Raw genomic sequence first — 115,343 nt, forward strand, 5'->3', positions numbered from 1 at the left:
GATATCTGCTTTTTTCAATTCGAGCAGTATGTTTTCAAGAAATTTCAAAGGGATTTTTTTGTGTTCTGCAATTTCTGAAATAAGAATAGGCCCTTCATTTCTCTTTTCTACGAGATATGAAAGTGCCTTAAAAGCATATTGAGATTTTTTTGACAGCATTACAGCAAAAATAGGAAAAAAAATATTGAAGAGCCAAGGCAAAAGCTAAAAGTAAAAAGGGTGACTCCAAAAACTTTTTTTTCATTTGTTTCTTTCTACTTTTTACTTGGCTCTTTTCACTTTTTACCTAAATTTGTTTCATGTTCAGTAAAGAAGAAGCGCAGCAATTAAAAAAAGAGTTTTGGACGGCTTTCGGAAAATCGTTTCCGAGAAAATGGCTTTTGTATAATACCAAGATCAAGGATTTTTCATTTAAATTTTATGCCGACAAGAAAAAAGCAGAAGTTTCTTTGGATATCGAAATGAAAGATGAAGTTTTCAGAGATGCTTATTACAATAAAATATGGTCGCTTGAAGATATCCTAAAAGATTTTATTGGTGATTTTCATAAAGAAGAATTTTACACTTTAGAAAATGGAAAAGTCATCAGCAGAATCTGGGTTGAAAAAGAAGGGATTTCTGTGTTCAATAAAAATACATGGCGGGAAGCTTTCGAGTTTTTTGTCGAAAAAATGGATGGCTTTGAGAGGTTTTATTATGAATATGAGGATTTTATAAAAGATGTTTAAAATTTAAATCGATACGAATAATTTATATAAATTAAACAAAACACACTTATGAAAAAGTTTTTCCTGCTACTTATTCTATTAGCATTTACTTTCACTTCTGCACAAAATGTTTTTAAATCACAGAAACAAATTTATTTGGCAGAATATTATGCTCATCAGAAAGAAGATCAAAAAGCTTTAGATCATTATTTGGAAGCCATTAAGCTCAACCCAAAAAATCCAAATAGCGATGTCTATTTAGAAGCTGCAGCAATTGCTTTTAAACTTAAAAAAAGTAAAACCGCCAAGGAATTACTTATCCAAAGTATTACCAAACAATTAGCTCCATTAGATTTTTTAAGGAATTTTAAAAACCTTCAACCCTATAAAAAGTCTAAAGAAATGAAGGAAGTTTTAGCTCAATATGATGATTTGGAAAACCAGTATTATCGTGAACTTAAAAATCCTGCAGCATATATGAAAATTCAAAGCTTAATTGCCACAGATCAGCTTATAAGGAAAGAGGATAATGTTTTTGGTAAGTTAGCTACAAAAATAGATTCAACGAACATTACCAATCTCATCGAGCTTACTAAAAAATATGGCTGGGAATCTCGTGCATGGGTTTTATTGTGGCACCACCGAGGTTCTTATAAAGAGAATGATTTTGTATGGAACTTTTTCACACCCTATCTCCGGAAAGAAATTGAAAAAGATAATGTCAATAAAGATTTTTTTGTTGACTTTGATGAATATGAAAACTCTACAAAGAATCCTATTAACAAAACAAGTGAAGGATCTCTTTATACATTACAAACTTTAGGAAATCTCAACTTTAACAAAACAGCCTATTTTGATATAGAAAATCTTGATAAAAGAAGAAAATCCGTAGGCTTACCACCTTTATATTTTGAGCATTTTCTTTATGGAGCTGAACTTCCCGAAAAATACAACTATAATCCCGAAAATCTTCTCAACGATCTGGAAAATTTATAGTAATTAAGTTTTTATTAAAACATACCACAATTTAAACTTCCGTTTAAATATTTTCCGTATTTTAGTACTACCAAAAAAAGACAACATCTACTTGTTCATAAGGTTTTTCAGCCAAATACATTCTGATATTGACTTAAAGTAAATCACAAAATTCTTATAATACAATGGAAAACAACTCGTTTATTTTTACAGACGGAAAAGACCCAAAAATGATTGAAGCGTACAAGAAAGCGCAGGAAACTTTTAAATATTTCTGGAGAGAACTGTCTTGGGAATACCGAAGAATCGTCCCGGGACTAAACATTGCCTGTGTAAAAGCTTCTTTTTCAGAAATTGATTCCGATGGAGATAAAATCGTAGAACATATGTGGATGAATGACATCAGTTTTGATGGCGATACGGTGAGTGGCTATCTCATCAACGAACCCAATGATTTGACAACAATACAGCCCGGCGATTACTTTGAAATTCCTTTAAACGAAATCAGCGACTGGCTTTTTGCAATCACTCCGATGCAGAAAAAAGCAAAAGGTTTTTCAAAATTATTTTCTTCATCCGCAGAGCCTATTCCAAAAGCTTATGGTGGATTTACCATTCAAAAAATGCGCGCTGACATGTCGGAATCCGAAAGAAGAGATCATGATGAAGCATGGCAACTCGATTTTGGAGACTATAATGAGATTGAAGTGGTGAACGAACAAAGTGAAAAGCCTGAAAACCTCATCGAACATCCGATGAGCAGAAACATGAAAGAAGATTTTGTGAAATTTCTTGAGGAGTATCCTAACGAATTAACCAATATTGATGAAGAAGGATTTACACTTCTTCACCGTGAAACGATTGCAGGCAATCTAAGCTCGGTAGAAGTACTGCTTGAAGCCGGAGCTGATAAACATTTAAAGACAAACAAAGGAAAATCTGCTTTTGATTATGCTAAACAGCTTAATTGGGAACATTTAATTCCTGCATTTGAAAAGAACTAACTAGAAAAGCTACAAATGATACCCGAATTTCTTACTGAGTTTAAAACCAAACTTGAAAAATACAAACTTGAAACGATAAAAATTGTTGCCACTCCTCTTAAAAAAGAAGAATCTCTTGAGATTTTTGACAGCAAATTTTTAGGAACACCTTATTTACCAAAAGGTATGGAATATCCTAAAGACAAAGAAAATAAGCCGATGGTTCTCTGGGCACAAATCAATTTTGCTGATATTCCCGCTCTTGATGGTTATCCAAACCAAGGAATATTGCAGTTTTTTGTATCTTCAGAATGGTTTGATATGGATGATTATAAGGTTGTTTTTCATAGTGATATCACTGAAGAATTTCAAACTGATTTTTCTTTTTTAACTGAAGATCTTTATGAAGAATCTCCTATTTATTGTGAACACAAGCTTGATTTCAATAAAGAAATTGAATATGGAAGTTCTGAAGATCTTCGATTTAATATGAGGTTTAATGATAAAGATTACTGGGATTTTCAGGAAACTCTCACAAAAGATCAGACAGAAGAAATAAATAAAATTATTGATGGAACCGGTCACAAAATAGGAGGCTATGCCTATTTTACGCAAGCAGATGTCAGAGATTACAACAAAGATCTTAAGGAAGACTTGCTGTTATTACAGATTGATACCGATGAAGAAATTATGTTTGGAGATTCAGGGGTAGCCAATTTCTTTATTAATCCGGAAGATTTAAAAAACAGACGTTTTGAGAAAGCATGGTTTAATTGGGATTGTTGCTAATAAAATTTTTAAAAGAGGAACTTTAGAGTTTCTCTTTTTTTTGTTTTTTACCAAATGACAAATGCCGTGAAAATTTCTTTGCCTAAATTGCAAACATGAAAGAATTATTTGACTTTATCCTAAAATTTGGAAACCTTAATGAGCAGCAAGTCGATTTTATTTCTAATAAAGCCATTGAAATTCATCTTTCCAAGGAAGAATATTTTTCAGAAGCAGGAAAAATAGCTAAACAGGTTGGGTTTGTCGTTGATGGAATCCTTCGGGTTTGCTATTATAACAATAAAAGTGAAGAGATTACAAAATATTTCATAGAAGAAAACAATTTGGTTGTAGATCTTGAAAGTTTTGATAATCAAATCTGCTCAAGTTCGTATGTTCAGGCGGTTACAGACTGTAAAATGATTGTTTTTCAAAGAAAAGACTGGCTCGAACTTCTACAGACCATTGTTGGATTTGACGCTATTGTTCATAAAATTATTTCTAGAGCTTTGATACAGAAAGTTGAAAGGAGAAGCCCGCTTGTATCCGAAGATGCCACAACCCGTTATTTGAAATTTCTCGAAATTTACCCTACAGCCGTTAACAGAATTCCGCTTTCTTACATTGCTTCATATCTGGGAGTAACGCAATCTTCTCTAAGCAGAATCAGAAAAAACATTCGCTAAAAAGTGAATAGCTGGACACTGAAAGTTTTGTAGATATTCTAAACTTAAAAATTCGTTCTAAAAACCCGTCTCTTTTTGCCAAATGGCAAATGCTATCTTACTTAATTGACTGAATTTTGTATCATTAAAAATAAATAAATGCAAACAGTATTAATTACAGGAGCCAACAGAAGTATCGGACTGGAAACCGCAAAACAGCTTTCACAAAAAGGATTATTTGTCTATCTCGGAAGCCGGAGTCTTGCAAAAGGTGAAGAAGTGGTAGAAGAATTGGCTGAAAAAGGATTTCAAAACATCAAAGCCATCGAAATAGATGTTACCAATCCCGATTCTATTTCAAAAGCTAAAAATATCATTGAGAACGAACAGGGTAAATTGGATATTTTAATAAATAATGCCGGAATTTTAGGCGTTAATCCTCAGACTGCAGTCGAAACTTCTGTAAAAGATATCCAGGAGGTTTTTGACACCAATTTCTTTGGCGTAATCAGTGTGACACAAGCTTTTTTAGATTTACTTAAAAAATCAGACAGCCCAAGAATCAGCAATATCACTTCAGGATTAGGCTCGTTGACTTTACACAGCGATCCGAACTGGAAATATTATCACGTAAAAGCCGCTGCTTACGGACCATCAAAATCTGCTTTGAATGCCTACACAATTGTTTTAGCTTATGAGTTGAGAGAATTACCATTCAAAGTAAATGTGATTGATCCCGGTTATACGGCGACCGATTTTAATCATCACAGCGGGCCGGGTTCCGTAGAAAGTGCCGCATCTTTCATTATTAAACATACAGTGACTGATGAAAATGCGCCAACCGGACAATTTTACAGCAATGACATTGAAGATGAAACAGGAATTAGCCCCTGGTAACTTTTGTGGAATTCTAAAAACATTTAATAATAAGAGAGACTTCAAAGTTTCTCTTTTTTTGTTTAGGAAACTTAAATTTTCCTTATTAGGTGATATTTAAGCTTGATTTTTATATCTTTGAAAGCTTAGAAACCGGATGTAAATGGAATGAGCTTGGGAAACTAGCATAGAAATTTTATCTGGATTATGAGAATGAAGATTCCAGTGAAGTGAAATTAAAACTTGATTCCACAGTAGAAAATATTTTAATTCTAATAAGCTCAAAATAGAATAATCAACTTTACGGAATCCGTTGGTATGAAAAATATACTTTAGGAATATTATTCAGCTGAATACTTCTTCGCCTTATGCTAATGCAAGATTGAGATTGAGGAAACGGAAGAAAGAACAGAAATTTTAAACAATTCTCTCGCAGATTTTAAAGATATCTGTAAATTCAAAAATCAAATAAATTTCTAAAGCCTAAGTTAATTAAACGTCAGTTCGAGTGAGATTCTGAAAGAATTTTATATCGAGAACTTTTGAATTCTTAACTAAAATTCTCGATACATTTTTCCTTCTCTTCAATACGGAAAAACACTCGAATTGACGGCAGAATTTTATTAATCAAAACAAAAAGACATCTGCATTGCTACAGATGTCTTTATATTGATTGATGTTCTTACTTATTTTTGATCTGCTTTCACATCGATACCGATCTCGATATCTTTGCTGATCATCCATTCTGCAGGATCAGTTTCGTCAGTTCCGAATTTGATTCCCCAATCAGCACGGTTTACTGTAAACTGAGCTTTCAAAGTAGCAGATTTTTCTACGATATCTACTTTTGCAGGGAAAGTTACGTTCATTGTTTTTCCTAATAAAGTAAGGTTTCCGCTTACAGTTTTGTTTGCACCTTCCACAGCGTTTTGAGCACCTGCAGCAAGATCTTCAACTTTAGTGATTTTGAAATCAGCAGTTGGGAACTTTTCTACGTTAAAAAAGTCAGCACTTTTAAGGTGACCTTCAAGATCTGTATATTTTTTGTCTTTCTCCGTTACAGAAGCAGGATCTACTTTGATCGACTTCATATCGATTAAAAACTCACCAGATGTCAATTGGTTATCAGCAACAGATAATTCTCCTGTGCTTACAGAAAGAGTTCCCCAACGTGGTGCAAAACCTCCTTTATGGAAAGCTTTCCAATTTACTTTAGAAGCTACTGTATCAACAGTAAGAACTTCTCCTTTCTTTTCAGCTACTGATTGTTCCTGACCTGCAGTTGCAGCTTCTTTTTTATCGCCACATGATGCAAGAAGTAACCCTAAACTTGCCAAAGCGATTACGCCAATTTTCTTCATTTTTTTAATGTATTTAATATTAATATTGTTTGTTATCCTAATAACCTCAAAACTTTTATTTTGTTTTCACTCTGCAAACCTCCGAAAAATTGCAGGCTTAATGATTAACATAGGATAAGAAAAGACTAAAAGTATAAAAAACTTTTGAAAATCGGAGTTTAAAATGATTAATTAGCTGTAAATCGTTCAGAAAGTCTCGATTCGTTGATTTGTTTTATATTTGAAAAATTTCATTACCACAATTTATTTTTAAAATTTAAAATGTTCAAATATCTGTGGAAATAAAATATAACATCAAAATTTTTACGATTTTATCAAATGTATTATTCGTTTTTGTCTTCTTATTGCCTAAAATAGTTCCAGAATCTTATCGATATGGGGAATTAAATGAAATCTGGGCACTTTCAGTAATGATAGTCTTTGCTTTTCACGGAATTGCAGGCCTTTTAACTATTTTAAATATTGCCTTTATAATTCCAAAGATTAATGAGAATAGAAAGAAACATTACATTTTGATTCTTTGCAATACTCCAATTATTCTGTTCTGGATTTGTATTTCAATAATCATTGTATTTTTTGTTTAACTGTATTAAAACTAAATTTATGAATTGGGACCCGATAACATTTGAAGAATTATCTTTAGAAATTTCAAAAGGAGAAAAAGAAATGAGTCCGGAAAACTTTCAATTTTGGAATGAAATAAAATTTACTCCTACAAAATGGACTGAACATGAATTTGGAAATGAAGGCGAAGGTTTTTGGGCAGTCGCAAAATATAAAAATTTTGTACTCTATTACAACGATATCGAAGAAGGATTTAATATCTCTGAATTTGAAAAAGATGGCGAAATAAAAGAATACAGAGCTGAGCAGGATGAATTACAATATGCTTTAATTAAACTTAAAAATTTGGTTGAATATTATGAAATATAGAAATGCAGAAATTAATTTTATTATCTGAAAACTTTATCTTTAAACTCTATTAAAAACTAAAAAAAATATGAAAACACTTCTGTTATTAATTTTATTTCCTATCCTTAGTTTTTCCCAAAACAAAAACGAGGCTGAAATAAAGGTTAATGAAGGTATTTTACTTCATGACAAAGGTAAATACAATGATGCACTTGATAAATATGAAGAAGCCCTTAATCTTGATAAAAATAATTTGTTTGCAATTTCAGAAAAAGCAATGACACTTGAAGCTTTAAAAAAGTACGATGAAGCCATCGATATGTGTAAACTTGCAATTAATATTTATCCCAAAGAAGATATAAAAACGATTTATATTACTTATGGAAACACTCTTGATCATTCTAAAAGAACAAAGGAAGCATTAAAAATTTATGATGAGGGAATAAAAAAGTATCCGAATTACTATCAATTATATTTTAATAAAGCAATTACTTTAGTTAACGATAAGCAAATTGAAAAATCTTTAGAATTATTTCAAAAATCAGCTACGCTTAATCCAAATCATCCTGGATCTTTGAATGGCTTAGCCGCGTTAAATCGTGACAAGAGGATTATATCTATTTTAGCTTCATTAAGGTATCTTGCTGTTGATAATAAAACTTCCCGTGCAAAAGGACACTTAGACTCTGTAATAGATTTGATGCAACAGGGAGTTACTCAAACTGATGATAAAAATATCACATTGGCTATTGACCCTATGGCAATGGAAGATGTAGGCAAAAAAAAGAAAGGTATCAATAATTTCTCTACAGCGGATATGGTTTTGTCAATGACTGCAGCTTTAGATTTTGACGAAAAAAACAAAAATAAAACACAATGTGAGAAAGCTATCGATAAATTTGAAAGTATTTTTGCCGTTCTAAAAGAAGGACAAGAAGATAACAAAGGCTTTTATTGGGAATTTTTAGCTCCTTATTTTATTGAATTGAAAGAGAAAAATTTAGTTGAGCCTTTTGCTTACATTGCCTTTCTTCCTTCCCAGGCTGAAGATGTAAAAAAATATCATCAAGACAACGCTAATGAGATCCAACGTTTTTATGACTGGAGTAAAAACTACACTTGGAAATAATAGTTCAAACTAATTGTATTTTTAATAAAAACAAAAGAGAAACCTCACAGTTTCTCTTTTTATATTTTATTCAAATTTCTTTTTTCTTACCAGAAGAATATCCTCCTAAAAGTGCGATAATGGCTAATGGAAAAAATAATATTGTTTTTAAGATCGTATTAAATAATAAGTAATCATAAATCCATAACATATACGATATATTATACTAATCCCTTAATCATACAAGAATTTAGAAACAATCCTTGTTTTCCTTTTGAACAAATTATATATGAAAATCAGGTTATATTAACCTGATTTTCTGAATTAAAAATAATGTTAAAAATTATAGTTCATTCTGTACAACCAACCCTTGAGAAGCGTTGATTTCTGCTTGCGGAATAAGCCATGTCCATCTTTTATCTCCGGCCGGCACCATACTAAGATTATTCGTCACAGCAGAGACATGATTTGCACCGGTTCTATCCAATGGTAAATTTAATCTTTTCAGATCTAAGAATCTAAAACCTTCTCCCCAAAGTTCTAATCTTCTGCTCGTAAGAATCTCATCGATATACGCTGATCCTGATTTAGTAGTACCCACATATAATGGGTTACGATTTTTAGTAAATTCATTAAAAACTATTTTCGATTCTGGTTCTCTGGCATCTTTTGCTAAGGCTTCAGCTTCAATAAGATACATTTCTGCAGCTCTCATAAACGGAATATCTCCTAAACTCGTATTATTATCCACAGTCCCTGTTGCATTTACAGATAGAAACTTCTGAGACGTATAAGGATATTTACTATATGAGTTTGATAATGTTAGAGAGGTATGTACTCCAGTAGGAGCTATTACCTGCGTTCTCACATCAGTAGTCGGAAACTGAGAATAAAGTAGATTATTTACTACTTTTGGTGCTTGTCTTATCTGAGTTGAATTGTAATTTCTTGACATATATGCCATAAAATTCCCAAAGAAATCAGAAGTTGTTTCAATAGGCTTATACCCCCAAATCCATTCTGAATTAGAGTAATCATTAAAGCCAGATTTGTATTGCGTATTAGTCATTAACCCGAAACCTTGTCTAGCCTCTTTAGCATATGTTGCTGCATTCGCATACTTCCCTTGAACCAAGGCAACTCTAGCCATAAGCCCTTTTACAACTTCGGCATTAAAATGAGACTTATTCGATCGCGCTTTTCCTGACAGCAATGAAAAGGACTTTTGAAGATCTGAATTGACAGATGTATATACTTCTTCTATAGAAGATCTCGGAATCGGATTAAAAGAATCATCAAGCCTCAAAGGAACTCCAGGCTGTGAATTACTTGTGCCAGCAACGTATCTTTTAGCATAAATCTGAGTAAGCATAAAATAACAATATGCTCTAAAAGCATATGCCTCTCCCATCACTTTATCTTTTAAAACCTGATCACCTGTAACATTGGGAGTTGCCTTTAAAATAATGTTTGCAATTCTGATTTGTCCATAGTAGAAATCATAAGGATAAAAAAGGCCGCTAGAAGTGGCATTAGTATTATCTAGCCATCTCAAAGTAGACACAAACCAATTATTACCGGTGGAAGGAAAAACCAAATCTTCCCCCATTACGTCCATATAGATCATCACTCCCGTAGCACCATTTTGACCTTGACTGCTGTTTTGTCTGTAATACATATTTCGATGCATCCCATTAAGCGCAATATTTAAGTTATCTAAACTTGATGTAATCAAAAGCTCACTGGCAGATTCCGTAGGATCTTTCTCCAAATAATCACTCTCACAAGAAGAAAAAATGCTTAATAAAGAAAGCCCTGAAATTAAAAGTATTTTATTATTGATGATTTTCATTTTTATTATATTTAAAAAGTTGTACTTAAACCAAAAGTTATAATTCTAGAAGGAGAATATCTGTTGCTCACTGTACCGTTAAAAGTAGAATAAGGTTCCAGACCTTTTCTTTTGCTTGATAACCAAAGGTTCTCTCCGCTAACGAATAGTTTTAAGCTGCTCACTCCGACACTTTTCACAATATCAGGATTGAAATTATAACCTAAGGCCGCATTTCTTAGCATTACATAGCTTGCGTCAACCAACCATCTTGAAGAACCAGCATTAGAAGCAGCAGCTGTGGCCGAATTCAACGCTGGTACATCGGTAATCTGTCCGGGTGTTGTCCAGCGGTTTAAAATATCTGTATGTAAAGCTCCACCTTGTGGATGAGCATCCATTAAGCTTGCATAATTTGTATCATAGATTTTCCCACCGAACTGGTAGTTAAATGACGCTGAAAGCTCCCAGTTTTTATAGTTGAATGTAGTAGAAAAATTACCAAAGAAATCCGGTATTGCAGAACCGTGATAATCATATTTTGCTTTGTTCTGATTAGTTGTTACCAATACACCATTTACCGTTCTCACATCTGTTGCCGAAGTATCTGTGTATAAGCTCTGATCTAGAACAAACAAAGGCGAGCCATCTGCAGGATCTACTCCGTACCAAGTTCTAAGCCAAAACGCATAAAGATCTTTACCCTCCGAAACTTTTTTAGTACCAGTAATAAGTTCATTCTGAGAAAGACGGGTAATTTCGTTCTTATAAGAAGTTCCATAGGCGGTAAGTGTCCATTTTATATCTTTATTTTTTATGACATCCGCACTTAAAGTTAATTCATATCCCTTATTTATTAAATCTCCAACATTTCTGTCAATATTATTACCCGGAATACCCGCGTTTATAGGAGTCTGAAATGGAAAAAGTAAGGCGTCTGTTCTCGAATTATAATATTCTACAGTACCACGAATTCTTCTGTTAAACAATTCAAATTCAAGTGCTACATCAGACTGGACTTTAGTTTCCCAAGTAATTGCCGGATCCCCCACTTTTGTAAGCAATACTCCTGGTTCAGTACTATTATTATATCCTAAAGAAAAAAAGGTCTGGTAAGCATAATTAGTATCCAAATCATCATTACCTATTTCACCATAAGATCCTCTCAATTTTAAAAAATTTACAAATTTATTATCTTTTAAGAAATTTTCTTTTGATATTACCCACCCTGCACCTGCAGACCAAAAAGATTGCCATCTTACATCCGTAGCAAAACGTGAAGAAGCATCCCAACGTATTGATCCTTCTAAAAGATATTTTTCATCAAAATCATAGTTTAACCTTGAAAACCAGCTTTCTTTCGTCCTTTCTCTCAGATAAGAATTTATGGTAGTATTTTCTACAAAGTTTCCAAATTCATAAAAGTCGTTCAAAACTTGATCTCTTTTAGAACCATAAAGGTAATCCCTTTTATAATCAAAATTCTCGTGTCCTGCTAAAACTGTTATTCCGTGGTTGCCAAAATCTTTATTATATGTTAATAATTGATTCCAAGTAAAATCTCTTGTCAATAACATCGTTCTTGTTGCTGAGCCTCTCCCCAAGGCGTCCCCAATTAATTTGTTTCCGTAAGTTTTATTTAATGTTCCCCGAAAATTATAAGCGGCATTGGTTCTGAATCTTAATTCAGGCAACAGTTTGAATTCTGCATAAACATTAGACTGCATATTATATGCATTTGTTCTATTTTCGTTTAAGATAGTTTCCCAAACAACATTTCTTCCAACAGCCGCATCGGCTCCTCTCGAAGCACCATTATCATAAAGCACATTTCCATCTACATCATATAATCTTTCACCGGTAATTGGATCATGCTGATAGGGACTATAAATTGGTCCTATACCTCTGGTCCAAGCATACGGGTTTATATAAGATGAATTATTATCAGCACCATCTACCGCATTTCCAGAACTTGTGATACTACCATTCAGGCTGGTTCCTATTTTCAACCAATTTCTTACCTGTGAATCTGCATTAATTCTTAAATTAAGACGTTCAAAATCTGATTTTATAATATATCCATTTTCTTTAGTATAACCCAATGAGCTAAAGACTGTACTTTTATCATTACCCCCTGAAAAACTAATACTATGATCTTGTCTTAATCCCACATTAACGATAGCATCTGCCCAATCAAAATCATTATAAAGAAGTTGCGCACCAGGATTCAGTATACCGTCTACTACTAACTGATTGTTTGGAACATTATACACATTCGCTTTTAGATTCCCTGAAATCAGATTATTTGTAGCCCAAAGGTTGGAGGCTGCTAAAGTTTCACCCGAATTGGTAATCCGTCTTCCGTTACGCATTGCTTCCCAAGCAAGTACGTAATAATCTGCAGGCCCTACTCTCTCATATTCTTTTACAAATCTACTGACAATACCGGTACTTGAATTAAGAGTAAATCTTGAAGAATTTTTCTTTCCTCTTTTGGTGGTTACCATGATAACACCATTTGCCGCGCTCGATCCGTAGAGAGCAGTTGAGGCTGCATCTTTTAATACGTTCAGACTCTCAATATCATTTGGATTAAGAGAATTCAGCTCTCCGGGAAAAGGAACTCCGTCCACAATAATTAGAGGTTCGTTGGATACTAAATACGAACCCGTTCCTCTAATTCTGATTGATGCTCCATCTCCCGGTTGACCGGTACCCGCGGCAATTTGAATACCAGCACCAGCACCGTCTAAGGCCTGTAATACATTAGAAATCGGACGATTTTCAAGTTGCTTGGAATCTATTTGGACATTAGATCCTGTTAAGGTAGATTTTTTTTGTACTCCGTAGGCTACAATAACCACTTCATCAATATTACTTGTCTTAGTGGAATCTACTTGTGCCATGATGGCACCACCAGTAAAGAAAATTACCCCGGTGGATAATAATTTTAATTTCACATTCATGTTTTTAAAAATTTGTTATTACAAATATGTTAATTTATTTTAACAAAAAAAAGAAAAAGTTAATAAAATATTAAATTAGTTAATTTAACATAATTAACTAAAAATAAAAAGCTTATCAACAATAAGATTTAATAAGTTTAAAAATTAAATCCCTAAAAACATTTATATTGCAATATTCCTTCAGCAATAAAAATTGCTATATTAATAGAAAATGAGAAGCTTCACAGTTTTTTTTGTAATTCTTTCTGAACCTTTTTCCCAGCATGAGAATAAACATTTAAAGTCGTTTTTTTTAGGAATTTTGTAATAAAATTGTCTTTAAAGTTGTCTTTTAATTAAAACATAAAATGAAAAAATTAAATCTGCTTAAAACTCGACTAAAGTTTTTTATTACTTCCGCTATTTTTTTCTTTTCAATTCTAAAATTAGGTGCTCAAAATCTGACTGCGCAACAATTTGTTGAAGATTTAGAATTTCTAAAAAAAGAATTACCCAAAAGACATAAGAATCTGTTTGCAAAAATTTCTGAAGAAGAATTTAATCAAAAAATTGAACAAATAGCGCAGAAAAGCAAAACATTGAATAATGAAATTTTTGAAATTGAACTTTACAAATTAATCAAAGAAATTGATGATGAACACACAAGAATTGAGCCTATCTACAAAACAAAGTTCCCCATAAATTTTGATTTTTTTAAAGAAGGGATCTATGTAACAAAAACAGATTCCCTGCATTCTAATTTACTTTATACAAAACTTAACGGAGTAGAAAACAAAACGACCAATGACATAATCAAAGACTTTAGAAAAATCATAAAAAGTGATAATCAATCTTATTTTGAAATTTATTTTCAAAACTTTATCAATAATCCAAGAGTTTTAAAAGGTCTGAAAATTATAGAATCATTGACAAATGCAAATTTCATTTTGAATCAACAAAAATATTTAATTTCTTCGGTACAAAAACATAATTTCCACGAACCGTTTTCAAAACTTTTAAGATATAGAAACAACGATAAGTATTGGTATGAAATCATTGATGACGGAAACATAATATATTTTAATTATCAGGATTGCTCAGAACAAGATAATAAACCGTTTACTGTTTTCAACGATGAATTATTCAGGGATATTGACAAACATCAACCTGAAAAAATAATTCTTGATTTAAGAAATAACAGCGGTGGAAATTCGGCGATTTTAAAGCCATTTCTTGATAAATTAAGTGAAAATTACATGAATAAGAAAGGTTCTCTTTATGTTTTGATTGGAAAGAAAACTTTTTCCTCTGCGTTAATGAATGCGGTTGACCTAAAAAGAAATTTCAACTCGATTCTTGTAGGAGAACCAACGAGCGGAAATGTAAATCATTATGGGGAAACAAGGGGATTCCGTCTTCCAAATTCGAAAATTACAGTAGGATATTCAACTAAATATTGGGAAAATTGGAAAGGTTATTCGGGTCCTTTACTTCCGGATATTAAAATAAAGTATTCAATAAAAAATTTCAAAAAAAATATTGATGAAGCAATTGAATACATAAAAAATGCGAGATGATTTATTTATAAACAAAAAAAGAGAAACCTCACAGTTTCTCTTTTTCTATATTCTATCCAAATTTCTTTTTTCTTAACCAGAAGAATAATCCTCCTAAAAGTCCAATAATTGCTAATGGCAAAAATAAATTCAGGTATTGCCAATTTGTTCTTTCATCGGCGATTCTGTGACGATCGAGAAGACGTTCTTCAATGTTTCTGTTTCTGAGTTCCATCAGATTGCTGTCATCGAGAAGGTAATCTAAGGCATTTCTCAGGAACTGTTCGTTACCAAACTGTTCGTCAGTCAGCATATCAACTCCCAAAGGTAAAGCTTGACCTTTAATGATTTTATTTCTTCCTACATCACCGTCTGCAATCACGATCATTTTATTTTCCGGACTTGTTGCCTTAAAGCCTGGATAAGATTTTCTTTCGATTCTTGAAGCATATGCAGAATTAAATTTTCCTTCCAAAGCAACGGCAAAAATTTTCGGTGTGCTTGGCTTTTCCATCTGTCCGAGACTGTCTACGCTGGAAATTTCTTTTAATTCAACATAATTTGGAACCTGCTTCAATAAAGTTCTTTCACTCGATTCAAATAAAACATGAGTTTTAAATTTTCTTCCACCCAAAGTATCTATTGATGTAGGAAATTCTAGTTTTACAGGGTTAATATTCTTCGTAATCGGATGATCGTGTTCTGCAATTCCTAAAGGAAAATAAGGCCACGGAAGACTTGTATATTGTGCGTTTCCTCCTACTTCACCGGTAACGAGTTTTAAAAGTGCATATTTCTTCACATCTTTTACCAAAGCCGGATTGATTCTTAACCCATAATTAAAGAAAAAATCGGTCATATTAATATCAACAGGGAAAGGCATGACTTTTTTAGATCTCGTCAAAGTATCCATTTCAGCATTTACGGCATCAATCATCCAAAGTGTTTTTCCGCCATTCATGATGTACTGATCAAGAATTACTTTTTCACCGTCGGTGAAAGCTTTTCTAGGTTTTGCAATCACCAAAGCGCTCATTTGTTTTAGTAAAGGAACATCTGCCTGAGTGATTTCCACATTATTTTTAGGAACAATGGGTCCCGCATCATAACTTTCTAATGCAAGATTCATAAATCCTTCAAATTCACGAGGGTTTAATTCGTCCTGATTGACAAGAATTCCTACTTTTTTTCTTTTATCTGAAGCAACTGCTTTGATGTTTGAAACTAAATTGTACTCTAAATTTTCAATCGATTTTCTCAGCTGCTCTTCTGCATTGATGTTCGACTGCTGTACCACCAACGGAATAGAAACGCCTCTTTGGTTGTACTTTACAACAGCGTAAGGAAATAAAGTGATCTGCGAAACTTTTCCGTCTTTGATATCCGGAAGTATCGAAGGCTGCATTCCCATTGCCATCAAAGTATCTTGCGACATTTTTGTTTTTATGGGATCGATGAATTTAAAATCTATTTTTGGATTGATCTTTCTGAATTCTTCAAGCATAAACTTAGTTTCACTCTGCAGCTGTTTAAAGCTTGCCGGAAAATCTCCTTCAAGGTAAACATCTACCGTTAAAGGCTTTTTAACAGATTCTAAAACTTTAATTGTGCTATCTGAAAGAGTGTATCTTTTTTCTTTTGTTAAATCTAATCTGATGCCCGAAAATGCTAGAATTAATGCAACAGCAAAAGTTACAATCAATAAAATGGCAAACGGAGATTTTAGGTTGATCTTCTTCATGTTTTTACTTCTTTTTATTGATAAAATGATTAGACAAAGTTAAGGTAAGACCGATGATGAAAACAAAATAGGCAACATCTTTAAAATCGATAAGACCTCTTGTGAAACCTAAAAAATGTTGATAAAAACCTACATTCTGTAAAATAAAATCTGCTCCGCCTAACAATTTATAACTCGCCAACTGCTCGATTCCGAAATACATGATGAAACACATGAAAACTCCCAACAGGTAAGCCATGATCTGGTTTTGAGAAAGCGATGAAGCTAAAATTCCAACTCCTGAAAATGCAGCAATCAAAATAATTAAACCAAAATAGCTTCCGAAAGTCATTCCCATATCGATGTTTCCTTCAGGAACTCCCAAAACGTAAACCGTATAAAAATAAATTACCGAAGGAATCAGACATAAAATTCCGACAACCCAAACGGAAAGAAATTTCCCTGAAACCAAATCTGAAACTTTCAAAGGCTGAGAAAACAACCAGTTTAAAGTTCCCGTTTGCTGTTCTTCCGCAAAAGTTTTCATCGACAACGCCGGAATGATAAACATCAGTAACCAAGGTACCAAAACGAAATAGCTTTGTAAAGACGCCATTCCGATGTCGAAAATATTAGAATCATTTTCGAAGAAAAACAAAAACAAAGTTGTTATCAGACTGAATGCCGCAATGATGATCCACGCGCTCCAGTTGCCAAAATAACTCCAAAGTTCTTTTTTTAAAATTGCAAACATGTTTTATTTAGGTTTTAGGTTATAGGAATTAGGTTTTAGATAATTGGTGTTATATTAACTCACAATTGACCATTCACTATTAACGTTATTAATTTTTACTTGGCTCTTTTTACTTTTTACCTTTCCCTTTCTTATTCACGAGCTTCACCGTCATCATGATTAAAAATACCAGAACGAAAAATCCTACGATTAATTGCCACCAATATTCAATAACCTGATATTTTAAAATAACGGTAAACACGACCAAAAATAAAATAAATGTGGCAATTTCGTTAGCCTGTCTTAGTTTTAAATTGGCTGTTTTTAAAGTATTTCCGTTAAGCTCCACTAATTTTTTCACTTTTTTCCAGCACCAATAATGGTAAATTGCCAATCCGATCAGGAAAGTTAGTTTTAAATGAAACCACGGCATTTTCATTAAGCCCGGATTTAAAAAAATCATGACCAAACCACAAACTGCCATGATTACTCCGGCAGGAACGGTGATAATGTTCCATAATCTTCGAGCCATAAACGTGTATTGCTCTCGCAAAATCGTCTTTTTTTCGTCTGAAAAAGCATCGGTATCTTTATAGTACACAAAAATCCTTACGAGATAAAAAATTCCCGCAAAATAACTGACCATAAAAATAATGTGTAACGCCTTGATGATGGTATAAAGCATCGTAAAAATTTGAGTGCAAAGATAGTTTATTTCAGAAAAAAAGTGAATTTTATATGAGAAAATGATGATTAAAGAAGATTAATTGAATTATTTTAAAATTTAAAAATAAGTTTAATATCAATATTGAAATTAAAACGAACGGTAGAACCTTCTCTGTTTAGTAAAAACTGGAATGGCAATCCATCAGTCGGTTCATATCCTTCTTCTCGATTTATCATATTGTTGTAAGAAATATCAGTTTGCCTGATTCCGAAACCAATTTTAGGCATAAATCCGAACCAGGACGATTCTTTGTGAAGCATGATGCTGTAATTGATGTTTAATCCCGCTTTAGTTCGTTTGTAATCTGCAGAACTGAATGAGTAATAGCTGTCATTTTCATCATAATAATTTCCATTGACATTATCACCTTTATGATTCAGGTAAAAAACTTCTGCAGAAACGAGATGTTTCAATCTAGAATCGGGATTTAAACTGTAAAAAACTTCCGGCCGAATTTCAAACATATTAAATTTCCCTTTGAAATCATTATGGTTAAAAGGCGTAATTTCTTCAGAACCATATCCTACTTCTGCACCCAGCCACCATCTTTCAGACAATTTTTGCATGTAACCAATGTTATATCGCTGATCCCGAAATGGTGAAAACGTACTTACCGTAATAATCGATTTAAAATCTTCAGACTGCGCAGAAAGCTGACTTCCTAAAACACAAATAAAAAACAGGAATAAAGTTTTTTTCATCAAAAGATTTTCAAAAGATTAATCTGCTAAAAATAAAACAATTCTGTATTCGCCAGCAAAATAATTTATATTTCTGAAAATAATTATTTATTAAAAGAAACACTGTCTATTTTTTTTCCATCAGTGTATTTCTTAATATACTTCAGCTTTCCGTTTTTATCATAAAACTTCCAGTCTCCGAAATAATACCAATGGCGCTCGGTTTCAGAAATATCAAGTTTTGTTTGTCCTCGCTCCATAATATTTCCATTTCGATGATAAACGAACATTTTGGTTTTCTTTCTTCCAATTTTTTCTTTTTGATATAATTTATCCCCTACAAATGTTTTCCAGACTCCCACTTTTTCGCCCATCTTGTATCTTCCTGTAGTAACCAAAGTTCCTTCTTCGGTAGGATATTCTTCTTTCCACTTTCCGTGTCGTTTCTGAACTTTATCAGAGATTTTAATGTATTGATTGGTTTTGGTTTGGCAAGAAACGAAAACAAAAATTGACAGCAGTGTTAGTAAGATATTTTTAAGCATAAAAAAACAGAATTTCAGTAAATATAGAAATTCTGTTTTTATTCTACAATTGTAGAAGTGTTTATTTTTAAGAAATTACGCCTAATTCTTTTCCTACTTTTTCAAAAGCAGCAATTGCTTTATCTAAATGCTCTCTTGTATGTGCCGCAGAAAGCTGAACTCTGATTCTCGCTTTTTCTTTCGGAACTACCGGATAGAAGAAACCAATTACATAAATACCTTCATCCATCAGTTTTTCTGCCATTTTTTGAGCCAATTTTGCGTCGTATAACATTACAGGAACGATTGCAGCATCTCCATCAGGAATATCAAAACCTTTTGCTTTCATTTCCGTTCTGAAATATTCTGCATTTTCCATTACCGTATCACGAAGTGAAGTGTCGTCAGAAATCATTTCTAAAACTTTCAAAGCTGCACCAACAATTCCAGGAGCCAATGAGTTTGAGAACAAATAAGGTCTAGAACGCTGTCTCAGCATATCAATAATCTCTTTTTTACCAGACGTAAATCCGCCTAAAGCACCACCCAAAGCTTTTCCTAACGTAGAAGTGATAATATCTACTCTACCCATCACTTCGTTGGCTTCATGCGTTCCACGACCTGTTTTTCCAATGAAACCAGTAGCGTGAGAATCATCAACCATCACCAAAGCATCATATTTATCAGCTAAATCGCAAACTCCTTTTAGGTCTGCAACAATTCCGTCCATTGAAAAAACTCCGTCTGTAACGATGATTTTGAATCTGTGATTTTTTTCGGAAGCCGCAATCAACTGAGCTTCCAAATCTGCCATATTATTGTTTTTGTAACGGTATCTTGCAGCTTTACAAAGACGAACTCCGTCAATAATTGAAGCATGATTCAGTTCATCTGAAATAATCGCGTCTTCGTCTGTAAACAAAGGTTCGAAAACACCACCGTTTGCATCAAAACACGCTGCATAAAGAATCGTGTCTTCAAGACCCAAAAATTCAGCAATTTTTTCTTCCAACTGTTTGTGAATATCCTGAGTTCCACAGATAAAACGTACCGAAGACATTCCGTAACCGTGAGATTCTATCATATCCTGCGAAGCTTTCATTACTTCAGGATGATTTGATAATCCCAAATAATTATTGGCACAAAAGTTCAGAAGCTTTTTTCCATTTGCTTCTATTTCTGCACTTTGCTGAGAAGTGATGATTCTTTCTTTTTTAAAAAGACCGTCATTTTCGATATTTTTCAGCTCGTTCTTTAGATTTTCAAGATATTTTCCGGAGATCATTATAATTAAATTTAAGTTGCGCTAATTTAATAAAAAGGCATTAAACAAAATACGTTTCGGTACCATTATTGATTTTTTGGGTTATAAATTATTAAAAAATCCAAACCAAATAGTCTACTAATTTTGTAGAATAATTATTACATTTGACCTTTCTTAATTCTTTATAATGAAATTGACACCGATAAAAAGAGTACAGAATATCAGTTCAGATGAATTTATTACCAATCACATGAAAGTCTGTAAACCTGTTATTTTAAAAGATTTTATAGAACAAGACAGTCCGGCTTTCCAAAAATGGAATTATGAATATTTCAAAGAAATAGCAGGTGAAACCAAAGTAAATATTTACGGCAGCGAATTGGAATCTATTGACAGAGTTGCCAGTAAACCTGTGGCAGAAACCACTTTTTCAGAATATTTAGATTTAATCAGTACAAAAACTACAGAATACCGCCTGTTTTTATTTAATCTTTTGACCCTAAAACCAGAGCTTAAAGATGATCTTCATTACAATGATGTGACGAATGGCAGGGTTTTAAAATGGCTTCCATTTATGTTTTTTGGTGGAAAAGGTTCTATTACTAGAAACCATATTGACATTGATATGTCTCACGTTTTCATCACACAATTTCAAGGAATTAAAAGAATCTGGCTTTTTCCTTGGGAACAATCTGATTTGATGTACAAACTCCCGTATAATTTTCACAGCCTTGCTAATCTTCAGGAAGTTGATTACGAAAAATATCCTGCTTTGAAATTTCTTAACGGCTACGAAGCAGTGATTAATCCCGGAGAAACTTTGTATATTCCTTCCGGTTGGTGGCATTATATTCAATATGAAACTGAAGGATATTCCGTATCCGTCCGAGCGTTACCATCAAGTTTACTCGAAAAATGGAGAGGTTTTAAAAATCTAGTCATCATCAGACATTTTGATAATGCGATGAGAACAGTTTTTAACGAAAAATGGTTTAATTACAAGGTGAAAATTGCTAACAAACGAGCTGAAAAAGCAATGAGTAAAGCTGGATGATGGATGCAGGAAGTAAGATGTTTTAATTAGCCTTCGCTTAAATCTTCACAAAATCAATAAAACTTCAGAAATTAACGACAAAAAATCTTTTTATCAATTCGATAACGTCCCACTTCCATCATCTATCTTCCGGCCTATAATATTATTTCTTGATAATTTTCTTGGTAAATTCTGAAGTTAACGTTTTTACTTTCACCATATAAACTCCAGAAATAAGATCTGAAACGTCAATTTTTTTTCCATTAGAAATTCCGGTTTCATGAAAATTTTTAATTAAACTCCCTTTTGCATCAAAAATTGTAATTGAAGTGATTTTACTTTCTGTTTCAATAGTTAATGTTTCTGCCGTCGGATTTGGATAAATTTTTATCGCTTCTTTTTTCACAGTTTCATCAGTGGAAAGCACCGGAAGATTATTGATCTGAATATTATCAACTCTGAAACCAGTCCCGTAATCATCATAAACGAAATCGATCGCCTGTACATTTTTATTAATTCCCAATGCCCCCGAATAAATCTGAGTTCCATTTGCAAAATACTGTAAAGTATTATCAGATTGCTTAATGATTATTTTCAAATTATGCCATTGATTCGCCGCTAAAACAGGACCGTCTGCCAATCCCGTGGCCGTTCTGTAGCTTAATATTCCCGTTAGATAATCAATCTGAAAAGAGGCTGTATAATCTGAAATTAGTGCATTATTGTAAATTGCTATTTCATAAGATGAAGAATTGAGTCCTGCAAAATTATAATCAAAAGATATCTCAACATCGTTGCTGGTCACAAAACTTGTAATATTCTTTTCAATTCCGCATGGATCTTGTACAACTCCGGTACTTAACATATTAAATGAATTTGTTCCGTCGGTGGAATTAGAATTAACAACCGTCGCATTAGCAGCCGGAACTCCGCCCCAGTTTGTCCAACCCTGTTGTCCACCTAGATTTCCAACAACATATCCTTCTGAAGTTTCAAAAGAGATTTTTTGCATCTGCGCTTTAAAGTAAAACGCTCCAAATGACAGACTTGCCATTACAATAAATAGTTTTCTTTTCATAGGAAATATTTAACAATTAATGAATCAACCAGTTGTAATTGTAAAGGGTTGCAAAAGTAGTACCTTATTCTCAGTAATTTAAATATTTCTTTTTATATTTAATTAATATTCAAAATTTATAAATTACGACACTTGTATCATCAACAGCTGACATGTATTTTCACGAAATCAATTTCACAATATAGAGAAACAAAAAAAGCCTTCACGAATGAAAGCTTTTATGATAAAAAAACAATAATTTGTATTATTTTTTGATTTCAATTTTTTTGTACACAATTCCCTGAAAAGATTTTATTCGGTCTGCGCAGTCGTCTGAAACAGGTGTCATCACAAGATTCTCACCTATTATTTCATAATTGTATTTACCTTTGGTTCCCACATTGCAAGGTGTTCCACCAGATTTTTTTTCAATATTGATGTCACCATTATTCAGAGTGTAATTCATCGTTTCGATGATTTTATCTCCCTGCAGCACATCAAATTTATCTTTAGAGAATTTTAAAATAATCTCTGTTTCCTGAGGAATTTTTGCTAAACCATTCCATTGCGTATCCAGTAAAGGATTGTCTGATTTTTTAGACTCACAAGAAACAACATTCAAGATTAAAAATGTCATTAAAAGGAATTTTAAAAGAAATAAATTTGTTTTCATACGTACTATTTTTATGTATTTTAACAAATATACACTGAAAATCAATACAATAATTTATTTTTTATTCTTTTACGAATTTTAAATTTGAATTTAATATTTTAATAAAATAAACTCCTTTTTGTAATATTGATACTTCAATCTTTTTATCAGTTTTACCTTTTTTCACTAATCTTCCGTCTGCTGTGAAAATCTGATAGTCTGCTTCTCTTTTTAATCCGGAAACAAACAGATTTTCTTTAACCGGATTAGGGTAAATGCTAAACTCTTCATTTTTAAAATCTGCAGTGCTCAAAGTATTATCCTGGGAAACCGTAGAGTTTTTTTCTAACATCTGATATTCATAATTAAACTGTACGCTAGCAATAGGGAAAGTTACAGATTCTGTGAAATACTGATTATTTGAGGTATTATTTAAAGCAAAAAAAGCAGTCTGCCCGCCTGTTCCGGTAACTTTTATAGGTAAAGGCATCTCAAAAAAACTAACTGACGAGTGGCTCTGAGTTTGTGAAGCCTTAAAAGTCACTTGATTTCCAACCTGTTTCCATCGGATGTCATAAGTAGGATATCCTTGCCCGTAAATCCAGTCATTAAAAAATTCTGTAAAATCTTTTCCGGTCGAAGTAAATAAAGAAGAATTCAAATCGGCAGTTTTCACATAGTTATAAGCCAGATTTGGTCTTGCGTGATAGTCTTTTAATGCCAGATAAAATACCGTATCTCCCAAAATCCATTTAATCATTCTTACGACATATCCTCCTTTTGAATACGATAATCTTCCGCTAAAAATAGAATTGATGTTTCCCAGATTACTATCTGCAACGTAAACACTTCCACCGCTTACACTTGTAATGTAATTTTTTTCACCTAAAAGATAATTGAGAAAATCGGCATTGTTCATGATCAGTTTTTCATACGCAAGATGCTCTCCAAAAGTAGCAAAACCTTCATTCAGCCAAATGTCGTTCCAGGCTCCGCAAGTTACTTTATCACCAAACCACTGATGTGCCAATTCATGAGCAATGAGTTGCTTACTCCATGATCCCATTGACGACATGGTTTGATGCTCCATACCACCACCAGCTTCAAATTCCATGTGACCATATTTTTCATTGCGGAACGGATAAGGTCCGAAATAATTTTCGAAAGTATTCATCACCGTTTTTGTCCAATCGATATTCGCCATACTTGTTGCATTTGCATTCGTAGACGGATATATATAATTTACAAAAGGAAAAGGTGGATTTCCCATTGTATCATTTAGTTTTACAAAATTTGTAATTGAAAGTGCAATCAGATAAGCCGCCGTCGGATATTGTGTTCTCCAGAAAGTACGCTTTTGACCGTTTCCTAAAACAGTTTCAGACATCAATTTCCCATTTGCTGCAACATTATATTGAGCAGGAGTCGTTACTTTAATATCAAATCTTTCAATTTTATCATTTAGACTTTGTTTTGTAGGAAACCAATCCTGTGCACCATAAGGTTCATTTAAAGTTGAAAGAATTGGTGTTCCGCCTTGAGAACCGTTGAAAAATGCATTGCCTGCAGTATTTGGAGCTCCGTTGTATTGAATAGTTAAAGAATCTAAAACATTCGCGGGCAAAGAAGCTGTAAAATCTATTTTTATCTCTTTAGTTGGAAGTTGCTGAAAAGCAAGATTCTGACCGTGAAAACTTACCTGAGAAACATTGAGGTTAAGATCAAGATCAAAATAAATACTATTCAATGCTTGTGTTGGCTTGAAATGAGAAGTTACCGATCCCGAGATATTGTAAACAGCAGGATCTATAGTGACCTCCATTCTCTGATACTGAAGATCGTAGTTCAACGTATTAGGATTAATATTTCCTGCAGCCATTTTAGCCGCATAAGATTTCATTTCTTTTTTTAATAAACCTTTTTTTTCTACATTCTCATTTTGCTGTTGAGCCGATAAAGTATTCATAAGAAAGATACTTATGCATAAAATATAAAATTTTCTCATTGTCAGATAATTAGAGCTTAAAGATAAAAAAAACCTTTCAATCAAAGATTAAAAGGTTTCTATATGAAATTAATATTTTTTTTAAAGATCCAAAGCCGGTTTAAGAATTGTTTCCATCTTGCTTTTCACCTGTCCTACTGATCCTGAATAATTATTCACCATCAAAGAAAAAACGAGTGTTCTTCCAGAATTGGTTTTTAAATATCCTGCTAAAGTTTTTACTTTATTTAATGTTCCTGTTTTTGCAAAAACCTGTCCGTTTCCTTCTCCCAAAAACATACTTTTAAGCGTTCCTGACTGTCCGCCAATCGGAAGAGAATTAAAATATGCTTTGTAAAATTTCTCATCCATTAAAGATGTTAAAAACTTTACCTGAGAAATTGGTGTTACATGATTACTTCTAGACAACCCACTTCCGTCCATATAATTTAACCCTTCCAAATCAAATGCAATATCTTTTAAGTGATTATTAACCACGATTCTACCCGATTCTGAAGTCTGATCACCCATTTTCTGGAAACCTACTGTTTTAAGCAAAGCTTCGGCTAATGAATTATCACTTCTTTGATTGGTATAGTAAATGATGTCGCCCAAAGTCGGAGATTTATACGTTGAAATCATCTTTCTAATTTCAGGAGATGCATCTGTCATTTTAGGAGTTACTTTTCCGGTAACTGCTACTCCACTTTTCACCAAACTTGCTCTGAATGAATTGGCAAGGAATGCGGGTGCATCTGGTAATTTTGTAGTTAAAGTACCGTTCCCATCGTATTTCTCGGCATACACCATCTTGTTGGCATACGGCGAAACATAGAAAAATCTTTTATCAGCAGCAGGATTTATTGATTTTTTTACAATCAGTTTCTCGTTTGCAGGATTGATTTCTCGTGTTGTACCAACCGGAAGATAATAATTATTGTTTTCTAGCCACACAACATTTTCCGGAAGTACTGAAATGTTACCTTTGAAAAGCGCTGTCTGAATAATAATGTCACCATTTACCTTTTTGATACCTTCACGAGCCATTCCGTCTGCGAAATCTGAGACAATATCTTTGTAAGACCAGGCTCCTGCCTTATTGGTTCCCAACGATGGGTCACCACTTCCTACAATATAAAGATTCCCGTTTAAAGTTCCGTTCTCATCGATCGCTCCCGAATATTCCAACTGCGTCATCCAACGGTAGTTTTCACCCAACATGCTCATCGCAGTTTCGGTAGTTAACAGCTTAGTTGTAGAAGCGGGAACAAGCGGAGTATTTTCGTTATAAGAAGAAATTATTTTCTTCGTTTTCGGGTCGTAGACCACAAATCCCCAGGTTGCATTTTTCAACACGGGATCCGTCATCATTGTGTTTACACTGATATCTACAAGTTCTTTTGGCGACAAAATAGCTTTTTCCACATACGCAGCTGGCGATGGAAGGTTTAAGCTTGTTTTATTGTCGTAATTCTGAGAGTAAAGAACTGTAGAAACGGTCGATTGAGCAAGTAGAAAACCAGCAGTCAGAACCGTAATACCTGAAATATATTTTCTGAAATTTACCATCTAATTTTTTCTTTTGTATATATTTTGGATTAAGTAAAGAACAATTAGTTAAATCATTCATCGCATTCCAAACATATAGTCAACGTCCAAATGTAGAAATTATTATGGTATGGTAGTTAGGTAGACTATAATAAAAGGCTATAAATTATGTTAAAGTTTGTTAAAAATCCACAAAAACATCTTTTTTAATGCTTTGATAAGCAGTGATTTCGTCAAATTCCTTTAAACTTAGCAAAACTAAACTTTTAAATTTGTCATAATTTTTGCCACGCGGAAGTTTTAGCATTACCTGAAACTGATACAAATTATTTAATCTGGCAATCTGCGATCTTTCAGGACCTAAAATACAATCTTCAGGAAGATATTTTCTTAAAACCGATCCTAAAAACTGCGAAGCACGATTCACTTTTTCATCCCTTCTGTGTTTCAGCTCAATCATAATTAATTTTGTAAAAGGCGGATAATTAAATTTCTGACGTTCGGTGAGGAAATACTTATAAATTTTCGAAATATTATTCATTTTAATCAATTGAAAAACAGAATGATCCGGATTAAAAGTCTGAATTAAAATTCTGCCTTTTCCGGAAACTCTTCCCGCTCTTCCGGAAACCTGTGTAATCAGTTGATAAGCCCTTTCTTCTGCTCTGAAATCCTGCACATACAGCATAGAATCAGCTTTGGGAATCGCCACCAATTCGATATGATCAAAATCCAGACCTTTTGAAATCATCTGAGTTCCAACGACAATATCGGTTTCTCCGTCCTCAATTTTTTCGTATAATTTTTCGTAAGCAAATTTCTTTCGCATCGAATCAACATCCATTCTGTCGACTTCATTGTCAGGAAAAATTTTAGAAATTTCTTCATGAATCTGCTCAACTCCCACTCCTCTTTCATTGAGGTTTTCAGAATAACATTTTGGGCAGGTTTTCGGCTTCGACGCTCTTTGTCCGCAATAATGGCATTTCATTTCGTTTGCAGCTTTATGATACGTCATTACAACATCACAATTTGAGCAGTAATTCACATATCCGCAAGATTCACATTCCAAAACACTGGCGTAGCCACGACGATTATGAAGAATCATCGTCTGATTTTTTTCTTCTAAAGTTTTTTTAATTTCCTCAATTAATTTTAGAGAAAAATTTCCCGAAACTTTTTTAGAATCCTGAGCTTCTTTAAAATTAATAAGTTCAAACTCCGGAAGCTTTACATTCCCGAATCTTTCATTGAGAAAAATATATTTCATCTTCTCTTTTCGAGCTAAATAATAGCTTTCAACAGAAGGTGTTGCCGAACCTAATATTACATTTGCGCCATAAAAATTAGCCAAAACCAAAGCAGCATCTTTTGCATTGAAAAAAGGAGAAACTTCTCTCGGTTTATATCCGGAATCATGCTCTTCATCCACCACAATCAATCCTAAATTCTGATAAGGCAAAAAAAGAGCATTTCTCGTTGCGATAAGAATTTTGACGTCGTTATTCTTTATTCTTCGCCAAATTTCAACTTTCTCAAAATCAGTTAATTTCTGATGATAAAACCCAAGTTGTCTTCCGTATTTTTTTTCTAATCTCTGAGTGATTTGCTTTGTTAAAGAAATTTCAGGAAGCAAAAACAAAACATTTTTCCCTTCCGAAATACATTCTTCGATTTTCTCTAAATAAATATGTGTCTTTCCGGACGAAGTTACACCATGCAGCAACACATTTTTGCCTTCTTCAAACGCTTCATCCACTTCACTTTTTGCAGATTTCTGAATTTCTGTAAGCTCTTCAACTTCTTCTATTTCGCCTTCATAGCTTTCAATTCGGTCTTTCTGCATATAATATTCTTCAACCAAATTTTTATCTGCCAAAGATTTAAAATGCGAACTCGCAAAATAACCGTCCTCAAACAATTCTGATTTTTTGATATGCAAATCAGGATTTTCTGTCTGCTTTTCTAAAATATGCAGAAAAAGATCTTTCTGTTTCTGAGCTCTTTTTAAACTTAAAAGAATTTCTGTAAGGTTGTTATTTTTTAAAACCTCATCAGTGATTTTTACATAAGCAACTTCTTTCGCTTTGTATTTTTCAGCAATCTTTTCGTCGATTTCGATATATTGTAAATCGATCAGTGAGTTGATGGTTTTAATGATATCTTTTTTCGGAATAAACGCTTCAATATCCGTTAAGTTAATCAGCTGTCGAACTTCTAACGCCTGAATAAGGTACATTTCGTTGACGTCTAAATTTTCAAACTCAACGGTAATATTGGGTTTTAATTTTAGATAGGTTTCACTTTCCAGTTTTAAAGAAGACGGAAAAGCAAACCTGTAAATTTCACCCAAATTGCAGAGATAATATTCTGAAAGCCATTTCCAGAATTTGATTTGCTCAAGCGGTAAAATTGGTTGTTCATCTAAAATACTGATCACCTCTTTTGGTGCAAACTGAGTAGGAACTTCATCATGAAGCTCAAAAACAATTCCGGTATAGATTTTTTTTCCACCAAAAGGAACCAAAACTCTCATTCCGAGTTGAATTGTTGATTGTATTTCTTCCGGAACTTTATATGTAAAAGTTCCTTTCAGATTGAGCGGCAAAATAATTTGAGCGTATTGCAAGGGAATAATTAAAATGTAAAATTAGATTTTTATTCAGAGAAGTGCAATTTTTGTTGATGCTGAATTCTTTAAAACATTAAGAATATTGAGTTTTAGGAAGAGACATCATTTATATTTTTTAAGATTTACCATGGTAAAATTAAGCAATTTAATGGTTCAAATAATCCCTAAACAATTAATTGGCTCAGAGCGTGTTTTATTAATCAAAAATAAAATTTTTAAGACATTTTTCTTTCCCCAACCCTAAAGGGCTGAAAAATATCTTAAAGTCGCACCAAATTTACTCCTTTTAAGGTAGAGAAAGTAATTTGATAAAAATTTAAATAGGCTCTTAGCGGTTAATTTAAAAGATAAGTTCAATAATCTGATACCAAATTGCCGAAGTAATAAATCCAACAAGGATACTGAATCCGATGATCAGATTCGTCAGTTTTGTATTAAGCCTAAATTGTTCGGCAATAATACTTGCAGTAACAACCGTCGGCATTGCAGCTTCAAAGACAGAAATTTTCGCAACATCACCTTTAATTCCGAGTAATAAAGCTAAACCTAAAATCATTATCGGAGCTAAAATTAATTTATAAAACATGGAAGCCGAAATCTGTGGCAACAATTTTTTCCAACCATTAAATTTCAACTGCAATCCAACAGAAAATAAAACCAACGGACTTACAGTCGCAGCCAGTTTATCAAAAAATGGCTCTGCAAAAGTAAAATCGATGAATTGAGATAAAATCAATGCAGCAATGCAACCGATCAAAGGCGGAAAAGTAACCAGTCTTTTCAGAATAAAAATGGCGCTCACTTTTCCGGATTTGCTTCCGCCTTTTACTGCAGCGATAATTCCCAATGTGGAAAGTGCAAAAAACATCGTTTGATCACAGATTATCGCAATACTTAAAAGACTTTCGCCATAAAAAGCTGAAATTAAAGGAAACCCAATGAATGAAGTGTTACTGTAGCCACTTGCCAGTTCCAATGTACTTCTCGATCTTCTGGAATAGCCTTTTTGTCTGCTGTAAAACATCATAAAAAAGAAACATCCAATCGCAATTACAAAAGTTGAAAGTATTGGAAAAAGCATTTCTGCAGACCATTGAACCTTGGGTAAATATTTAAAAGAAACTGCAGGAAGTGCTAAATAAAGAATCCAGGTATTGATGCCTTTGTGTGCATCGGGATGAATAGATTTTGTTTGTTTGAAAATCATTCCTGCCAAAATACAGACCGCAATTAAAACAAAATTTACCATATTATCAAGACTTTACTTCTTTTACTTTGTCTTAATACAAAAGTAACAAAAATCAAGACTGGAAACTCCGACTTACTTTTCACATTAATTAAACCTGTTAAACTCTGCTAAAATTAAAACGCAGATATTCATAATATAAATTTCTAATTCAAAAAAACTTTATCTTTGCGACTATGATTTTACGAGGAGAAAACTTAATCAAAGAATACGGTCCCAAAAAAGTTGTAAAAGGCGTTTCTGTACAGGTTCAGCAGGGAGAAATTGTAGGTTTGCTTGGTCCGAACGGAGCCGGAAAAACCACTTCGTTTTATATGATCGTAGGTTTGGTAAAGCCTACTTCAGGAAGAATTTTCCTCGACAAACAGGAAATCACTACCGATGCAATGTATCGCCGTGCTCAAAAAGGTATTGGTTATCTTGCTCAGGAAGCTTCGGTTTTCAGAAAACTTTCTGTGGAAGATAATATTCTTGGCGTTTTGCAGCTTACTAAACTTTCAAAAAGAGAACAGCAAATAAAATGCGATGAACTGATTGAGGAATTTTCTCTGCAACATGTTCGTAAAAACAGAGGAGATCTTCTTTCCGGAGGGGAAAGACGTAGAACCGAGATTGCAAGATGTTTGGCGACAGACCCAAGTTTCATTCTCTTGGATGAACCTTTTGCGGGAGTTGACCCGATTGCCGTGGAAGATATTCAGAAAATTGTAAGAAGTCTGACCGATAAAAACATCGGAATTTTGATTACCGATCACAACGTACAGCAAACTTTAGCAATTACCAATAAAACTTATATTATGTTTGAAGGAAAGATCTTGAAAGAAGGTCTTCCTGAAGATTTGGCAAACGACCCGCAAGTAAGAGAAGCATATTTGGGAGAAAACTTCGTTTACCAAAGTATTTTTGATAAGCCAAGTAAGAAAAGTTACGCTTACAATATCTGGGCAGGAAATTTTGATTCTAAATCGCAGATGCAATCTTTCGTCAACGAAAACTTTGCACAGTTTGATGACCTTCGATTGATGCATGGTTTTGAAGACATTAGTTTTGCATCTTTAGGGAATTCAGAGATTGAACATATTTTCAGTGATGTAGTTGATAAAAACGCCAACAATTCTTTTGTATTCCAGAAAAAAGAAATCAATTCATATTATTCTTTGGAACAGGCTGAAGCAGATTCTAAAGCAGCCAGTAAATCTGAATTGCATTATCTGACGACTTATGTTTTTGAGGGATAAATCTTAATTTACTATAAATGTTTTTTAAAAATTTATTCAAAAATAAAACGCCTAATGTTTATTCTAAAACAGATAGGTTGACAAAAATTGAATATTTTGAAAAATATCAGATTAAAGAATTATTCAATCTATTGCATCAAGCCGAAGAATTACTGGAAGAAATTTCCATTGAAAATTCAAATAATGATTTATTAAATTTCAAAAAACTTTTTATAGAAGAAGTTTATGAATTGGAAAGTGATAATATAGCTGATTTTACAAATATTTGGAATTGGTTTCAAACTAATAAAGAATGGAATCAATTTACAGGTTTGAAAGGTGAAAAAATTGGTGTTAAGATTTTACATATTATAACCAAATGGAAAATTGATGATGATTTCATTCCGGGATTTAAAATTTCATTAGAAAATGAATATGGAGTTATTCTCGAAAAACAAAAAGAAAATAATTTTGGAATCATTAGATGGGATACTCCAAAAGAAGTTGATGAAGAAGATTGGATTGGAATGTTTGAAACTTTTAAAAAGATAGGAGGAAAAATTATTGATCAAAATCATCAGTTTAAATACATTAATGATGATGGAAGTTTAAAGAATCAAATTTAAAACAAACAAATTATTTGCTAAAAAACATAATAAAACGTACCTTTTCTCTCAGAAACGGTACGTTTTTCTTTTAAACCAAATCATGGCAAAACCTTTTAACAGAACTCTTACTCTATTTGGAATTTACAAACAACTAATTCCTTTTATAAAGCCTTACAGACCGATGATCTACGGAACTTTGTTTCTTACTTTTCTCGGTGCCTTGGCGGCTCAGGTGAATCCTTTAGTTTTAAAATATACGGTGGATGAAGTGACAAAACTCACACATTTACCAGATCCGATGAGTGAGGGAGTTCATATTTTGATTATCATTTCGATTATTTTACTGGGAAAAGAATTGTTGAATATTTTCATCAATTTTGGACAGAAATTTTATGGTGAGAAAATCAGAATTAATGTAAGTTCGGTTTTAGCACAATCCGCAATCGACAAAATCCTTACGTATCGAGTTGCTTATTTTAATGATGAAAATCACGAATCTGGAAAACTTCAAATAAGAATAGACCGTGGAATTGAAAGCTTAACCAGACTCGTTCAAAATTTCTTTATTGATATGCTGCCATTATTTTCAAATGCATTTATCGCATTGATTATTATGTACATGCAAAATGTTTACGTGGGTATGGTTTCTACGATCATTGTTCCTATTTATTTTTATATCAGTTCGTTACAGGCAAAAAAACTGGGCGGAGTAAGACGAACTTTAAGGAATCAGCGTGAACAGAAAACTTCAGGACTTTTAAATTTAATTAATTCAATTATGGTAATTAAAAGTTTTGTCCGTGAAAAATTTGAAGGCAAAAAACAGTACGATCTACAGATGCAATTGATGGACAGCCAAATGTTTACCCGGAAAACCAATTTTATTTATGACGGATTAAAAACTTTTATCGAGCAGTTTGGGGTTGTTTTAATTATTCTTTTGACAGTTTATTTGGTTCTAGATCAGCAAATGACCATTGGTGCGATTATGCTTCACATCATGCTTTTCAACAATGTTTCTTCGCCAATCAGACAGCTTCACAGGATTTATGATGATATGAATGATGCGATGATTTATGCCGAAGGCTATTTTGATATTTTAAATGCCGAAAATGAAGTCGAACCAAATGGAACTTTTGTGGAAAATAAGATCACAGGAAACTTTGAATTAAGAAATGTTAATTTCACCTATCCCAACGGAACAAAAGCACTCAACGATGTTTCAATGACAATTGAAAACGGAAAAACGACTGCTTTAGTAGGATTAAGTGGAGCCGGAAAATCAACCATCATCAATCTTCTCTGCAAATTTTATCTTCCCGATTCTGGTGAGATTATTTTAGATAAAGTAGATTTAACGAATTACAACAATACTTTTTTACGGGATGATCTGGGATTGGTTTTGCAGAAAAATCACATTTTTCAAGGAAGTATTGAAGACAATATCCGTTACGGAAATATGAATGCAAGTTTTGAAGAAATAGAAGAAGCGGCTAAAAAAGCATATCTCCACGAGCAGATTTTAGATCTTCCGGAAAAATATAAACACGATGCAACTCAACTTTCTGGCGGACAACAACAGAGAATTGCGATTGCCCGATTATTTTTGAAAAATCCGCCCATTATTTTTCTTGACGAACCGACTGCAAGTTTAGATGCAATTGCCACCGAACAAATTAAAAACTCTTTAGATGCTATTAAAGCAGGAAGAACCGTCGTGATTATTTCTCATTCTCTTTCACAGATTTTAGATTCAGATAAAATTTATGTTATGAAAAAAGGTCATGTCGTAGAAAGTGGAACGCATGATGAATTGGTGCAAATGAACGGAACTTACAGAGAAATTTTTGATGCTTCTGCGAGGAGTTTAAATTTGGATAAATTGGTGAATACGTTTAAGAATTAATGTAACAAGTTAGCAGTTTAACAGAGTGTATCAATTATGTAATGCAAATACTTTAAACGCAAAGATTTAATAAAAAAGTGAAATTTTTAAGGAGCAAAGAATAGCGAGTAAGTCGCTTAAGGTTGAAAAAATATAGCCACCTACAATCAATTTACTGATTAGACTTTGCATTTTAAATATTATTTGAAAAAATAAAATCTTTGCGTTTAAAAAAGTTACTGATTAAATTTGCGCAATAATGAACGACCACTACCTCAAAAAACTTGACCGTGTCACTGCTATTCTCACACAACTACAATCAAAACCAATTGTAAGAGCGCAGGATTTGGCAAAAAAATTTGATGTCAGTATCAGAACGATTTATCGTGACGTAAAAACTTTGGAAAATGCCGGTATTCCTATTATTGGAGAAGCCGGAAGCGGATATTCTCTGATGGACGGCTACAAACTTCCGCCTGTAATGTTTACTAAACAGGAAGTTTTGAGTTTTATCACCGCTGAAAAGCTAATGCAGAAGTTTTCGCATGAAAGTTTGGGAAATCATTATCAGACTGCGATGGAAAAGCTACGTTCTGTTTTGAAACATTCAGACAAAAATTTAATTCAGAATATTGAAAATCAGATTGATATTTACAATTACAATCCAAAAACAGAAGATTCGATAAAAAATATCATTCCTATAATTTTAGAAAGTATCGCCGAAAAACATCAGATCTCGATAAACTATAAAACGGTTAATGAGAAAATTTCGACAAGAACGATCGAAGTTGTAGGTGTTTTTTTTGAGTTTAATTTTTGGTACATTATCGCTTACTGCACATTGCGAAATGATTTCAGGCAATTCAGAATAGATCGGATTTTAAATATCGTAAAAACTCAAAATCCGTATCTGCAGGAATATGGACAAATTAATGATTACAGAAAAAGTCCGAACGGTAATAAAACGATCGTCAAACTTTTAGTCGACAAAAAAATTATCGGACATTTGAATAACTCAAAAACATATTACGGATTAATCGAAGAAAAGGAAACTGATAAAGGAATTGAAATGACTTTTGAAACGGAATGGATTGATGAAGGATTTCCACGTTGGCTGATTACCTTTGCCGATTACGCCGAGATTCTGGAACCTGAATTTCTAAAAACGACGATGAAAGATTTAATTCAAAAAATTTCAAAAATAATTTAGACATAATGAAGCTGTTAATTTTACGATGCCTATTGCTCGCTGCAATCACTTATTCTACTACAATCGCTGCTTGCTCTGCTTTTTTACTCAAAGGAAAAAATCATTGCGTAGTTGGGTTTAATGAAAACTGGAAAACAATGCCCGGAATGATCGTTGTCAACAAACGCGATATTGCGAAAAGAAATATCAGCTGGGAAAATCTGACGACAGAAAATTTAAATTCAAAAAAAACATGGACTTCCAAATACGGTTCTGTAACATTCAATCTTTTAGGCTACGATTTCCCCTGTTACGGAGTCAATGAAAAAGGGCTGTTTCTGGTCGAATTGTATCTTGAAGAAACAACAAAGGTTTACAATCCTAAACAACCCAACCTATTTTGGGCACAGTGGATTCAGTATCAGCTTGACAATTACAAATCGGTAAAAGAAGTCGTAGATCATTTAAATGACGGCCCGAATATCGATTGGTGGCCGAATGCAGCGGGAAGTCACTTTTTCTTAACCGATGCGAAAGGAAATACGGCAACCATTGCGTTATTGGATGGAAAATATAAAGTACTCACCGATAAAGATATGCCGATGCCACTTTTATGCAACAATCAGTATAAAAAAGATTTAGAAGCCACTCAAAAATTTGATTTTCTTGGCGGTACCGAAAAATATGATTTTACACAACGAAAAAACTGGAAAGATCGCTACAGCAGGGCTTTTTATATGCTAAAAAACTATAAATACGACCAAAAACCTGTAGATTATGCGTGGAGTATTCTCAATTCGGTCTACGCCGGAGAATGGCAAACCGTGATTGATGTGAAAAATATGAATCTGTATTTTCGTTCTGATCTAAAAAAAGAAATTAAATCAATCAACATTAAAGAGCTTGATTTTTCTAAAAACGCTGATGTTAAATTTTTGGATATTCATACAGATCATTCAGGAAAAGTCAATCAGAATTTTCAACCTTTAACACTAAAAAAAAATAATGAATATGTTGAAAAAGGTTTCCCGATCGGTTATGATAACAAAGATTTTGGAACCTCAGAAATGTTTGTAACCCTTAAAGAAAACATTAAAAAATTCTTCAGATCTGTCTTACCTGATTAATATTTTTATCAGTTCAAATACTTTTAAACAAAAACGCTTTCAGAAATTCTGAAAGCGTTTTTTATGAGAGCATCAAAGATGCTTAGAATCTTTCCCAAAAGAATGGCGGATCAATACCCAAAGCTCTTAAATAGGTGTAACCCTGACCACGGTGATGTACTTCATTGTCAATAAAATAAAGAATATTCTGATAAACCGGAAACTCGTATTGACCAAATAAATTAAACATTTCCTGAAATCTTTCTTCAGAAATTTGATTGAAATAATGATTAATTACTTCCGTTTCTGAATCCCATTTTGCAAGAATCTCTTCTTTAGTTTTCGGCTGGAATGCTTCTTCAGAAAATTTTTCCTCCTGGTGATCTACAATTCCTTTCAAAGCCGGACCTGCAATGCTGATTAATTCTACTGCTAATTTTGCGAAAGGTCTCATTCCGCCAATTGAAAACTCAAATAATTCTTTTTCAGGAAATGCGTCGATTACTCTTCTTGTCAGATTTCTGTGACCTTGCCAATGTTCTAATAATTGCGTTGAAGAGATAAACTGTTGTGTTGCGATTGCTGTAGTTGTCATAATTTTTTGTTTTAAGTTGTTAATCTTAAGACAAAGGTAATCGCAGTTTATGACAACAGTTTGTCAGTAGGATTTTCGATGTTTGAAAAAAGTTTTAAACTTTCAAAATAAATAAATATTTTTCACGTTAGATTGATATCCGATACACAAATGTTTTAACTGTAAATATGTAGAGGTAGATAAATTTGAATTAGGCCGGTTTTTTAAAATCGGTCTTTTTGTTTACTCATTCATTGTATCCCACAAACTCATTACCTCAACATTTTTCAATGGTTTTGAAAGCGTAATTCTTTTTGAAGTTTTTGGAAGCAAATCGAAAAAATTGTCACTAAAATGAGTATTGCCTATCAAATAAACATCTTTCGCAAACACATCAGTTGAAATTTCGATTTCAGTTGGAGAAATTTTCTTGATGGTAATATTGGGTTTTGTAAGCTTTAAATCTTTTGGTTTTGAGAAAAAATGATTTGATTCTGTAATTTTATTACCTTTTTTATCTACTAAAATTAAGTTTAAAAATGAATTATCTCTTTCTGATTCAGTAATAAAAAATGAAGTTTTTGGAGATGCTAATTTTAAAATTCCATCTAAAACTCTCCTCTTACAATCAGTTGTTCTTCTTACGATTATGTCTCCATTAAATTTTTTAGCATAAACAATTAATGAAACATCCTCAAACTTTTTTAATTCATCATTAATGGCATAAAAATTTAAAACACCCTCTTTTTCTTCCGTTAAAATCACCTGATTTTCAAAGCTTCTTTTCACCTGATAATGCAAAGCTTTCCAGTTTCCTAAATAATCAATCGATGACCAGGAAATTACAGGCCAACAATCGTTTAATTGCCAATACAAAGTTCCCATATTGTATGGTTTTGCACGTCGGTGGGCTTCAATCGCAACCTGCATTCCACGAGCCTGAAGCAGTTGGGAAACATAATTGTATTTCACAAAATCTTTTGGAACCACATAATCACGCTTCATGTATTCATTAATAATATGAAAACCTCTCGCATTTTTTTCGTGAGCTTTGACGATTGGACTTTCTAAACTCAAATCAGGAGTTTCTGAAAACATTGATTTTACAGCTTCCAGACTCGGCATTCCTTGAAAACCATATTCTGAAGCAAATCTTGGAACTTTTTCGTTATAAATTTCGAACGGAAATTCACCCCACCAAACGCCCCAATAATGAGAATCACCTTCGGTTAAGCTTTCTTTGTGACCCCAACCAATCGATGGTGAAGTCGGCCAATAAATATTTTTTTCTGAGGTTAAATTTTCCTTCAAAGCATTTGGAATCACTTCATGAAAAACCTTTTTGTAATCTTTCCAAACCTGCAAAGAATCTTCTTTTGAATATTTAAATTGCTTTTGATATCCCCAATTGACAATGGCTTCATCAATTTCGTTATTTCCACACCACAAAGCAATCGACGGATGATTTTGAAGTCGATTGACCTGATCTTTAACTTCCTCTTTTACATTATTCAAAAAATCTTCATCTGACGGATAAAAACTTCCGGCAAACATAAAATCCTGCCAAACAAGAATACCGTTTTCGTCGCAGGCTTTGTAGAATTCGTCATCTTCATAAATTCCGCCACCCCAAACACGAATCATATTCATGTTGGCATCTTTGCAATCTTTGATGAGTTTCTGATACTTTTCTTTGGTAATTCTCGGTGTAAAACTGTCAGAAGGAATCCAATTCGTTCCCTTTGCGTACATCGGGTTTCCATTAACTTTAAAGTAAAACGATTTTCCTTTTTCGTCCTTTTCCTGAACTAATTCGATGGTTCTGAGACCAATTCTTTCAGATTTAAAACTAAGAATTTTTGAATCTTTTTTAAGAGAAACTTTTAAATCATACAAAGTAGGTTCACCCCAACCGTTGGGTTGCCATAGATTTGGATTTGTAATCTGAAAAGGAATTGAAATCTTATTTAAACCTTGTTGTAAAAAAACATCACGCGTTTCATTATTGATTAAAAAACTATACTTTCCGCTTTGCTCAGCGAAAATTTGAGCGTGAATATTAAGATTTGCCGTTTGTTCTGTTAAATTTTTCTGCTCTACTTTTACGTTTTCCATCTTTGCCTGATTCCAGAAATTCAATTTTACATCTTTCCAAATTCCTGCAGTGACCAATCTCGGTCCCCAATCCCAACCGAACTGATATTGTGCTTTTCTCACAAAACTTCGTGGCGATTCCGGCATTGTAAACGGAACTTTTTTCGCTAAATCTTTTCCAATATGTACTGAAGATTTAAATTTAATCTGTAAAATATTATTTCCAACTTTTAAATAATTTTTCACAGGAATTTTCCAGGTTCTGAACATGTTATCGGTTTTCTTCAGCAGTTTTCCATTTAAATAAATTTCAGAAAACGTATCCAGCCCATGAAAAATCAAATCCGCATTCTGATTTTCTAATTCTTTAGCTGAAATTTTAAAAACCGTCTGATAATCCCAATCTTCATTTTCAACCCACTGTACTTTTTTCTCATTTTCATCTTTATAAGGATCGGGAATAAGTTTATTATTCATCAAATCCAAATGAACCGTCCCGGGAACGGAGGCCGTGAGCCATTTATTTTCTTTGGAGTTTTTGAATTGCCATTTTTCAGAAGATAAATTTCGCTCTGAAAATTGAGCGTTGATTAGTATTTGAATGAGAAGTAAAGCAAGAAGTATTGTTTTGTTCATCTACAATTTATTTACAATTCTATGGATTCCGTTTTTAATTAATGGCGTATTAAAATTGATCAGAAGTCCTAATTTAATATTGGTTAGCTTCAAATAAGTCAAAACTTGAGAATAAAAAACTGGATGTAATTCTAAAACAGATTTTATCTCAATAATTATTTTGTTTTCTACCATCAAATCGATTCTATAAGCGTTGCTGATTGTTTCATTTTTATATTTTAGAGGAAGTACTAACTGACTTTCAACCTTCAAACCAAGCTCTTTTAATTCATAAGCCAAAGCAACTTCATAGACGTTTTCGAGTAAGCCAACTCCCAAAGTTTTACGAACTTCTAAAGCTGCTCCGATAATTTTATAAGATAATTCGTTTTCTGTCATTTGTGTTTGTTTTTGTGTTTGTGTGACTTTTATCTTGAATTTATTAACGCAAAGATTTATTTTGGTTACGGAAAATTAAGAGGCAAAGAGTAGCGAACAAGTCACTTAAGCTTGAATATATACATGTAATTTATAATTAATTTTTTGTAGTTGATGTAGATGTTCATTTTCATAAAGTTTATTACAATAAGATTATTCTAACATCTACCTATAATTTCATGCTTAGACGACTTGTTCGTCATTCTTTGCTCCTTAAAATATGCAGTTTTAAAATAAAACTTTGCGTTAAAATATTTTTCGTTTGTATTTCACAAATTAACTTTCAGTTTTTTAATCTCGTCGGCGTTAGCAAAAGATTCATAAGACAACACCGCTGAAGAATGAAAATATTGACCATGAGTTACATTTTTCAGTTCTGAAATATTATTGGAACGAACACCACCTCCAATTAAGATTTTGATATCATCAGAATAACCTTCAACAAGCTTTTTTAAATTTTCTTTTCCTTCCATTGCAGAATTTTCTCCGCCGGAAGTAAGAATTTCTTTAAAACCTAATTCAATTAGTTTTTCTGTAGATTCAAAAATATTTTTAGTCCGGTCAATAGCTCTGTGAAAAACACAAGGTTTTCCGTTGGCTAAATCGATTAAAATTTTATTTTTCTCTATATCTATTTCCTGGTTTTCATCTAAAATTCCAAACACAAAACCGTCTGCATTGGCTTTAGAAAACTCAATAATACTTTTTTGCATTTGCCTGAATTCTGATTCGGTATATAAAAAACCTCCTCCTACAGGACGAATCATTACATGAATCGGTTTCGAATATTTTTCCTTTAAATATCTCAATTCTTCCAGATCGGGAGTAATTCCTCCTGAATTGATGTCTGCACAAAATTCAATTCTGTCGGCAACAGAATTCAAAGCAATTTCGGCAGAAGTGATATCAAATGTGGCAATTTCTAGGAACATATTTTTATTGGATGTTTGATGATGGATGATGGATGTCTTTGCGAGAAGGAACTACGAAGCAATCTTTTCGAATTGTGGAAATATCCCCAACAGATTACTTCTCTTTTCTCTGATTGACTTTTTTCACTTGGATCTTTTTACTTTTTACTTGGCTCTTCTAAAACTATTTTAAAGCAAATTCCGGTTTTTCGAGACGATTTCCTTTTTGATCGTACACCGCAAAATTAAACCCGTCCTGAATGCAATAAGAACCATATTCACCTTTTTTATTGATTGCAATAAAACCAACCTGAATATCTTTTAAACTTTTATTTCTTTTTTTAGTAATATTCACTATTCTTTCAACAGCTTCTTTACACGCTTGTTGCGGATTTCTTCCTTGTCTCATCAATTCAACCACGAGATGAGTTCCAACAGTTCTTATGACCTCTTCACCGTGACCTGTTGCTGTTGCTGCCCCAACTTCGTTATCAACAAATAAACCGGCGCCGATAATTGGCGAATCTCCTACTCTTCCGTGCATTTTAAAAGCCATTCCGCTCGTTGTACAAGCTCCGGAAAGATTTCCCTGAGCATCGAGCGCAATCATCCCAATTGTGTCGTGATTTTCAATATTGACAATCGGTTGATATTTGCTGTCTTTTAACCATTCTTTCCATTCTTTTTCAGATTCTGCGGTGAGAATATTTTCTTTTTTAAAACTTTGAGAAACGGCAAACTGTAATGCTCCATCACCCACCAACATCACGTGAGGCGTTTTTTCCATTACTGCTCTTGCTACCGAAATTGGATTTTTAATATTTTCGAGACAAGCCACTGAACCAATGTTATAATTTTCATCCATAATACAGGCATCAAGCGTTACTCTTCCGTCTCTGTCGGGTCTGCCGCCGTATCCGACACTTCTTTCGTCGGGATCATTTTCAACCAGACGAACGCCTTTTTCAACGGCATCCAAAGCTCTTCCACCTTTTCCAAGAATTGTCCATGCTTCTTCATTGGCTTTTAAACCAAAATTCCAGGTTGAAAGTACGATCGGTTTGTTTATTACTTTATCATTTTTCTCTGATGAATCTTTAGCAATCAAATCCAATGGATTCAGCAATAAAGCGGATGATAATATTCCTGTAGTTTTTAAAAATTTTCTTCTTGAATTCATATTTTTAGGTTGAGGCTTAGGTAAAGGTTGACTTACTTAAAATTACAGAAACTTTAATTACTAAATTTCATTTAATTATTGCGCTCCGATTTCGTCTACGAAAAGCCATGCTTTTGAGTCTGCACCGGGATTTCCTGCGGGAATAATTCCTGCATTTCCTATTTTAATTTTAATAAATTTAGCACTCTGATTGCCAACTTTCAGATTTATTTTTCCTTTGGCTTTAAGAATTTCATTCTTACCGATTTCTTTAATCGTTTTAAAATTTTTACCGTCGTCAGAAATTGAAATTGTTGCTGATTTTGCAAAATGAATCCAGCTTCCTTTGTTATCCAGCGTATTGAAGTAAACTTCTGAGAATTGTGTTTTTTCACCTAAATCAATTGTCGCTACAACGTCTTTCCCTTGAAAACCCAGCCAGGTTTTTCCCAATTGTTTTACGTTTCCGATAATTCCGTCAACCAACGTAAAAGCTCCGCCAAAAGAATAATTTTCACTTGGCTGGTGTTCTAAAGTAATTGTTTTACCCGTCGTTTTTGAAGTTTTAAAATCTTGGGAAGATATTGCACTTTTCAATACTCCATTTTCAAAATAAGCAGATTTCACAGTCATTTTTTCAGAAACAGAAATTGGATTCTGATAAGTTGCAGAATTTGATTTTGGCTCACTTCCATCAACTGTATATTTAATTCCGTTCGGATTTTGTGAGGTTGAAAGTTCGTAAGAAACTCCATTTTTACTAGGAATTACTTTTCCTGAAATATTATAGATACTTTTCGCATAATTGATGTTCATTTTATCTAAAATTTTAAAATGCTCCACCACTCTGTTTTCAAACTCCTTGTAATTTTCAGGATTTGAAGTTCCCCAACCGACTTCGGAAAGTGCGAATAATCTTGGGAAAATCATATACTGAACCTGTTTAAAATCCAGAATATATTCCGTCCATAAATTAGCCTGAACTCCCAAAATATATTTTGACTGTTCTGCATTCAATTCAGCAGGAATCGGATTGTAAGAGTATACTTTCTCCAACGGCGTAAATCCTCCAAAAGCATTTGGTTCGGTTTGCGGATCACCCTGATAATGGTCAAAATAGCAATAAGAGCCCGGTGTCATTACGGCAAAATGTCCTGACTTTGCAGCTTCACTTCCACCTTTGATACCTGTCCAACTCATTACAGCTGCGTTTGGCGCTAAACCACCTTCTAAAATCTCATCCCAACCTATGATTTTTCGTCCTTTAGAATTAACATATTTTTCAATTCGCTGGATGAAATAGCTTTGCAGACCATGCTCATCTTTCAGATTATTTTTCTTTATTAATTCCTGACAATGCGCACATTCTTTCCATCTTGTTTTAGGGCATTCGTCACCACCAATATGAATATATTGCGAAGGAAAAAGCTTAATCACCTCATCTAAAACATTTTGTAAAAACGTAAAAGTTTCATCTTTCGGGCAAAAAACATCATCAAAAACACCCCATTTTGTAGCCGATTCAAAAGGACCTTTTGTACACGCTAATTCAGGATAAGCAGAAAGTGCAGCCAAGGCATGACCCGGCATTTCAATTTCAGGAACTACTGTAATGTGTCTTTCTGTTGCATATTTCACAACCTCTTTGATTTGATCTTGCGTATAAAAATAGGGACCATAAGGTTTTCCGTCAAACGTATTGTCAACATACGCTCCAATCATTGATTCTTTACGTTTTGAGCCAATTTGTGTGAGTTTTGGATATTTTTTTATTTCAATTCTCCAGCCTTGATCATCCGTTAAATGCCAATGAAAAGTATTCAGTTTGTACATCGCTAAATAATCAATGTATTGCTTTACTTCTTCAACGGTAAAGAAATGACGGCAAACGTCGAGGTGCATTCCACGCCATGCGAATTTTGGAGAATCTTCAATTAATAAATTGGGTATTTTTTTTTCAGTTGAAAACTGTTTAATCAATTGAATTAATGTCTGAAAAGCATAGAATTTCCCTTTTTCATTATGATATTTGATTGAAATTCTTTTATCATTAATTTCTAATTTATATCCATCATTACCTCCATCAACTTCAGATTTCACTTTTTCTAAACCTACAAAAGTATACTTAGGTACACCATGATTTGAAACTAAAAAACGAATTGAATCATTTTTAAGAAAATCATTATAAACCTTAACTTGTAAATGAAGAGAATCATTATTTACTTCTCTAACTAATATTTGATTTGGAATTTCACTCGTTCCGTTATTTATAATAACTTTTTGTGGATAAGGAATTAAATTTAATTGGGATTGGGAAAAAAAGAATCCCGAAAATAGAATAGAAAATAGAAGTAAAAAACGTTTCATTTCTGATTTTGATTTGATTTTAGCGAATATAATTATTTTCTGAGTATTTTTCTTGTGATATTGGTAAATATAAATGTGTCGCTTCTACGAAGCTCAAATTTGTGCGCTTGCATTCTGCTACAAAGGTGAAGCTCTTCGGGAGCTTTGCACACTTAATTAATGTTCTAATTAAAAATCTCGTCCCATTAAAATTAACGATCATCATTTAACTATTTAAGCTTCAAAACATCTAATTTTGTATAAAAATAAACGATGAAAAAAAATGTTTTCTTAGCTGCCGGACTATTATTCTCAGTCTCAGCACAAGCACAAATTTTAGATATTATAAAATCTACTGTTAAAAACCAAACCGGTGTTGATTTAAGTAATCCTAAAACCGCTACAACAAAGTGGCCTACAACAACTCAGCAAACTCCCACAAAAAACAATTCGTCAGTAAATCTCGGAAGCCTTACTTCAACCCAAATCTCATCAGGCTTAAAGGAAGCTTTAAATTTAGGTGTAACTGAAGGCGTGAAAAAATTAGGTGTTACCGATGGTTTCCTTAAAAATGAAGCAGTAAAAATTTTAATGCCCGAAAAATTAAGAGTGATTGACACCAAACTTCGTGCTTTTGGATTGGGAAGCTTGGCTGATCAAGGTGTAAAACTGCTCAACAGAGCCGCTGAAGATGCCGTCACAGAATCTGCTCCGATCTTCACAAAAGCGATTACGTCGATGTCGATTACAGATGCCAAAAATATTTTATTGGGAGGTGATAATGCTGCAACTAATTATTTGCAAACAAAAACGCAATCTCAACTTTTCACCGCTTTTCAGCCTAAAGTAAAGGCATCATTAGGAAAAGTAGGTGCCGATAAAGTCTGGACTAATTTGATTTCAAAATACAATACTTTAACAGGACAAGCTGTTTCGACAGATTTAAACGAATATGTAACCAACGAAACGATTAACGGTGTTTTTAAAATGGTTGCAGAAAAAGAAAGCGGTATCAGAAATAATTCTGTGATGAGAACATCGAGTATTTTGCAGAAGGTTTTTGGGGCGCAGGATGGGAAGTAAATTTCTTTTGTCTTGAAACAAAAGAAACAAAAATTCAAGACTTGGAATTCTTCGCTAAAAATAAATTTTGTTCTCTAAAAATTCTAAAATTCGTGCGGATTAATGTTTAATTTATTAACCTAATTCTTGCCGCACTCAAAAAGTAGAATTTTCTTAACGTTCAAAGAATATATTTTTTTAACGCTACGATTTCCTAGGTCAATTTAATTACAATGAATATTTTCTATACAAAAAACCTTGTCAAACTTGACAAGGTTTTTTGTATTATTTAAAATTGCATTTCAGGAATTTCGCCTTCAATGATCAAATCTGCTTCTGTAGATTTGATGATGTGTTCTACTGAAACTCCGGGAGCTCTTTCAACCAATTTGAAACCAGCTGGAGTTACATCAAGAACTGCTAATTCAGTAACTACTTTTTTCACACAGTTGATTCCGGTAAGAGGCAGTGTACATTTTTTAAGGATCTTGCTTTCTCCAGCTTTGTTTACGTGCATCATCGCAACAATGATATTTTCAGCTGAAGCCACCAAATCCATTGCACCTCCCATTCCTTTCACCATTTTTCCTGGGATTTTCCAGTTGGCAATGTCTCCGTTTTCTGAAACTTCCATCGCTCCAAGGATGGTCAAATCAACTTTTTGGCTTCTGATCATCCCAAAACTGAATGCTGAATCGAAAAATGAACCGCCATCAAGAATGGTAATCGTTTGTTTTCCGGCGTTGATAATGTCGGCATCTTCTTCGCCTTCAAAAGGAAATGGACCCATTCCTAAAACGCCGTTTTCGCTTTGAAACTCTACTGAAAGATTATCAGGAACGTAATTGGCAACCAACGTTGGAATTCCTATTCCTAAATTTACATAATATCCGTCTTTTACTTCTTTTGAAATTCTTTGTGCAATTTGTTCTTTAGTTAGCATAGCATAATCTTATCCCGCCAAATTAGCCATTTTTTCAGAACTATGAAAATACTTTCTTTCTTATCCTATGATAAATTTTGCTTCGCAAATTGTCGTAAATTTGTGGGCTTTTAATTTTACAAATGAAAATTCTATTAAATTATTTAAAACCATATAAATGGCTGATTATTGCTTCGCTGTTGTTAGCTTCTATCAATCAAGTATTTTCGCTATTTGCACCTGCTATAACGGGGAATATTTTGGACAAATTGGTTAACCAGCCTAATTATTTCGATAAAGAAAAACTGATCCCAAGAACCTTGAATGAATATCTCTACGGAACCGATATTTATCACGGGGTATTCTATTTTTTAGGTCTATTGATCGGAACGGCAATGATCAGCAGAATCGCCAAAGCATTTCAGGATTATGTAGTAAGTGTAATTATTCAAAAGTTTGGTGCTCAGATTTTCACCGATGGTTTACAACATTCTATGAGATTACCTTTTCAGGAATTTGAAGATCAGAGAAGTGGCGAAACGCTTTCTATATTAACCAAAGTACGTGAAGATTCTGTAAAGTTTATCAATAATTTCGTTAATGTATTTTTTGGAATTTTGGTGAGTATTATTTTCGTTTCCATCTACGCCATTCGTTTGCATTGGTCGATTATGCCTGTTTATGTAGTCGGAATTATTCTTATCGCTGTAATAACTAATTTGCTGAGTAAAAGAATTAAAACCATCCAAAAAAATATTGTTACCGAAACGACAGCTTTGGCAGGAAGCACCACAGAAAGCCTTAGAAACATTGAAATTGTAAAAAGTTTGGGACTGACCAATCAGGAAGTTGAACGGTTGAACAACAATACTTACAAAATCCTGAATTTGGAATTAAGAAAAGTAAAAAGCATCCGTTCGCTGAGTTTTGTACAGGGAACATTGGTCAATTTTTTACAGCAAGTCATTACTTTTACTTTATTATTATTGATTTTTAAAAACATTGTCACTCCAGGACAATATTTATCACTGATGTTTTACGGATTCTTTATTTTCGGACCGATGCAGGAAATTGGAAATATCATTATTTCTTATCGTGAAGCCGAAGCATCGCTTCAAAATTTTGACCGAGTGATGAAAAAAGAAGTTGAGCCCAAACCTTTGACCCCGAAAAAAATCGGAGCCATTGAAGAATTGGAATTCCAGAATGTTTCTTTTCAGCATCAGAGTGCTCATTATAAAGCATTAAATTCTATTTCATTTGATGTAAAAAATGGTGAAACGATTGCTTTTGTAGGGCCAAGTGGCTCAGGAAAAAGTACGTTGGTGAAATTACTGGTTGGATTATACAGACCACAAGAAGGAAGTATTTTTTATAATAATGTTGACGGAAAAGAATTTGATTTTGATGAACTGAGAAATCAAATTGGTTTTGTAACACAGGATACTCAACTTTTTGCGGGAACGATAAGAGAAAATCTTTTGTTTGTGAATCCTTCTGCAACGGAAGAAGATCTTCAATTAGCTTTAAAAAAATCAAGCTGTACCGCTCTTTTAGAACGTGCTGAAAAAGGAATTGAAACTGTAATCGGTGAAGGTGGATTAAAATTAAGCGGTGGTGAAAAACAGAGAATCGCCATTGCCAGAGCGCTTTTAAGAAAACCTCATCTTCTTATTTTTGATGAAGCAACTTCTGCTTTAGACAGTATTACTGAAGAAGAAATTACGACCACGATTAAAGAAATTTCTAAAGAAAAAGAACAAATCACTGTTTTGATTGCCCACCGATTAAGTACGATTATGCACGCAGACAGAATTTATGTTTTGGAACGCGGGCATGTCATCGAAACGGGTTCTCACTTACAATTAATTGAGGAAAAAGGATTGTATTATGCGATGTGGAGACAGCAGATTGGAGAAAGAAAAACTTTGGCGTAGAGCAATAAAAGGAAGTCGGATGATGAATACGGGAAGTTTATATGATTATGAATATAGATTCCTCTTTCGTCGGAATGATATCGTTGAAAATATAATTTAAAACTATAAAATTACCCCGAAAGTTGATTTCGGGGTATTATTTTTAAAAGAATAATTATAAACTAAAAAATTAATCTTTTTTTCTCACAGTTCTCTGCTCGATTCTTTTTTCAAAATTTTCACCCTGGAAAATTCTTTGAATCATAATTCCCGGAATATGAATCTGGTTAGGATCTAATTCGCCCGGAGCAACCAATTCTTCTACTTCAGCAATGGTAATTTTCCCAGCTCCAGCCATCGGATGGTTGAAGTTTCTTGCTGATCCTTTGAAAATAAGGTTTCCTGCGTGATCACCTTTCCAAGCTTTTACGATTGAATAGTCTGCTTCGTAAGCATGCTCCAAAATATGTGGTTTTCCTTTGAAATCTTTTACTTCTTTACCTTCTGCAACTTCGGTTCCGAAACCTGCAGGTGTATAGAATGCAGGAATTCCGGCTTGTGCAGCTCTGCATTTTTCGGCTAAAGTTCCTTGTGGAGTCAGTTCGACATCTAATTCGCCTGAAAGCATCTGTCTTTCGAATTCTGCGTTTTCTCCAACGTAAGAAGATATCATTTTTTTGATTTGCTTTTTCTGCAACAATAATCCAAGTCCGAAATCATCAACTCCGGCGTTATTTGAAATACACGTAAGCTCTTTTACATCACTTTCTACTAAAGCATTGATTGAGTTTTCAGGAATTCCGCACAGACCGAATCCGCCCAACATTAATGTCATTCCGTCTTTGATTCCTTCTATCGCTTCTGTAGCATTTTTTACTCTTTTATCTATCATTGTACTGCGTAAAATTTTGTGGTCTGAAATTACAATTTTTTTGTGAATTTTCTAATTTTTGTAATCTTTTGATTTGAAAGACTGTATTTTTGCGTGAGGGATGGAAGCGACATCCTTTTTGGGAGTTTCGGTGCAATGCTGCTGTAACTCCCAAAAAGATACAGCGGACAGCCCGACCTGAATGAGGAAATGGAGCGCGAGCGTAATGACCGAGTGAATGGGCACGCCATGATTGGGTTTTAGAGTTTTAGAGTTTTAGAGTTTTAGAGTTTTAGAGTTTTAGAGAAAATTATTAAAAAATGTTTTGTAAAGTATTGGCGGACAGAAAAATTTGTTTTATTTTTGCAATCTGTTATTCAACCTCTGACGAAGTCCGTGTAAGTTGCTTAGCTTGACAAAAAATTTTTATTACAAAAATGGATTTATTAAAGTACGTACAAGACAAGTACATTACAAAAAAAGAATTCCCTGAATTCAAAGCTGGTGATACAATCACTGTGTATTACGAGATTAAAGAAGGTCAAAAAACGAGAACTCAGTTCTTCAAAGGAACAGTTATCCAATTGAGAGGAACAGGTTCTACAAAGACTTTTACAATCAGAAAAATGAGTGGTGATGTAGGTGTAGAGAGAGTTTTCCCTATCAACATGCCTGCTCTTCAAAAAATCGAAGTTGACAGAAGAGGTAAAGTTAGAAGATCTAGAATTTACTACTTCAGAGACCTTAGAGGTAAAAAAGCGAGAATTAAAGACGCTGCTTACAAGAAGAAATAATTCAGACAACAACACATACGAAAAGAGACTGCTAAAATTAGCAGTCTCTTTTTATTCTAAGGATGTTTATCAACTTTGTTTTAGATAGGATTTTATCCTATCCTTTGTTAAGTCGTCCCTTTGGGACTGTGAGAAATCTCTTCACTTAAATTCTTTGAATTTTTGCCACCCTTCCAAAGGAGGGGAATTCTCATCATCTCTTAAATACATATCATCGTATTGAAGTTTATTCTCAATTTTGTAAACTTCCAGCACCCCACTTCCATCACCCATCATCCTACTTTATAAAATCATACAAAGCATTCCAGAATTTGTCGTAGACTTCGATGTGAGGAAGGTGGCCTACATTTTCTAGTTCGACCAGTTTTGATCCTGCAATTTGCGCTTGCGTTTTCTTTCCTAATTCCTGATACTGTCCCATTGTTGGCTGAATTTCTTTTGGCGCACGGTCTTTTCCAATTGCTGTTCTGTCTCTTGTTCCGATAATTAATAATGTGGGTGTTTTTATATTTTTAAACTCATAAACAACCGGCTGATTAAAAATAATATCACTCGTTAAAGCAGCATTCCAGGCAACTTGTGGATAATCTTTATGCAACGTCCAACCAGCGATGAGATCGAGCCAAGGTTGATATTCTGCTTTCCATTTGTTGTCGTAATAGAATTTAAGCTGATAATTTTTGTAGCTTTCGGCTGTGTTTTTTAATTCAGATTGATACGCTTCATCAACGGTTTGATATTTTGCAAAAGTTTTATAATCTTCTAATCCGATTGGATTTTCAAGAATTAGTTTTTCAACATTTTCGGGATACATTAAAGTGAATCTTGTGGCGACCATTCCGCCCATTGAATGCCCGAGAACGATCAATTTATCAATTTTCAGTTCATCTAAAATGGCTTTAGTATTACTCGCCAATTGAGCAAAAGAAAACTGGTAACTTTGAGGTTTTGAAGATTTACCAAAACCAATCTGATCGGGAATAATGACTCTGAAACCTTTATCAGAAAGATCTTTTGCCGTTTTTTCCCAATACGCGCCGTTAAAATTTTTGCCATGAAGAAGCATAATAGTTTTCCCATTTGACTTTTTTGGCTTTACATCCATATAAGCCATTTTTAGATTTTGTTTTTGAGAATTTAAATCTTTAAGATGAACCTCAAAAGGATATTGATAATTGGTAAGCGTTGCATCTAAAGGCTTGACTTGCGCAAAAGCAAAACTTGAAGTAATGCTAAACGAAATGATAGTGAGAATATTTTTAAAATTGGTCATGAAAATTTAATTTAGATATAAATTTAAAAAAACCGCTTCAAAAAGAAACGGTTTTTGGTGTTATTTATAATTTAATTATCATTTTTAAGAGAGCTGTTCACTGAGAATTTTCTCTTTTTTTGAAGGTAAATTCATCAAAACAATTGCCATTAAAATTAAGACAATCCCGATCCACTGAATAAGAATAACCTTTTCACCCAAAAGGACAAATGCCATCGTCACCGATACCGGAAGTTCCAAAGATGAAATAATACTTCCCAATCCTAAACCTGTATTTGGAAAACCTAAATTGAATAAAATAGGCGGAATAATGGTTCCGAATAAGGCTAAAATAAATCCGTACGTCCAGAAAATTGAGTAATCGAATGGTCTTATATGCTCTGTATTTTCAGTAAAATTTAAATAAAAAGATCTTAAACTTTCAGAATACAGCGGGCCGATCTGCGCAAAAAACAGAAATACCAAAATAATTACAGAACCACCCGTTAACATGATGATACTTTTTCTGAGTACCGGTAAATGTGTTGCCAAAGTATTGGATGTAAACATCGTCATCGTAAAAGAAGCCGCCGCTAACAATCCCCAAAAGATGCCGTGCCAATCTAGTTTTACTTCTAAATTGATCAGATTTGTTGCTAAAACCGTTCCTAACAAAACAATTACCGTTGCGACAACTTTTTTAGCATTAGGAAACTTTTTAGTAATAAAACTTTCGACGACCACACTGAACCAAACTGACTGCATCAACAAAACAATTGCAATAGAAACCGCAATATATTGTACTGCTATATAATAAAATAAGCTGGTGCAGCCTAAAGAAGTACCCGCCAAAATCAACATTCTGACTTCTTTTCGGCTGGGTGATGATAATTTCTTTTTTGAAGTAATGGTCTGAATAAAATTCAGGATTAAAAGACCTATTAAACCCAACGCAAACTGAGCGGTCGTTACCTCAGAAGTTGTAAAACCATCTTTGTAAGACATTTTTACGAATGTAGCAAGCATTCCGTAAATACTCGCTCCAAAACCAACAAATAATACTCCTTTTAAAATATTTTTCTTCTTCATAACTTTTTTACAGCCGGCAAAGTTACGATATAAAAACTTGTTTGAATTAGTTTTTATATTAAATAAAAATCACCTCAGAAATTCTGAAGTGATGATATTGATTGATTTTTTGAGTTTTATTTTTTTACAATAATCCTTGAGCTCATGCCAACTCCGATTCCCTGTAGCTTTACGACATATACTCCATTTTCAAAATCTTTTGTAGAAACTGGAATTCTTGAATCCTGCGATGATCTGTTTTCTGAGACGATCAATTTTCCTGACATATCATAAATCTGCAGATGAAGATTTCCGATGGTAAAATCTTTTAAATAAATAAAAAATTCATCTTTCGCCGGGTTAGGATAAATCGATATTAAACTTTTATCTATTGCAATATTTGAATTTCCATCTGTACAATCTTTAGGAATTGAAAAGTCTTCTTTTTGATCGCTAATATTCATTTTATTTCCGGCCAAAGCATTCAAACCTAAACCTCTTTTTGCAAAGGTTTTCCAGATCATGCATCGGTCTTCTCCTTTGGTGGTCAACATTTCGGCAGTTAGTATCGCATTTCGCCCATCAATAAATGTAGGATTACAAGTCTGTAATTTTAGTGCATCTGTTACAAGCTGTAAAACTCTCGCGCTTCCGCTGTTTTTATTGGCTAAGATATCAGAAGAATAACCATATTTCGCAGCATATTGCCAATGAAGATCCCAAAGCATTGATGCCCAAATAAATCCGATGCTGTGTACATCGGGAACTATTTCGCCATCTTCCTCGATTTCCATCCCGTTTGTTTTTCCGTAAGTATAATTATTAATAGAAAAATCAGGAGAGTATTTTGCTGTTCTTAATCCGGCTTCTGTTGTAGATTGTCCACTCGCATAAGTTCCGACACTTCTTGCAACATTCGCATTATCTCCAGGTTTGTTGGTAAGCATTAATGCAAAAAAATCTGACCAACCTTCACCCATTTGTTCTTTGCTTGCAGATTTTAGAAGACAAGTGTAACCGTTTCCAGTAAGTCTGTTTGAAATTCCGTGTCCGTATTCATGAGTGATAATGCCATTATCGAAACTTCCGTCTGGTGTAATTGCAGTTGACGGATCACTTTTCAAAGTAATATTGACCGTTAATGAATTATTTAACTGAGTTTTAATATATTCGCCTTCATCATTGGTTATCAAAACTGAAGGTATTGTAATTGTAGCATCTGTTCCGCCCATTGAAGATGGAAAGTTAGCAGCAGTAGGATTATTATAAATAATTGCAGCGATTGCGCCAGCATTCTGAGCATTTTTTACTTTTAAAGCAAATGTGCAGCCTGAAGCTCCTCCTCTTTCAATCAATCCGATTTTTCCGGCTAATGATCCTGCAGGTAATGCCGAACATCCATCAATTACAGAAGCTAATACAACATCACCTGTCACGCCTGTTCCATTGAGCTGGGATCCGAATTGGGCTGCGCTTGCCTGAGGAATTCTTGGAACTGCCGCTACAGGTGCATTATAAAAAACATATCTATTGATTGTCGACCAAAGATACATTTGCATCAAAGGATTTTTTCCGTCGGAAGGTGTTGTAAAATTGGCATTATTTAAAGATTTTCCATCCTGAGATTCTGCTACAACATAATCGTTTCCGGCTCCTCCTTTACCGAAATTATTCTGTTGAAAATTCCTTGCTGATTCCGTAAATCCAAATTGATAAAAAATATCATGTACCTTGTTATTAATATAAAATAAATTGGTGATTGCAGCATTTTGATTAAATGAAGGCGCGCCATTTATAGAAAAGGGGAAATCAAAATTCCTATTTACACCTCCGTCAGGAGAAAATCCCGGTTGGTCTTTGTTTGCTGTATCCTCATAAGCGTAGACATTATTTCCTCTTGTTATTGTATAATTTGTTGCTCCTGTAGAATGCCATCCTTCTGGTGAAGAAGCTAAAATCCATGGATTTGACACAATGGATCGGTTTCCAAAAGTAGGCGCCTCGATGGGTAATGGAAAAACATTATAACTCGCATTATCAGCAAGTTTTAAGAAAGATTTTTTTTGAAGATTTGAAAATTCAGCAATATCTGAAATCATAGATCCTCCGGAATACGCATCTGAATGAAAATTACATGATAAATTTAGGTTGTCTTTTGAGATAATTTCACCTGAATTGGCATCTATCAGAATATTCCAGTAGTTTGTAGAATGTGGTTCTTGAAAGGAAAATTCGTAGGCAAGTCTTAAATTATTTTTCACCTCAACAAACATCAATCTTTTTCTTACAACGTTTTTATGACCCGGTTCTGAAGATGAATTGTCAAGTATCTGAAAGTTTTTTATTTCTTCTTTTCCTAAAGTTACAGCGATATTTTCAAGTGCTTTTTCTTTATTAATTGTTGCAATTTCTGAGGTTGAAATGTTGTAATTTTTCACAAAAGAATCTGAAAAATATACAATTTTATCGTTTTTAATGATTGCTGTCCCTAAAGCATTGTAAACCGGATAGCCTTTGAATTTTTGTTGAATTTTTACGATTTCTCCTTTTAAAGATTCGGATGTATCTACATTATCAATTTCAAAATCTCTTAAATCTGCTTTTTTAAAATCCTGAGCTTGTGTAGCAAGAATATAATTATTTATCAGTCTCTTTTGTTGCTGAGAAAATACAGAATATGGAAATAAGATTAAAAAAGCCAATAGAAATTGTACACTTCTAACCTTTATTTTAGTAATAAAAATACAAATCATCATTTTCGCTATTAATATTCTATAAAAATAGTAACATTTTGTGAATATATATTTAAGATTAGCGGAAAAGAAAAATATTAATGTAAAAATCAAAAAGGCCATCTCAAAAATGAGATAGCCTTACAATTATTAAACTTAAAGAAACTATTATTTATTGATAATAACTTTTGAAGTAGTATCGATCCCTAAACCTTTTACTTTTACAAGGTAAGTTCCGTTGATCAATTTGCTTGTAGAAATTGCTTTTTTAGCTTCCGGAGAAATTTTATTTTCTGTAGAAATCAATTTTCCTGACATATCGTAAATCTCAACATCTACTTTTCCTAAAGTACTGCTTGGGAAATTGATATAAAACTCATTTTTCGCAGGATTTGGATAAATTGATACCCCAACATTTTTCACCGCACTCGTTTCTGACGTAGAAAGCACACATTCAGCAGGAACAGTAAAGTCTTGCGTTTGATCATTGATACTTGTCTTACTTCCAGCAGAAGCATTTACCCCCAAACCTCTTTTAGCAAAAGTTCTCCAAATCATACATTTGTCTGCACCGCCTGTAGTAGCCATTTCTGCCTGTAAAATTGCATTTCTGCCATCAACGAAGGTAGGGTTACAAGCTTGTAACTTCAACGCATCTGTTACCAATTGCAATACTCTTGCGCTTCCGCTCGTAGTACTTGAAGTAACATTTGAAGCATAGCCATATTTAGCAACATATTCCCAGTTTAAATCCCAAAGCATTGTTGCCCAAACAAATCCTATTGAATGTACATCCGGAACAATACCTTGACCGTTATTATACTCCATACCGTTGGTATCTGTATATGTATAATCATTAACTGCGAAGTCCGGAGAGTATTTTGCAGGTCTGATTCCGCTTCCCGTAATTGCCTGTCCTGAAGCATAAGTACCTATTCCTCTTGCAACAGAAGCATTATCTCCCGGCTTATTGGTTAACATTAAAGCAAAAAAGTCTGACCAACCTTCACCCATTTGCTCTTTACTAGATCCTGAATTCAAACAATTGTAACCAGTTCCTGTTAATCTGTTAGAAATGCCATGTCCGTATTCATGAGAAACAATGCCGTTATCAAAACTTCCGTCATATTTTGCATCCAATCTCAAATCAACATTCACAGGTGTGTTTGCGGCTAATTTGGCTTTGATGTATTCTCCTTCAGAATTGGTAATCAAAATAGAAGGAATTGTAACTGTAGCATCTGTACCACCCATATTCCCCAGTGTAGAACCATTAGCGACATTATTGTAAATAATAACTCCTGTAGCTCCTGCATTTTGAGCATTTTTCACTTTTGATGCGAAGGTACATGTTGAAACACCACCTCTTTCTATCAATCCTATTTTACCCGCTAATTCTCCGGCAGGTAATGCTGTACATCCGTCAATTACACTTGCCAATTTTACGTCTCCTGTAATTCCCATATCATCTAATGGCTGACCAAACTGTGCAACACCACCGTTTACGACTCTTGAAGTAGCATCTGTCGGAGCATTATAAAATAACACACGGTTTGAGCCTATCCAAAGATACATCTGCATTACCGGATTATAATTATCCGGATAAGATGCGAAGTTGGCATTGTTATAACCACCTCCGTCTTGAGATTGTGCAAAAACTTCGTCATCATCTAATCCTCCGTTACCAAAATTGTTACTTTGGAAATTTCTTGCTGCTTCTGTAAATCCGAATTTATAGAATACATCATGCATCATATTACTTATATAAAACAAGTTGGTTGTAGCAGCAGATAAATTATTTATTGCTTTTGTATTAGGATCATACGGGAAATTAAAATTCCTTGTAGCACCGCCATCGGGAGAACTTCCAAAAGTGGCCTCATCATCATCCTTGTCATCATAAGCATACGCATTATTTCCTCTTGTGATTGTATAATGTGTAACCCCGTTAGAATGCCATCCTTCAGGAGATGAAGTAAGAATCCAAGGGTTGGTTATTAAACTTCTCGCTGCAAAAGTTGGTGCTTCTACAGGTAAAGCAAAAACATTATACGATGCATTGTCTGCAGACAATAATAAACTGTTATTATTATCAAGATAATATTCTTTATTTTGAGGGAAAGCTATTGCCTGCGACTCGTGAGAATATGCATCTCCGTGAAAATTACACGATAAATTAAGATTCATTTTACTGATTACCTCTCCTGAATTGGCATCAATAACGTAGTTCCAGTGGTTGGAAGTTTTTGGCTCATGAACCAGAAATTCGTAAGCTAATTTTAGATTTCCTTTTTCGTCAGAGCTATAAACCAATCTCTGTTTTGCAGCAACATGTTTATTTTGCCCTTGTTGAAAGAAATCTAAAAGTGGCAGATCTGAGATTTCATTTTTGCCAAGATCAGCAGCAATTTTATCAAGTGCTGCTTTTTTACTTAAAGAGGCAGTCGCCGGACCGGTACTTTTATAATCCTTAATAAAGTTATCATTAAAGTAAGTCACAGTGTTATTCTTAACCAAAACTGTAGCCACTGTACCATATACAGGAAGCCCATTATAGGTCTGCTGAATTTTTACTACATCACTACTTAATGATTTTGATGAATCAACATTATCAATTACAAATTGATTAAGATCTGATTTTTTATATTCCCTTAATTTATTTTGAGAAATATAGTTTTTAATCAGCACTTCATTCGACTGAGCAAATGATATTGATGGTATTGCTGCGAAAACTGCAATAACAAGAGGTAGAATTACTTTTTTCATTTCTATAATTAAAGGTGCAAATGTATAATTAATTCCTAACCGATGATACCATTAATTGAAATATTTATTAATTCCCTAACATAAAGTCAATTAATATATAAACAATTAATTATCAGTAATTTAAAATTAAAATTCACAGAAGTACAATTACAACTTATTGATTATCAACACCACACACTTAACACTCAGTGGCTTTTGATAACGATTTTAACACCTGAACTGAACAGTTTTAGAAAATAAATTCTCAAAATAATATTTTTAAATTCGCTCTTATAAACTAATATGATTTTAATAAAGCTTAAAACTATTCTTAGCTCCTCTGAAACTTAATAAGCTGTAAAGTTTAATATTTAGTATGAGCAAATTCATTCATTACTGTAAATAAAAAAACCACTCTTTCGAGTGGTTCTTATGATAAAAAATGATTGTCGGATTATTTACCTCCTTCCATTTTCTTTTTCAATTCTGCTAAAGCATCGATGTCTCCAAGAGTTGATCTTTCTTCGTTGTTTGAAGAAGAAGATACATTTCTGTTAGAAGATTCTTTCACATTCTTTTTCTCTTCGTCTCTGAAGATACCTGTGTGAGAAACTACTACTCTCTTGAATTCTTTGTTGAATTCGATTACTTTAAACTGAGCATCTTCACCTTTCTTGATTTTAGATCCGTCTTCCTTCTCTAATAATCTTGATGGGCAGAAAGCTTCAACTTCAGCATCTTCGAATTGTACAGAAGCACCTTTATCATGTACTTCTACAGCTTTACCAGCGTGTACAGTTCCTTCAGCATATTTAGTTTCAAATTTATCCCAAGGGTTTTCTTGAAGTTGTTTGTGACCTAGAGATAATCTTCTAGCCTGGATGTCTAATTCTAGAACTACAACATCTAATTTATCACCAACTGCACAGAACTCAGATGGGTGCTTGATTTTCTTAGTCCAAGAAAGATCAGAGATATAGATTAATCCATCAATACCTTCTTCCAATTCTACGAATACACCGAAGTTTGTAAAGTTTCTTACAGTTCCAACATGTTGAGAACCTACTGGATACTTAGTTTCGATATTTTCCCATGGATCTTTAGATAATTGTTTCATACCTAAAGAGATTTTTCTGTCTTCTCTATCAAGAGTAAGAACTTCAGCTTCCACTTCGTCACCTACTTTTACGAAATCTCCTGCGCTTCTCAAATGAGTAGACCAAGACATTTCAGAAACGTGAATTAATCCTTCTACACCTGGAGCGATTTCTACAAATGCACCATAGTCAGCAAGAACTACTACTTTTCCTTTTACTTTATCACCAACTTTCATATCAGCAGAAAGAGCATCCCAAGGATGAGCTTCTAATTGCTTCATACCTAACTGGATTCTTGTTTTCTCGTCATCAAAATCAAGGATAACCACTTTTACAGTTTGACCATCTTCCAAGATTTCTGATGGGTGGTTCACTCTAGACCAAGAAAGGTCTGTAATGTGGATAAGACCATCAACACCTCCAAGATCAATGAATACACCGTAAGAAGTAATATTCTTAACAGTACCTTCAAGAACCTGACCTTTTTCAAGCTGAGCGATGATTTCTTTTTTCTGACCTTCGATATCTGCTTCGATCAATGCTTTGTGAGATACTACTACGTTTTTGAACTCAGGGTTGATTTTCACAACTTTGAACTCCATAGTTTTACCTACGAACTGATCGTAATCTTTGATTGGCTTAACGTCGATTTGAGAACCTGGTAAGAATGCTTCGATACCGTGAACGTCAACGATCATACCACCTTTAGTTCTAGATTTAACAAAACCGTTAACGATTTCTCCAGTTTCGTGAAGTTCGTTTACTCTATCCCAAGCTTTAAGCGTTCTAGCTTTTCTGTGAGATAACTGTAACTGTCCTGTTTTGTCTTCTCTTCTGTCAACCATTACTTCCACATCATCACCTACTTTTAGGCCTGGGTTGTAACGGAATTCGTTAAGAGAAATAACACCTTCAGATTTGAAATCGATGTCTACGATAGCTTCTTTGTCAGTTAATCTTACAACTTTACCAGTGATAACGTCGTTATCGTTTAAGCTGCTAAGAGATCCGTTATAGATTTCTTCAAGATCACTTTTCTCTTTTCTAGCATCTGCATCAAGACCAGATTCGAAAGAATCCCAATCAAATTGTTCCGGTGCTACGTTTTGGTTTAATAAAACCTCTGCTGAATTTGTCTCTTTTGACATTTTCTAATAAAATTTGTATTCCTTCTTTTTTAATGGTCCGAATAAATGTGGTTTCAAAAAATACGGAAGTAATTAATTTATAATAATTTACCTTTTCAGACCTGTCCACAAAAAGTGACTGCAAAATTACAAAAAAAACTCGAATCTGCAATCATGTTTTCATTTGAATTAATAGGTATATTTTAGATTAAATAAAAACAGATGAGCATTACACTCATCCGTTAAAAAAACACAAATTGTGATGAAAATCACATTACTTTTAATTGAGAGACTCTACAACTGTCGTATTAAGAGATATTTTTGATAAAAAACTACTCATATTTTCGCAGGCATTTCCATTATCTGACCTTGTAGCCGGGCCTCCGTAGATAATTTTCTGTGTTGGTAAATTAGTCGTTGAAGATATATTCCGTGCCATTACTTTTATCGTATGGTTACCAACAGAAAGATTATTGACGACACCATTTAAAATAAATTTATGCCATGAGCACGTGAAATCTTCTTTTTGCTTATGGTATTTTCTAACAACAACAAGTATGTCATCAACAAAAATACCGACAGCATACTCATAATACTGATTTTTTGAGGCATCGAGCTGCGTCATACCTTCTACTGTAAAAGCAAAAGAATTACGGGTTCTGGTGAAAATTTTTGAATCTGTTATTCCAAGAGAAACCCATCCTGCTGTACCCGAGCCTAAATTAATAGATCCGGAATTAAAACCTGTAATAATGGTAGGTGCATTAGCAGAAACAGAACTTATATTAACTAAATCCAGCTTGGGCTGAAGTTGCTCTTTTGTATACAAGGCATTCCACCTGTCAACTTCGAAATACGTTATTGTTTGTGGTAAAGACGATGTAGGATTGGTATTAAAAACAATATTACCATTTTGAGGGCTCGGCACAGTAATTACATCCATATTGGATGTTAAAGGAATTCTTGGAAGCAAAAACCCTTTTTTGTCTGAATCTAATTTTAAAATAGCCGTATTATCTAAAGCTGCTACGCTTTTATCTGTAATTACAACTTGTGAAAAACTCACAGTATAGAAAGCCGTTAAAAGAATTATATTAAGTATTTTTTTCATGATCAGTAAGGTAATGGTTGGTTGATTAAGACGATGGCACTTATCTTTGCTTCATCATTTGAGATGTTACTGCAACTAGCCGCTTTTTTTCCATAATTAATAGTTGCGGTTGTTGTACTGGATCTATTCATTACTGCAAGCTTTATATGATGAGTATTTACAGTGAGGTTATTTACGAGCCCGGTTATGGTAAACTCCTGGAATGCACATGCATTATCTACATTCATCGTAGCCGATTTTGAGGAAATCAGTTTATCGTCTACGAAAATCCCCAAACCATAAGTAACACTTTCATTATTCGATGATGCATTATTTAATTGTAGCATCCCCGTGAAAGTAACAACGGTATTATTTGTAGGTCTGTCAATTACAAAATTGAACGCTGAAGCATCAGTAATCTCTACCCAGGGCGACGCCAAAAGACTTCCGTTTACAAATGAACTCACCGACGCAGCATCTGCCGGATAATTGTTGGTAGAAACACCGTTATTATAAATTTTAGAATAATATTTGGTAATTCCTAAAAGCAAATTGATATTAGCTGAGCTAAAGTAAAATACCCATTTTGCGCCGTCCCAGTAATACAACCCTTTTCCACCCGGAAAGCCCGCATTTGTATTATACACCAACAGAGATTCTGTAGGCTTTGCAATCATAAAACTATAATCGGCAACATTATTAGGATTCAATGAAACTTTTGGTAACATAAAACCCTTATTACCAGACACCAGATCCAAAATTGCAGATTCGTTCGGCGTACTCGTTCCTATCCCTACCGATGCAGTTTGTGCGTACAAATTGATTCCTATTATTAAAGAGAGGAATACTAAATAATTTTTTTTCATTGATTTGTGTTTTAAGATTTTTCGGTTAATGTGATAAACATGTTTATCTTAGACATATCGGCATTTACAGAAGACGAGGCTGCACCGCCAAACTTCCAGATGGTAGCGTTAGAATAATTATTCACCCTCATTGTAACGTACGTTTTTATTGTATGGTTACCCAAACTAAGATTCTTGAACACAGAATTGATCGAGAAGAAATCATATTGAAATGTTCGCCCGTAATTGGAAGAGTAATTTCTCACACCCGCAAGTTTGCCATCTACAAAAATACCAACAGCATACGTGTAAGTGTTTACGGTACTCACATTGGTATTGTTAGCCTGAACCATACCTTCTGTGAGCACAAAAACGGTATTATTAGTCTGGGTAATGTTAATATTTTTGGAAAGACCGGGCACTTCAGTCCAAACTGAGCCTGGTAAAGAGTTTTCAGCATACATCAATGCTCCGGAGAGCGTACTCAGATCAACGGCTGATGAGCTTGATGTACTGTAAGAAACCGACAAGCCAAGCAGCGAATAGATATTTTGAGAATCAACAAGCTCATTCCATTTATTAACCTCCCAAAAGTTGAATCCTTTTTTTCCGGGAGCCTTATTATAAGCTAATAATCCTAGACTTGGAGTCGTAGTCACGGGTGAAGCGAGATTGAGATTGGGAATTCTAAGATTAGGAATTAGGACTCCTTTGTTAGAAGAATAAGTTTTTAGAAGGAGATCCTTTTCAATAATCTCAGTACCTATCCCTACTTGAGCACTTGTGCTCTGAAAAAAAAGCAGATAGAAAACCACTGCCTCGGCTAGAAGTATTTTTTTCATCATTGTGTATTAAAATTAAAGTTGTGTTTTTATTATTATCTACAGAACCTCTAAGTAAACTACTTTTAAGATTCTGTAAATACTAACACTGCAAATCTATATAATTTAATACGATCTAATTCAAAAAATACCAATTTATTTTCACTTCATCGAGAAATTCAATAATCCGTTGGATTTCAATAGATAATTCTGAATATCATCAATACGTTTTGCTGGAGTCTTCCAAGAGATTATTCAGAGTAGAAAACTCTTCAGGCGTGAGATCTCTCCATTTACCTAAAGGAATATCGAGCTTGATATTCATGATTCTTATACGCTTCAGTTTTTTCACTTCATAGCCCAGAAATTCACACATCCTTCTGATCTGACGGTTGAGTCCCTGCGTTAAAACAATACGAAAGGTCATATCATTAATTTTTTCCACTTCACATTTCTTAGTGACTGTATCTAAAATCGGAACACCGTTTCGCATTTTCTCCAAAAATTTTGGGTTGATAGGTTTATCGACTCTTACCAGATATTCTTTTTCATTATTGTTTTTTGATCGCAATATTTTGTTGACAATATCACCATCATTTGTCAATAAAATCAAACCCTCGCTCGGCTTGTCTAATCTTCCGATCGGGAAAATTCTCTGCGGATGATTAATAAATTCTATAATATTGTCTCTTTCACGTTTGGTATCGGTAGTACAAACGATTCCTACAGGCTTGTTGAAAGCAATATAAACTGGCTTTTCCTGAGATTCGCGTATTGGTTTTCCGTCAACTTCTACAACGTCTTCATCAGAAACTTTTGTTCCCATTTCTGGAACCTGACCGTTTATTTTTATTCTTCCTTCTTCCAAAAGCTTATCTGCGGCTCTTCTTGAGCAATAACCAACTTCTGAAAGATATTTGTTTATACGTGTTTTTTCCATTATTCTATTCCTTCTACTGTGTAATTTTTGTTCCTGAAAATTGTGATTCCATAACTTAAACCTATAAATAAGGTATTTGATCTTGATGCCTGCAATGTCTCAAAAACAAGCCCGCCTTCCTGACTCAGTCTTTTTGAATACGCTACCTGAAGTCCTAACTTTAAACCCCAAAACTCAGAATTGGAAATTACAGAGCTGTTGATCTGTTTCCCGTAAGTAACATCAATAAAAAATGCTTCATCACCTGGATTAAAAATAAATTTTGGCTGAATCAACCAATATATCAGATGAAAATTCGGATCAATGTAGCTGTATTTCAAACCGGTACCTATTGCAAAGTTAGGAAGAAAATTATATCCTCCCACTGCAGAAATTCCATATGTAAAATCATTGGGAAGATAAGGTGAAACATAATTATGATAATATTGAGAATCGGCATTTTGGTTTCTCTTGCTTTGATTTTTCACATTATATCCTACATTTAAAGTCGGATTAAAATAAAAATTCATCTTCGGCTTCTTTGAATCTTCAACTTGCGAAGACACTGCTATTGACGACAGTAAAACAAGAATAACTAGTAAATTTTTAATCATAAATTTTCAAATCTGTATTCGTTTTCTAAAAAGTCGCTGGTCGCATCTTCTATTTTGTAATCGCCTATTTTTGTTCTTCTCAATTGGGTAAGATACGCACCAACACCTAATTCCTGACCAATATCGTGCGCCAAACTTCTGATGTAGGTTCCTTTTGAACAACCCACCGTAAAACTCACCAAAGGAAAATTGATCTCAACATCTTTTATATAATGAATGGTTGTTTTTCTGGATTTCATTTCAACCTCCTCTCCTGCTCTGGCCAAATTGTAAGCTCTTGCTCCGTCAATTCTGATCGCTGAAAAAATGGGTGGTTTCTGATCTATTTCGCCTAAAAACTTTTCTAAAGCTATTTTTACATCCTCTTCAGTAACATTTGAAATATCCTGATGAAGAATTTCGGGTTTTTCAGTGTCGTAGGATTCGGTTTGTACGCCTATTTTTATTTCTGTCCAATATTCTTTTGGAGCATCCTGAATTTCCGATATTTTTTTGGTGAATTTGCCACAACAAACGATTAATAATCCTGTTGCTCGTGGATCTAAAGTTCCGGCATGACCGATTTTAAACTTTTTCGGAAGATCAAATTCTCGTTTGAGTTTATATTTCATTTTATTGACCGCCTGAAAAGAAGTCCAATCCAAAGGTTTGTCTAATAAAAATATGTGTCCTGATTGTAATTGCTCGGCAGTCATTATGGGTTGGAGAGTTTTAGAGTTTTAGAGTTTTGGTAACTGAATTTTTGTTTAATGGCAAATATTTCTGTGAGAGGCCACTTTGCAGCCCGGCTTGAACGGAGCTCTTTTTGCCGCAGCGAAGCGGAGGCAAAAAAGCGGGAGTGGAAGACGGAAATAGCTGCCCAAAATCTTATTAATTTATTTAAAGAAATAAAAATAAATCAACAAAGCAATTCCAACAAAAATACGGTACCAACCCCAAGGTTTGAAGCCATATTTGTTTAAAACTCCGATAAATGCTTTGATGGCGATCAATGCAACAATAAATGCTACGATATTACCCACAATAAAAATAGTGATATGATCCTGAGATTCCAGAATCATCTCATATCCTTTCATAGGATTGGCGGTTTCTTTACCCCAAGTTTTTACAAAAACTGAATAAACAGTCACCGCTAACATTGTAGGCACCGCTAAAAAGAAAGAAAACTCTGCCGCTGCTTTTCGTGATAAACCCTGCGTCATCCCACCGATAATTGAAGCTGCACTTCTACTCGTTCCGGGCATCATCGCAAGACACTGCCAGAAACCAATAGTCACTGCTTTTTTTATGGAGATATCTTTTTCGTCGTTAATAACAGGATTTTTAAACCATTTATCGGCAAACAACAAAACGACTCCTCCTAAAACCAAAACCGAGGAAATGGCAATCTGATTTCCCAGAACAGCCTCGATCATATCGTCAAAAATATATCCTAAAACCAAAGCCGGAATCACCGCAAAACCCAATTTATAATAAAACTTAAGGTTTTTGAAGTCAAAAAACTTTTTCCAATATGCTACGACTACCGATAAAATAGCCCCAAACTGTATGGAAACCTGAAACATTTTTAAGAATTCTGTTTCTTCTAAGCCCATCAAACTGGCGGTAAAGCCCATGTGAGCAGTTGATGAAATTGGTAAATATTCTGTAAGACCTTCTATGATGGCAATGATTATTGCTTTGATTAAATCCATTTTTGTTTAATTCAAAATATATTAAAAGATTAAAAACAGTAAAAGATTCAAATTAATATTCAAATCTTTTATGCCTTACTCTTTATTTGTAAAAATTTTTATTTCCTCTTTAAAATTGCGTAGACCTCAATCACAAAACCAGTTACCACAAGAAGCGGAGCAATTCTGATTCTTCTGATCGAAAAAATGTCGTCGTTCCAGACATTCGGATCAAGTTTTCCGTTTACTGTATTGGCGTCGGGACCCATCATCAGAAGAAAACCAACTACAATACACGCAAGACCAATCAGCATCCATTTGAAATTCTGCTTACCGAAGTAAAACGTATTTTCGTCGGAAACTTTTGTTTCGTTACCAAAATCTGATGCCGAAAATTTATTTGTTTTTTTGCTCATTTTTAAGAATAATATAAATCGTCAACATTCGATCTTAAGAACCTCCATGTTGCAATAATTGTACTTAGTACGGTGATGAATAAACCAACACCAAATATAGAAACCACCAGCCAAATATACTGATTCGTATCTTGTACGAACGGTGTTTTGATCGCTGTTGTAAAATAATACCAAACTCCGAATAGCGCCAAAAGACCGATAAACGAACCGATAGCTCCTAAAACAACAGCTTCTATGATAAAAGGCTTCAAAATAAATCGTCTTTTAGCACCCACCAACTGCATGGTTTTGATAATAAATCTTTTTGAAAAAACCTTCAGACGAATTGAATTGTTAATCAATACAATTGCTAAAACCAGGAACAATACACAAAATGCCAAAATCCATTTTAAAATTTTATTCAAATTATCGTATATCTTCTGCGAATCTGAATCGTTCTTCACATCGACAATCCCGGGAACGGCTTTTATCTGCGTTAAAACAGCACCTATTTTGGTAGAATCTGTATACTGAGGCTTTAAGGCAATCTCAACAGAAGCAGGAAAAATATCTTCTTCGAATAATGCTTCACTATTGATTCCTAAGCTTTTTTTAGCTTCACTGGAAGCCATTTTTTTTGATATATAAGTGGTACGCTTTACAGATTCCATTTTTTGTATCTGCTGTACAGCATCCGATTCTTGTTTTGCTATTTTAGCAGAATCTTTAGCATCGTAGTTTTCATCAAAATAAGCATTTACAACAAGCTGCTCTTTCAAATAATCGGAATATTTTTGAGCATTGATTAAAATAAGCCCCATTAATCCCAACAAAAACAGCACTAAAGCGATACTTACTACGACAGTAATATTGCTGGATCGAAGCCTTTTCTTATTAAACTCATCTACAGATTTAGCCATTAATATTAAAATTTTTGGCTAAATTAGAAAAAATCTTCCGAAATTTGGGACGAATTAGAGAAAATCATTGTTAACAAAATCATAAAAAACTTTGAGTGTAAAAGCAAAAAAACATCTCGGTCAACATTTCTTGACCGACGAAAATATCGCCAAAAAAATTGTAGAAGGATTAAGCTTTGAAAACTACGGAAACGTACTCGAAGTAGGCCCCGGAATGGGTGTTCTCACCAAATACCTGATCGAAAAAGAGCAAAAAATATATCTTGCCGAGATCGATACAGAATCTATCGAATATCTGAAAAAGCATTACGAAAAAATTACGGAGGAAACCTTTGTAGGTGACTTTCTAAAGCATGATTTTGCAGGTCTCAACAATGAGCAAATCGCTATTATCGGAAATTTCCCCTATAATATTTCTTCACAAATTTTATTTAAAATCATTGATTATTACGAGCAGATCCCTGAAATGGTAGGTATGTTTCAGAAGGAAGTTGCTGAAAGAACTGCCGCCGTACCACGAACAAAAGATTACGGAATACTGTCTGTTTTAATTCAGGCCTATTATGACGTAAAATATCTGTTTACGGTACATGAAAATGTTTTTAACCCGCCTCCGAAAGTAAAATCGGGAGTTATAAGACTGACCAGAAACCCTAAAGAAGGTCTTGCCGGAAACGAAATCCTGTTTAAGCAGATCGTAAAAGCAGGATTTAATCAGCGAAGAAAAAAATTATCTAATTCACTGAAAGTTCTGAATATTCCTGAAGCATTGAAAACTCATGAATTCTTAGATAAAAGAGCCGAAGAGCTCAGTGTAGCAGATTTTATTTCTTTCACCACACTTTGGAAAGAAAATCAATAAACAAAAAATGCCTTTCAGATCTGAAAGGCATTTTTTATTGTTTAATATTGAGAATTACTCTCTGTTTTTCAACATAATCCAACCCGATTGGTTCATCTGAGTTTTAGATTTATTGTATTCAAAATTGAATTTGTACCAATACGTCGCAGTCGGCAATCTTTTTCCGCCTACAGTTCCGTTCCAGATTGGTGTTTCTTTGGAGAACTTAAACATTTCAACACCGTATCTGTCATAGATAGAACCATTGAAGTTTTTGAAAGTTGCTAACGAAGTAAGGTCTAAAACATCATTTACGCCATCCTGATTCGGTGTAATTACATTATTGATATGAAGTGTAAAGAATTCTAAAGAACCATTACAGCTTGTACCTTTTATTCTAACTCTTACCGTGTAATTTGTATTATTTAAAAGACCCGGGAAAACATTAGAATCCTGCCAAAGAACACCATTATCAACAGAATACTCAAGTGTTTGAGGAATATTGTTGATGGATGGAGTGTAAGCAGTCACCGTTAAAGTATTATTTGAATAATCAAGATTCGTGACATACGGCAAAGCAGCAGCCTGTACTTTCACTTTAAACTCTTCCTGGCAAACTCCGTTATTGATGACCACGCTGTATATACCCAACTCATCAGCGACTATTGTCTGAGTAGTTTCACCTGTATTCCATAAGTATGTGTAGTTATCTCCGGCTCCGGCATCTAAAACAATAGTGTCTCCTACACACATTTCAACATCTAATAATGGAGATGTAATCGCTGGAATAACTTCTATTCTTATTTTTGCAGGCTGAAGAGATTTACAGCCTTTTGTTCCGATTGCATATACTGTAAAGTCAGTAGATTGATACAGTGTAACTGTTTGCGTATCTCCACTACCTCCAAAATTACTCCAAAGATATGTTACTCCTCCTGAAGCTGTAAGAGTGATTGATTCACCGGCACAAATTCTAAACTGCGATGCAGCAAGGTTTGCAACAGGTGTTTCTTCTCTTTGCAGAGTAAGCTCTACAAGTTTACTACAAAAACCACCGTTTGAAACTACAACATGTAAAATCTGGCCGTCTGTACCGTTGTAGTTGTAAATGTCTGCTATAAAATTGTTGTTTTGAGCTAATGCATCTGCCTGGTTTTCATAAAAATGAAACGTTGCTGTTTGCCAATCAGTACTGATTGAAGCTTTCGTTCCATTTAAATTAAATGAAGTTACATCGGGTGTCGTACATAATAAATAAGTTCCATTGTGTGCTTCGGGAGTAGTTCCGCCATGAATTACAATTGATGCACTTCCGGGACAAGGATTTCCCGGAACACTTACTTCAATTTTATAAGTTCCCGGCTGTACTGCTGTAATCGTATTTGTAGTAGCACCAGGTATTACTGTTCCATTTAAAAACCATTTATAAATTAAATTTGGACCATCGGTTGATGCCGTAATTACTTGTGGCTCATTATCACAAACATTAATTTCTGCCGGTAATTGAGCTCCTGCCGGATCCAATAAATTTACACCGATATCAAATGAACCTGCTTCTAAAAAAACAGCAGAACCGTAGCTACTGTCTCTCGCATCAGCTACGACCATCTTGATGTGGTAAGATTGTCCCGGAATCACTGTTGCTTCAGCAGTAAGAGGCGCTGTAGTACCATTATAATTTGTTGCATTTGGCGATAATGATCCAAAATACTGATCATTGATAGGTCCACAAGCAAAACTTCCAGGAAGAATATTTGGAACAGAAACAGGTCCTGCGCCAGCAGGTAAAACTGCTAAATTTGTATAAGTAGAACCTGGTGTATTAGGTTTCAGTAATAAAGCGAATGCATCATCATACTGTGTTGGAGGACAGGGAAAGTTACCTTCGTATTCTTCAGATGCAAAAATATATCTGAACTTCATCTGAGAACTTGTCGGCACGAAGTCAAATTCTAAAATAGCCGCATTATTAATTTGTGTAGTCACCCCAATCGCTGCAATAAGATCAGGATCACTTCCTCCACCATTACCATCACTTAAAGTGAAATCTTCAAGTACATTACCTGCTTTTCTTGCGAATCCTGTCGTCAAGACAATTCCTTCTTCAAAAGGAAAAGTTGAAGTTGATTTATTAAAATAACCCCAAAATCTGTCGTCATTGGTAACGGGTTGATTGGGACTCACTGTAACGTTAGAAATATTTGGGGTTCCGCAAGAACCCGAAGTTCCTACCAAAACATCGGTAACGAGTTGCGTAGGAGTATAATTGCTTTCGGGATAAGGAGCAACATTTACATCGATATAGTCTCCTGCTTTTTTTGAATTTGAATTAATTTCCTTAATAGGTTTTCTCGATTGAATTTTTTGTGCATAAAAAGTATTGGTCGCAAATAGAAATAAAGAAAACAGAAGTATATATCTCTTCATAATAATATTTTTCAACAAATTTAATAGTTTTTTGCGTTTATCACACATTTACCTGCAATTTTTTACCTGAATTTAAAATTTTAACAATATTAAAATTACTCACATTTATATGAGATTTGGTTTAAAATAAAATTCATCAATCAGAATTCTTAATAACAGAACAGATTTTTACTATTAGAAACAGCATCAAAAATTAACTATTTACGAAACTCAGCATCCATCTGAAAACCAATTTTAAACAATCATAAAATGTGATTTTCAGAATTCGATTAAATTCACGATTTTTGCAAATTCAAAATACGATATGTCAGACTTAATCAAAGAAATAGAAAAAAGAAAAACCTTCGGAATTATCTCTCACCCCGATGCCGGAAAAACCACTCTTACCGAAAAACTACTGCTTTTCGGAGGTGCTATTCAGGAAGCAGGTGCGGTAAAATCGAATAAAATAAAGAAAGGAGCTACTTCCGATTTCATGGAAATTGAGCGCCAAAGAGGGATCTCGGTGGCAACTTCTGTATTGGCTTTTGAGTACAGAAATCATAAGATCAACATTTTAGATACGCCGGGTCACAAAGATTTTGCAGAAGATACTTATAGAACTTTAACTGCCGTAGATTCTGTAATTGTGGTAATTGACGTTGCAAAAGGGGTCGAAGAGCAAACCGAAAAGCTTGTAAAAGTCTGCAGAATGAGAAACATCCCAATGTTGGTCTTCATCAATAAGCTTGACCGTGAAGGTAAAGATGCTTTCGATTTGCTGGATGAAGTTGAGCAGAAATTGGGATTAACGGTTTGTCCGCTTTCGTTACCTATTGGTATGGGTGCAGATTTTCAGGGAATTTACAATATCTGGGAAAACAACATTCAGTTATTTTTAGAAGAGAAAAAACAGAAAGTAGGTGATGCGATTAAGTTTGATGACATTAATGATTCTAAAATTGATGAAGTTATCGGTGAGAAAGCAGCAAAAAACTTAAGAGAAGAGCTCGATTTGATACAATCTGTTTACCCTGAGTTTAATCGTGAAGATTATATGAAAGGAGATTTGCAGCCCGTTTTCTTTGGTTCTGCTTTAAATAATTTTGGAGTTCGCGAATTATTGGATGCTTTTATCGACATTGCACCAATGCCGCAACCAAAAGAAAGCGATACTCGTTTGGTAAAACCCGAAGAAAGTACTTTCACAGGATTTGTATTTAAAATCCACGCCAATATGGATCCTAAACATAGAGACAGATTAGCTTTCGTTAAAATTGTTTCGGGAGTTTTCAAAAGAAACGAAAATTATCTATTGGTAAGAGAAGGTAAGAAAATGAAATTCTCTTCTCCGAATGCATTCTTCGCAGATAAAAAAGAAGTAGTTGACGAAAGTTTCCCGGGAGATATCGTTGGTCTTCACGATACGGGAAGTTTCAGAATTGGAGATACCTTAACCGGAGGTGAAAAATTAAGCTTTAAAGGTATTCCTAGCTTCTCTCCTGAACATTTCAGATATATCAACAATAACGATCCTTTGAAAGCAAAACAATTGGCAAAAGGTATCGATCAATTGATGGATGAAGGTGTTGCGCAGCTGTTTACACTTGAAATGAACAACAGAAAAATCATTGGAACCGTGGGTGCACTTCAGTACGAAGTAATTCAGTATCGTCTGGAGCACGAATATGGTGCTAAATGTACTTATGAACCCCTTTCTATGCACAAAGCATGTTGGGTGGAAGCTGATGAAAAGTCTGATGAGTTCAAAGAATTTGCAAGATTGAAGCAGAGATTTTTGGCAAGAGATAAGTATAATCAATTGGTTTTCCTGGCAGATTCATCGTTCACCATTCACATGACACAGGAAAAGTTTCCGAATGTGAAGCTGCATTTTATCAGTGAATTTCAGAACGCTTAATAAATTGATTTAAGTCAGTTTTATAAAAAATAAAAACCGTTAAGTGTATTGCTTAACGGTTTTATTATTTCTAAGATGATCATTCTATTTATTCAGCATAAGTAGCTTCTTTACAATTTTTTCACCTTCCAATTCGACTTCAATCATATAAGCACCGCTAGGCACATTTGTTAAATCAACTTTCTCAAGATGGTCGCCAAAGAAAAGTCGATTTCTTTTAGGAATAACAAGCTTTCCATCCATTGCGTAAACTGTATACGTAAATGAATACGGAGCAAGAGGTCTTAGTCTAGGTAAATCTAATTTAATATAAACATTACCATCGTTTGCAGGAATAGGATAAATCATCAATCCCTGATAAATAGGAGAAGGAGGAGTTCCTGGAGTTTCTGGATCAGGTGGTATTATAACAGCAGAAGAATTAATGGTAAAGTTCTGTAAATTGACATTAAAAAAGATATTATTTAATCCTTTTACCATAATTCTGGCGTTGTTATTAATAATCCCAAGCCCGCCAGGAACTGTATAATTATAGATACCATTATTTGGTGCACTAGCTACCAAAACTGTAGGCCAGGTAAGCCCGCCATCTTTTGATAAAAGAATTGTAACGTTTGATGCACTTACAGGGGCTGCAGTAGTGCCGGCAACGTTCCAAGTAATTGTATATGATTGACCTTCGTCCCAAACAACTCCTGCTGTATTTTGTGAAGTTACTGTAAACGGTCCAGCAGCAGCATTTACTGTTACTACCATATCATCAGAGTTATTTCCGGAACCCCCTGCTCTGTTGTCGCGAGTGGTAAATCTAAAATTATATGTTCTTGCAACATTAGATAAAGCTTCTACAACAATAGGTGAAGCCGTACCGGCAGGACTTGAAGATGTAGTTGCTCCTACAAGTGTTCTCTCTAATGATGGAAAATATCTGATCGGAACTGTTTGTGGAGTATATGATCTGAAAGTAGGACCCGATGCTTTCGTTGCAGTTGCTGCAGAATTCGCTCCTGTTTGCCCGGTAACAGCATTATCCATTTGTTCCCAGATGTAAGTTAAAGCATCTCCATCCGTATCAGTACCTGTTCCTGTAAGCATAAACGGTGTTCCTTTAGGAATAGTATAATCTAATCCCGCATCAGCTGTAGGAATTGTATTTCCGGTATTTGTGGTTACGGGGCAAGTTTTTGTTTTAATATTATTTGTAATCTGCTGAATACTTACAGCATGAAAAAAGGGATCTGAATGCATTGCTACATTTTGATCTGTAATACCAGCATATCCCATAATTGTAGACCCTGAGCCAGGTTCCATGTTTACGCCAGTACCTTCTAGACTCATTGAAAAGGTATGGTTCCCGCCAAACTGATGTCCCATTTCGTGCGCAACATAATCAATATCGAAACTATCACCCGATGGAATACCATTTGCCGGAGAAGTATATCCACTTCCCTTTGTACCATTTGTACAAACACAACCAATACAACCAGCATTACCACCACCTCCGGTAGCTCCAAACAAGTGGCCTATATCATAATTTGCTTCACCAATAGTCGCTGTTAAAGTATTTTGTAATTGAGCATTCCAGTTATTCATTTGAGCAGAAGGAGAATAAGGGTCTGTAGTTGCATTAGTATAAATAACAGCATTATTATTAGCAATGATAACCATTCTTGCTGCAAAGTCTTTTTCAAAAACTCCATTTACACGAGTCATCGTATTATTCATTGCTGCTAACGCTCCCGCTACTGTTCCACCAAAATAGGTTGTATATTCACCAGTACAAGATAAAGCCAGTCTGAAAGTTCTCAATTTCCCATCATCAGCGTTTGGTCTTGCCGTAATGCTTGAGTTATCAATTCCTTTTTGGGCAACATCAAGTACAGTACACTCAAATTTATCTAGACTTTCTTTTTTGTCTGATTTTTTATAGACAACATACGTTGAAAGATCTTTTGTATAAGGTTCTATAAAAACAGCTGATTTATTGCCATATATTTCCATTGAAGATAATCCCAATGGTGAAATACTGAAGTAAACAGTAGAACTGGCATCTTCAAGCCCAACCCCCACATAAGATTTAATGTCAGGATATTTTGCAGCTAATTCAGGATCAAAGTTTGAGTTTTCTCTTACCTTAAAATTTTCGAGTATCCCATTAGAATTTGGAAAAGATATGACAATGTCTGATTTTCCCTTAACAGCAAATCTTTTAGGTGCTTTAGACAAAGCATTTTTTAATTTATCAAAATCAAGACTATAGATTCTCGGGTGAAGAATGTTGGTTTTATTTTCGAATATTTCCGAATTGTTTTTTTGAGACACTTCCTTCCAAAATCGGCTTGTTTGTGCTAAAAACATATTGGAAATAAGAAATACTCCCATCACAAGTAGATGTTTTTTCATATATTTTTTTATTTTTTTAAATATTTAAAAAGGTATAAGTTACATTTCAAAGAATAATTTGTGAAAGTCTCAAAAAGCAAAGATAATTATTATTACATTCCCAATGATTGATTTTTTTTAACATTTTTAACATTTAAGTAAAATATTTGTAAAATAATTAAAAACGATTTACAATTTATTGATTTTCAATTGCATAATAGTTTACGAAAACCATACATTCCATTTACAATCTTTACAAAAAATTCATTCCTATTTTTACTTCAACAAAAAAATAATCTTATGAAAAAGTTCATTGTAATAGTTGCGGTATCAAGCGTATTTGTAATGTGTAAAAAAGGAGAAGCAACACAGCCTCAGCTGGAAAATGCAATCAGCACAGCAGATAGTACTGCTGCGAATGTTGGTGAGAAAATCAATTCTATTAATAATGAAGCAGAAGCCGTATTCGATTCTGCCAGTATTAAAATTAAAGATTTCGAAGAAACAAAAAGCGAAGCAGTTCAAAAGATGGAAGCTACCTCAAAAAGCGTTGATTCTTTATCCGACAAAATAAGCAGTATGAAACTGGAATCAAAATCTGAAAAGAAAGATTCTCTTCATAAAATAGTGGTGAATGTTCCGGCTCCGAAAGTGATCAAAGAAACGAAAATCATTTATAAAGACAAGCCTAAACAAGTAGAAACTGTTTCTTTAAACAAAATGCAGAAAACAGGAGTTTTGGAGCTTAATGTAAACGATGCAGAAACAGCTAAAGAAACTGTAAAAGAATTGGTGAAAAAATATGACGGATTTGTAAAAAGTGAAAATATATCTCTCAATAATAACGATACCAAAATTGCTTATCTGAAAGTAAAGGTTCCGATTCAGAAATTTGATTATCTGATGGATGATTTGAGTTTTAATATCGGAAATGTAGAAAATAAAGGAATCGATGTGAGCGGACAAGATTTCGTAAACAACACGCTTTGCGATATGGAAATTACCCTGTACGGAACTTCAGAAACCGCTCTTGCAAAAAACAAACCTGAAACATTTGGCGGAAAATCTCTTGCCGCCGTATCTTCCGGATGGAATGTAATCACTTCTATTTTTCTGTTTATTCTTCCGCTTTGGCCACTTTTTGTAATTGCCGGAATTGGCTACTATTTCTACAAAAAAAGAAGCAAAAGACCATCTGAAAACCAATAAAAACAGATGAAAATCAAAATTTAAGTAAATTTTAAGAAAAGAATTGATAAAGTTTAAGTTTTTCCTTTTAAATTTATCATATCATAATTATATAAAAATTGTGATTTGGTGTAAAAGAAAAGGCTCTCAACTGAGAGCCTTTTCCATTATTTCATATTTACTATCTTATCTACAACATATCTTGTGTTTCCTCGCCAAGGTAACGATCCGTTGTATTCTTTATAATGAAGATCAAAGGTTTTACCGCTATTAAGCTCCAGTTGTTTGAAGACTTCGGGATCAGATACAGAAAATTCAAACTCATAGCTTGTAATGGTTCCTGTTTTACCTTTTCCAAAACCTTCCTGAATCAATTTGCCTTCGTACGTTTTGAAAACATACCCTTTTTTGATGGCATAATTGAGATATCCTGATTTCACACCTTCTCCGAAAACGAAGAAAAACTTGTACCAGACAAAAACTCCCACCAGAAGCAAAACTACTCCCAAAGTAATCCACAAAGATTTTTTCATAAGATAGTGTTTGATGTTTTTAAATTATTTTGCGATACTTCTAGAAATCACAATTTTTTGGATTTCAGAAGTTCCTTCGTAGATCTGAGTGATTTTTGCATCACGCATCATTCTTTCTACGTGATATTCTTTTACGTATCCGTATCCACCGTGAATTTGTACCGCCTCGATCGTTGTATCCATCGCAACCTGAGAAGCGTATAATTTTGCCATTGCTCCACTTTCAGAAATATCTTTTCCGGCATCTTTTTCACAAGCAGCCTTAAAGCAAAGCATTCTTGCAGCCGAAATCTGAGTTGCCATATCTGCCAATTTGAAAGCAATTGCCTGATGATTGATAATTTCAGTTTTGAAAGCTTTTCTTGTCTTAGCATATTTTAAAGCCAGTTCGTAAGCTCCTGAAGCGATACCTAAAGCCTGTGAAGCAATACCAATTCTACCACCATTCAAAACAGCCATTGCAAAATTGAATCCGAAACCGTCTTCACCGATTCTGTTTTCTTTTGGTATTTTCACGTTGTTGAAAATCAAAGAATGTGTATCACTTCCTCTGATGCCCAATTTGTCTTCTTTAGTTCCGATCTCGAAACCTTCCCAACCTCTTTCAACGATAAATGCGTTGATTCCTTTATGTTTTTTCTCAGGATCAGTTTGTGCAATTACAATATAGTAAGATGCAGTACCCCCATTTGTGATCCAGTTCTTGATTCCGTTTAGAAGATAGTAATCACCTTTATCCTCAGCAGTAGTTTTCTGAGAAGTTGCATCAGAACCTGCTTCAGGCTCAGATAAAGCAAAAGCTCCGATTACCTGTCCGCTCGCCAAAGGGGTAAGATATTTTACTTTTTGCTCTTCAGAAGCAAATTTTTCAAGGCCGGCACACACCAAAGAATTGTTTACAGACATTACCACAGCTGCAGAAGCATCAATTTTTGCAATTTCTTCCATTGCCAAAACGTAAGAAACACTATCCATTCCTGCGCCGCCGTATTTTGGGTCTACCATCATACCTAAAAGACCCATTTCGCCCATTTTCTTCACTTGTTCGGTTGGAAATTTCTGCTCACGGTCTCTTTCAATCACTTCAGGTAATAGTTCGTTCTGTGCAAAATCTCTTGCTGCCTGCTGAATCATCAGCTGCTCTTCCGATAAATTAAAGTCCATAAAAATTTTCTATTATATGGTGGCTAATTTACACTTTTTAAGCAAATCTGAAAATAGAATGATAAATTAGGAGTTAATCAAGGTTTCGGGCACATTTGTAATTATTCAGAATATATTATTTTAATTTGAATTATTAAAAATATTATGGCATACATTTTATTAAATTCTAAACAATACGAACTAATTTTCAGAGTTAAAAAAAATTCTTATATTTAAAATCCTAACAATTATTTGAAAAATTATGTCAATCAAAAGATTATTCGATATACCTCACTACGCTCTAGACCATCTTCCTAAAAGCGATATGTTTGTTACCAAATACCATGGTGAATGGAAAAAAACATCTACGCAGGAATTTATAAATCAGGGAAATAAGATTTCGCGAGGTCTTTTGAAACTTGGTATTAAACCTGGTGATAAAATCGCATTAATCACTACCAACTCCCGTACAGAATGGGCAGTGATGGATCTTGGTCTCTCGCAGATCGGTGTAGTTTCTGTACCGGTTTATCCCAGTATTTCACCGGAAGACTATGAATTTATCTTTAATAATGCCGAAATCAAATACTGTTTTGTATCTGACAAAGACTTGCTTGCCAAAGTAATGAAGATCAAACATAATGTAGCAAGCCTGCAAGGGGTTTTTACCTTTGATAATGTGAGCGGAGCTGCCAACTGGAAAGAAATTTTAGATTTGGGTGAAGATGATTCTACACAAATAGAAGTGGAAGACCTTTCCAAAGCAATCAATACACAAGATCTTGCTACTTTAATCTATACTTCCGGAACAACAGGAAAGCCAAAAGGGGTAATGTTGACGCATGAAAATATTGTTTCAAACGTTTTAGGTTCACTTCCGAGAATTCCAAAAAAGAAAAGTCTTGATTATAAAGACACCAGAGTTTTAAGCTTTTTACCGATCTGCCATATTTTTGAGAGAATGCTGTTTTATCTTTTTCAATATAATGGTTTTTCGATCTATTTTGCCGAAAGCATCGAAAAAATGGGCGAAAATGTAAAAGAAGTAAAACCGCATTACATGAGCGTAGTGCCTCGTTTGGTAGAAAAAGTGTATGACAAAATTTATAATACCGGATCTAATGCAGGCGGTCTAAAACAAAAAATATTCTTCTGGGCTTTACAATTAATCCAAAAAAAGAAAGAAGTATCAAAACCTTCAGGATTGAAGGAAATTATTGCCGACAAACTGGTTTTCAAAAAATGGAGAGAAGGTTTGGGAGGCGAGATTATTACTTTAGTTTCAGGATCGGCAGCTTTATCTACCCGATTAAATTTAATGTTCCAAAACGCAGGAATTCCTATTCTGGAAGGTTATGGGCTTACTGAAACTTCACCGGTTATTTCGGTAAACTCGTTCGGAAAAATGAAAGTGGGAACCGTTGGACATCCGTTGGATAATTTAACGGTAAAAATTCAGGAAGACGGAGAAATTACCGTAAAAGGACCTTCTGTTTTTAAAAGCTATTTTAAAAATGATGAACAGACCAAAGAAACGTTTACCGAGGACGGATTTTTCAAAACCGGAGACATCGGTCACATCGACAGTGAAGGTTTCTTACAGATAACCGATCGTAAAAAGGAAATGTTTAAAACTTCCGGGGGGAAATATATCGCTCCACAAACGATTGAAAATTTAGCTAAAGCTTCGAAATTTATTGAGCAGATTATGGTGGTTGGCGACGGTGAAAAGATGCCAACCGCATTGGTACAACCCGATTTTGAATTTGCTAAAAACTGGGCAATGAGAAATAATTTAAACATCGGTACTACGCCACAGGAGATTGCTAAAAGTGCTGACTTGAAATCCAGAATAGAAAAAGAGATTGATGACATCAACGAACATTTAGGAAACTGGGAAAAAATCAAGAAAATTGAGCTTACACCAGAAGTCTGGGGAATTGAAGCAGGGCTTTTAACGCCTACTTTAAAGCTTAAACGTAAAGCAATTAAAGAAAAGTTTATTGATCTTTATAATAAGATGTATGAGCATCATGAATAAAATATAACCGCTTCTATTGGCGGTTTTTTTGTTTTTTATTTAAACACTAATTGAACTAATCTTACATACATGACACAAACTAAAACGGTGTGTTTGTTATTCAGAACGAAACAAAGTGTAGCGTGGAATCGAAACTTAGCATTATATAAGCTTGCCGAGATTCCTACGGAATGACAAAATGAATGTACATTATATTTTGGCTAAATCCTTTTCTTTGATTAAAATTATTAACTGCTCCTATTGATACGACAAAATTCGGGTTATTTGTGTTTAAATTAATTACAGTCAAAAAAAGCACATAAAAAAAGCTGTCTCAAAATTTGAGACAGCTTTGTATTTTTAATAAAATGAGTAATTAGAATTTAATTACTGATTTCATTTTTTCAGTTTCTTCCATTACCAATTCGTCATCTACAAGAATTTTTCCTGAATGCTCATCAATAATGATTTTCTTTCTCTGAGCAATTTCCATTTGCTTTTGCGGAGGAATTGTAAAGAATGATCCTTTCGGAGCGCCTCTTTCTAAACCTACAACTGCTAAACCTGTAGAAGAGCTCGATCTGATTCTGTGGTAAGAAGCCAGCAATCTTTCGTCGATTTTAGCAGCGAATTCTTTAGACTTTTCAAGAAGATATTCTTCTTCTTTCTGAGTTTCAGATACAAGACCTTCCAACTCTTCTTTTTTGAATTTAAGGTGATTCTTTAGATCGTTGATTTTTGTAATCAGCTCGTTTAAAGTTTCTTCTTTATGACCGATTTTAGCGCCAAATTCTTTGATTCTTTTTTCAGAAAGCTGAATTTCAAGTTCCTGATATTCCATCTCCTTTCCTAAAGCTTCAAACTCCTTATTGTTTCTTACATTATCTTGCTGAGACTTGTATTTTTCAATAAGTGCTTTTGCATGGTTGATCACCTCATTTTTGGTATTGATCTGATCATTCTGCTCTTTAATATCTGCATGAAATTTTTCGGCTCTTGTCTCAAGACCCTCAATTTCGATTTCAAGATCTTCAACTTCGATTGGCAATTCTCCTCTTGTGTTACGGATCTCGTCTAATCTTGAATCTATGATCTGTAAATCATATAAAGCTCTTAATTTTTCTTCAACTGAAATATCTGTTAAATTTGCCATATCTAAAGGAAATAATTTACTGGGTTTGTTTTTTCACTAGATTTTAAGATTGCAAATGTACTAATTTTTTGTGATAAAATTTCAAATAATTGTTGAGCAACCCATTGTTCTGATTCATAATGTCCTACATCACAAAGTAATATTTTAGATTCTGCCAGAAAATAATCATGATATTTGAGATCGCCTGTAATATAGGCATCACATTTATTGGCAAGTGCAGCCTTTATTCCGCTTGCTCCGGAGCCACCCAAAACCCCTACTCTTTTGATTTTTTTATCTGTAAAATCTGAATGTTTGATAACCTCAACATTAAATTTATCTTTAATAAAGCTCAGAAAATCTTTTTCATCCATTTCCTGATCAAATTCACCATACATTCCTAATCCTGAATACTGGTTTTCATTGTCTAAAGAATAAATCTGATGCGCCACTTCTTCATAAGGATGTACTTCCTTCATTGCCGCAATGATGCTGCTTTGCTTATACGCCTCAAAAATTACAGATATCATATTTTCATCTGCATTTTCTCTCACATTCTGCTGTCCTGAAAATGGGTTTGAACCTTCAATTGGTCTGAAGGTTCCGTTTCCTTCTGTTTTAAAACTACATTCATCGTAGAAACCAATATTTCCTGCTCCAGCAGAAAAAAGAGCTTCTTTCAACTGTTCAGAATAATCATTCGGAACATAAACATTTAGTTGCTTTAAATTATTTTTTTTAGGCTGAAGGATTTTTAAATTTTTCAAACCTAAAGCATTACAGATTCCGGCATTTACTCCAAAATAATCATTATCAAAAGCCGTATGAATAGCGTAAATAGCAATTTTGTTTTCAATCGCTTTTAAAACAGCTCTTTCAACATAATTTTTACCGGTAAGAGATTTTAAACCCGAAAAAATAATGGGATGAAAACACACCACAAGATTACAGTTCCTGGCAATAGCTTCATCAACAACATTCTCTAAAGCATCGTGACAAACCAAAATTCCACTTACATTACGGCTCGGAAGACCGCACAAAAGCCCCACATTATCAAAATCTTCTGCCTGAGGCATCGCAATTTGCTTTTCTATAATAGAAATTACTTCTTTTATTGTCATTTTATTCTGTAAGTTTGTTACGAAATTAGTTATATTTAGTTAAAATAAAAAGCTCATATGGAAAGAGAGCATAATCTTGTTCCCGGAGATAAACTTTGGAAAAGATTTTTGTACCGTGTCATTTACCGAGCAGATACAAAACTCGGGAAGTTTTTTGATATTGCACTTTTATCTCTTATTTTGGTAAGCACTTTCATTATCATGATGGAAAGTGTGCCTAAGCTTGATAAAAAATTCCATGTCTATTTCATTATTTCCGAATGGGTGATTTCTGTATTTTTCACTGTAGAATATTGGGCTAGAATTGCTGTTTTGAAAAATAAAAAGCATTATATCTTCAGCTTTTTTGGTATTATTGATTTTCTTTCGCTGGTTCCTTTTTACCTGAGTTTCTTTTTTCCTGTCACCAAGTATTTTCTCATCTTCAGAATGCTAAGAATGCTGCGTGTCTTCAGGGTTTTCAATCTGTTAGATTTTATGAATGACGGTTCTGTGATTGTACGTGCTTTAAGGAACAGTTCACGAAAAATCTACATTTTTCTTTTATTTTTAATTATTTTCTCGGTCATCGTGGGTTCGTTGATGTTTATGGTAGAAGGCGGAAGACCTGGTTTTGAAACGATACCTCAATCTATTTATTGGGCCGTGGTAACGGTAACAACAGTGGGATATGGTGATGTTTCGCCAATTACTCCGATGGGTAAATTTTTTGCAGTTATCTTAATGCTTGCGGGTTATTCGATTATTGCTGTTCCTACAGGAATCGTAACGGCAGAAATGAGGAACAAGAGACAGAATCTTGAGCTGATCTGTGAACGGTGCGGAAATGAAGATATTGACGATGATGCAAGGTATTGTAAACAGTGTGGCAAGAAATTGGCTTAATAGATTTATACAAATTTTATCTATTAACCAAAATCGACAAAATCATGGAGCCACAAAAGAAAAACAAGCCTAATAGTTTAGTACTTATTCTATTTGCTTTAGTTGTATTGATGATTATTATTTATTTTATTCTTGTTATGTTTTTTCCAACAGTTTTTGATCTTATGAATACGGGAGACATAAAACCGGTAACACCAGATAAATAAATTTCACAAAAAATAAAAAATTAGACTTTCCGAAAACGGGAAGTCTTTTTTATTTGGATCAAGTTTTATATCAAAAAAATGAACGGATTTTTGATATGGAAACTTTAATTGTAATCTAAATTCTGCTTTTGTAAAAAAGAATTTATGCTTATAAACAGTATTATGATTTTAGTTAAAAAAATCAAAAAAAACGATAAATAAATTTTACATAAATAAAATAAATTCAAATGAAAACAAAACATTTAACAATAAATAATTTATTTTAATGAAAAATATTTATCAAAAAGAATTATCTATTGTATTTTATTCATATATTTAAATACTGTAACATTTATAAAAATTTCCTCTATGAGGAGAATAATTCAAAAGCACACTATTGTTAATACTTTATTGTTCTTACGAGGTAAATTAATTTATTTGGTCATCATTTTTTGTAGTCTCGTCTTTCCGGCTCAACTTTATATTTCTGACAGTACCATCATTACCAACATCCATGAGATTCACGTTGTAAAATTAGACACACCCGTTGTGGTTAGCAAAAATAACGTTTCAAAAAACAGAAAGTTAAAACCAAAGTCAGTCATTAACGCTAAAATAATTAAACAAGTAAAATTAAAGGCTGTAAATCCACCCGATCAGTTTTACCGTAATAATACTTCAAATTACTTCGTCTATAGAAGATGGAAAAGCCAGGAAGCCATCACACCTACTACACAATCTAGTCAATGGATCGCTCTTTTGCACAGCATAGATTTACATTACTGCTTTACTGATGATGAGCGTTCAAATCTTACAAAATATAAAGAAAATAATACAATTTCTTTTTTTGATAAAATAACTTTAGCCAGGCCGCCTCCACAATGATAATTTTATCATTCATCAAAAAACTTTATTTAAAAACTTTTTATTAAAAAAAATGAAAAACATATTATTGATTTTAGGATTGGTATGCGGTATAGCATTCACCAATGCGCAATATGTTGCGCAAGACAAGACTGTAGGGGTAAACACTGCCTTACCGGGTTCTACAGTACAAGTTAAAGGTTCTATTGCGGGAGAATACACAAGTATATCAGCAAATACCTACACCTTATTAGATACAGATTATTACATAAATTGGTCAGGAACCGCAGATGGAACCTTTACATTACCAACGTCATCTGCTACAATTGACAAGACGGGAAGACTATATTATGTCACTAATAAAACTGATAGTTTTAATTTAACCATTAATACCAGCGCAGGAGAACTTATTGATGATAAAAGCACCATCACTCTTTTACCTTTTCAATCGGCATTGCTTGTAAAAACTTCTCTTAATGCTACCTCTGGAATTACTTACAGATTGGTGTCTATTACTCGCGCCAATTTAGCGTATATTCTTTCGGTTTCTTCATCATCTTCTATACCGTACACACAAGGAATTGCAGAACCATTAGGCTTTACATCTAATGATTTAAATACCTATGCTGGAGACATTGTACTTGGTACCGGTCTATGGACATGCCCCGCATCTGGTATCTACAGAATAGAAATACAAGAGACTGGTAGATTACCTGGAACAAACGTATCGGCACACAGAGTAATCTACATCAATAAAAATTATAATGATGGAGGAGTAACACCAGCAGGATCAATAAGCGAGCAATATTATACGATGACTATTCTCGCAATTAGCTCACTTCAGACATCAGGTGCTACTGCAATTGTAACAGTACCGATGAAAAAAGGACAAACCATACAGCCTTTTGGAGTACTTTGTAATGGTTGCGGCGCTAGCACAATGAGCTCTGTTAACCGAAAAATGATCATTACCAGGGAGTATTAATCAACATATATTTACCAAATAAAATCAGGCTTTCCGACAACGGGAAGTCTTTTTTATTAGTATTAAGCATGACTTGCAACTAAAAAAAGAGGCTGATCAATTGACCAGCCCCTTATAAAGAAATTTAAAATTAATTATTTTTTGATTGCTTTGATCGTTTGCTTAGAACCATCTTTCATATTCAGAATAACTAAATACATTCCTGAATTTAATTCTCTTAAATGAAGAGTAGATTCCGGCTTATCAAAAGTTTTTACCAATTTACCTGAGATATCTACTACTGAGATAGATTTCACATTGCTTACGTCTGAAATATTCAAGACATCAGCAAATGGGTTTGGATACGCTTTGATATTGTTTTTAATAGCTCCCACTTCAGATGTTCCAAGACATGCAGCAGGATCTGCTGTAACAGCTACTACTTGTCTTGCAGATTCACAATTAGTTCCGACAATAAAATTGTAGAATAAATAATATCCAGTCGTTACATTACTTCCTCCGGTTAATTTAAAATCACCTTGTCCGTAAGGGAAAGCCTGTCCTACCGAACCAGAAGCACTATAGTTTCTGTAATAACTGCCAGCACCTTCAATTTTAAACCTGTATACACCTGGGCTTAATACAATATTAAGAGGTACAGTCTGTGGTGTCACCCCTCCACTTGCAACATTCGAAGTGAACGGTATCGTATAAACTGCGGTTGTAGCCGTACCTAAATATACTCTAATAGAGCTCTGACTACCTACTGCACCAGGAAACACATCCACACTTTGTACAGTAACCGATGTGTTAGTCACTGTGGCTTCCATATAAAAACTTGTGCTTGCAGAAGTTGTTCCTCCATTTGTTAATACTCCTGGATTTGCTGCTCCCACAGCTTCAGTACTCCCTGTAGATGCAGTTACCCAATAGTTAGTATTAGTTGTTAAGGCTGGTGTTGTAAATGAACCTCCTGTTGATAAAACAGTACCATTAGTAGCTGCATCATACCATTTGATTGTAGCTCCCGTAGCTGCTGTAGCAGAAATAGTTGCTGTATTTCCAGGACAAATAGTTGCTCCTGTAGTTGAAAGTAACGCAGGTGGCTGACATAATGTACTAAATGATGTAATCGCAGTCCAAACACTTCTATCAGTACCGATACATACAGATCTTACCCAAACAAAATACCCTGTAGAAGATGTTAAACCTGCAATTGGAGCAGAAGCTGTAGCAGAAGTTACAGAATTTGTTGCGTTTAAAACTGTAGACGAAGTAGGTGCAGTACTTGAAGTACTGTAATACACTTCATATCCGTTAGATGGAATAGTCGTAGGAGCAGTCCAAGATACAGTAGCTCCTGATGATGTGATAGAAGCAGTAGCAACGGTCACTGCTGTTGGCGCAAAACATGAAACCAAAGTGGTAAAGGATGCAGATGACGTCCATACACTTCTATCAGATCCCGTACAAGCCGATCTCACCCAAACATAGTACATTGTAGCAGATGTTAAGCCCGTTATTGGAGCAGAAGCCGTAGCAGAAGTTACAGAATTTGTTGCATTTAAAACTGTAGAAGAAGTAGGCGCTACATTTGAAGTACTGTAATACACTTCATATCCGCTAGAAGGAACAGTCGAAGGAGCAGTCCAAGATACAGTAGCTCCTGATGATGTGATAGAAGCAGTAGCAACCGTTACTGCAGTTGGTACAAAACATGAAGGCAAAGTGGTAAAAGATACAGATGATGTCCATACACTTCTATCAGATCCCGTACAAGCCGATCTCACCCAGACATAGTACATTGTAGCAGAGGTTAAGCCTGTTATTGGAGCAGAAGCTGTAGCAGAAGTTACAGAATTTGTTGCAGTTAAAACCGTAGCAGATGTAGGTGCAACATTTGATGTGCTATAATATACTTCATATCCATTAGACGGCGCAGTAACAGGAGCCGTCCACGAAGCGGTAGCTCCTGACGCTGTAATTGAAGCCGTAGCAACTGTCAATGCTGTAGGCTCACTACATGAAGGAGATACATCTATATTAATATCATCCACATACAGCCTATTCATATTAGCTGCAGAATAAGCCTGAAATCCAAAATAATAGATTCCCGTTGTTGCTGGTATAAAATCAACAAATCCATTTGCAGCTGCAGAGTTAACCACATTTGGATAATCAGCAAGTGTAGTTGTCATAGCTGTATTCGTTGCCGAAGTACCATATGCTACTTTTAATTTTTCAGGAAACGATGCGGCACTTGCGTTACCATATTTATATTTAATTCTATAGCTTACACCTGCGGTAAGATTAATACCTTGAGTAAAAAACCAAGTATTTGCTGCATTTGAACTGTTATAAGTATAGTTCAATACGTTTCCAGTAAATCCGCTTGTTCCTCCTGGACTATAAGTAATCCAAGTATTTCCACTTCCGTAATTTACAGCAGTAGTACAAGTCGGTAAAACCGGCGCTGTAACATTGGTAAAGTCTAATGTATATGGAACATTAGTACTTACACAATATGTTGTAAAAGAGGAAACAGCGGTCCAAACACTTCTATCCGTTCCTACACAAACCGATCTCACCCACACATAATATGTCGTGCCTGATGACAGCCCACTTATTGGGGAAGATGTCGTGGTAGAAGTTACAGAATTTGTTGCATCTAAAACTGTAGAAGAAGTAGGAGCTACATTTGAAGTACTATAATACACTTCATAACCATTAGCCGGAGCTGATAAAGGCGCAGTCCACGAAGCGGTAGCTCCGGACGTTGTAATAGATGATCCTACAATTGCCAAAGCTGTAGGAGCGATACATGTCGGAGGCGTCCATGTAAAAATCAAACCACTACTTGGTACTACGGCACCACCAGTAGCTGCAGCTCCTCTAAACGGAATAGTAGAAGCACTAGATGTTCCAGATGTAGTCGCTGACCATCCGGTTGTTGCCGTTCCGGTACGGTTATTATAATCTGAAGATGTAATTAATCCTTTTAAACCAACCTCTACTGTGCCAGAAGTAGTTACTTGAGTCGATGCAGTATTATTATAAATAGTCTGAATTACATTTGTTCCTTCATATAATTTAATTTGAAAATTTAATAAATCCCCACTTCCACCATATCTTGCAGAATTTTTCCATTGTACTGTAAGCACTCTCGAACCTACAGTCCCAGTTGTAACATAAGAAATATTATCTGACTCTGCAAAAAAAGCACTCGCAGAAGTGGAACTAGAGGTTGCATTAGCAGACATGGTAATAGCAGTACCAGAAACTGCTGTTACAGTTGTTCCTGCAGGAATACCTGTACCTAGTATACGCATTCCTACTACTATATTACCTGCCATTCCGGTACTAGTCCCCGTTAAGGTAATAGTAGGAGAACCAGATGTACGAGTAGCACTTGTAGCTCGTAAACCGCCGACTAGATCAATTCCAAAAGCAGAAATGAGATCATCCGTACTTGTAGTTGTAGTTGAAATGGGAGTTCCATAAGCAGCAGCAGCTAACGTACCAGTAGTTGAACCTAGTTTTATGTAACCATCTGTTCCAATATAAAAACCATCATAAGCTACACCTCTGTAACTAAAGCTAAAACCAATGGGAAAAGCATTATAAGTTCCCGAAGAAATTGTTCCGTTAAGACCACCAGTTCCATTGTGAAATAATTGGGAATCAAATCCAGAAACAGCAGTAGACAACAGTTCCATGTTAGTACCTCCGGTAATTGGGGTATACGTTCCGGTGGATTGCCCGAAAGCGTAAGTAGATACCGCTTGAGCATTTAAGCTCGTCGTGGTTGTTAAAAAAGCCATAAGCATCATATAATACTTACTGTGCAATTTCAACTTTTCTTTTAAAAAAGAAAGTTTTCTCATATTCAGTTAAATTAAGTTAATGGCTAAAATTAACAAATATTAATATTACAGATACAACTATATCCAATTTATTTTTAAATATTTATTAACAATAAGCTAAAAACAATGAAATATCATTAAACAAGCATTTAATTAAAATTATATCACAAAAAATTAAAACTCTATATATCAACAGATTACACCTGTCCGAAACCCTACCTACTTAACTAATTTATGTCGAATTTTAAAAATCACTGCGTATAAAAAAAGAATCGCAATCTAAAGGAGATTGCGATTCTTTTATTCTTGTTATTTACAATAATATCAGTTCAGATAAAACTCATATTTATTAAGAAGCTGGATATTTTTAATTAATTCTCCGTTCAGATTCACTGTATGCTTCATCGATTGAACTTCAATATGAGAATCATCTTCAATATTTTTAATGTAAAATTTAAACTTTTGACTGCCCTGATTTTCACTCAAAACATTTCTAAAGAAACTTAGATCTTCCGGTCTGAAATCCATCACATCCATCACAAGCGAGATACTTTTGGCAAATTTTTCAAAGGCTTCCTGTAATTCAATCACTTCATTTACATTAACGAACACTCTACCGTCTTTTACCTGAGCAAATTTTATTTTTAAAATCACAAAACGCTGTACTTCAAGTTTTTCCTTAAGCTTCATGTAATCACGATCTCCCAATCTGAAAGAATATGACCCGGAATAATCTTCCAACGTTACAAATGCTACTTTTTCACCACTTCTGAAGCCATCTTTTACAACATATTCGGTAATTAATCCAGCAACGGTGTATTCTTTACCACCACCACCGTTTTCTCTTTCTTTTTGTAAAGTTTTCCAGTCTTTTTTCTTTTCTTCAAACAATTCTTCCTGCTTATTTGCAAAAGCCTGTTCTTTATAAGCATCTACCTCATCAAGGTTCAAAAACCCAAAAACGCCCTTTGGTTCTGCTTTTTTTGTTACTTCTTCAATAATTTCTTCTTCACCAGTTGCCAATTCGTCTGATACAATTTCAATTAAATCAGCAACCTCATCCACAGAGTCTTTTTCAAGAATCGGAACTTCATCTATTACGACTTTTGCTTCCTGATCTTTTTCGAGAACAGATTTTTTAGATAGACTTCCCTGCATAAATTGATACTGAAATTTAAACTCATCCAGCGGATGCGCAGAAAGATAGAAACCGATCGTTTCTTTTTCTTTATTTAATTTATGCATATTTGGCCATTCCGGGCAAGGTGCCAATTTTGGTTGTTCAATTTGTACTTCCTCAGCAAAATCTGCAAAAAGAGAATGCTCCATCTCATTTTTACTCTCCTGAAAGCTTTGTCCGTATCTTATCAGTCTTTCCAGATTGGTTCTTCCTGCCATGTCAATGTCAAAATATTGACCCCTGTGGAAAGAGTCTAATTCGTCGAAAGCACCAGCTACAACTAAACTTTCAGCCACTCTTTTGTTCATCTGAGAAGGCAAAATTCTTTCGAAGAAATCATAAATATTTTTAAATCTGCCGTTTGCTCTTTCTCTGGTAATTCCTTCACTTGGTCCTTCACCGATGCCTTTGATCGCTCCTAAACCAAAACGAATCTGCCCTTTTTCGTTTACCGAAAATTTATATTGAGATTCATTCACATCTGGTCCCAAAACATCAACACCCATACTTTTACAATCTTCCATAAACATGGTAATCGATTCTGTATTGTTAATGTTGTTACTCATCACACTTGCCATATATTCTGCAGGATAATTTGCCTTTAAATAGGCTGTCTGATAAGCAATTAAAGCATAGCAGGTAGAGTGAGACTTGTTGAAAGCATATTCAGCAAAGGCTTTCCAGTCATTCCATATTTTTTCTAATCTTTCTTCATTGAGATTGTTTTTTCTTCCGCCTTCAATGAATTTAGGATACATTTTATTAAGAACCTCGATCTGTTTTTTACCCATCGCCTTTCTCAAAGTATCGGCTTCACCTTTTGTAAAATTGGCCAGTTTTTGAGACAAAAGCATTACCTGCTCCTGATAAACGGTAATTCCGTAGGTTTCTTTTAAATATTCTTCAGTTTCGGGTAAATCGTAGACAATTTCTTCAATACCATGCTTTCTGTTGATAAAGTTTGGAATATACTTAATCGGACCCGGTCTGTAAAGAGCGTTCATGGCAATCAAATCGGCAAAAACAGTCGGCTTCAGTTCGCGCATATATTTTTGCATCCCCGGACTTTCATATTGGAAAATCCCAACCGTTCTTCCTTCCTTAAATAACTGATAGGTCTTAGCATCATCCAACGGAATTAAATCCGGATCGATATCTACATTATGTCTTGCTTTAACAATTTTTAAAGCATCTTTAATGATCGTCAATGTTCGAAGACCCAAAAAGTCCATCTTCAAAAGTCCGGCACTTTCAGCCACCGAGTTATCAAACTGAGAAACTAAAATATCGGCGTCTTTCGCAGCAATCGTCACCGGAACCAGGTTACTCACATCTTCAGGCGTAATAATCACCCCACAAGCATGAATTCCGGTATTCCTGATGCAGCCTTCCATCTTCTTTGCACTAGCCAAAACATCATGACGTGCATCACCTGGAGTATTAAGTACATACTTCATCTCATCGACAAGTTGCTGCTCTTCAGGCTTTAACTTATCATATTTTGACAAAGCTTTGGCAATATTCATCCCGGGACTTGGCGGAATTAATTTTGCAATATTATTGGTATCAGGAATTGGGAGATCTAAAACTCTTCCCGCATCTTTAATGGCAGATTTCCCACCCAAAACTGAATAAGTAATAATCTGCGCAACCTGATTTTTTCCGTATTTTTCAACAACCCATTTGATGATTTTGTCACGACCTTCATCATCAAAGTCGATATCAATATCGGGCATAGAAACCCTTTCAGGATTCAGAAATCTCTCGAAAAGGAGATCATATTTAATGGGATCGACATTGGTAATTCCGATCGTATAAGCTACTGCAGAACCTGCCGCAGAACCACGACCTGGACCGACCCAAACTCCCATCTTTCGGGCTTCATTACAGAAATCCTGTACGATCAAAAAGTAACCCGGATACCCTGTATTGGCAATAACTTCCAACTCAAAATCAAGTCGTTCTTTTATTTCATCCGTAATTCCAGTTTCTATATATCTTTTTCTTGCGCCTTCATACGTTAAATGCGTCAAATAAGCCATCTCACCTCGTTTTCCTCCGTCGATATCATCTTCAGCATGAATAAACTCTTCGGGAATATCAAACTTCGGCAAGAGTACATCTCTTTTTAAAGTGTAAGGACTAAATTTTGCCGTAAATTCTTCATACGCATCAAATGCATCGGGATATGCTAGGAAAGCTTCTTTTATTTCATGTGAATTTTTAATATAATATTCTCCTGTCGCTAGTCCTCGTCTCTTCCCAAAGCCTTTTCCAACAGGCGTTGTCAGCTTTTCACCATCTTTAATACAACTTACAATATCCTGAATATTAGAATCATCTTTATTGGTATAATACGTTTGATTCTGAGCTAATATTTTCACCTGATACTTATCGGCAAAATGCAATAAAACATCATTCAAATGCTCTTCTTCAGGGAGTTTATGGTTTTGAATCTGAACATAAAAATCATCCTCAAAAGTATCTTTCCACCATTTGAAAAGCTCTTCCCCTTTTTGCTCCCCCGTATTTAAAATAGCATCAGGAATATCTCCGTTGATGCCTGAAGTTAAAGCAATCAACCCTTCTTTATATTCTGCAATCAGCTCACGGCTAATCCTTGGAACTCCGAAATAAAATCCTTTTAAAAATCCTATACTCGAAAGTTTCGCCAAATTTTTATATCCGTTAAAATCTTTTGCCAGCAAAACCACCTGCGTTCTTCTGTCGGGATCGTCTTTGGTAAATTGTTTCTGTTCGTAACGGTCTGAAATATAAAATTCGCACCCTACAACTGGAATCAAAGGTTCAGAAACTGGCTCTGTTTCATTAAATTCGGCTCCATTTTCTTCGGCTTCCTGTTTCTTAGCTAAAAATTCTTTATGCTTTTTTGAGCGGTCAGAGTTAGCAGATTCCACAGCAGAAACAAATTTGAAAGCGCCCATCATATTTCCAAGATCAACCATTCCGACTGCCGGGAAATTTTCTTCGGAAGCTTTCGTTATTAAATCATTAATACTTGACGTGGCCGTTAAAGTCGAGAAAACACTATGATTATCAAAATTGAAATATCTTCCTAAGTCAATATCATCAATACTTCCTACATCAGACTGCTTTTTCTTATTGTTAAAATCTGCAACCTGTCTTCTGATAATAATTCCAAAAGGCTTTATCGGGTTCGGATGCAGCGTTTTAAAGTACGCCAACTGATCTTCCGAAGTCTTTAAAACCTCAGCAGGAATAATCCCGATTCTCATCATTTCGAAGAAAACCTGAGCCGTTGCATTTACATCGGCTGCGGCATTATGGGCTTCGTCAAATTTATGACCGTATAATTTTTCATATAATTCTTCCAGTTTTGGAGACTTATATCTACCTCCACGACCCCCTCCAAGCTTACAATAATCCGTACCCAAAATCATGGTATCGGCTTTTGGCTTTTCCTGAAGATGATCCTGAATATTTTTTCTAAAAAATTCAGCGCCTACAATATTATAATCAAACTCAACATTGTGTCCGGAAACTACTCTCACACGCTCTAAAACTTCAGAAAATTCTTCTAAAACTTCCTTCAGATCGCGGCCTTCTTCGTTGGCAATCTTCGTTGTAATTCCGTGAATTCTTGCGGCATTAAATGGTATATCATACCCTTCCGGCTTTATTATATAATCCTGATTTTCAAGCAAATTACCATTATCATCATGCAATTGCCAGGCAATCTGAACCATTCTTGGCCAGTTGTCTGAATCTGATAATGGAGCGTTGAAATTTTTTGGTAAACCTGTGGTTTCTGTGTCAAAAACTAAATACATGTATTTTACTAGCTTTTAATTTAAAAAGAGAATGTAAAGTTACTTCAATTTTTGTTATTATCCTTGATAACTGATTACTTTTAAAACCTCTATTTCTTTTTCAGAAATTCGCCACGAAACAATGAAATTAAAAACAATACCACATAATAAAATAAATGTTTTCTTATTAATTCAACAATATTAATTTATAAATATTATTATTTTATATATTTGCTATTTATAATCGTGTAATCAATTTTATAATCTATCATGAAAAAACATCTACTTTTAGTAAGTACATTGGCAATTTCTCTTATGAATGCACAAAGCAACGATGCGCTTAAGAAAGAATTTGAAAGACAGAATAAAGAAAACAATGCAAAGTTTGATATTTATGTTGCAAAACATTACGGAACTTTTAGAACTCCCGAAACACAAGAAGAAATTGAAAATGAAAGAAGTAAACTTGCTGGTTTCTTACCAGATGGCAGACCTTATTTCTATGAACCTCATGACATGGATCAAATACTAAATTCTAATGCAGATTTTATTCAAGGGGGGACAATTAGTGGATTAACAGGTTCTTTTAATGGTGAAGGTATTAATTTTACAATTTTTGATGGAGATAATGGATCTGCTAAAGGTAGAGTTTATGCTAACCATATATTCTTTAACAATATTCCTAACAGAATCTCAAATAAAGAAGCAACAACAATGAACTATGGCGCCCACTCGACCACTGTCGCAAGTTTTATTGGAGCTAAAAACTATCCATATACTGTACAATTTACTGACGGTACTACTAGACAAGTAAATTTCAAAGGAATAGCCCCAAACTCTACCATTGATGCATATAACTTTGGTACAACTACACTACCTGGAAATTCGACAGCAAGTACAGTTTTTGACAAAATATTAATTGCACAACCGAACATTTCTAATCATTCATATGGAACAAATCAAGGTTGGGACGAAACAACTATAAACGGTGCATATTCTTGGATATGGAGAGGAGCATATGCTAGTCCTAATACATCAGTAGATGCACAAGGCAGTTATTACACTAATGACAGAAACTATGATCAAATTGTTTATAACAATCCATCTTACATCATTGTTAAATCATCCGGAAATTCATACGGAATGGGGCCTACAGGAAATAATACACCAAAATATTACCTAAACTCATCCAATACTCCAGTCGCATTTAGCGCAACGGATACTTTGCCTCAAAACAATTGTGCATTGGGTTATGACTGTATAGGATTTGGATCTCTAGCTAAAAACATTATTGTTGTTGGTGCCACAGACAGGATAACTGCTAATGGAGGTAGATACACTTTATCTGGAGATGTAGTACACTCAGATTACAGCAGCGCAGGCCCAAGAGATGATGGCGGCATTAAACCAGACATTACTACTGTTGGAACATCTGTAGCGGGTGCTTCAACTCCAGAGGATTCGGTTGGAGGTAGTCAATTAACTGTGGGTAACGGAACATCGTATTCAGCACCGGTGGTAACAGGAATCATTGGACTGTGGACTCAAATCAATAAACAGTTATTTTCTGGAAGCGCTTTAAATGCAGCATCTGCAAAAACACTAATGATTCATTCTGCAAAGGAGGCAGGCAATATAGGTCCAGACCCTCAATTTGGGTGGGGATTCATTGACGCTAAAAAAGGAGCAGAATTATTAGTTGCAAAGTCAAATAACTCTATTATCTTCAATAATGAAACTTTAAATAGTGGTACGAAAAACAGCAAAACAGTGAAAGCATCAGGAACGGAACCATTAAAAGTTACCATTTCTTGGATTGACCCTGAGTTTAAAGCATTTACAAATCAATGGTCTGATCTTTACAATAACAGAACATCAAAGTTAGTAAATGATTTAGATTTACGTATTATTGATACAACAACAAATATCTCATACACTCCTTGGAAACTTGATGCATTAAGTCCAATGACACCTGCAACAAAAGGTGACAATACAGTAGATAATGTAGAACAAGTAGTTTTAGATAGCCCAGTTGCAGGAAGAACATACCGAATAGAAGTAACTAATAAAGGAACACTTGTCAACAATGCTGTAACTCCTGTATTAACTCCTCAAAACTATTCAATAATTGTTACAGGATTCAGTGAAGTTTTAGGAACAAAAGATGTTGCAAATGCAGCAAATGGAATTGTTATCGCACCTACTCTTACAAAAGATATTGTAAACATTTTGAAAGCTCCTAAAAAATCTAGCTTCTCAGTATATGATTTATCTGGTAAGAAATTACAAAGTGGTGTAATTAATAGCGCACAAGAAGCTGTTAGTTTATCTTCTTACACCAATGGTATCTACATCATTGAAGTAAAAACTGATAAAGACGTTATTTCTAAAAAAGTTATCAAAGAATAATTATAATTCACATATAATTTTACGCAAAACACTAACACTTGTTAGTGTTTTGTTTTTTTATGTATATTTGCTTCCTATGGAAAATACACTTCACGAGAAAGTTTCAAAGGATATTTTGCTTAAAGCTTACAATCACATGATGCTTGCAAAAGCCATGGCAGATATCTATGAAGAGAACAGAAATGTTACCAAATATGTTCATAGTACATCAAGAGGTCATGAGGCGATTCAGCTGGCAACCGCTTATCAATTAAAAAAAGAAGACTGGGTTTCTCCTTATTATAGAGACGAAAGTATTCTTTTGGGAATAGGTTTTCAGCCTTACCAATTGATGTTGCAGTTATTAGCAAAAGCTGACGATCCTTTTTCAGGAGGTAGATCTTATTATTCCCACCCTTCCAGCAGAGATGAAGACAAACCAAAAATTATTCATCAAAGCTCAGCAACAGGAATGCAGACCATTCCTACTGCGGGAGTTGCTCAAGGAATAAAATATATTCAGGATTTTAATTTACAGGAATTTGAAAATAATCCAGTTGTTATTTGTAGTCTGGGAGACAATTCTGTGACAGAAGGTGAAGTAAGTGAAGCTTTGCAATTTGCAGCTTTGCACCAACTTCCTATTATTTTCCTGGTTCAGGATAATGAATGGGGAATTTCTGTTACCAAAGAAGAAGCAAGAACTTGTGATGCGTATGATTTTGTAGCCGGATTTGAAGGCTTGGGAAGAATGCGTGTTGACGGAACCAATTTCGTTGAAAGCTTCGAGGTCATGAAAAAGGCTGTTGATTTTGTAAGAGCTGAAAGAAAACCTTTGGTTGTTTGTGCAAAAACAGTTTTGATTGGTCACCATACTTCCGGAGTAAGAAGAGAATTCTATAGAGATGAAGAAGATTTAACCAAGCACAGAGCAAAAGATCCGGGAGAAATCCTGAGAAACCAATTGCTGGAATCTGGTGTTGATGAAGAATTATTAAAACAGATCACTAAAAAAGCTCGTCTTGAAGCGGAAGAAGCTTTCGAAAGAGCTCAAAAAGCTGAAGATCCGAAGCCTGAAACAGTGATGCAACATATTTTCGCTCCCACTCCTATTACAGAAGAAGTAGGAACCCGCGAGCCGGAAGGTGGAGAAAAAATTGTAATGGTAGATGCTGCCATTCATGCCATTCAGGAAATTATGTGGAAGCATCCTGAAGCATTGCTTTATGGACAGGATGTTGGCGAAAGAATTGGTGGTGTTTTCCGTGAGACGGTAACTTTAGGTAAAAAATTCGGAAGCAAACGAGTTTTCAATACAGCCATTCAGGAAGCTTATATTATCGGTTCTACAACCGGTATGAGCGCAGTTGGTTTGAAACCGATCGTTGAAGTACAGTTTGCGGATTATATTTATCCGGGAATCAATCAGTTGATTACGGAAATCTCAAAATCAAGTTATTTAAGTCAGGGTAAATTCCCTGTAAGCAATATCATCCGTGTTCCAATCGGAGCATATGGCGGCGGCGGGCCTTACCATAGCGGAAGTGTAGAAAGTATTTTAGCGAATATTAAAGGAATTAAAATCGCTTATCCAAGTAATGCTGCCGATTTTAAAGGTTTATTAAAAGCTGCCTATTACGATCCGAATCCTGTTATAATGCTGGAGCATAAAGGTTTATACTGGAGCAAAGTCCCGGGAACTGAAGATGCAAAAACCATTGAACCTGCAGAAGATTACATTTTACCTTTCGGGAAAGGAAAAATCGTAATTGAAGCCGATGAAAATCAAATCAAAAAAGGAAATACTGTAGTGGTAATCACCTACGGAATGGGAGTTTACTGGGCGAAAGAAGCTGTGAAAAACTTTGATGGTAAAGTTGAGGTAATTGACTTGAGAACCCTTATTCCTTTGGATGAAGAATTGGTTTTTGAAAGAGTAAAAGCACACGGAAAATGTATCGTTTTAACGGAAGAACAACTTAATAACTCTTTCGCTGAAGCCTTTGCGCACCGTATTTCTAAAAACTGTTTCAAATATCTTGATGCCCCTGTAGAAACAATGGGATCACTAGATACACCTGCAGTTCCTATTAACTTAATTCTGGAAAAAGAAATGCTTCCAAATGCTGAAAAGCTAACTAAGAAAATAGATGAAATGCTGAAATATTAAAAATTAAAACCTCTAAAAATAATTTAGAGGTTTTTTTGTACAGTTTTTGTTAACTTGGTTATACAAACTTTTATATCTAAAATGATCACTACAAAATACGTCAATTACAAACAGGTTCTTAACTTGTCCGGATTTCACTTAATTTTAATCGCTTTTTGGTGTACTTTGATTGCTGTACTTTTTCACGTTTTTCATTGGGATTGGATGATTATTCCCTGGGTTCCGGTTGCATTGATTGGTACAGCAGAAGCCTTTTTGGTGGGTTTTAAAAATAATCAGGCGTATGACAGATTATGGGAAGCCAGGAAAATATGGGGCGGAATTGTAAATTCAAGCCGCTCGTTTGCATCCATGGTCTATGCTTTTGATACCAATAAAGAAAATTTAGGAAAATTTGATGTAGAAGACCGCAAAAAAAAGATTGTTTACCGTCACATTGCTTGGCTGTATGCTTTTCGTGAGCAGCTGCTGATTCCTGCCGAATGGGAACATATTAAAGTAGAAGAAGAACAATTCAAAAATATCGATCACAAACGAAACCGACTGATAAAAGCTGGTTTTCCTGATTATGGAAGAACGCCGATTTTTCTTAATAAATATTTATCTGAAGAAGAAGTAGAGCTGCAGAATCACTACAAAAATTTTGCAACCTATCTTATTGCCCAGCAATCGAAAGATGTAAATGAGTTGAAAAACATGGAAGTCATTTCAGAATTTAACCAGATACAGCTGCAGGACTGCCTTAATGAATTTTATACTTTACAGGGACAGGCTGAAAGAATCAAAAAATTCCCTTTACCCAGACAATTTGCGAGTACCGCATTTGTTTTTAATATCATTTTTATCATGTTGTTGCCTTTGGGTTTGGTAAGTGAGTTTGCCAAACTTGGCGACTGGGGAATCTGGGCGTCTATTCCTTTCTGTATTACGATCGGCTGGATCTATATTATTATGGAACTGGTGGGTGATTATTCAGAAAACCCTTTTGAAGGATTGATGTTTGATATTCCGATGCTTGCGATTTGCCGGAGTATAGAGGTCGACCTTTTACAAATGTCAGGAGATAATGATTTACCGGATGCAATTACTTCTAAAAATGGTGTTTTAGTATAATTTTAAAGCTATATTCTAAAATACAAACCACCTTGCAGCCCGACTCAAGCGGAAATCCTTTTTGTTGGTTGAGCTTGTCGAAACCAACAAAAAAGATTGGGAGCGGAAGGCGTAAATGAGAAAAAAGCGAAGGCTTTTATCGAAGTTTACGAACGAAGTTCTAAGCTCCCCAAAACTTAATAACCAGATTCGATGGTATGCTATAAAATGATTTTGGTGGTATTTTTCACTTCCGAGATCGTAAAAGAGCTGTGTGTACTTGCAATATGCTGCAGCGTCGTGAGTTTTGAAAGCATAAAATTCCTGTAATCATCCATATCTTTTACGCAGATTTTCAGAATATAATCGTAATCGCCACTTACATGGAAGCATTCGGTGACTTCCTGTAGATTCATCACCTCTTTTTCAAACTGCATCACATAATCTTTTTTGTGCTGAGTAAGTTTTACGTGGCATAAAATCAAAAATTTCCGGTCCACTTTTTTCTTATCTATCAAAGCCACATATTTGGAAATCACACCAGAGTTTTCAAGTTTTCTAATGCGTTCATAAACGGCAGTTACCGACAGACCAAGCTTGTAAGACAGTTCTTTGGTGGTTTGTTTGCAATCTTCCTGTAAATATTGCAACAGTTTTTTATCGGTTTCATCAAAACTCATAGATAATATTTTATTAAAATTAAGAACAAAGCAAATATAACCAACTTATTTTCTATCAAATCAATTTTCAATAGTTTTATTTTCTAAATATTTAAATTTTAGTTGTTCTAAACATCAGAAATATTCATTTTTAAAACAAAAAACTATGAGTCAATTCAATGCAGCAAATGAAATTCAGGATCTTCAGTATTTCGGAGAATTCGGAGGGGTAAATCCTTCAATTTCTGACAGCTCAACCTATACTTTTCTCTCTGCGAAAACAATGTTTGATACTTTCGAAGGTAATGCGGAAGGTTGTTATCTATATTCAAGACATTCATCCCCGATGAATCTTTACCTTTCTGAAGCCTTGGCAAAAATGGAAAACACAGAGGCTGCCAATGTTACCGCTTCAGGAATGGGCGCTATTACTTCTGTTTTGATGCAGGTTTGTAAGTCGGGTGACCATATTATTTCGAGCAGAACAATTTACGGTGGAACGTATGCTTTTATGAAAAATTTTCTGCCGCCTTTTCAGATTGAAACGTCATTTGTAGATATCAACAATTTTGAATCTATAGAAAATGCCATTCAACCAAATACTAAAATCATTTACTGCGAAAGTGTGAGCAACCCTCTTTTGGAAGTTGCCGACCTTAGAAAACTTTCGGAACTATGTAAAAAACATAATCTAAAACTTATTGTAGACAATACTTTTTCGCCACTTACCATATCTCCTACTCTTTTGGGAGCAGATATAGTGATTCACAGTTTAACCAAGTTCATCAACGGAAGCAGTGATACTGTTGGTGGAGTGTATTGTGCAAGTCAGGAATTTATTAATGATACCAAAAATGTAAACAACGGAGCATGTATGCTTTTGGGCCCTACAATGGACAGTTTCCGTTCTGCAAGTATTCTTAAAAATTTAAGAACCCTTCACATCAGAATGAAGCAGCACAGTCATAATGCTTTATTTCTGGCTGAAAGATTTGAGGAAGACGGTTTAAAAGTTTCATATCCCGGTTTGAAATCTCATAAGAATCATGATTTGATGAAAAGCATGATGCATGAGGAATATGGATTTGGTGGATTACTGACTTTAGACGCAGGCACAACCGATAAAGCTAACGAACTGATGGAAATGATGCAGCAGGAAAATCTAGGCTATTTAGCGGTAAGTTTAGGCTTTTACAAAACATTATTCTCATGCTCGGGAAGCTCAACTTCATCAGAAATTCCTGAAGAGGAACGTGAAGCGATGGGAATTTCTGACGGATTAATAAGATTCTCAATCGGTCTCGATCACGATATAGAACGAACCTATGAAAAGATGAAAGAATGCATGCTCAAAACAGGCGTTCTAAACCATGAAACCATTTCATCCATATTCTAATTATTATTGTATAAAAGCTGTCAAAATTTTGACAGCTTTTATTATTTTTTCTTGAAATTTGAACATCTATTTTAAGAAAAAAAAGCACTAACAAGTCGATTTAACGAAACTATATTTTCAAGCTTCGCGAAGCAATTCATTTGCCTTTGCCTCTTAAAATCATACATCATCCAAATAAACCTTTGCGTTAAAAATTTAAACTTTATGAAAATGTTTAAGAAATGTATTCTCACGTTTTGTTTTTATTGACTTGACAAAACCATATTTTCAAGCTTCGCGAAGCAAATTCATTTGCCTTTGCCTCTTAAAATAATGAGTTTTATAAATAAATCTTTGCGTTAAAAAGCTTAAAAATAAATTTAATTCTTATGAAAATGTTTCGGGAAAGCATCCTCAGGTTTCATTTTATTGATTTGACAAAACCATATTTTAAAGCTTCGCGAAGCAATTCATTTGCCTTTGCCTCTAAAATCATGAGTTTTATAAATAAATCTTTGCGTTAAAAAACAAAAATAAATTTAATTTTTATGAAAATGTTTCGGGAAAGCATCCTCAGGTTTCATTTTTATTGATTTGATGAAGCCATATTTTCAAGCTTCGCGAAGCAATTCATTTGCCTTTGCCTCTTAAAATCATGAGTTTTATAAATAAATCTTTGCGTTAAAAAACAAAAATAAATTTAATTCTTATGAAACTCTTTAGGAAATGTATCCTCACCTTTCGTATTTATTGATTTGACAAAGCCATATTTTCAAGCTTCGCGAAGCAATTTATTTGCCTTTGCCTCTTAAAATCATACATCATACAAATAAATCTTTGCGTTAAAAAGCTTAAAAATAAATTTAATTCTTATGAAAATGTTTCGGGAAAGCATCCTCAGATTTCATTTTTATTGATTTGACAAAACCATATTTTCAAGCTTCGCAAAGCAATTCATTTGCCTTTGCCTCTTAAAATCATGAGTTTTATAAATAAATCTTTGCGTTAAAAAAACAAAAATAAATTTAATTTTTATGAAAATGTTTCGGGAAAGCATCCTCAGGTTTCATCTTTAGAACATTTAATAAAATCCATGATTTTAAGAAACCATACCCGTAAGAAAACATTTGAATATAAGTCGAAATCACTGCCATTCCGGTAATTGCAATATTTTTTGTAACAATCATAGCGTGAATTACAACCATGAAAGTGTACAATCCGAAAAGAGACAAAACAAAGCCTTTCCCAAGAATAAAATATTCAATAAATCCCAAAACATAACCCAATAAAAATAAGGTCGGAAATGCAAAAGAAATTTTCACATAATTAGGATGCCTTTGATTAAGAATCGGTCTTGCGCAACCAAACTGATACACCTGTTTTGAAAACTTTCCAAAATCTACTCTTCGTTTATGGTAAACTGCAATATCATCGAAAAAAGCGGTCGTAAAACCGTTTTCCCAAAGCGTCATCGAAAGATCGGGATCTTCACCGATTCTCATCTCAGAAAAACCACCTACTTTCTCAAAAACCTCTTTTTTCACACCCATATTGAAACTTCTGGGCTGAAATTTTGAAACTGCTTTTTTATTTCCCCTTATTCCACCAGTCGTAAAAACGGAAGTCATAGAATACGAAATCGCTTTCTGCATCAGATTAAAACCTTTATGCGCTTTATCTGCCCCTCCAAAAGCATCACAAGGAATGGTAAGAATATCGTTTTTAATATTTTCAATATAATCTTTCTCTACAATTACATCACTGTCTACAAAAACCAACCAGTCATTTGCAGCTCTTTTTGCACCGTAATTTCTCGACAAACCAGGCCCTGAATTAGTTTTTTTGAAATATTTTATATTTAAAATTTCTTCAAATTGATGGATTGTCGGTTTCAGATCAATCAAAGAACCATCATCAACGATAATTACCTCAAAGTCTTTATCAGTTTGAGAATTGAGTGAATTAAGAAGCTCAAAAAGTTCGTCTTTTCGGTTAAAAATAGCAACAACGATGGAGATAGTAGGTTTCAAATTGTGGGTCGTAATATTGTTTAGAAAATCGTTCTCAAAAATAACCATTTGTACTTCAGCTTGCAAATGTAGAATTGAATTGTTACTCAAAAATATAAATTAGTTTTAATCGCAGTAATAGGCAACGTTTTTAAGTAAATAATATTTTTTAAGGTAAACAATTTATACTTAAAGAAATACAATTTCTTTAAGTATAAATTGCGATGGTACTTGTAAAATCCACAACGGTTTAATTTAAATAAAATTGCTATCTTAATTTTCTCTTAAAAAATGTATACTGTTATGGAAGAAGCTAAAATTTATATAGATTATGTTGCGAGAATTATTGAAATCATCGGGGTACTCACCATTTTTGCCGGAGCGGTAATCGCTTTGTCAAAATTTATATTTTCTATTCAGGGTACCAATCCAAGATCTTATAAAATACTGAAACAGGAATTGGGAAAAGCAATTTTATTGGGTCTTGAGATTCTTGTTGCAGGAGATATTATCGCTACTGTGGTTACAGAACCTACAATTGATCGACTTTTAGCTTTAGGATTAATCGTTCTCATTCGTACTTTTTTGAGCATTTCTATTCAGGTTGAGGTAGAAGGCAAGTTTCCTTGGCAGAAAAAAGAAGAAATTTAACTGTTTCATCTTAAAAATATACGGAAAGACAGTTTTCCTAAGCAGACAAATGGTATTTTGTTATTGAAAGAGCAGATTGTGAGGTATACAATTCATATTTAGCATTAAGCAGATAGCTTTACGAACCGTTCAGATCGCATTCTGGTATGTACAGTTTACATTTATAGACCGATAGATAACATTTTGAACCAAACAGAGGGATTTGTGAGGTATACTATTCATATTTAGCATTAAGCAGATAGCTTTACGAACCGTTCAGATTGCATTATTGTATGTACAGTTTACATTTATAGACCGATAGATAACATTTTGAACCAAACAGAGGGATTTCTGATGTTGACGGATACTTTCTATCTAAGTACACATGATTAAACGAAATGAAAAGTATTTCTAAAAGAAAATCCCTGATTTGTAATATATGAACAGTACAAAAGAAATCAGCAGTAAAATCACCGAACCGCTAAAGAAAATAAATTTTAAGAGACTCTTAAAATAAAAAATTCCGAGCTTATAAAGCGAGAAAAACAAGACAAATGATATAAGAAAACCGATGAGAATGCAAATCAATAAAGTTTGCACGTAATTCTCTTCCGGTAAAGGATCTTTGAAAACAATAAATAGAGAATGGAAGCGATCAAAAGAAAGCTTCCACTCCACAATGCTGTTGTATATTTTGATTTTTTAGAATTCTTATTCTTTTTAGAATTCACTGATTCTGATTTTGAAGAAGACTCCAAACTCAGTAAATCTGCAAGAAAATCTAAACCATCGAAAATATTAAAAGATATTTTTTATTCTTCTTTGTTTTCTAATTTATGAACTTTTTTCGTCCCTTCATACATTTCATACTGTAAAAATCTCGTTTCCAGTTTTCCGTTGAAAAGCTTTATTTTTCTTGAAGGTCGCAGTCCGATTTTCTTTACCGCTTCTAAGTCTGAAGAAATCAGCCAGGCCAAAGTATTTGGATAATTCGTTTTGAACGTATCTCCTATTTTCTTGTAAAAATCATCATCATTAATAGAAATTCTCTCATCATAAGGTGGATTGAAAACCATCAACAATGGGAATAAATCTTTCTTGGTATCAAAGAAATTTTCTCTTCTTACTTCGATAATATCTTCCATTTCTGCAGATTCTATGTTGGCTTCTGCGGCATTCAACATTCTTCCATCGATATCGTAACCTACGATTTTACCGGTGAATTCTCTCACACGATTGATTCTTACTTCTTTTATTTTTGAAAATAAATCGGCATCATAATTTTTCCAGTTCTGAAAGCCAAATCCTCTTCTGAAAGTCTGTGCCGGAAGATCCAAAGCGATCATTGCAGCTTCAATAAGAAGTGTTCCCGAGCCACACATAGGATCCAGGAAGTTTCCTTTTCCGTCCCAACCTGCCAATTGCAGCATTCCGCTTGCCAGAACTTCATTTATTGGCGCTTCGCCCTGCTCTTTTCTGTATCCTCTTTTAAACAAAGCATCACCGGAAGAGTCTAACGAAATCGTCACCAATTCTCTGTCAATATGCAAGTGAAATTTGATATCCGGAGATTTTGTTTCAATACTCGGTCTTTTACCGTATTTATTTTGGAAATAATCTACGATGGCATCTTTCATTTTGAAGGTCATAAACTGAGAATGACTGAATCTTTCTGAGTTTACTGTAGAATCGATGGCAAATGTCTGATCGACATCCATGAATTCGTCCCATTCAAATTTGAAAAGTTTATCGTAATATTTTGTTTCGTTATACGCCTTAAATTCGTCAATCGGAACAAGAACTTTCAATGCTGTTCTTGCAGAATAATTGATTTTATATAAAAAACCCAAATCTCCCTCACAGTTTACTGCACGGTTTTTAAGTTCTACATTTTTTCCGCCTAATTTTTTAACTTCCTCAGCAAGAATTGGCTCTAATCCGAAGAAAGTTTTTATCTGAATTTTTAGATTTTCTGTATCCATTTTGCAAAAATAGTGATTTTAGTTGTTGGTTGTCAGTTTATAGTTGATAGAAATCGCTCTATCTTATAAAAACCATCAACCAACAACGATGTACCATCAACCAAAAACACTATTTTTGCATCATGGAATGGTTTGAATCGTGGTTTGATACCCCTTATTATCACTTATTATACAGCAACAGAGATTACACGGAAGCTGAAAATTTTATTACAAAGCTTACTTCAGAATTAGAGCTTTCTCAATCAGCAAAAATCATTGATCTCGCTTGTGGAAAGGGAAGACATTCGGTTTTTCTTAATAAATTAGGGTATGATGTATTGGGACTTGATCTTTCCCGTCAAAGTATTGAGCATAATAGACAGTTTGAGAACCAAACATTGATTTTTGATGTTCACGATATGCGAAATCCTATTGATTACGATCCTGTAGATGCGGTTTTTAATCTTTTTACAAGTTTCGGATATTTTGATAATGAAGAGGATGATAAAAAAGTCTTTAAATCGGTTTGCAATGTTTTGAAAAAAGACGGCTATTTTGTTTTGGATTATCTGAATGAAGAGTTCGTTCGAAAAAATTTGGTTCCTGAAACAATTATCAGCAGAGAAGGAATTGATTTTAAAATTTCTAAAAAAATTGAAGACCGACATATCATAAAAAACATAAGATTTGAAGCAGACGGAAAATCTCATCACTTTTTTGAAAAAGTAAAGCTTCATACTTTAGAAACCATTAAAAACTATGCTGAAGAAAGCGGTTTTGAAAGCGTTAAAATCTGGGGGGATTATCAATTGAATGATTTCAATAAAGATATTTCGCCACGGTGCATCAATTTATTTAAGAAAAAATAAACCGATAATTTAAAAAATTGCAATTGGAATGGTGACTAATATATTATTTGCGATATTAACAATAATCTCAATATTTAGTGGAATTAAATTCGGATATTTTCATAGCCATACTCCTCCATTGCCATTTGTTATCTCCAGTTTATTACTAATTCTTGGAATATTTTTAATTTTTCTCAAAATATTTTTATTTAAAAATAGGACTAATTTTAAGATACACCTTATCATTACAATTGTGAATCTAATTATTGTTTTATATTGCTTATCACCCCTTTTTAATTAATATGATTTTCATTCTCCTTATATTAAGTGTCGTTGCCGGAGTTTTACTCGGTAAGTATTTTGGACAAAAAGAAAAATTTTCCAAAAATTTATTGATTTTAAGTGCCGGATTTTTAATTACCATTTGTTTAAATGAAGTTTTTCCTCAGGTTTACACTTCAGATATTGGTAATCTTGGGATCTTCGTCATTGGCGGAGTTTTGTTACAGATGATTCTTGAAGCTTTGACTAAAGGATTTGAGCACGGACATTTTCACCATCACGGAGAAAGCAATATTCTTCCGATGGCATTAATGGTCGGGCTTTTTATTCATGCTTTTATTGAAGGAATTCCTTTAGCGAACGAGACCAATCCGCTTTCACCTTATCTGTTGGGGATTTTGTTTCATAACTTGCCTATTTCGTTTATTTTGGGAGCATTTTTATTTAACAGAACAAATTCAAAAATATCTTATCCATCAATATTAATTGTTGCTTTATTTGCTTTGGCTTCACCATTCGGAATGCTTCTGGGTAATTATTTCAATCCAGCTTGGCAGCCTTACTTTCTAGCGATAGTTGGTGGAATCTTTCTGCATATTTCTTCTGTTATTATATTTGAAAGTAACAAAAATCACAATATTGACTGGTCTAAAATTGGCTTGGTCATTTTGGGAGTTTCATTAGCTTTAATGATGCATTTGTTTCATGATCATTCTCATGTAGGACATCATCATTAAATTTAATTTTAAGATAAATAAAAAGGCTTCGAGAAATTTTTTCCCGAAGCCTTTTTTATATTTTAGAAATAGTATTTTAGAATTTCCAACCTACAGTTAGAAAGAAATTATTTCTGATATTCTTAACGTCTGAAACGGCAGAAGTAGGCGTTAAAACATCAAAATCACCGGAGTAATATCCTGTACTTACTACAGTTCCATTTTTAACAACTTCATTTCCGCTTAAGAAAGGATTTTTGTATTCTGAGCTTATATTCTGATACGCTGCATCAACATAGAATTTACCGAAGTCATATCCTAAACCTGCACCAATCGTATTTCTTGCTCCTAAAATCAAGTCGCTGTAATTATTATCTCCCGCTACTCCACTGTTTGAAAACGAACTGATCGTCATTGCATCAAACGGACTTGAAGCGTAAGAATAACCACCTCTCAATCTGAAAGCTTTGATTCTGTATTCTGCTCCAACTCTTATTTCTGATAAGTTTTTGTAAGAATCACCAAAGAAAGAATTCAATTCACTTTCTGCATCACCCTGAACTTTATATTTAGGCTTCGTTAATCCTAAAGTATAGTCTACGTTAATCGCAAAATTCTTAGTTGGAACAAAAGCACCACTTAAAGTAGCTTTCATAGGTGATCTGAAAGACCTGTCTTCTATAAAGTTATCAAAATAAATCAATCCGTCAGTTCCGGTATAATAATCTGAGTAGATTCTATCCATACTCCACCAGGTAGGAGATTCGATTGAAGCCCCTAATCTCAATTGATTGGTGATTTTACCAATTACCCCCAAAGTTGCAGAGAAACCATTCGATTTTTCAGAAAACGGCGTGTATTGTTTATCAAATGAATATATCGTATTGTCTAAATCTAAACCGAAATTGGCGCTGTCATACTGCTCCAAATCTACATAATGCATATTAATACTTGCACCAAGATATAGAGAGTTATTATAATTGGCACCAACCCCAAGATTAAATTTGGTCTGAGTTCCATATCTGTTGTAAGCATGCCCTAAATAAGCAAGATTGCCAACTACAGCATTTCCTGAACCGTCAACAAGATTTTTTGGAATTGAAATATTTGTGTTACCTGCAGTTTCTACATAGTTTTCAAGTGACTGCGTAGAAATACTTGCTCCCAAATTAATAAATTTCCAAGGTGATTCTGTCATTAGCTGAAAAGTTGCAACACCTCCCGCATTTCCGATATTTCCTTTTGTAATATTATAGTTAACTGAAGATCCTGCTAAAGTGCTTGTATTTTTATTACCCGTAATCGATAAAGTAGCCGAAACATCACCTGCAATTGCAACACCCAGACCGGCAGGGTTAGTAAGCAGCGATGTGGCATCACCACCCAAAGCTCCGTTTGATCCTGCCATTGCATTAAACTTCGAAGAACCAGTCATTGGAGTGTTTGAGTAAACATCAATCGAATTTCTTATAACCGATATATCCTGAGCCTGCAAATAAAATGCTGCAGTTACACCTATTAATACTAGAGATTTTTTTAACATTATTTTTTTTAATAGTTATTAAGTTTAAAATTATCTACCACCAGATCTGAAACCGCCGCCTCCGCCGCCTGATCTCATACCGCCTCCACCACCTGAAGAGCCACCTCTGAAGCCGCCACCGCTACTTCCAGAATTAAAACCTCCTGATCTGAAACCTCCATTATCACTTGGTCTGGTACTTTCATTTCTGTATCTTGGTTGAGATTGTTGTTGATTGTAGTTATAATTTGGTCTTGTAGGTCTTACCCCGTTATTCATATTAGGTCTCATCCCATTATTCGGATTACGGTAACCTCCGTTATTACTTCTGTACCCTCCATTATTATTCATATTAGAAGATCTGTAAGATCCGGCTCTCATTCCGGAATTATTATTTCTGAAACCAGAACCGTTATTATAATTACCTTTTAAAGCAGAATTATTCGTTCTGTAAGATCCTGATCCAGAAGTACCGAATCTTCCGTTTGCTCCGCTTCTTGCGTAAGGAAGTCTGTTATAGCCACCCCAATATGAGTTGTATCCCCAATAAGGAATTCCGTAGTAACCGCCCCAGTAAGGGTTGTATCCCCAGTAATTATTCCAGCCCAGTCCCCAATAAGGATTGTAGCCTCCCCATCCCCAAGAGTTACCCCAACCGAAAGACATTCCCATGCCCCAGCCAGAACCCCAATAAGAACCGAAGCCTCCGCCCCAGCCCCAAGGTGAGCCCCAACCCATCATTCCCCACGAATTATCGTAGTAGTTGGTTTCGTTACCTGCGAACATTCCCCAATCAGAATCGGTAGCATTACTGTTCCAATCAGAATTACTCCAGTTGCTGTAGCGGTTATCTTGTTGAGCAGCATTTATTTGCGCATTTTGAACCAGATTAGAATCATCCTGATAATAATCATAATATTCTCCTACTCTGTTTCCTTCATTACCATTGATGATGACACCTTCCGGCAACGTATCTTTATTTGGGTCGTAATACACCCCATCAGTCTCGCTATACCCACCCATCTGCGCACCACAAGACATTAACAACAATCCACCTGCAACTGCCAAAATACCTTTTGATTTTAGCATTCCAAGTAAATTTTTATGTATATTTCTTTTCATGATAATGTAAAAATTTTTAATTTAAATTATATTTGCATTCTGTACCAAAAATATACCAACTTATTGGTAACAAAAATCTATCAAAAATAGATTTTTATTTTTAGATTACATAATTTTAGAAAAGTTAAAATATTAAAAAAAAATTAATGGCAAAATTAACTTCAAGAAGCGAAGATTACAGCAAATGGTATAATGAATTGGTTGTGAAAGCTGATTTGGCGGAAAACTCAGGCGTAAGAGGCTCTATGGTTATAAAACCATACGGATATGCAATCTGGGAAAAAATGCGTGACGAAATGGACAAAAAGTTTAAAGAAACAGGTCATGTTAATGCTTACTTCCCCCTATTTGTGCCCAAAAGCCTGTTTGAAGCTGAAGAAAAAAACGCTGAAGGTTTTGCCAAAGAGTGTGCAGTTGTAACTCATTACAGACTAAAAAATGACCCAGATAATCCGGGAAAACTAATTGTTGACCCGGAAGCCAAATTAGAAGAAGAACTTATTGTAAGACCAACTTCTGAAGCAATCATCTGGAATACTTATAAAGGGTGGATTCAGTCATACAGAGATTTACCAATTCTTATCAATCAGTGGGCAAATGTTGTACGTTGGGAAATGAGAACCCGTTTATTTTTAAGAACTTCAGAATTCTTGTGGCAAGAAGGTCACACTGCTCATGCTACGAAAGATGAAGCAGTAGAAGAAGCAGAAAAAATGAATAAAGTATATGCAGATTTTGCAGAAAATTTTATGGCAATGCCGGTTGTACAAGGTTTAAAAACACCTTCGGAGAGATTTGCAGGTGCTGATGAAACCTATTGTATTGAAGCATTAATGCAGGATGGAAAAGCTCTTCAGGCTGGAACATCTCACTTTCTTGGACAGAATTTTGCAAAGGCATTTGACGTAAAATTCACCAATAAAGAAGGTAAAATAGAACATGCGTGGGCAACTTCGTGGGGAACTTCTACACGTTTAATGGGTGCTTTGATTATGACGCATTCTGATGATTTAGGTTTAGTACTTCCTCCTACTTTAGCTCCGATTCAGGTGGTAATTGTTCCTATTTTCAAAGGAGAAGAGCAATTAAATCAAATCAGTGAGGTAGCATTAGAAATTCAGAATAAATTAAAATTGAAAGGAATTTCAGTAAAATTTGACAATGATACTCAAAACAAACCGGGATGGAAATTCGCTGAATATGAATTGAAAGGTGTTCCTTTAAGAATTGCAATGGGACCTAGAGATTTAGAAAACAAATCTGTAGAAATTGCAAGAAGAGATAATCTTACCAAAGAAACACGCCCATTGGAAGGTCTTGACTCTTATATCGAAGATTTGTTGAAAACCATCCAAAAAGATATGTACACTAAAGCTTTTGAATTTAGAAAAGACAATATCACGAAAGTAGATTCTTATGATGAATTTAAAAAAGTTTTAGAGGAAAAACCTGGATTTATCTATGCACATTGGGACGGAACTGCTGAAGAAGAAGAGCAGATCAAAGAAGAAACCAAAGCAACCATCAGATGTATTCCTATGGATGATGACATTGAAGAAGGAGTTTCTTTACTTTCAGGAAAACCATCAAAAAGAAGAGTTTTATTTGCGAAAGCTTACTAAAATTTACCATAATCATTATTAAATCTGCAAGAATTTTAAGAATTTTTGCAGATTTTTTTTGAAACCTAATATTTGGACAGATTTTTGTTTAAATTTATCTAACATTAATTTCAAAATTATTTAATATGTCATTAAACATCATTGATCTCATCAAAGGGCAGCTAGGTTCTGCACTTGTTTCTCAGGCTGCATCGCAACTTGGAGAAAGTGAAGCCGGAATTTCGAAAGCCGTTTCTGGCTTACTTCCGGTCATTGTAGGCGGATTAGCCAACAATTCTGATAATCCTGCGGTATTGGATTCTATTTCTAATGCTTCTTCGCAAGGTGTTTTGGGGAATTCATTAGATACATCATCTAACAATTCTATGATTTCGGGATTACTAACATCAATTTTTGGTGATAAACTCAGCGGAATTATCAATACCATTGCTACATACGCAGGAATTAGCAACAATTCTTCATCTTCGTTATTAAACTTAGTAACGGGAGCAACGGTAGGCTCTGTAGGAAAATATGCTGCAGAAAATAATCTGGACAAATCTGGGATTTCATCATTATTAAATGATCAGAAAGGAGTCGTCTCTACACTTTTACCAGCCGGACTTTCGTTAGCATCATTAAATGTGGGTGACTGGGCAAAAGGCTATAAGTTTGATAATGACAAAGACGCTATCGCACCGACTCCACACGAAGAACCAAAAGTAGAAGTTACAAGAAGCACAGCAGAAAACGGTACTTTCCCAAACAACCCTACTCCTTCTGAAGGCGGATCTATCTGGAAATGGCTTCTTCCATTATTACTTTTAATTGCGGCAGGATATTTTTTATGGAAACAATGTGAGAAAAAAGAAACTACGACTACAACAAACGTTTCAGGAGACAGTTTAAATACTGTAAATGATACTATGTCGACACAAAGTGGCGATACAACCGCAATGACCACAACCAAAGTTGATGAAGATATCGATTTAAATGGAACGGCATTGAAAGGATACAGAGGAGGATTGGAAGATCAAATGATTACTTTTCTAAAATCTGATGGCTACAAAAATGCGGCAAATGATGATGCCTTAAAAAATAAATGGTACGATTTTGACCATGTAAACTTCACAATTGGAAGTTCAAATACTTTAGAAGCAGGTTCTGAAGGACAATTACAAAATTTGGTGGCGATTTTAAAAGCATATCCCGATGCAAAAATAAAAATCGGTGGATATACAGATAAAACCGGTGATGAGGCTAACAACAAAAAACTTTCTGCAGAGAGAGCTAATTTCATTAAAGATTGGTTAGGAAAACAAGGTGTAGGAACACAGGTTATTGCTGCTGACGGATACGGAAGTGAGTTCGCAAAAGTTGATGCTTCAGCTTCTAATGAAGAAAGAGCTGTCGACAGAAAAATGTCAGTAAGATTCGCAAAATAGTTGATCTTTAAAAATATATAATGAATCCCGAAAGAATATTTTTCGGGATTTTTCATGAGAAATTTACTTCCATTTCATTTATTTAATTAAATTTGTTAGTCATTTCTAACAATGACTGAATTCAATATGAAAAACGCTTGGCGAAAAGATAAAACATCTCACTCATTACCAGAGGTATTCTCTTCAATATCCATTCCTAAAAAATCAGGTTTTTGGAGGAAATATCTTGCCTTTGCAGGTCCGGGATTAATGGTTGCAGTAGGTTATATGGATCCCGGAAACTGGGCAACCGATATTGCGGGAGGATCACAATTTGGGTATACGCTACTTTCTGTAATTCTTATTTCTAATATTTTTGCAATGGTTTTGCAGCATTTATCTGTAAAACTAGGAGTTGTGGCAGAGAGAGATTTAGCGCAGGCTTGTCGAGATCATTTCAAACCAACTACCAACTTTATACTTTGGATATTTTGTGAAATTGCCATCGCAGCCTGTGATTTGGCTGAAGTTATTGGTTCGGCAATTGCTTTAAACCTACTTTTTGGAATCCCGTTGACTTGGGGAATTGTCATCACCACAATTGATGTATTAATTATTTTACTACTTCAGGCAAAAGGCTTCCGCTGGATAGAAAGTATTGTCGCAGGATTAATGTTTATTATTTTAGTTTGTTTTGGATATGAAATTATTATTTCTAAACCTGAAATCAATGCCATTTTAGGAGGATTAATTCCGCAAAAAGAAATCATTACCAATCCCGCAATGCTATACATCGGAATAGGAATTCTGGGTGCAACCGTGATGCCTCACAATCTATATCTTCACAGCAGTATTGTGCAAACCCGCGATTACACAAGAGATAGAGAAGGAAAAAAAGAAGCTATAAAATTTGCAACTTTAGACAGTACAGTTTCTTTGTTATTGGCATTTTTCATTAATGCAGCGATTTTAATTTTAGCTGCTGCGACTTTCCATACCACAGGAAACGAACACATTGCCGATATTCATGATGCTTATAAAATGTTGACGCCTATTTTGGGAGCTTCTATGGCGAGTATCGCTTTTGCAATTGCTCTTTTAGCTTCCGGACAAAACTCTACCTTAACGGGAACTCTTGCCGGACAAATTGTAATGGAAGGATTCCTAAATATCAGACTAAAACCGTGGTTGAGAAGATTAATAACCCGATTGATAGCCGTAATTCCTGCATTAATTGTAGCCATTATCTATGGAGAACAGGGAACGACAGATCTTTTGGTTTTAAGTCAGGTTATCTTGTCGATGCAGCTGAGTTTTGCGGTAGTTCCTTTGGTAATTTTCACCAATGATAAAGCAAAAATGGGCGAATTTGTCAACAAACCATTCTTAAAAATTTGCGTCTGGATTATTTCTATCGTCATCATTATTCTTAATCTTTACCTTCTCTATCAAACATTTTTCGGGGAATAATTGCTTTTTTTCATGAACTGTTTGGCTTTCTTAGATTTCTTTTGAAGCAATTCCCGCTTTCCGCACTCGCTGTTTTTTTGATCTTGTGTGTGGCTTTGCCGCCGCACACAAGATCAAAAAAACGAGCTCAAACAATTGCTTCAATCGGGGCTAAGATTTCAGT

85 protein-coding genes and 1 pseudogene are annotated in these 115,343 nt (G+C 34.4%); 35 read left to right on the forward strand and 51 right to left on the reverse strand.

Going from position 1 to position 115,343, the window contains the following annotated elements; all coding sequences use genetic code 11:
- The coding region (locus OH814_RS16160; RefSeq protein WP_308828957.1) for an Rrf2 family transcriptional regulator at positions 1 to 159 on the reverse strand (159 nt) is incomplete at its 3' end.
- Between the two features lie 140 nt (positions 160 to 299).
- Here OH814_RS16160 and OH814_RS16165 point away from each other — a divergent pair.
- The 6 genes from OH814_RS16165 (at position 300) to OH814_RS16190 (ending at position 4,995) form a co-directional block, all read left to right on the forward strand.
- A complete protein-coding gene (locus OH814_RS16165; protein ID WP_115619640.1) occupies positions 300 to 728 on the forward strand; it encodes a DUF4268 domain-containing protein in 429 nt (142 codons plus the stop codon).
- 48 nt (positions 729 to 776) lie between these two features.
- On the forward strand, positions 777 to 1,703 hold the full coding sequence (locus tag OH814_RS16170; RefSeq protein WP_115619641.1) for a lipopolysaccharide assembly protein LapB: 927 nt from the start codon (positions 777 to 779) through the stop codon (positions 1,701 to 1,703).
- 164 nt (positions 1,704 to 1,867) lie between these two features.
- Complete coding sequence (locus OH814_RS16175) at positions 1,868 to 2,686, forward strand: DUF2314 domain-containing protein (RefSeq protein ID WP_308828871.1); 819 nt, start codon at positions 1,868 to 1,870, stop codon at positions 2,684 to 2,686.
- Positions 2,687 to 2,701: 15 nt separating this feature from the next.
- Positions 2,702 to 3,454 carry a YwqG family protein gene (locus OH814_RS16180; protein ID WP_308828872.1) on the forward strand — a complete coding sequence of 251 codons (753 nt, stop codon included), beginning with the start codon at positions 2,702 to 2,704 and terminating at the stop codon, positions 3,452 to 3,454.
- Positions 3,455 to 3,549: 95 nt separating this feature from the next.
- The gene (locus OH814_RS16185; RefSeq protein ID WP_123885549.1) at positions 3,550 to 4,119 is read left to right on the forward strand and encodes a Crp/Fnr family transcriptional regulator; all 570 of its coding nucleotides are present in this window, start codon (positions 3,550 to 3,552) and stop codon (positions 4,117 to 4,119) included.
- 138 nt (positions 4,120 to 4,257) lie between these two features.
- The gene (locus OH814_RS16190) at positions 4,258 to 4,995 is read left to right on the forward strand and encodes an SDR family NAD(P)-dependent oxidoreductase (RefSeq protein WP_308828873.1); all 738 of its coding nucleotides are present in this window, start codon (positions 4,258 to 4,260) and stop codon (positions 4,993 to 4,995) included.
- A gap of 665 nt (positions 4,996 to 5,660) precedes the next feature.
- Here OH814_RS16190 and OH814_RS16195 read toward each other — a convergent pair.
- Positions 5,661 to 6,335 (reverse strand): YceI family protein, encoded by a 675-nt coding sequence (locus tag OH814_RS16195; protein WP_076562205.1) that lies wholly within the window; start codon positions 6,333 to 6,335, stop codon positions 5,661 to 5,663.
- Positions 6,336 to 6,938: 603 nt separating this feature from the next.
- On the opposite strand from OH814_RS16195, the gene OH814_RS16200 reads away from it, so the two are divergent.
- On the forward strand, positions 6,939 to 7,268 hold the full coding sequence (locus OH814_RS16200; protein ID WP_308828874.1) for a hypothetical protein: 330 nt from the start codon (positions 6,939 to 6,941) through the stop codon (positions 7,266 to 7,268).
- A gap of 67 nt (positions 7,269 to 7,335) precedes the next feature.
- A complete protein-coding gene (locus OH814_RS16205) occupies positions 7,336 to 8,376 on the forward strand; it encodes a tetratricopeptide repeat protein (RefSeq protein WP_308828875.1) in 1,041 nt (346 codons plus the stop codon).
- A 322-nt stretch (positions 8,377 to 8,698) separates the two neighbouring features.
- Here OH814_RS16205 and OH814_RS16210 read toward each other — a convergent pair whose 3' ends face one another.
- On the reverse strand, positions 8,699 to 10,207 hold the full coding sequence (locus OH814_RS16210) for a RagB/SusD family nutrient uptake outer membrane protein (RefSeq protein ID WP_308828876.1): 1,509 nt from the start codon (positions 10,205 to 10,207) through the stop codon (positions 8,699 to 8,701).
- An 11-nt stretch (positions 10,208 to 10,218) separates the two neighbouring features.
- Positions 10,219 to 13,152 (reverse strand): SusC/RagA family TonB-linked outer membrane protein, encoded by a 2,934-nt coding sequence (locus OH814_RS16215; RefSeq protein WP_308828877.1) that lies wholly within the window; start codon positions 13,150 to 13,152, stop codon positions 10,219 to 10,221.
- A gap of 347 nt (positions 13,153 to 13,499) precedes the next feature.
- On the opposite strand from OH814_RS16215, the gene OH814_RS16220 reads away from it, so the two are divergent.
- The gene (locus OH814_RS16220) at positions 13,500 to 14,708 is read left to right on the forward strand and encodes a hypothetical protein (protein WP_308828878.1); all 1,209 of its coding nucleotides are present in this window, start codon (positions 13,500 to 13,502) and stop codon (positions 14,706 to 14,708) included.
- A 52-nt stretch (positions 14,709 to 14,760) separates the two neighbouring features.
- Here OH814_RS16220 and gldG read toward each other — a convergent pair whose 3' ends face one another.
- The 6 genes from gldG to kbl all read right to left on the reverse strand — a co-directional run bounded on the left by gldG (position 14,761) and on the right by kbl (position 20,356).
- Entirely contained in the window at positions 14,761 to 16,428 is a 1,668-nt protein-coding gene (gene gldG / locus OH814_RS16225; RefSeq protein WP_115619649.1) for a gliding motility-associated ABC transporter substrate-binding protein GldG, read from the reverse strand.
- Positions 16,429 to 16,432: 4 nt separating this feature from the next.
- On the reverse strand, positions 16,433 to 17,161 hold the full coding sequence (locus OH814_RS16230) for an ABC transporter permease subunit (RefSeq protein WP_076562211.1): 729 nt from the start codon (positions 17,159 to 17,161) through the stop codon (positions 16,433 to 16,435).
- Positions 17,162 to 17,270: 109 nt separating this feature from the next.
- Positions 17,271 to 17,825: a CopD family protein gene (locus OH814_RS16235; RefSeq protein ID WP_308828879.1), complete on the reverse strand. Its 555-nt coding sequence runs from the start codon at positions 17,823 to 17,825 to the stop codon at positions 17,271 to 17,273.
- Between the two features lie 92 nt (positions 17,826 to 17,917).
- Complete coding sequence (locus OH814_RS16240; RefSeq protein WP_308828880.1) at positions 17,918 to 18,568, reverse strand: hypothetical protein; 651 nt, start codon at positions 18,566 to 18,568, stop codon at positions 17,918 to 17,920.
- Between the two features lie 83 nt (positions 18,569 to 18,651).
- Positions 18,652 to 19,092: a hypothetical protein gene (locus OH814_RS16245; RefSeq protein ID WP_308828881.1), complete on the reverse strand. Its 441-nt coding sequence runs from the start codon at positions 19,090 to 19,092 to the stop codon at positions 18,652 to 18,654.
- Positions 19,093 to 19,159: 67 nt separating this feature from the next.
- Positions 19,160 to 20,356 (reverse strand): glycine C-acetyltransferase, encoded by a 1,197-nt coding sequence (gene kbl / locus OH814_RS16250; protein WP_123885559.1) that lies wholly within the window; start codon positions 20,354 to 20,356, stop codon positions 19,160 to 19,162.
- Between the two features lie 166 nt (positions 20,357 to 20,522).
- On the opposite strand from kbl, the gene OH814_RS16255 reads away from it, so the two are divergent.
- A complete protein-coding gene (locus tag OH814_RS16255; RefSeq protein ID WP_308828882.1) occupies positions 20,523 to 21,389 on the forward strand; it encodes a cupin-like domain-containing protein in 867 nt (288 codons plus the stop codon).
- 142 nt (positions 21,390 to 21,531) lie between these two features.
- Here OH814_RS16255 and OH814_RS16260 read toward each other — a convergent pair whose 3' ends face one another.
- From OH814_RS16260 to OH814_RS16285, 6 genes are all read right to left on the reverse strand, one after another.
- Complete coding sequence (locus OH814_RS16260; protein ID WP_308828883.1) at positions 21,532 to 22,446, reverse strand: T9SS type A sorting domain-containing protein; 915 nt, start codon at positions 22,444 to 22,446, stop codon at positions 21,532 to 21,534.
- Positions 22,447 to 22,690: 244 nt separating this feature from the next.
- On the reverse strand, positions 22,691 to 23,062 hold the full coding sequence (locus tag OH814_RS16265) for a hypothetical protein (protein WP_308828884.1): 372 nt from the start codon (positions 23,060 to 23,062) through the stop codon (positions 22,691 to 22,693).
- Between the two features lie 97 nt (positions 23,063 to 23,159).
- On the reverse strand, positions 23,160 to 25,043 hold the full coding sequence (locus tag OH814_RS16270; protein WP_308828885.1) for a M1 family aminopeptidase: 1,884 nt from the start codon (positions 25,041 to 25,043) through the stop codon (positions 23,160 to 23,162).
- Between the two features lie 120 nt (positions 25,044 to 25,163).
- On the reverse strand, positions 25,164 to 26,630 hold the full coding sequence (gene dacB / locus OH814_RS16275; protein WP_308828886.1) for a D-alanyl-D-alanine carboxypeptidase/D-alanyl-D-alanine-endopeptidase: 1,467 nt from the start codon (positions 26,628 to 26,630) through the stop codon (positions 25,164 to 25,166).
- 160 nt (positions 26,631 to 26,790) lie between these two features.
- Positions 26,791 to 29,238 carry a primosomal protein N' gene (gene priA / locus OH814_RS16280; RefSeq protein WP_308828887.1) on the reverse strand — a complete coding sequence of 816 codons (2,448 nt, stop codon included), beginning with the start codon at positions 29,236 to 29,238 and terminating at the stop codon, positions 26,791 to 26,793.
- A 343-nt stretch (positions 29,239 to 29,581) separates the two neighbouring features.
- Positions 29,582 to 30,490, reverse strand: coding sequence for an AEC family transporter (locus tag OH814_RS16285; protein WP_308828888.1), 909 nt, complete (start codon positions 30,488 to 30,490; stop codon positions 29,582 to 29,584).
- A 173-nt stretch (positions 30,491 to 30,663) separates the two neighbouring features.
- On the opposite strand from OH814_RS16285, the pseudogene lptB reads away from it, so the two are divergent.
- The 5 genes and pseudogenes from lptB to OH814_RS16310 form a co-directional block, all read left to right on the forward strand.
- Positions 30,664 to 31,389, forward strand: a pseudogene (gene lptB / locus OH814_RS16290) (LPS export ABC transporter ATP-binding protein); the annotation flags it as partial.
- A 353-nt stretch (positions 31,390 to 31,742) separates the two neighbouring features.
- Complete coding sequence (locus tag OH814_RS16295) at positions 31,743 to 32,330, forward strand: hypothetical protein (RefSeq protein WP_308828889.1); 588 nt, start codon at positions 31,743 to 31,745, stop codon at positions 32,328 to 32,330.
- A gap of 163 nt (positions 32,331 to 32,493) precedes the next feature.
- A complete protein-coding gene (locus OH814_RS16300; RefSeq protein WP_308828958.1) occupies positions 32,494 to 34,218 on the forward strand; it encodes an ABC transporter ATP-binding protein in 1,725 nt (574 codons plus the stop codon).
- 238 nt (positions 34,219 to 34,456) lie between these two features.
- Entirely contained in the window at positions 34,457 to 35,407 is a 951-nt protein-coding gene (locus tag OH814_RS16305; protein WP_308828890.1) for a YafY family protein, read from the forward strand.
- Between the two features lie 5 nt (positions 35,408 to 35,412).
- Positions 35,413 to 36,513 (forward strand): linear amide C-N hydrolase, encoded by a 1,101-nt coding sequence (locus OH814_RS16310; protein ID WP_308828891.1) that lies wholly within the window; start codon positions 35,413 to 35,415, stop codon positions 36,511 to 36,513.
- Between the two features lie 82 nt (positions 36,514 to 36,595).
- Here OH814_RS16310 and OH814_RS16315 read toward each other — a convergent pair whose 3' ends face one another.
- The 6 genes from OH814_RS16315 to OH814_RS16340 all read right to left on the reverse strand — a co-directional run bounded on the left by OH814_RS16315 (position 36,596) and on the right by OH814_RS16340 (position 44,650).
- A complete protein-coding gene (locus OH814_RS16315; protein WP_308828892.1) occupies positions 36,596 to 37,087 on the reverse strand; it encodes a DinB family protein in 492 nt (163 codons plus the stop codon).
- 222 nt (positions 37,088 to 37,309) lie between these two features.
- Positions 37,310 to 39,796, reverse strand: a complete 2,487-nt coding sequence (locus tag OH814_RS16320) for a glycoside hydrolase family 2 protein (RefSeq protein WP_308828893.1) — start codon at positions 39,794 to 39,796, stop codon at positions 37,310 to 37,312.
- Positions 39,797 to 40,174: a GxxExxY protein gene (locus OH814_RS16325; RefSeq protein WP_308828894.1), complete on the reverse strand. Its 378-nt coding sequence runs from the start codon at positions 40,172 to 40,174 to the stop codon at positions 39,797 to 39,799.
- 308 nt (positions 40,175 to 40,482) lie between these two features.
- A complete protein-coding gene (locus OH814_RS16330; protein WP_308828895.1) occupies positions 40,483 to 41,145 on the reverse strand; it encodes a copper homeostasis protein CutC in 663 nt (220 codons plus the stop codon).
- A 163-nt stretch (positions 41,146 to 41,308) separates the two neighbouring features.
- On the reverse strand, positions 41,309 to 42,304 hold the full coding sequence (locus OH814_RS16335; RefSeq protein WP_308828896.1) for a N(4)-(beta-N-acetylglucosaminyl)-L-asparaginase: 996 nt from the start codon (positions 42,302 to 42,304) through the stop codon (positions 41,309 to 41,311).
- Between the two features lie 75 nt (positions 42,305 to 42,379).
- Positions 42,380 to 44,650, reverse strand: coding sequence for a family 20 glycosylhydrolase (locus OH814_RS16340; protein ID WP_308828897.1), 2,271 nt, complete (start codon positions 44,648 to 44,650; stop codon positions 42,380 to 42,382).
- Between the two features lie 252 nt (positions 44,651 to 44,902).
- Here OH814_RS16340 and OH814_RS16345 point away from each other — a divergent pair, with 252 nt between their 5' ends.
- Positions 44,903 to 45,712 (forward strand): DUF4197 domain-containing protein, encoded by an 810-nt coding sequence (locus OH814_RS16345; protein WP_308828898.1) that lies wholly within the window; start codon positions 44,903 to 44,905, stop codon positions 45,710 to 45,712.
- Between the two features lie 268 nt (positions 45,713 to 45,980).
- On the opposite strand, the gene OH814_RS16350 is transcribed toward OH814_RS16345, so the two are convergent.
- Positions 45,981 to 46,634 carry a CoA transferase subunit B gene (locus OH814_RS16350; RefSeq protein ID WP_115619669.1) on the reverse strand — a complete coding sequence of 218 codons (654 nt, stop codon included), beginning with the start codon at positions 46,632 to 46,634 and terminating at the stop codon, positions 45,981 to 45,983.
- A gap of 122 nt (positions 46,635 to 46,756) precedes the next feature.
- On the opposite strand from OH814_RS16350, the gene OH814_RS16355 reads away from it, so the two are divergent.
- The gene (locus tag OH814_RS16355; protein WP_123885578.1) at positions 46,757 to 48,550 is read left to right on the forward strand and encodes an ABC transporter ATP-binding protein; all 1,794 of its coding nucleotides are present in this window, start codon (positions 46,757 to 46,759) and stop codon (positions 48,548 to 48,550) included.
- A 169-nt stretch (positions 48,551 to 48,719) separates the two neighbouring features.
- Here the strand turns inward: OH814_RS16355 and OH814_RS16360 are convergent, their stop codons facing one another.
- Positions 48,720 to 49,421, reverse strand: a complete 702-nt coding sequence (locus OH814_RS16360; RefSeq protein ID WP_076562235.1) for a CoA transferase subunit A — start codon at positions 49,419 to 49,421, stop codon at positions 48,720 to 48,722.
- Positions 49,422 to 49,837: 416 nt separating this feature from the next.
- On the opposite strand from OH814_RS16360, the gene rplS reads away from it, so the two are divergent.
- Positions 49,838 to 50,194, forward strand: coding sequence for a 50S ribosomal protein L19 (gene rplS / locus OH814_RS16365; RefSeq protein WP_007846341.1), 357 nt, complete (start codon positions 49,838 to 49,840; stop codon positions 50,192 to 50,194).
- A 277-nt stretch (positions 50,195 to 50,471) separates the two neighbouring features.
- Here rplS and OH814_RS16370 read toward each other — a convergent pair whose 3' ends face one another.
- The 14 genes from OH814_RS16370 to OH814_RS16435 all read right to left on the reverse strand — a co-directional run bounded on the left by OH814_RS16370 (position 50,472) and on the right by OH814_RS16435 (position 67,492).
- A complete protein-coding gene (locus OH814_RS16370; RefSeq protein ID WP_308828899.1) occupies positions 50,472 to 51,467 on the reverse strand; it encodes an alpha/beta hydrolase in 996 nt (331 codons plus the stop codon).
- Positions 51,468 to 51,551: 84 nt separating this feature from the next.
- Complete coding sequence (locus tag OH814_RS16375) at positions 51,552 to 52,535, reverse strand: DMT family transporter (RefSeq protein ID WP_123885580.1); 984 nt, start codon at positions 52,533 to 52,535, stop codon at positions 51,552 to 51,554.
- A 116-nt stretch (positions 52,536 to 52,651) separates the two neighbouring features.
- Positions 52,652 to 55,216 carry a T9SS-dependent M36 family metallopeptidase gene (locus OH814_RS16380; protein ID WP_308828900.1) on the reverse strand — a complete coding sequence of 855 codons (2,565 nt, stop codon included), beginning with the start codon at positions 55,214 to 55,216 and terminating at the stop codon, positions 52,652 to 52,654.
- 198 nt (positions 55,217 to 55,414) lie between these two features.
- A complete protein-coding gene (locus OH814_RS16385) occupies positions 55,415 to 58,012 on the reverse strand; it encodes a T9SS-dependent M36 family metallopeptidase (protein ID WP_308828901.1) in 2,598 nt (865 codons plus the stop codon).
- Positions 58,013 to 58,445: 433 nt separating this feature from the next.
- The gene (gene rpsA, locus OH814_RS16390) at positions 58,446 to 60,236 is read right to left on the reverse strand and encodes a 30S ribosomal protein S1 (protein ID WP_076562239.1); all 1,791 of its coding nucleotides are present in this window, start codon (positions 60,234 to 60,236) and stop codon (positions 58,446 to 58,448) included.
- A 259-nt stretch (positions 60,237 to 60,495) separates the two neighbouring features.
- Positions 60,496 to 61,326 carry a hypothetical protein gene (locus OH814_RS16395; protein WP_308828902.1) on the reverse strand — a complete coding sequence of 277 codons (831 nt, stop codon included), beginning with the start codon at positions 61,324 to 61,326 and terminating at the stop codon, positions 60,496 to 60,498.
- A gap of 2 nt (positions 61,327 to 61,328) precedes the next feature.
- A complete protein-coding gene (locus OH814_RS16400; protein ID WP_308828903.1) occupies positions 61,329 to 62,171 on the reverse strand; it encodes a hypothetical protein in 843 nt (280 codons plus the stop codon).
- Positions 62,172 to 62,182: 11 nt separating this feature from the next.
- Entirely contained in the window at positions 62,183 to 62,992 is an 810-nt protein-coding gene (locus OH814_RS16405; protein ID WP_308828904.1) for a hypothetical protein, read from the reverse strand.
- A gap of 199 nt (positions 62,993 to 63,191) precedes the next feature.
- Positions 63,192 to 63,911: a 23S rRNA pseudouridine(2604) synthase RluF gene (rluF, locus tag OH814_RS16410; RefSeq protein WP_115619678.1), complete on the reverse strand. Its 720-nt coding sequence runs from the start codon at positions 63,909 to 63,911 to the stop codon at positions 63,192 to 63,194.
- Positions 63,911 to 64,504 carry a hypothetical protein gene (locus tag OH814_RS16415; protein WP_308828905.1) on the reverse strand — a complete coding sequence of 198 codons (594 nt, stop codon included), beginning with the start codon at positions 64,502 to 64,504 and terminating at the stop codon, positions 63,911 to 63,913. The genes rluF and OH814_RS16415 overlap by 1 nt, the downstream gene beginning before the upstream one ends.
- Positions 64,501 to 65,199: a tRNA pseudouridine(55) synthase TruB gene (truB, locus tag OH814_RS16420; protein ID WP_279197127.1), complete on the reverse strand. Its 699-nt coding sequence runs from the start codon at positions 65,197 to 65,199 to the stop codon at positions 64,501 to 64,503. The genes OH814_RS16415 and truB overlap by 4 nt, the downstream gene beginning before the upstream one ends.
- A gap of 180 nt (positions 65,200 to 65,379) precedes the next feature.
- On the reverse strand, positions 65,380 to 66,198 hold the full coding sequence (locus OH814_RS16425) for an undecaprenyl-diphosphate phosphatase (protein ID WP_308828906.1): 819 nt from the start codon (positions 66,196 to 66,198) through the stop codon (positions 65,380 to 65,382).
- Between the two features lie 98 nt (positions 66,199 to 66,296).
- Positions 66,297 to 66,593: a DUF3098 domain-containing protein gene (locus tag OH814_RS16430; protein WP_076562247.1), complete on the reverse strand. Its 297-nt coding sequence runs from the start codon at positions 66,591 to 66,593 to the stop codon at positions 66,297 to 66,299.
- Positions 66,594 to 66,595: 2 nt separating this feature from the next.
- A complete protein-coding gene (locus tag OH814_RS16435; protein ID WP_076562248.1) occupies positions 66,596 to 67,492 on the reverse strand; it encodes an ABC transporter permease in 897 nt (298 codons plus the stop codon).
- Between the two features lie 91 nt (positions 67,493 to 67,583).
- On the opposite strand from OH814_RS16435, the gene rsmA reads away from it, so the two are divergent.
- Positions 67,584 to 68,354 (forward strand): 16S rRNA (adenine(1518)-N(6)/adenine(1519)-N(6))-dimethyltransferase RsmA, encoded by a 771-nt coding sequence (gene rsmA, locus OH814_RS16440; RefSeq protein ID WP_201134923.1) that lies wholly within the window; start codon positions 67,584 to 67,586, stop codon positions 68,352 to 68,354.
- A gap of 54 nt (positions 68,355 to 68,408) precedes the next feature.
- Here the strand turns inward: rsmA and OH814_RS16445 are convergent, their stop codons facing one another.
- Positions 68,409 to 70,760 (reverse strand): choice-of-anchor L domain-containing protein, encoded by a 2,352-nt coding sequence (locus OH814_RS16445; RefSeq protein WP_308828907.1) that lies wholly within the window; start codon positions 70,758 to 70,760, stop codon positions 68,409 to 68,411.
- Positions 70,761 to 71,064: 304 nt separating this feature from the next.
- Between OH814_RS16445 and OH814_RS16450 the strand changes: the two genes are divergently transcribed.
- Complete coding sequence (locus OH814_RS16450; RefSeq protein WP_123885590.1) at positions 71,065 to 72,660, forward strand: peptide chain release factor 3; 1,596 nt, start codon at positions 71,065 to 71,067, stop codon at positions 72,658 to 72,660.
- A gap of 84 nt (positions 72,661 to 72,744) precedes the next feature.
- On the opposite strand, the gene OH814_RS16455 is transcribed toward OH814_RS16450, so the two are convergent.
- Positions 72,745 to 75,063, reverse strand: coding sequence for a reprolysin-like metallopeptidase (locus OH814_RS16455; RefSeq protein WP_308828908.1), 2,319 nt, complete (start codon positions 75,061 to 75,063; stop codon positions 72,745 to 72,747).
- Between the two features lie 279 nt (positions 75,064 to 75,342).
- On the opposite strand from OH814_RS16455, the gene OH814_RS16460 reads away from it, so the two are divergent.
- Positions 75,343 to 76,251 carry a DUF4349 domain-containing protein gene (locus tag OH814_RS16460; RefSeq protein ID WP_308828909.1) on the forward strand — a complete coding sequence of 303 codons (909 nt, stop codon included), beginning with the start codon at positions 75,343 to 75,345 and terminating at the stop codon, positions 76,249 to 76,251.
- 146 nt (positions 76,252 to 76,397) lie between these two features.
- On the opposite strand, the gene OH814_RS16465 is transcribed toward OH814_RS16460, so the two are convergent.
- Both OH814_RS16465 and OH814_RS16470 read right to left on the reverse strand, forming a co-directional pair.
- Entirely contained in the window at positions 76,398 to 76,763 is a 366-nt protein-coding gene (locus OH814_RS16465; protein ID WP_115619686.1) for a hypothetical protein, read from the reverse strand.
- A 24-nt stretch (positions 76,764 to 76,787) separates the two neighbouring features.
- Entirely contained in the window at positions 76,788 to 77,927 is a 1,140-nt protein-coding gene (locus OH814_RS16470; RefSeq protein ID WP_115619687.1) for an acyl-CoA dehydrogenase, read from the reverse strand.
- A 241-nt stretch (positions 77,928 to 78,168) separates the two neighbouring features.
- On the opposite strand from OH814_RS16470, the gene OH814_RS16475 reads away from it, so the two are divergent.
- Positions 78,169 to 79,947, forward strand: a complete 1,779-nt coding sequence (locus OH814_RS16475; RefSeq protein WP_308828910.1) for a long-chain fatty acid--CoA ligase — start codon at positions 78,169 to 78,171, stop codon at positions 79,945 to 79,947.
- 355 nt (positions 79,948 to 80,302) lie between these two features.
- Here OH814_RS16475 and OH814_RS16480 read toward each other — a convergent pair whose 3' ends face one another.
- Together OH814_RS16480 and OH814_RS16485 are read right to left on the reverse strand one after the other, a co-directional pair.
- Positions 80,303 to 81,079, reverse strand: a complete 777-nt coding sequence (locus OH814_RS16480; protein ID WP_076563133.1) for a zinc ribbon domain-containing protein — start codon at positions 81,077 to 81,079, stop codon at positions 80,303 to 80,305.
- Positions 81,080 to 81,081: 2 nt separating this feature from the next.
- Positions 81,082 to 82,179, reverse strand: coding sequence for a Nif3-like dinuclear metal center hexameric protein (locus tag OH814_RS16485; protein ID WP_308828911.1), 1,098 nt, complete (start codon positions 82,177 to 82,179; stop codon positions 81,082 to 81,084).
- Positions 82,180 to 82,236: 57 nt separating this feature from the next.
- On the opposite strand from OH814_RS16485, the gene OH814_RS16490 reads away from it, so the two are divergent.
- The 3 genes from OH814_RS16490 to OH814_RS16500 all read left to right on the forward strand — a co-directional run bounded on the left by OH814_RS16490 (position 82,237) and on the right by OH814_RS16500 (position 85,098).
- Positions 82,237 to 83,064, forward strand: coding sequence for an ion transporter (locus OH814_RS16490; protein ID WP_076563129.1), 828 nt, complete (start codon positions 82,237 to 82,239; stop codon positions 83,062 to 83,064).
- A 554-nt stretch (positions 83,065 to 83,618) separates the two neighbouring features.
- Positions 83,619 to 84,134, forward strand: coding sequence for a hypothetical protein (locus tag OH814_RS16495; protein WP_308828912.1), 516 nt, complete (start codon positions 83,619 to 83,621; stop codon positions 84,132 to 84,134).
- 79 nt (positions 84,135 to 84,213) lie between these two features.
- Positions 84,214 to 85,098 carry a hypothetical protein gene (locus OH814_RS16500; protein ID WP_308828913.1) on the forward strand — a complete coding sequence of 295 codons (885 nt, stop codon included), beginning with the start codon at positions 84,214 to 84,216 and terminating at the stop codon, positions 85,096 to 85,098.
- A 134-nt stretch (positions 85,099 to 85,232) separates the two neighbouring features.
- Here OH814_RS16500 and OH814_RS16505 read toward each other — a convergent pair whose 3' ends face one another.
- On the reverse strand, positions 85,233 to 88,898 hold the full coding sequence (locus tag OH814_RS16505; RefSeq protein WP_308828914.1) for a fibronectin type III domain-containing protein: 3,666 nt from the start codon (positions 88,896 to 88,898) through the stop codon (positions 85,233 to 85,235).
- 366 nt (positions 88,899 to 89,264) lie between these two features.
- Positions 89,265 to 93,932 (reverse strand): DNA polymerase III subunit alpha, encoded by a 4,668-nt coding sequence (gene dnaE / locus OH814_RS16510; protein ID WP_308828915.1) that lies wholly within the window; start codon positions 93,930 to 93,932, stop codon positions 89,265 to 89,267.
- Positions 93,933 to 94,181: 249 nt separating this feature from the next.
- Between dnaE and OH814_RS16515 the strand changes: the two genes are divergently transcribed.
- From OH814_RS16515 to OH814_RS16525, 3 genes are all read left to right on the forward strand, one after another.
- Positions 94,182 to 96,320, forward strand: coding sequence for a S8 family peptidase (locus OH814_RS16515; protein WP_308828916.1), 2,139 nt, complete (start codon positions 94,182 to 94,184; stop codon positions 96,318 to 96,320).
- Positions 96,321 to 96,396: 76 nt separating this feature from the next.
- Complete coding sequence (locus OH814_RS16520) at positions 96,397 to 98,469, forward strand: thiamine pyrophosphate-dependent enzyme (RefSeq protein ID WP_308828917.1); 2,073 nt, start codon at positions 96,397 to 96,399, stop codon at positions 98,467 to 98,469.
- Positions 98,470 to 98,550: 81 nt separating this feature from the next.
- Positions 98,551 to 99,582, forward strand: a complete 1,032-nt coding sequence (locus OH814_RS16525; protein WP_201134935.1) for a bestrophin family protein — start codon at positions 98,551 to 98,553, stop codon at positions 99,580 to 99,582.
- Between the two features lie 200 nt (positions 99,583 to 99,782).
- Here the strand turns inward: OH814_RS16525 and OH814_RS16530 are convergent, their stop codons facing one another.
- Entirely contained in the window at positions 99,783 to 100,241 is a 459-nt protein-coding gene (locus OH814_RS16530) for an Lrp/AsnC family transcriptional regulator (protein WP_308828918.1), read from the reverse strand.
- A 145-nt stretch (positions 100,242 to 100,386) separates the two neighbouring features.
- Between OH814_RS16530 and OH814_RS16535 the strand changes: the two genes are divergently transcribed.
- Positions 100,387 to 101,616: an aminotransferase class I/II-fold pyridoxal phosphate-dependent enzyme gene (locus tag OH814_RS16535; protein WP_201134937.1), complete on the forward strand. Its 1,230-nt coding sequence runs from the start codon at positions 100,387 to 100,389 to the stop codon at positions 101,614 to 101,616.
- A gap of 1,004 nt (positions 101,617 to 102,620) precedes the next feature.
- Here the strand turns inward: OH814_RS16535 and OH814_RS16540 are convergent.
- Positions 102,621 to 103,673 (reverse strand): glycosyltransferase, encoded by a 1,053-nt coding sequence (locus OH814_RS16540; RefSeq protein ID WP_308828959.1) that lies wholly within the window; start codon positions 103,671 to 103,673, stop codon positions 102,621 to 102,623.
- A gap of 234 nt (positions 103,674 to 103,907) precedes the next feature.
- On the opposite strand from OH814_RS16540, the gene OH814_RS16545 reads away from it, so the two are divergent.
- On the forward strand, positions 103,908 to 104,255 hold the full coding sequence (locus tag OH814_RS16545; protein WP_308828919.1) for a DUF1622 domain-containing protein: 348 nt from the start codon (positions 103,908 to 103,910) through the stop codon (positions 104,253 to 104,255).
- Between the two features lie 791 nt (positions 104,256 to 105,046).
- On the opposite strand, the gene OH814_RS16550 is transcribed toward OH814_RS16545, so the two are convergent.
- Positions 105,047 to 106,216 carry a class I SAM-dependent RNA methyltransferase gene (locus OH814_RS16550; RefSeq protein ID WP_308828920.1) on the reverse strand — a complete coding sequence of 390 codons (1,170 nt, stop codon included), beginning with the start codon at positions 106,214 to 106,216 and terminating at the stop codon, positions 105,047 to 105,049.
- Positions 106,217 to 106,338: 122 nt separating this feature from the next.
- Between OH814_RS16550 and OH814_RS16555 the strand changes: the two genes are divergently transcribed.
- Together OH814_RS16555 and OH814_RS16560 are read left to right on the forward strand one after the other, a co-directional pair.
- Positions 106,339 to 107,064, forward strand: coding sequence for a bifunctional 2-polyprenyl-6-hydroxyphenol methylase/3-demethylubiquinol 3-O-methyltransferase UbiG (locus tag OH814_RS16555; protein WP_076563053.1), 726 nt, complete (start codon positions 106,339 to 106,341; stop codon positions 107,062 to 107,064).
- 281 nt (positions 107,065 to 107,345) lie between these two features.
- The gene (locus OH814_RS16560; RefSeq protein WP_115619704.1) at positions 107,346 to 108,062 is read left to right on the forward strand and encodes a ZIP family metal transporter; all 717 of its coding nucleotides are present in this window, start codon (positions 107,346 to 107,348) and stop codon (positions 108,060 to 108,062) included.
- 76 nt (positions 108,063 to 108,138) lie between these two features.
- On the opposite strand, the gene OH814_RS16565 is transcribed toward OH814_RS16560, so the two are convergent.
- Both OH814_RS16565 and OH814_RS16570 read right to left on the reverse strand, forming a co-directional pair.
- Positions 108,139 to 109,584 (reverse strand): hemin receptor, encoded by a 1,446-nt coding sequence (locus OH814_RS16565; RefSeq protein ID WP_308828921.1) that lies wholly within the window; start codon positions 109,582 to 109,584, stop codon positions 108,139 to 108,141.
- Positions 109,585 to 109,614: 30 nt separating this feature from the next.
- Positions 109,615 to 110,685 (reverse strand): prolyl-tRNA synthetase, encoded by a 1,071-nt coding sequence (locus OH814_RS16570; protein ID WP_308828922.1) that lies wholly within the window; start codon positions 110,683 to 110,685, stop codon positions 109,615 to 109,617.
- A 146-nt stretch (positions 110,686 to 110,831) separates the two neighbouring features.
- On the opposite strand from OH814_RS16570, the gene proS reads away from it, so the two are divergent.
- The 3 genes from proS (at position 110,832) to OH814_RS16585 (ending at position 115,180) form a co-directional block, all read left to right on the forward strand.
- Positions 110,832 to 112,307 (forward strand): proline--tRNA ligase, encoded by a 1,476-nt coding sequence (gene proS / locus OH814_RS16575; protein ID WP_308828923.1) that lies wholly within the window; start codon positions 110,832 to 110,834, stop codon positions 112,305 to 112,307.
- Between the two features lie 125 nt (positions 112,308 to 112,432).
- Positions 112,433 to 113,731 (forward strand): OmpA family protein, encoded by a 1,299-nt coding sequence (locus OH814_RS16580; protein ID WP_308828924.1) that lies wholly within the window; start codon positions 112,433 to 112,435, stop codon positions 113,729 to 113,731.
- Between the two features lie 111 nt (positions 113,732 to 113,842).
- On the forward strand, positions 113,843 to 115,180 hold the full coding sequence (locus OH814_RS16585; RefSeq protein ID WP_308828925.1) for an Nramp family divalent metal transporter: 1,338 nt from the start codon (positions 113,843 to 113,845) through the stop codon (positions 115,178 to 115,180).
- Positions 115,181 to 115,343 lie beyond the last annotated feature (163 nt).

It is taken from the genome of Chryseobacterium sp. CFS15 (assembly GCF_031118795.1).
Lineage (GTDB): Bacteria > Bacteroidota > Bacteroidia > Flavobacteriales > Weeksellaceae > Chryseobacterium > Chryseobacterium indoltheticum.

Coding starts and splice junctions, on each gene's coding strand:
- OH814_RS16165 (WP_115619640.1), top strand. CDS start 300: ATGTTCAGTAAAGAAGAAGCGCAGCAATTAAAAAAAGAGTTTTGGACG.
- OH814_RS16170 (WP_115619641.1), top strand. CDS start 777: ATGAAAAAGTTTTTCCTGCTACTTATTCTATTAGCATTTACTTTCACT.
- OH814_RS16175 (WP_308828871.1), top strand. CDS start 1,868: ATGGAAAACAACTCGTTTATTTTTACAGACGGAAAAGACCCAAAAATG.
- OH814_RS16180 (WP_308828872.1), top strand. CDS start 2,702: ATGATACCCGAATTTCTTACTGAGTTTAAAACCAAACTTGAAAAATAC.
- OH814_RS16185 (WP_123885549.1), top strand. CDS start 3,550: ATGAAAGAATTATTTGACTTTATCCTAAAATTTGGAAACCTTAATGAG.
- OH814_RS16190 (WP_308828873.1), top strand. CDS start 4,258: ATGCAAACAGTATTAATTACAGGAGCCAACAGAAGTATCGGACTGGAA.
- OH814_RS16195 (WP_076562205.1), bottom strand. CDS start 6,335: ATGAAGAAAATTGGCGTAATCGCTTTGGCAAGTTTAGGGTTACTTCTT.
- OH814_RS16200 (WP_308828874.1), top strand. CDS start 6,939: ATGAATTGGGACCCGATAACATTTGAAGAATTATCTTTAGAAATTTCA.
- OH814_RS16205 (WP_308828875.1), top strand. CDS start 7,336: ATGAAAACACTTCTGTTATTAATTTTATTTCCTATCCTTAGTTTTTCC.
- OH814_RS16210 (WP_308828876.1), bottom strand. CDS start 10,207: ATGAAAATCATCAATAATAAAATACTTTTAATTTCAGGGCTTTCTTTA.
- OH814_RS16215 (WP_308828877.1), bottom strand. CDS start 13,152: ATGAATGTGAAATTAAAATTATTATCCACCGGGGTAATTTTCTTTACT.
- OH814_RS16220 (WP_308828878.1), top strand. CDS start 13,500: ATGAAAAAATTAAATCTGCTTAAAACTCGACTAAAGTTTTTTATTACT.
- gldG (WP_115619649.1), bottom strand. CDS start 16,428: ATGAAGAAGATCAACCTAAAATCTCCGTTTGCCATTTTATTGATTGTA.
- OH814_RS16230 (WP_076562211.1), bottom strand. CDS start 17,161: ATGTTTGCAATTTTAAAAAAAGAACTTTGGAGTTATTTTGGCAACTGG.
- OH814_RS16235 (WP_308828879.1), bottom strand. CDS start 17,825: ATGCTTTATACCATCATCAAGGCGTTACACATTATTTTTATGGTCAGT.
- OH814_RS16240 (WP_308828880.1), bottom strand. CDS start 18,568: ATGAAAAAAACTTTATTCCTGTTTTTTATTTGTGTTTTAGGAAGTCAG.
- OH814_RS16245 (WP_308828881.1), bottom strand. CDS start 19,092: ATGCTTAAAAATATCTTACTAACACTGCTGTCAATTTTTGTTTTCGTT.
- kbl (WP_123885559.1), bottom strand. CDS start 20,356: ATGATCTCCGGAAAATATCTTGAAAATCTAAAGAACGAGCTGAAAAAT.
- OH814_RS16255 (WP_308828882.1), top strand. CDS start 20,523: ATGAAATTGACACCGATAAAAAGAGTACAGAATATCAGTTCAGATGAA.
- OH814_RS16260 (WP_308828883.1), bottom strand. CDS start 22,446: ATGAAAAGAAAACTATTTATTGTAATGGCAAGTCTGTCATTTGGAGCG.
- OH814_RS16265 (WP_308828884.1), bottom strand. CDS start 23,062: ATGACATTTTTAATCTTGAATGTTGTTTCTTGTGAGTCTAAAAAATCA.
- OH814_RS16270 (WP_308828885.1), bottom strand. CDS start 25,043: ATGAATACTTTATCGGCTCAACAGCAAAATGAGAATGTAGAAAAAAAA.
- dacB (WP_308828886.1), bottom strand. CDS start 26,630: ATGGTAAATTTCAGAAAATATATTTCAGGTATTACGGTTCTGACTGCT.
- OH814_RS16285 (WP_308828888.1), bottom strand. CDS start 30,490: ATGGTAAATTTTGTTTTAATTGCGGTCTGTATTTTGGCAGGAATGATT.
- OH814_RS16295 (WP_308828889.1), top strand. CDS start 31,743: ATGTTTTTTAAAAATTTATTCAAAAATAAAACGCCTAATGTTTATTCT.
- OH814_RS16300 (WP_308828958.1), top strand. CDS start 32,494: ATGATCTACGGAACTTTGTTTCTTACTTTTCTCGGTGCCTTGGCGGCT.
- OH814_RS16305 (WP_308828890.1), top strand. CDS start 34,457: ATGAACGACCACTACCTCAAAAAACTTGACCGTGTCACTGCTATTCTC.
- OH814_RS16310 (WP_308828891.1), top strand. CDS start 35,413: ATGAAGCTGTTAATTTTACGATGCCTATTGCTCGCTGCAATCACTTAT.
- OH814_RS16315 (WP_308828892.1), bottom strand. CDS start 37,087: ATGACAACTACAGCAATCGCAACACAACAGTTTATCTCTTCAACGCAA.
- OH814_RS16320 (WP_308828893.1), bottom strand. CDS start 39,796: ATGAACAAAACAATACTTCTTGCTTTACTTCTCATTCAAATACTAATC.
- OH814_RS16325 (WP_308828894.1), bottom strand. CDS start 40,174: ATGACAGAAAACGAATTATCTTATAAAATTATCGGAGCAGCTTTAGAA.
- OH814_RS16330 (WP_308828895.1), bottom strand. CDS start 41,145: ATGTTCCTAGAAATTGCCACATTTGATATCACTTCTGCCGAAATTGCT.
- OH814_RS16335 (WP_308828896.1), bottom strand. CDS start 42,304: ATGAATTCAAGAAGAAAATTTTTAAAAACTACAGGAATATTATCATCC.
- OH814_RS16340 (WP_308828897.1), bottom strand. CDS start 44,650: ATGAAACGTTTTTTACTTCTATTTTCTATTCTATTTTCGGGATTCTTT.
- OH814_RS16345 (WP_308828898.1), top strand. CDS start 44,903: ATGAAAAAAAATGTTTTCTTAGCTGCCGGACTATTATTCTCAGTCTCA.
- OH814_RS16350 (WP_115619669.1), bottom strand. CDS start 46,634: ATGCTAACTAAAGAACAAATTGCACAAAGAATTTCAAAAGAAGTAAAA.
- OH814_RS16355 (WP_123885578.1), top strand. CDS start 46,757: ATGAAAATTCTATTAAATTATTTAAAACCATATAAATGGCTGATTATT.
- OH814_RS16360 (WP_076562235.1), bottom strand. CDS start 49,421: ATGATAGATAAAAGAGTAAAAAATGCTACAGAAGCGATAGAAGGAATC.
- rplS (WP_007846341.1), top strand. CDS start 49,838: ATGGATTTATTAAAGTACGTACAAGACAAGTACATTACAAAAAAAGAA.
- OH814_RS16370 (WP_308828899.1), bottom strand. CDS start 51,467: ATGACCAATTTTAAAAATATTCTCACTATCATTTCGTTTAGCATTACT.
- OH814_RS16375 (WP_123885580.1), bottom strand. CDS start 52,535: ATGAAGAAGAAAAATATTTTAAAAGGAGTATTATTTGTTGGTTTTGGA.
- OH814_RS16385 (WP_308828901.1), bottom strand. CDS start 58,012: ATGAAAAAAGTAATTCTACCTCTTGTTATTGCAGTTTTCGCAGCAATA.
- rpsA (WP_076562239.1), bottom strand. CDS start 60,236: ATGTCAAAAGAGACAAATTCAGCAGAGGTTTTATTAAACCAAAACGTA.
- OH814_RS16395 (WP_308828902.1), bottom strand. CDS start 61,326: ATGAAAAAAATACTTAATATAATTCTTTTAACGGCTTTCTATACTGTG.
- OH814_RS16400 (WP_308828903.1), bottom strand. CDS start 62,171: ATGAAAAAAAATTATTTAGTATTCCTCTCTTTAATAATAGGAATCAAT.
- OH814_RS16405 (WP_308828904.1), bottom strand. CDS start 62,992: ATGAAAAAAATACTTCTAGCCGAGGCAGTGGTTTTCTATCTGCTTTTT.
- rluF (WP_115619678.1), bottom strand. CDS start 63,911: ATGGAAAAAACACGTATAAACAAATATCTTTCAGAAGTTGGTTATTGC.
- OH814_RS16415 (WP_308828905.1), bottom strand. CDS start 64,504: ATGATTAAAAATTTACTAGTTATTCTTGTTTTACTGTCGTCAATAGCA.
- truB (WP_279197127.1), bottom strand. CDS start 65,199: ATGACTGCCGAGCAATTACAATCAGGACACATATTTTTATTAGACAAA.
- OH814_RS16425 (WP_308828906.1), bottom strand. CDS start 66,198: ATGGATTTAATCAAAGCAATAATCATTGCCATCATAGAAGGTCTTACA.
- OH814_RS16430 (WP_076562247.1), bottom strand. CDS start 66,593: ATGAGCAAAAAAACAAATAAATTTTCGGCATCAGATTTTGGTAACGAA.
- OH814_RS16435 (WP_076562248.1), bottom strand. CDS start 67,492: ATGGCTAAATCTGTAGATGAGTTTAATAAGAAAAGGCTTCGATCCAGC.
- OH814_RS16445 (WP_308828907.1), bottom strand. CDS start 70,760: ATGAAGAGATATATACTTCTGTTTTCTTTATTTCTATTTGCGACCAAT.
- OH814_RS16450 (WP_123885590.1), top strand. CDS start 71,065: ATGTCAGACTTAATCAAAGAAATAGAAAAAAGAAAAACCTTCGGAATT.
- OH814_RS16455 (WP_308828908.1), bottom strand. CDS start 75,063: ATGAAAAAACATCTACTTGTGATGGGAGTATTTCTTATTTCCAATATG.
- OH814_RS16460 (WP_308828909.1), top strand. CDS start 75,343: ATGAAAAAGTTCATTGTAATAGTTGCGGTATCAAGCGTATTTGTAATG.
- OH814_RS16465 (WP_115619686.1), bottom strand. CDS start 76,763: ATGAAAAAATCTTTGTGGATTACTTTGGGAGTAGTTTTGCTTCTGGTG.
- OH814_RS16470 (WP_115619687.1), bottom strand. CDS start 77,927: ATGGACTTTAATTTATCGGAAGAGCAGCTGATGATTCAGCAGGCAGCA.
- OH814_RS16475 (WP_308828910.1), top strand. CDS start 78,169: ATGTCAATCAAAAGATTATTCGATATACCTCACTACGCTCTAGACCAT.
- OH814_RS16480 (WP_076563133.1), bottom strand. CDS start 81,079: ATGGCAAATTTAACAGATATTTCAGTTGAAGAAAAATTAAGAGCTTTA.
- OH814_RS16485 (WP_308828911.1), bottom strand. CDS start 82,179: ATGACAATAAAAGAAGTAATTTCTATTATAGAAAAGCAAATTGCGATG.
- OH814_RS16490 (WP_076563129.1), top strand. CDS start 82,237: ATGGAAAGAGAGCATAATCTTGTTCCCGGAGATAAACTTTGGAAAAGA.
- OH814_RS16495 (WP_308828912.1), top strand. CDS start 83,619: ATGAGGAGAATAATTCAAAAGCACACTATTGTTAATACTTTATTGTTC.
- OH814_RS16505 (WP_308828914.1), bottom strand. CDS start 88,898: ATGGCTTTTTTAACAACCACGACGAGCTTAAATGCTCAAGCGGTATCT.
- dnaE (WP_308828915.1), bottom strand. CDS start 93,932: ATGTATTTAGTTTTTGACACAGAAACCACAGGTTTACCAAAAAATTTC.
- OH814_RS16515 (WP_308828916.1), top strand. CDS start 94,182: ATGAAAAAACATCTACTTTTAGTAAGTACATTGGCAATTTCTCTTATG.
- OH814_RS16520 (WP_308828917.1), top strand. CDS start 96,397: ATGGAAAATACACTTCACGAGAAAGTTTCAAAGGATATTTTGCTTAAA.
- OH814_RS16525 (WP_201134935.1), top strand. CDS start 98,551: ATGATCACTACAAAATACGTCAATTACAAACAGGTTCTTAACTTGTCC.
- OH814_RS16530 (WP_308828918.1), bottom strand. CDS start 100,241: ATGAGTTTTGATGAAACCGATAAAAAACTGTTGCAATATTTACAGGAA.
- OH814_RS16535 (WP_201134937.1), top strand. CDS start 100,387: ATGAGTCAATTCAATGCAGCAAATGAAATTCAGGATCTTCAGTATTTC.
- OH814_RS16540 (WP_308828959.1), bottom strand. CDS start 103,673: ATGGTTATTTTTGAGAACGATTTTCTAAACAATATTACGACCCACAAT.
- OH814_RS16545 (WP_308828919.1), top strand. CDS start 103,908: ATGGAAGAAGCTAAAATTTATATAGATTATGTTGCGAGAATTATTGAA.
- OH814_RS16550 (WP_308828920.1), bottom strand. CDS start 106,216: ATGGATACAGAAAATCTAAAAATTCAGATAAAAACTTTCTTCGGATTA.
- OH814_RS16555 (WP_076563053.1), top strand. CDS start 106,339: ATGGAATGGTTTGAATCGTGGTTTGATACCCCTTATTATCACTTATTA.
- OH814_RS16560 (WP_115619704.1), top strand. CDS start 107,346: ATGATTTTCATTCTCCTTATATTAAGTGTCGTTGCCGGAGTTTTACTC.
- OH814_RS16565 (WP_308828921.1), bottom strand. CDS start 109,584: ATGTTAAAAAAATCTCTAGTATTAATAGGTGTAACTGCAGCATTTTAT.
- OH814_RS16570 (WP_308828922.1), bottom strand. CDS start 110,685: ATGAAAAGAAATATACATAAAAATTTACTTGGAATGCTAAAATCAAAA.
- proS (WP_308828923.1), top strand. CDS start 110,832: ATGGCAAAATTAACTTCAAGAAGCGAAGATTACAGCAAATGGTATAAT.
- OH814_RS16580 (WP_308828924.1), top strand. CDS start 112,433: ATGTCATTAAACATCATTGATCTCATCAAAGGGCAGCTAGGTTCTGCA.
- OH814_RS16585 (WP_308828925.1), top strand. CDS start 113,843: ATGACTGAATTCAATATGAAAAACGCTTGGCGAAAAGATAAAACATCT.